This window comes from Endozoicomonas elysicola, assembly GCF_000710775.1.
GTDB classification, from domain to species: Bacteria; Pseudomonadota; Gammaproteobacteria; order Pseudomonadales; family Endozoicomonadaceae; genus Endozoicomonas; species Endozoicomonas elysicola.
On record NZ_JOJP01000001.1, the window covers coordinates 818085 to 933427 of the forward strand.

Genomic DNA, 115343 nt, shown 5'->3' on the forward strand with positions numbered 1-115343 from the left:
CTAACCACAGAGATCACAAAGCTCACAAAGAAAAGATAATATCTTCTTTGGTGCTCTTTGTGATTGCATGGTTATTAACGGAAACTGACGATTTGCCATTCATGTTCTTCTGCGAACTTTTTGAGATCTGGATCGGGGTCGACAACTACGGGGTTGTCGACCTTTTTCAACAGCGGCAGGTCATTTTTTGAGTCACTGTAGAAATAACTGCCTTCCATTGTGTACTCAGGGTGTTGGCTGAGCCATTCTTGCAGGCGCGTTACCTTGCCCTGCTGATAGGTAGGCGTACCAATGACGTTACCGGTATAGTGCGCGCCCTGAATTTCAAGATCAATGGCCATCAGGGTATCAACCTGAAACCTGCGGGCAATAGGCGCGGTCACAAAGCGATTTGTCGCAGTGATGATCATAATGTGATCACCCTGCTGTCGGTGTTTCTCGACTTGCTCCCGCCCTTTGTTTAAAAGGATTGGCGTTATTTGCTGCTCCATAAATTTTTTATGCCAGGCTTCAAGCTCATCAAGCGTGAAGTGAGTCAATGGCTTCAGGCAGAAATCCAGATATTCCCATATGTCCATCACTCCCTGTTTGTATTGTTCGTAGAAGCGGTTGTTCCCCTCCCTGAATACCTCTGTATCTACCAGGCCATTTGCGGCCATAAACTCTCCCCAAAGGGCATCACTGTCTCCAGCAATGAGGGTATTGTCCAGATCAAATATTGCGAGGGCCATGGGTATCCTTATCAAGGTTGTTTCTTATATTGAAAATATTGCCAATCGAGCGCTTACCCATTTTCATGGTTTGGGGTAAGGCCACATTTCCGGCTCATCGCTGTTTGGTTCTGTAGACATAAGTCTGCAGGCGAATCGGCAGATTATTCTGTGCTATTGCAATAGCTTGCGCCAGTATGGATACGATTAAATTACAGATTTTCCGGCATTTTAGTGAGTTGCTCTGTTTTGTTTATGAAGCAGTGGCATTTTAAAGAAAAGCCTGTTTGCTGTGCCCTGTCAGTTTATGAAACAATGCATGATAAGAAATAGTTTAAGTGGTCACCGAAAAGTGATTGTGTTTTCTTCTGTTATGCCTTGAAGAATAAATTTCATGGCCTGCTTTGGTTAGGGGCTATGGTTATGTTCTGGGCTGCTGGAGCAACTCACATTGCTGCATGGTGACTCCTAAGGTAGCCATTACGTGATTGACATCGATGGATTCAGGCCAAATGTAGGCATTATCCTGGCGAATCATCACGGTCAGGTATTGTGGGCACGGCGAATCAGGCAGGATGCCTGGCAATTTCCCCAGGGCGGAATTAATGATGGGGAAACGCCGGAAGATGCGATGTACAGAGAACTGTATGAGGAGATTGGTCTTCATCCTGAAGATGTTGAAATCCTTGGCTGTACTCGGGGCTGGCTGCGTTATCGCCTCCCCAGACGGTTAGTCCGCAGGGATCAGCAACCTCTGTGTATTGGGCAGAAACAGAAATGGTTTTTGCTGCAACTGCTGAGCAATGATGACCGTATCCGGGTTGACCATACGGGTTCACCGGAGTTTGATGGTTGGCGTTGGGTGAGTTATTGGTACCCTCTTGGCCAGGTGGTCTCGTTTAAACGGGAAGTGTATCGCAGGGCTTTAAAAGAGCTCGTACCTAGAATTGGGAAGTTGCAGGCAAATGACGGATAGCTTGTGTAGGTGCTGTTTTCCGCTATCAGTACCTTGCTTTATGTATTCGGATTTCCGGGCTGCTCAATATTAAGAGCGAGCATTACAAGACAATATAATTTGCCATGGATTGTTATTGTACTGTTAAAGTAGTTGGAGCAAGTAATATCAGACCGGGTATGTAATAGACATGCTAAACACCCTGCGCAATATCGTACAGGAAGTCAGTTCTGCCTCCGATCTTCAGACGGCACTGCAGATTATTGTGCAGCGGGTTCGTGGTGCCATGAAAACCGAGGTGTGCTCAGTCTATCTTTATGATACCGAGAGTGCTTCCTATACGCTCATGGCTTCGGAAGGTCTGAACCCCTCAGCTGTTGGTCAGGTTACTCTTTCACATTCGGAAGGTCTGGTAGGTCAGGTTGGGCTTCGTGAGGAGCCCATCAACCTTGAAGATGCCGCATCTCACCCCAAATTTCATTACATCCGTGAAACCGGTGAAGAGCGTTTTACCTCTTTTCTGGGTGTTCCCATTATCCATCACCGGAACACACTAGGGGTTCTTATTGTTCAACAGGTTGAGCAGAGGCGCTTTGATGAGCATGAAGAAGCTTTTCTGGTAACCATGTCTGCTCAGCTGGCAGGTGTCATTGCTCATGCCCAGGCGACTGGTTCGATCAATAGTGTTGCGACTCCGACCAGAAAAGCCAGAATAGCCCGATTCCAGGGCAGTGCGGGGGCAACCGGTGTTGCTATTGGCGATGCCGTGGTCATTTCTCCTCCCGCAGATCTTGGCGCTGTTCCTGACCAAGTCTGTAAAAATATCGACATAGAACTCAAGCTATTGGACAGCGCGCTGGCCGCAGTTCGTGAGGAAATGAAAGACACTGCTGAGCGATTATCCGATCGCTTGCCAGTAGAAGAACAGGCCTTGTTTGATGTCTATCTGAGAATGTTGGATGACCATGCCCTGGGTCAGGAAATTAGAGACCGGATTCGCAGTGGATCGTGGGCTCAGGGTGCTCTGAGACAGGTTATTGAAGAACATATCCGCAACTTTGAGATGATGGATGACCATTACCTCAGGGAGCGAGCTGCAGATGTCAGGGATCTTGGTCGGCGGGTACTTTCCCACCTTCAGCAAGGAGAGCATGCTCGGATAGAGTATCCTGAGAATACCATTCTGATCAGTGAGGAGTTGTCTCCGGTGATGTTGGGGGAGGTTCCCAAAGAATCACTGGCTGGGCTGGTTTCCATTCAAGGATCCAGTAACTCTCATGTTGCCATTCTTGCCCGTGCCTTAGGTGTCCCCACCGTGATGGGGGTCGTTGATCTTCCCTTTCACAAACTTTCAGGCAAAAAGCTGATTGTGGATGGCAATCTAGGGCTTGTGTATTCATCGCCTGCTCAGGAGTTGCTGGATTATTACACCGAGGTGCTTGAAGAAGAGAACCAGTTCAGCAAGGGGCTGGAAGCGATCAGGGATCTACCCTGTGAGACTCCCGATAACTACCGGATTCCTTTGTGGGTCAATACGGGGTTAATGACCGATACCATTCGTTCTCTCGACAGGGGGGCTGAAGGTGTTGGGCTTTACCGTACAGAAGTCCCTTTTATGGTTCGGGATCGTTTTCCCAGTGAGTCTGAACAGGAAAAAATCTACCGCTACCAGCTTGAAGCTTTTGCTCCAAGGCCGGTAACCATGAGAACGCTGGATATTGGTGGTGATAAATCCCTCAGCTATTTTCCAATAAAAGAAGATAACCCGTTCCTTGGCTGGCGAGGCATTCGGGTAACGCTGGATCACCCGGAAATCTTTCTGGTACAGGTGCGAGCCATGCTGAAAGCCAGTGTGGGGCTGGATAATCTACGGATTATGTTGCCCATGATTTCCAGTATCTTTGAGGTAGAAGAAGCTCAGCATCTGATCCACCGAGCTCATGCCGAAGTCCTTGCAGAAGGTTTACCGGTGTCTATGCCTCCGGTGGGTGTGATGGTGGAGGTGCCCGCAGCTGTTTACATGGTTAAAGATCTGGCCCAGCGTGTTGATTTTCTATCCATTGGTTCTAATGATCTGATTCAGTATCTGCTGGCCGTAGATCGTAACAATCCCAGGGTTTCTGACCTCTATCACTCATTTCATCCAGCGGTTCTGCATGCATTGCAGAAGGTGGTTGACGATGCTCATCAGGAAGGAAAGACGGTTAGCATCTGTGGTGAAATGGCCGGTGATCCAGCGGCTGCCGTCCTTTTAATGGCCATGGGTTTTGACATGCTGTCCATGAGTGCCGTTAACCTTCTGAAAGTAAAATGGGTTTTACGGCGAATTGGTATGGAGCGCGCAAAAAAAATATTGTCGGATTTAATGAAACACGACAATGCTCAGGTTATTCGCAGTTCACTGGAGCTTGCTCTCTGCAAAGAGGGGATGGGTAAAGTTCTGGGAATTAAAAGCAGACGTTTTTAATCAAATTAATTCCTTTAAGTTTCAACCTAAAAAATTCTTGACTGTGAAGATTGGTCTTTTGTGACTCATCACATAGTTATTTTTAATAGTGAAATGACTATGTGATGAATTGATTTTTCAACTTAGCATTTCAAGTGTTTACTTGATTATTTTGCTGCGTCACTAACTAGTTGAAAAGCTTCGTCATCTCCTTCAGTTTTCATACCATCTAGTGTTGTTCTTTTAGTGATATTCATTCCTTTAATATCACTTGGTCTGACGCCCATTGAAGCAAGCTCTAAAGTAACATTATCTAAATAGTTCATATCAGGGAATGCGTTACGAATATATATAGGCTTCCCATTTGCATCAAAACCACCATCATCAGTAGGGCTTGTTTTGTGATGGATACCGTTCCATACAATTTGGTTTTCTTTTTGAGTTGTTTCTGATTTATCAATGGTAAATATCAGTCTTCTTTCCCAGGCAATCTTAAGCATTGCCAGAACCTCAATACCTCTAGAATTTGCTGGTAAGAAGCACTCTCTTTGGGTGCCATCATATCGCACTCCCGGATGATAGTGTTCTTTACCCTGAATACCCGATCTAAAGTTATATATGATTTTAAAGCTACCTACGCGTGGATATCCATCAACCGATTTATTTTTATGGAGTTCAATTGTCATTTTTCCAGGGGGCAATTGCCAGTCTTTGCTTGCCCTACACAAGAAACAGCAGCACCAGTTGGTCCCATTTTTAAAATATCTTGCCTACTGTGACGACAAACAAATTTATGGTTTGCCTTGAGCTCTTCAACAATTTCTTCAACTGAAATAAGCTGAAAATCTTTTCCTACACCATTCTTATATCTGATAATAACGCCTTCAGGAGCTTGATTGTAGGGGGGTGAATCCAATATAGAGCATGCCGAGGGTGAGGCAGGGATACTAGCGATGTCTTTGGCAGGCACGATCTCCATCATATCCTGCTTGATTACATCTTTAAGCAATTTTACGGCTTCTGCAGATGCTGTAGGATCAACTTTACCATTAACATCAAGAATCTTCAGATGGTCTGCAGTCAATCCTTTTGAAGGTGAAGGCGTTGTGGCTACCATGGATGCGCTGGCACCAAAGGCTGCTGCAGCTCCTGGGCGGGGACCTGCAGGAAATACGGGCAGAACAGATGGACCAGAAGATGCTCTGGCTGCTGCACCACTGCTATAAGAAGTAACAGGTGAAGGAGCTGCAGCTGCAGCACCGGCAGCGTATTTGTGGTCCAGTTTTGCTAAGCCGTTTTGTATATGATCAATGACATGGCGGGTAAATTTAGGCTTGCCTTGGCTCAAGCCATAGGCGTAGTCGTATTTGCCAGGGGAGCAGTCTTCATTTTCCAGCGTCATAACTCGTGAGCCTTTAGCTAACTGGCTGTCGAGATGTGCTATTGCCATATCAACATCAGCGATGGAGGTATTGCTATCAACAGGCATGGGGACCGCGAAAACGTGGCCATCCAAAAGCGTTCCACTAATATGATTCTTCAAATACTGGAGCATTAGTACCTGATTAATACCTCCAGTCTTGTGCAAAGCACCCTGGTCTTTAAAGCATTGAGTCATATTGTCTGGGCTTGTTGCAAAGACAATATGAATATCCTGACCTTTTGGAATACCCATGGACAAAAGTTTACGGGCAAGTGTTTTGGCTTGATCATCGAGCGGTATTGTACCACCTGTAGTTTTTTTATATTTAAGCTCTTAATGTACTGAGCTGACCTGTTGGAGTGGCAGGTGTTGGTTTATGGACTGGATAGGGTTTAGATACATATCTTGATTGTAACTCAATAAATTCAATGAGGGTTTTTTGACAGCTTTTTAAATAGACAGGATCCCACTTAACTTTTTCGCTCAAAACCTCGATCATTGAGCCATTCCAGCGGACAACCTTCTGTCCTTTCATTACAATGGTTTGATCATTTTGATCATTTTGATCTATGTTCCTGTGGTTAGTTTTTGAAAGGCATCAATATTCATTGGCGGTATTGGGTTCATGAAAAAGTCCTTTTTTTATGTTATCAAAGTATAAATTTCTATGGTCTGAATTTAGTTGTTGTCCAAAAGTTTGGATATAAAAAAAAGAAATTAGTTCCCATCTATGTATATTTATTTGTTTGTCGAAGCCAATCAGATAAGACCTTTTTAAGGTTTAAGGTATTGGAACTCCCATTAGCTCTATTTTGACTTGTTTAGATGGGGTATGTTGTTGTTTAAACTTATAAAATACAGTTACTTTTTTTATTGAGCTCTGCTGTGAAGTAATGAGTGGTACTGTTCTTGAATAACTCTGCCCATCATCACCATTTTTGGAGCTTTTAATACTTTTTTGCAGATTTATATGAAATACCTCGCCTTTGGCTAAGTAGACTCTGGCTTGGTGCAAGATGACATCTCCATGGGATATATGAAAGCGAAGCTTGCTAAATGCCGCTTCAGTGGCAGGAAAAATCGTTAAGGTATTCTCACTGACCCTTGCCTTGGCCGAGCCTACTTCTACCCACTGGTCTTCTGCCAGAATACAGGTTGGCAGTACAAATGATAAAAGTAGTACATAGCAAATGCGGGTAAGCATGGGGGAACCTCAGTTCAACCAGGGCAGTTTGTAGAAACTGCTATTTGGACACTTCCCTAGCTTAGCTGATCCTGCCGCAGTTTGATCTTGAACAATTGACGTTCACCCACAGCGCCTTTAGGCAGGTAGCCTTGTTCAATCCATTGAAGTTGATTTCGGTTATCCATCATCAATACACTGGTATTTCGGGTACCGTAATCTTCACTGGCAATAAAGCAGCTGGAAAGCAGTCTCTCCACATCTTTACTGACACCGGTATCCGGTAATTGTTCCGGTGGTGGCTGGTGGCTGTCTTGCATTAGCTCAATGAGCTGGTTGCTATCTGGTGGTGATGATTGAGAGACTGTTTCAGTAAAACTGCTGCGTGCCCTCAACAACTTGGGCCATGGGGTATCCAGCAGATGATTGCTCAAACCGTATATTCCGGGTAGTAAGGGTGATATAGGCATATCCCTTGCACGATTGCTAAAGTAATAAAGGCCAGTGGTGTCCATAACCAGCAAGTTAAATCCTGCCCACTGGTCAGCCTGTTGCTGAAGAGAAGATAAATAGTCAGCAGCGGGCTGGGAACCTGTGACAAAGTTATATACCAGTTCTCCTCTGGAGCACAGGCCTGAAGGAATCGGTACTTCCCGATAGTTTGTGACAGCGGCAAAACGACTGTTTTTGTTGATGGCCATCCAGCTACCTCCAGCCTCAAGATCCCGGCCTCCAAATACATCGGGCGAGTCTTTCCAGAAGCCGGCAGTCTGCGTTGGACGACGATAAAACTCGTCACGATTGGCAGTAAGGATAAAAGGGTACTGGCTGTCTGGCTGCCAGGAAAAAACAATCAGGCACATGTTGTTTATATTCTTGTAGCTTTTATGGAATCCTACGAGGAACAAACTAACATCCATTCAGCCAAAAAGCATGGGGAAAAATAATAATGGGTAGTCTGAAAGCAGCAGTCATCCAGCTTTGTTCAGGGCTTGATGTGTCTGAGAATCTGGCTGAAATTGAGCGCCAATTGAGGGGATGTCAACAAGAAAATATTAACATTGTTGTATTGCCCGAGTGTTTTGCCATGCTGGGACGTTCTCAGTCATCTCTGGCTTTAAAATCAAGAGAGGTGATGAGCTGGATGGCTTCGACAGCAAAAGCATTCAGGTGCTGGCTTATTGGTGGTGCTTTGCCTGTCTACGAGCCGAATGATGGGCGTAGTCACGCTTCCTGCCTTGTATATAGCCCTAAGGGTAAGGAAGTCGCCTGTTATAACAAGTTGCACCTTTTTGATGTAGAAGTATCTGATAGTAAAGGGCTGTACAGAGAGTCCAATGACTTTATTCCAGGCACTAAACCCGAGTTAGTGGATATTGGTGATGCCAAGGTTGGACTGTCGATTTGTTATGACCTCCGCTTTCCTGAGTTATACCGTGATTTGGTGAATCAGGGAGCAACAATACTAACGGTACCTTCTGCATTTACCAAAGTCACCGGTGAAGCACACTGGGAGTTATTGCTGCGAGCAAGAGCCATTGAAAATCAGTGTTTTGTATTGGCCGCTAATCAGGCTGGTATCCATCCTGATGGCAGAGAAACTTATGGACACAGTATGATTATTTCACCCTGGGGGAAGGTTCTTGCCGAAGCTCCTGCAGAAGGTGCTTCGGTCATAATGGCCGAGCTGGATTTAGATGAGCTGGCAGAGATCCGTCAGAGAATGCCCTGCCTTAAACACCGGAGAGCGTTACTCGGTTGATGGCTTATTAACGATGACTGCCAGGGTATCCAGTAATCGTTCCTGGGCATTTCGTCTACGCTGCCCTCGAACCGGCTTGTTCTTTTCGTAATCACCATCGCTTTGTAGTTGCCAGCTGCGAGTGTTATCGGTCAGATAGTACTCCAATTCCTTTTTCACTCGAGCTGCAAGTTTCTGATCTTCAATAGGGAAGCAGGTTTCAATCCGCATATCCAGATTCCGAATCATGGCATCAGCACTGGAGCAGTACACGAGAGAGTCTTCATCGCCATTTTCGAAATAGTAAATGCGAGTATGCTCTAGAAAGCGTCCAACAATAGAACGAATCCGGATATTTTCTGAGAGCCCTTCAATGCCTGGTCTCAGGCAGCAAATACCGCGAACAATCAGATCAATTTCAACACCAGCCTGAGACGCTTTGAACAGCGCTTTAATAATATGGGACTCAGTGAGTGAGTTAATTTTGATAATGATCCGAGCCGGTTTACCCTCTTTAGCATTGTTGGTTTCCTGATTGATCAAATCAATCAGCCCCTTCTTTAGCGTAAAGGGAGCATGGAACAACTTGCGAACCCGAACTGCGCGCCCCATTCCCGTCAACTGCTGAAAAATTTTGTGGACGTCATTTGTTAGTATCTTGTCACAGGTCAGCAGGCTGTAGTCGGTGTAAAGGCGTGCGTTTCCAGCATGATAATTACCCGTTCCAAGATGCGCATAGCGTTGGATTTGTCGCCCTTCCCGGCGGACAATCAGCATCATCTTGGCATGGGTCTTGTAACCTACTACACCGTATACAACGACGGCTCCAGCTTCCTGCAGGCGACGGGCCAGTGCCAGGTTTTCTTCTTCATCAAACCGGGCACGAATTTCGACGACAACGGTAACCTCTTTACCCTGTCGTGCTGCCTCAACCAGGGCATCCACCATTTCTGAGCGGGCACCGGTTCGATAAAGTGTTTGGCGAATGGCCAGTACATCAGGATCTTTTGCCGCCTGACGAAGCATGTCCACTACCGGAGTAAATGATTCGAATGGGTGATGAAGAAGAATGTCCTGTTTAGCGACAAGATCGAGAACGTTGTTACTGTGTTTGCGTTTACTGTGCAGGCCTTTTGGGTATCCTGGAGTAAAGGGTGGAAACACCAGATCCGGTTTGTCATTGGTATCGCAGATGGACATCATGCGAGTCAGGTTTACCGGGCCACTGACCTGATAAACATCTTCATTGTTCAGGCCAAACTCATTGAGCAGGAAATCAACCAGTGGTTGTGGGCAGTTGTCGGCAACTTCGAGTCGCACTGCTTTACCATAACGACGGGATAGCAATTCCCCTTGCAGTGCTTTAGCCAGATCTTCTACTTCATCTTCCAGATCCAGGTCACTGTTACGAGTCAGTCGAAACTGATAGCAACCCTTAATGTCCATGCCCGGGAACAGGTCACTGACATGGCGATGGATGATAGATGACAGAAAGACATAATCATTATCCCGACCATCACAAATATCTTCCGGCAACTTGACGATACGCGGTAAAGATCGTGGTGCAGGGATGATGGCCATACCGGTATCACGGCCAAAAGCATCCTTTCCTTCTAAAGAAACAATAAAGCAAAGCAGCTTGTTCGCCAGTCTTGGGAAAGGGTGTGCCGGATCCAGCCCAATAGGGCTGATGATCGGCATGACTTCATGATAAAAAAAACGCTTGATCCATGCCTGTTGCTTTTCACTCAGTTCATTGCGGCGCAGAAAGCGGATACCCTCCTTTCTGAGTGAGGGTAACAGGCTTTCATTCAGTATCTGATACTGAAGTTCAACATATTCTTTGGCTTTCTGACTGATCTCTTTCAGGACCTGCTGCGGGCCCATGCCGTCCAGACCCACCTGCTCACGAGAGAAGTCGATCTGCTGCATCAGGCCAGCGACACGAATCTCGAAATATTCATCCAGGTTGGAGCTGAAGATCAGTAGAAACCGGAAACGCTCCAGCAATGGGTACTCTTCGTTTAATGCCTGCTGTAAAACCCGGAAATTAAACGCCAGATGACTGAGCTCACGATTAATATAATAGTCAGGATTCTGGTAGTCACTGACCTTTGAGGGCTTGCTGGCAATTGGCTCGGCAAGCTCAGGTGGTTGGCCCTGGGTGTCCTGAACATCCGATTGTTGGGGATTATCCATATGACCTCTTTCTCGGCGAAATATAGCGACGCAAGCGCTGTGGTGACCGGATTCTGACATTCGAGCCATGGTATTTTCATGACCCGTTAAGCAGGCAACTCTCTGAGTGAAAATGATGAAGGCAGGGAGAATGTCGCTTTATTACTTTAATTCTATCAGAAATAAGAATAATCATTCTCCCTGAATGAACGTTTAACTATTTTTCATCAGCCTGGCGGCATCCTTGGCAAAGTAAGTCAGGATTGCATCGGCTCCGGCTCTGCGAAAGCACATGAGTGACTCCATCATCACGGCATTACCATCAAGCCAACCATTGGCAGCTGCCGCCTTGTGCATGGCGTATTCACCGCTGACCTGATAGGCGAAAACTGGAACCTTGAATTCATCCTTAACTCGTCGCACCACATCCAGATAAGGCATGCCGGGTTTAACCATCACCATATCAGCACCTTCTGCCAGATCAGCAGCCACTTCGTGAAGCGCTTCATCACTGTTGGCAAAATCCATCTGGAAGCTGAATTTGTTGCTTTTACCAAGGTTGCCCGCTGAGTCAACGGCATCCCGGAATGGCCCGTAATAGCTGGAGGCGTATTTTGCTGAATAGGCGAGAATACGGGTATTGATGTAGCCTTCTTCTTCCAGTCTCTGGCGAATAGCGCCAATACGACCATCCATCATGTCCGATGGGGCAACAATGTCTGCACCGGCCTCTGCATGAGATAGCGCCTGACGAACCAGGGCTTCGACAGTCTCATCGTTAACCACATAGCCATCTTCATTGGTCAGACCATCTAGACCATGAGATGTAAATGGATCCAGGGCTACATCCGTAATGACTCCAAGCTCCGGAAACTGATTTTTCAGTGCTCGAACTGCTCTCTGTGCCAGACCTTCCGGGTTCCAGGCTTCTTCAGCAAACTCTGATTTTTTTTCAGCCGGCGTTACCGGAAACAGGGCGATGGCGGGAATACCCAGCGCAACCAGCTCGGCAGCCTCTTCAAGCAGTAGGTCAATACTCAGGCGCTCAATACCTGGCATGGAGGCTACCGTCTGGCGCTGCTGGTTACCATCAACAATGAAAATTGGGTAAATGAGGTTGTCGATGGAAAGTTGACTCTCTCTCATCAAACGGCGTGAAAAGTCGTTGTAGCGCATACGCCTGGGGCGAGTAGCAGGAAAAGTGCGCTGGATCATACTTATTTATCCTTTTGAGCCGGCGTTGGGGTTGTTAAAAACAACCCCGGTTTCTAATTTGACTATATGGGTGGCATTATACGGTAAAGAGCTTACGAATACGCTCGGAATTGGGGGCCTGTTGATGTTTCGTTACGAGGCTCAGTGGCTCAGAAAAGCGTCTTATGCGCGAAAGAATTGTGCAGCGCATATATTCTATGTCAAGCAAGTCTGACAAAGCAGATGGCCCTTTTCTGAGCCACCCGAAGGGCGTAACAGAGCGCCCCTATGACTTCGTTGCGGCATTTTGAAAGGCAACCAGCCTTCCGGCAATGCTGCACCTCGTTATAGGAGCGGCCTGCTACGCTGAGCACGCAACGAAACGTCAACAGGCCCCAGGCTACTGGAAGGCATTATGAATAAGAAGAAGTGGCTGTTACTGGCAGCTCTGGTGATAGCAATTGGCGCTTTTTACACGCTGGATGGGCAGCAATATCTCACCCGGGATTTCTTTCAAGGGCTGTATCGTAATGATCCACTGCTGACAGCCGCTACTTTTTTTACCGTCTACGTTGCTGTGACCGGCTTATCGCTTCCCGGGGCTGCAGTTTTGACGGTTGTATCAGGAGCCATCTTTGGTTTGGTTCCGGGGCTGTTGATTGCGTCCTTTGCCAGTACACTGGGGGCTACGCTGGCTTTTCTTTTTTCACGAACGCTCTTGAGAGACTGGGTAGAACAGAAATTCTCCAGTTATCTGGACACCATCAATAGAGGGGTGAAAAAGGATGGGGCCTTTTATCTCGCTACGCTAAGGCTGATTCCTGCCGTGCCTTTCTTTGTGATTAATCTGGTGATGGGCCTGACCTCCATGCGGGCCTTGACTTTCAGCTGGGTGAGTCAGCTGGGCATGTTGCCAGGCACTGCTGTTTACGTGAACGCCGGTGTTCAGCTGGGGCTGGTGGAAGAGCTCTCTCTAAAGGGTATTTTGACACCCTCATTAATTGCCTCTTTTGTACTGCTGGGGATTTTTCCATGGATTGCCAGAATAGCGATGGAATGGGTCAGGCGGCGCCGTCTTTATACCCGCTATGACAGACCAAAACAGTTTGATAATAACCTCACCGTTATTGGGGCCGGTTCCGCTGGTTTAGTGAGCAGTTATATTGCGGCTGCAGTAAAAGCCAGAGTTTCACTGATTGAAAAGCACAAAATGGGTGGAGATTGCCTGAATACCGGTTGTGTTCCCAGTAAAGCACTGATTCGTTCTGCCAAAATGGCCCATTATCTGAAGCGGGCAAATGAATTTGGTCTTGATGATGTATCGGGTCAGGTTAACTTCACCACAGTAATGGAAAGGGTTCAGTCAGTCATTCGCAAGATTGAGCCCCACGACTCTGTTGAACGATACTCCGGTCTGGGTGTTAACTGTATTAGTGGCTCCGCTCAACTGATCAGTCCCTGGGAAGTTGAGGTGGCTGGCAAGAGAGTTACTTCCAGGAATATTATCATTGCGAGTGGTGGCCGCCCTTATGTTCCGCCTCTGGCTGGTCTTGAGAAAATAGAGTATTACACGGCCGATACTATCTGGGGTCTGCGAAAGAAGCCGGGCAAGATGCTGGTGATTGGTGGCGGCCCAATTGGTTGTGAGCTGGCTCAGGCATTTACCAGGTTGGGTATTCAGGTTATTCAGGTCGATCATGGGACCCGTCTACTGCATCGTGAAGATGAAGATGTCTCTAAGCTGGTGATGGATCAGTTTATCAGTGATGGTGTCGATCTCCGGCTGCAGCACGAGGCACGATCTTTTCAGAAAGTGCAGGACTCTAATAGCGGAAATGAGCGGCAGTTTCTTGAAGCAGGTTTTAAAGGCCAGAAAGTGGAGATTGATTTTGATGTCGTTCTCTTTGCCACTGGCAGAGAAGCTAATACATCGAATCTTGGACTTGAAGCACTGGGTATTGAATTGACCAAGCGGGGAACTATTGAGGTTAACGACTATATGCAGACCCGCTACCCCAATATCTATGCCTGTGGTGATGTGGCGGGACCTTACCAGTTTACCCACACTGCGGCCCATCAGGCTTGGTTCTGTGCTGTTAATGCATTGTTTGGTCGTTTCAAGAAGTTCAAGGTGGATTACTCAGTAATTCCCTGGTGTACATTTACCGATCCGGAAGTGGCTAGAGTTGGCCTGAATGAGCAGGAAGCTCGAGAGCAGGGCATTGCTTACGAAGTCACTAAATATGGTATTGATGATTTGGATCGGGCTATAGCTGATGAAGAAGCACGAGGTTTTGTAAAAGTACTGACTGTGCCCGGGAAGGATAAAATTCTGGGCGTAACCATCGTGGGTTACCATGCAGGGGAGTTGATTGCAGAGTATATCAGTGCCATGAAGCATGGTCTGGGGCTGAACAAAATCCTGGGGACCATCCATATTTATCCAACATTGAGCGAGGCCAACAAGTATGCTGCTGGAGAGTGGAAGAAGGCTCATGCACCTCAAGGGCTATTATCGCTTGTTGAAAAATATCACGCATGGATGCGGCATTGACTATTCTTAAAGAGTCATAGTAAACATACGGATGTTGAATGAGCGACCCAGACCCTTCTGGTGGTAGCCGAATAAAAATCAGTCCACAGCTAGAAACGGCTACCGTCAGCGAAGACAAAAAACTCTTTAAAGAATTGAGAAAAATCCTTAAAAATCGAAGTGTTATACTGGCTGAGGCTTCTTCTCACGAAAGCCTGAAAATCAACAGCAAAAGCCTGCGAACGAGAATTAAAAATTTCCTGCCAGTCTCCGTCTACAAGATGGTTGCACGTCTTAAACCCATTCATAAGCAGAAAAAAATTGGAACGATGATTGCGCTGGTTCAACAGAAGAATCAGGCTGCATGGCAGCGCCTGGGAGAAAGTAAAGCAGAAGGGGCAAATGATCAGGAGTTGCGAAAGCTGCAGCTGGATTGCGAGCAGTCACAACTCTGGCTGGATCTTCTGGAGGGCCGGGGACAGTCAAAGGTTACAGCCGACCGCGCACGGGTTGTTGATTGCCTGAAAGACTGTGTTGCTGCAGAAGCTACTAGAGACTTCATGCAAGCTGATGAGGCTTATGTTGCGGCCATTCACGATCTGAAGTTATCGATTATTCATGAAAATGAGCTGAAAATTGAGCTTCAGGCTCCTAAAGCTTCATCTCCTCTGGCAGGGGAGCTGAAGCAATTTGAGAAGATGCTGGTGGATGAAGCATCGGCTCTGGAAGCATATCGCCTTTATGGTCAAAATCATCAGTTATGAGCCTGCTGCTCTGGCTGAATTGCCTTCTCGATAGCTAACAGGTTTGGCGATACCGCTGGTCTGAAGTACAAGTAGTGACACGGTTCCGCTGGTAATAATAAACTGCCAGGTCCAGCCTGGTATCAGGTCAATCCATATTCCATTGGATACAAAGATGGTTGCTCCGGAAAGCACAAAGCGGATAGCTTCAACGATGATTAATCCTGTGTGCTTTTCCAGCAACCAGCCAATGCATATCAGGTTCAACGCAAGAACTATCGTCCATAGTGTATTGAAGCCATAGGGCGTGTTGTGGCTGATGGCCATAAATACCGTTGTTGCTAATACAAGAATGGCAAAGTGAATCAGCGAGTAGACTTTCAGGCCCTTACTGGCTTCAGGGTTATAGTTTTCATAAATGTGAATATCCGGCATTTTCATTGGGGTTGCGACATCAGCAGGCCGGTAGCCTGTGCGTCTGAACCAGAGTGTAAGCTTGGCTTTCCAACTTTTTGTTTTAATGGCATCCCTGAACATCTCTGTATATAGATGAAGGTTTGCCCAGACAGGATTCCAGCTTCGCAGAGGCTTTAAGGTGCCATAGCGAATGGCTTCATAGCTTTCATCTTCTTCAATAAATGTGCCGAACAGGCGGTCCCAGATAATCAATACCCCTCCGTAATTTTTATCCAGATACTTCCTGTTTTTTGCATGGTGCACGCGATGGTTCGAGGGTGTGACGAAAAGCAGCTCAAGCCATCCCAGCTTGGGTATATGGCGGGTATGCACCCAGTATTGGTAGAGCAGATTAAACAGGCTTACTGTCAGAAAGATATGAGGCGGGATGCCAAAAATAGCCATGGGTAGATAGAAAACCCATGAAAAGAGAAAGCCTGTACTGGTCTGGCGCAGAGCCGTTGTCAGATTATATTCTTCACTCTGGTGGTGTACAGAATGGGCGGCCCAGAGAAGATTGATCTCATGCCCTTTCCGGTGATTCCAGTAATAAAAGAAATCCTGCAGCAGAAAGCCCAGAGTCCATACCCAAAGGGTATCACCATCAAATGAAAAAAGTGCGGCGTGATTATAAATCAGTGTATAGATGCCAAGCTTGAAAATGACACCGGTCGTGACATTAAGCATGCCTGTGCTCAGGCTGTTAATGGCATCGTTAACTCGATAGTAATCTTTCTTACGGATGATAGTAGTGATGACTTCGATCAAGATCATCAGGAAGAAGATAGGTATGGCGTAAACGATTGGGTTCATAGCTTGGCAGCCTGATTATTATTTTTATCAGCCTCTTTTTAACATGGGCTATAGGAAAAAAACATTTGAACATTGAATAGTTTGTCTTGTCCTATCTCGTGGAGTCATATTATTAACCGGATAGTTTGTTGTTATGGATGGATCAAATTTAGAAACAGTCGGTAGCAGTGTGGTATCTGAATATTCTCAGGCATCAAGTTCTGGTACAGCGAGTCGTAGTAAAGGGCAGGGTAAGCCTGGGGATGATGTATCAGTTATAACTGGTCGTGGAAGAGTCGCCAGTGAACCTGGTCAGGACGCTGTTACTCCACACTCGCTTAGAAGGCAAAGAACTACATCAGAGACGGGAACTGCTCCCACTGATACAGCTGACAAGAAGAAAATTAATCAGAGAAAGCTTGCTCTCTTATCTCGTACATTTAGTTTCGATTTTCAGGCTTTAAAGCAGACTATAAGTCCATTGGATAAGCGTATAGGCGTTCTCGATAGTTTGCTTAATAATGGAAGTTTAGAGGATATAGATTATCTAAGAAGGATTGTTAAAGATCCAAAGAAACTGGATTATTTACTCCAGCATGCTAGATGTCTGGAATTAGCACATAACAAAGTGAGAAAGGCTGCTACAGAGGAATTTAGAAGTTCTGGTATATCAGATGTTAAGAGCACATCCATTGGTGACAGTGAAGCAGGGGAGGTACAAAAAACCAGAAGTGTTGCTATTGAGTCACCTAATCATCATCACCGGATTTATGAAATTAAAAGTGATCAGGTAAACCTGTTTGTGGGTGGGCTTGTACATCCAGCAACTTATTCTGCTAGAAATAAGCCGGTGAATCTCGAAACCAGTACTTCAGCTGGGTGTCTTGTTGATACAGTGGAAACAGTCAGTGTGGATGATAGCAATCCCCCTATTATAAAAGACGGTGTCATGACCACTGGAGGTCTGTCAGGAGATTTAGCTTGTGATTACTGGCGGGTTGTTCTTGAGCGAAAAATAGACAGAGTTATTGCTCTTCAGGATTTTGGTATACATCTGTCCTATATGCCCAGTTTCTTAAGTTCAGTAGGGCCTTGGCTGATTTGGAAGATTAAGGACAGATTTAAGATTGAAATCATTAGAGTTGAGCAACAAAAGGATTTGATAGATTGCTATGTCAACAGTAAAAAGAATGGAAATCCTAATATTACTGCACAAGATGTAGTTTTAAAAATTACGGACTGCCTTGAGAAAAATGAGCCGAGAGAAGTGACTGTATCTCAGTATTTTTTTTGGAGTGATGCCTTTGTTTTGGAAAAAGAGCTGTCCAGAGCTTTGGTAGATAAAGTCCCAGAAAAAGGCTGTCTAATACATTGTCAGGCAGGACAAAATCGCAGTCCAGCCTTGGTTGCGATGAAAATACTTAAAGAAAGCCATGCGTGTGGGCGGCTTTCAAAAGAGAACTATATCGAAGCTGTTGTTGATGTTCTTAATCTTGTCCAAATACAACGGGATGCTGTTGAAAAACCGGATCAAAATGCTCGAAAGAGCATTATCCTCTATGTTGAAGATATCCTTGGTATGAAGGATGTAGATGATCAGTCAGCCCGCCTTCAGCAACCTGATATTCAGACAGCTCCCGTAACTACGTTAAGGCCTGAGTTCGCTCTATTAGAAATGCTGTCAGCAGATGGTGAGGAACCGTTTTTTAGCATCTAATGAATGAGTTTCAGCAACAGTCCCTCTTCCAATAGAGCTCTTCTCACAAGAGTAAAGCCTCCATACCAAGGACTGTCATAAAGTTTCGAATAAACGACCTTGGTTTCCAGGTTTTCATTGACTGAAACCGTCTGTGTCTTCAGACAGTGTTTGATAACCGGATGAATTATGTTGGAAGCTTCACAAATCTCTCCAGCTAGAACAACTCGATCTGGACGGAGCAAATTAACACTCATGGCTATTGCTCTGCCCAAGTTACCTGCGGCTTCTTTCAACAGGTCGTTTGCCAGTTGGTCTCCATCGTTGGCGGCATTACAGATTGCAGTGATATCCGCCTTTTTTGTAAGCGTGCTGGGAACACCTGACTCCAGTAGCTTATGGCAGCGCTTTTCGATAGCTGGATTGCAGACCAGAGTTTCCAGGCAGCCAAAGTTACCACAGTAACAGCGTTCCCCTAATGGGTCGATCTGGATATGTCCAATCTCTCCGACAGCCAGAGTGCTGCCTTCATAGAGCTTGCCATCCAGAATCATGCCTGCGCCTACGCCATTATGAACACTGACAAACAGGCTGTTTTGAAATCCTCGACTGATACCAAAGTGATGCTCTGCCAGTGCCATGGAGGAAATAAAGTTGTTGATAAAGCAGGGGATTCCCAGTGCTTCAGAAACCTGCTCTGCCAGAGGGAGATTGCTGACAGAAAGGTGAGGCATGAAAGTAATAATACCTTTGGCTGAATTGACCAGACCAGGTGTTGTTATTCCTACACCGGCAAGGCAGCAAATATGCTTTTTGTGTGCTTTGAGGAATTTTCTAAGTGTTGAAATCAGCTGTTCAGTAAACTCAACCTGATTCAATGGCTGAATAGGCTCTGAGTATTTTGCCAGCAGCTTTCCTGACAAGTCACATAAGCCCAGATGGAGTTTGGTTCTACCTGCCCGTGCAGCCAGAATCTGGATCTTCCCCTGCCTTGGAGCCAGTGATGTGGCGCGACGCCCGCGTTCAGAGGTCTGCTGCTCCTGTTCAGCAATCAGTCCTGCTTCCATGAGCTGTCGGGTGATACGAGTAACGCTACCGGCGGCCAAACGACACTGTCTGGCTATCTGGATTCTCGAGATGGAGCCATGATCAACAATCGCTTTGTAGACCGCAGAAATGTTCCGCTCTTTAACGAAGTCCAGATTAGCAATTACAGTAGTCATTAATCCTCGTTCTCACGCTCTGGTAGGGCGCGTAAAAGATAGATAGGCTTTTTTGAACCACAGAGATCACAAAGTTCACAAAGGGAAAAATACATTTTTTCTTTTCTTTGTACGCTTTGTGATCTTCGTGGTTCCCTTCTTTTAACGTTCTTTGCAGTACTCTCAAAGATAAGAAGACAGAGCTATTTTTTGAGCTTCAGCTCTCCACCGCTGACAGTGCCATGCATGGTAAAGCTGTCATCGAAAATAGCGAAGTTGGCAAACTGCCCAACCGCAATACTTCCCATCTCATTTTCCACATGAATGGCTTTTGCTGCATTGACGGTGGCCATACGAATCACTGTCTGGGGCGCAAGGCCTTCGCGGATGCTGTTCGCGACCGCTTCAATCATGGTGAGTGCGGAGCCGGCAAGGGTACCATCAGCATTGGAACACTTGCCATCTTTGTGATAGATGGTTTGTCCAGCGAAGACAAAGGTTTCCATATCGGTGCCAGCCGGTGTGGTTGCGTCAGTCACCAGTACAAGACGGTCCTGCATCAGACGATGGGCGATTCGCAGGTTTTCCCATGACAGGTGGAGTCCGTCAGCAATAATACCGGCTCCAATAGAGTGGCTATCAAAGATGGCACCCACTACACCAGGCTCACGGCTGCCCAGAGGGCTCATGGCATTGTGCAGGTGAGTAGCAAACGTTGCGCCGGCTTGTTCTGCTGCCTTGGCCTGCTCGCAGGTGGCATTGGTATGGCCAATGGAAACAATAATGCCCGCTTTACTCAGCTTTTCAATCGTTCCTTCTGGACAGACTTCCGGGGCCAGTGTCACCATGGCAATAACGTCGGCATTTTCGCAGAAGAAGTCGATCATTGCAGAGGATGGTTCACGGATATAATCCGGGTCATGAATACCCTTTCGCTGAAGGTTCAGATAAGGCCCTTCCAGATGAACACCGGGAACGCGGTCAGGATGCATCGCCATGTATTCACGGGTGATATTGACCGCCTGCCGCATATCTTCATCACTGCTGGTAATCAGCGTAGGAAGAAATGCCGTACAACCTGAGCGCAGGTTTGCCTCATGCATGACATCCAGCGTACCGATGGAGATATCGCTGTTAAAAAGAACACCACCACAGCCGTTTAATTGCAGGTCGATAAAGCCAGGGCTCAGAGTCAGGCCGTTGAGATCAACCTGTTGATAATCTCCTCCAATTTCCTCTGCCTTGCCAATGGCCGAAATTCGGCCATTCTCTATAATGATGGTATCAATAGACTGCTGCTCTGGATTACCGGTTAACGGCTTGAAATTAACCAGTGCATACGTCTTTTCAGGGCTGATGACAAGATCCGCAGACATATCAGAAGTCCTTGATGTTTTCAGACTCAATATCCTGAAAGTATCGCAGGGTGCGAACTTTCAGATCCAGAGTCGCAGGATCGTCACAGATCATCATCGCTTTTGGATGAAGCTGCAGGGCGGAGATTGTCCACATATGGTTGACTGATCCTTCAACCGTGGCCTGAACAGCACGGGATTTATCAGAACCAGTAGCAAGAATCATCAGCTCGCGAGAGTCAAGAACCGTTCCTACACCTACGGTAAGCGCCAGTTTTGGTACCTGACTGATATCCTGTTCAAAGAAGCGAGCATTGGCTTCTCGGGTTTCAGAGGTTAGTGTTTTCAGTCGAGTGCGGGAGGAGAGTGAAGAGCCGGGCTCATTAAAAGCGATGTGTCCATCATGCCCGACACCACCCATGAACAGCTCAATGCCGCCATAGCCTTTAATCGCTTCTTCATAGCGCAGGCACTCGGCTTCCAGGTTTTCAGCATTACCATCCAGAAAGTTGATATTGGCAGCAGGAATATCCACATGATCGAAGAAATTACGATGCATGAACACGCGGTAGCATTCTGGATGATCTGCAGGCAGACCAACATATTCATCCATATTGAAGGTTACGACATTAGCAAAACTGACTTCACCCTCTTTGTGCAGGCGAACCAGCTCCTGATAAGTCGGAATTGGAGTGCCGCCGGTTGGCAGGCCAAGAACAAAGGGGCGGTCAGAAGTCGGGTTGAATGCCTTGATGCGTTGAACAATGTATTGGGCAGCCCAACGACCCACGGCTGGCTTGTCTTTCAGAGGTATAAAGCGCATGTCGTAAACTCCATATAGAAGAGTAGCTGGCTCGATCAGTCTGCTAATAAGCTGACCGGCTTTCTCATCAGGGATTCTGGTTAGTCAGTGTCGTGTAGTTGAAGTATACGACCTGTTGTACGTTCTGAGAGAGAATCCGGTAGCAGAATTTCGAATGGCTTCTCTAGTCTGCTCAAGGGAACTGTGATGCTTTGCATCATAGCTTATTTATTTTTTAATGAAAAATAAAGGCCGTTTGTTATGCGTTCAACAGGTAGTAAATGTCTTCAAATGATGATCTGAGTCAAGTTATTAGGGTTTTTTATTTTTTTTTGAAAAATAAATCAGTAAGATTTAGCGGCACACAGAAAGACACTCTCACTATAAAGAATTAATGGTTGATCAATCATGAACATCTTGGGTTACTTGCAGAAACTCGGTAAGGCGCTAATGCTGCCTATTGCCGTTCTTCCTGTCGCAGCCTTGCTGCTCCGTCTGGGACAGCCTGACTTGCTGGATATTCCCTTTATGGCGGAGGCGGGTAATGCTGTTTTCAGTAATCTGGCGCTGCTGTTTGCCATGGGTATTGCTGTTGGTCTGGCGGTAGATGGTGCAGGTGCTGCAGCCATCGCTGGTGCCGTTGGCTTTTTCATTCTGAAAGCCACGACAGCAACTATTAACCCTGATATCGATATGTCCTTCTTTGGCGGGATCATCAGCGGAATCGTTGCGGGTCATTCCTACAACCGTTTTCATGCGGTATCGCTGCCAGCCTATCTTGGCTTCTTCAGTGGTAAGCGTCTGGTACCCATCATGACTGGTTTGTTCATGCTGGCGATCGGCTGGGCGTGTGGTTATATCTGGCCAGCAATTCAAAATGGTATTGATGCTTTTGGTCATGGTGTTGCTGGTTCTGGCCCGGTTGGTCAGTTTGTTTACGGTACCCTGAACCGTGGTTTGATTCCTTTTGGTCTTCATCACGTTCTGAACTCTTACTTCTGGTTCGGTCTGGGCGACTTTACCAATGCTGCCGGTGAAGTTGTAAATGGTGATCTGCATCGATTCTTTGCCGGTGACCCAACTGCTGGAATGTTCATGACAGGTTTCTTCCCGGTCATGATGTTTGGCCTGCCTGCTGCAGCTTTGGCCATGTACCTGACTGCCCATAAGAGTCGTCGTGCACAGGTTGGTGGTGTTCTTTTCTCTGTTGCCTTGACTGCATTCCTGACCGGTATTACCGAACCTTTGGAATTTATGTTCATGTTCCTGGCTCCTGGTCTGTATGCCGCTCATGCTGTGCTGACTGGTGTTTCTCTGGTGGTGACCAATGCCATGGGCGTTCTGAGTGGCTTCGGCTTCTCCGCCGGTCTGTTTGACATGGTGCTAAACTGGGGTCTGGCAACTAACCCATGGACTCTGGTTATTATTGGTCTGGCATTTGCTGCCATCTACTTCTGCGTTTTCTACTTCGCCATCAAGATGTTCAACCTGAAAACACCAGGTCGTGAAGATGAAGACGACAGTGCTGTGGAAGTAGAAGCATCCATGGTGGACAAGCAGGGTATGAGCGACAACGCTTACCAGGCTCGTCAGTTCACCAAGGCGATCGGTGGTCTGGATAACGTAACCAACATCGATGCTTGTATTACCCGTCTGCGTCTGACCCTGAAAGACCCGTCTGTTGCTGATGAGAGTGTCATCAAGGCGCTGGGTGCCAGCGGTATGATTCGTGTAGGTGAGAAAAACCTGCAGATTATTCTTGGTCCACAGGCTGAAATCATTGCCGGTGAGATGAAGAAAATTGCGGCTACTGAAGATCTGAGTACTATCCAGTTACCTGGTCAGGCTCAGGAAGTAGCGGCGACTGTTTCTCATGGGACAGTGAAGAAAGAAGTGGAAGTAAAACCACTGGATAATGCTCTGTTTGCCCGTCAGTGCCTGAAGGTACTGGGTGGTCATCAGAACGTTACTCAGATTGATGCCTGCATCACTCGTCTGCGTCTGACTCTGAAAGACGCTTCCAGCGTCAGTGATGACAGCATTAAGGCTCTGGGTGCAACTGCGGTGGTACGTGTGGGTGAGAAGAACCTGCAAATCGTCGTTGGTCCTCAGGCTGAAATGATTGCTGATGAAATGAAAAAGATCCCGGTGACGGACGATCTTTCCAATGTTGAGGTTTCTGCATGACTCTCCTCAAAAATGAGGGCAAGCCTTGCCAACTGTCACTCGTTGCTCCTCTGTCTGGAATGCTGTTATCCATCGAGGAATCAGCTGACCCGGTATTTGCCGGCCGGTTGATAGGTGATGGTGTTGCGATAAACCCAACGGATTCTGTGGTACTGGCGCCTTGCGCCGGTACTATCAGTCAGCTGCATGATTCCAAGCATGCAGTGGCTATCAAGACAGATTCCGGCGTGGAAGTGTTGATCCATGTGGGTATTGATACTGTTGTTCTGCGTGGCGAAGGCTTTGAGACAAATGTCAAAATAGGCGACAAAGTGTCTGTTGGTCAGGAGTTGCTGTCTTTTGATCCCGAGTTTGTGGGAGCCAAGGCAGCCAGTCTGCAGACAGCAATGATGATCACGACCGGTGAAACCGGTGTGGTTGTTAACCCTCGTACAGAAGTAAAAGCGGGGCAGGATACCGTATTTGCGATTGGTGCTGAGCCTGAAAAGCAAATGTCCACCGAAAGCAAATACAGCCGTCAGGACAGCATTACCCTGACAGAAGATTTTGTGCTGAAGAACCCTCTGGGTCTTCATGCGCGTCCTTCTGCCACGCTGATTCAGATCATCAAACGCTTCAATTCTGAAGTGATGATTCTGAATAAAGACAATGGCAAAGAAAGCAAGGCCAACAGTCTGACTGCTTTGATGGGGCTGCAGACGGTGCTGGGGTCTAACCTGCAAATCACCGTTACCGGCCCTGATGCCAAAGACGCAATGGAAGCGGTTCTTGATGGTTTCCGAAGTGGTCTTGGTGAGGAGGTTTCCGATGTTCTTCCAAGCGCTGATGAAGCGATGGAAGAAGAAGCTCCACTGCTTGGACCGGTAGAAGGCTCCGATGGTCGTTTACCTGGTGTCAAAGCTGCGCCGGGTATGGCCATTGGTAAGCTGCACCACCTGATTCACGAACTGCCAGACTATCCTGAAGAGGGTGTAGGTGTCAGCGACGAACTGGGCCAGCTTGACTACGGTATCCAGAAGGCTCAGGAATCCCTGCAGCAGCTGGTTACCAAGATGGAAGCGGATCATGTTGGTGGTCATGCTGAAGTCTTTGTTGCCCATCAGCAGTTGCTGGAAGACCCGGCAATCAGTGAGCGTGCCCGCGAACTGATTGAATCTGGCAAGAGCGCCATGTGGGCCTGGCACAGAAGTTTTCTGGCAGAAGCGGATGAAATGCGCAAGCTGGATAACCCGATGCTGGCGGCCCGTGCCATTGATGTAGAAGACGTTGGTCTTCGGGTTCTGCGCTACCTGATGGGAGTTGAAGGTGGTACCGATCAGCTGCCTGAAAACACGATTCTCTGTCTGGAAGACATCACGCCTTCTGAAGTGGTGACTCTGGATCGCAAGCGGGTTATCGGTATCGTTACCCTGCATGGTGGTGCTACTTCCCATGCTGCCATTCTTGCTGGCTCGCTGAATATTCCTTACCTGGTGAATGTACCGGCCAGCGTTCGTCAGTACGAGAACGGTACCGATGTAATCCTGAATACCAACAAGGGTTACATGCTGGTGAATCCTACTCAGGAAGAGATCGCCAGAACGGTTGCCCGCCAGGAACGTGCTGCAGCTGAACACGAGGCTGCGCTGAAAGTGGCTGATCAGCCTGCGGTGACCCTGGATGGTCATCATGTCGAGATCGCTGCCAATATTGCTAACCAGGATGACGCTGAAAAAGCGGTCAAAATGGGGGCGGAAGCGGTTGGTCTGCTGCGTTCCGAGTTCCTTTATATGGAGCGTGCTACCGAGCCATCTATGGATGAGCAGGTAAAAGCCTATGAAGGTATTCTGGGTGCTATGGGTAAAGACCGTCCGGTCATTATCCGAACTCTGGACGTAGGTGGTGACAAGCCTTTGGCTTATCTGCCTCTGCCAAGGGAAGAGAACCCATTCCTGGGCGAGCGTGGTGTCCGTATCGGTATTAACCGTCCGGCCATGCTGCGCAAGCAGGTTCGTGCGATCCTGAAGGCTGCCCATGCCGGTCATGCCCGTATCATGTTTCCGATGATCAGCTCTCTGGATGAATTCCGTGCTGTGAAAAAGCTGGTGCTGGAAGAGCAGGAGAAAGCGGGCGTAACCGTAGAAGTGGGTATCATGATTGAAGTGCCTTCTGCTGCGCTGTTGGCCGATCATTTTGCCAAAGAAGTGGACTTCTTCTCCATTGGCACCAATGACCTGACCCAGTACACGCTGGCCGTTGACCGTGGCCACCCAAAATTGGCTGCCCGGATTGATGGCTTGCACCCTGCCGTATTGCGCCTGATCGATATGACGGTGAAAGCAGCTAATAAAGAAGGCAAGTGGACAGGTATCTGCGGAAGCCTGGCCAGTGACCCGAACGCAGTGCCCATTCTGGTTGGTCTGGGTGTTCAGGAGCTGTCCATCAGCGTGCCGGCAATCCCGGTGGTTAAGGCCCGTGTTCGCAGCCTGAACTATGAGCAGTGCCAGAGCCTGGCTCGTGAAGCACTGACTCTTGATTCAGTAGAAGACGTAAGACGTTTGACTGCCTGATCGCAGACAATCGCCTTTCTCAAAGCCCCATGGTTTGACCATGGGGCTTTTTTATTGCCATCTGTGATATGAAGATTTCCTCTCTGATCCGTAATTACCCTATAAGTCATAGGGCTTTGATCCAGATCATCCGTTGGTTAATAGATATCCAATTATGATGCCTGCTATTTGGTCGTCGGCACTTTTTTGTTCACACCTTTATGTCTGCAGGGAAGGCAGAAATTGATAATTGTCTGAGCAGTCTGTGATCACGGCCATGGTTAATGATAGGCTTGTGACGGCGATATCGATGAAAGAGATTGTGGATAAGGCACTTGCTTCCACCGTGAAGCGAAGAACGTTTATGAAGTGGGGAACTGCTGCAGGCAGCGCAGCTGTGGTTGCTGCCAATACACTGCCTCTGAAGGCCTCAGCATCCTCTGCTGTAGAGACTGTGTCGGCTGAAGAGATCAAGTCAGTCTGGTCTGCCTGTACGGTAAACTGTGGCTCCCGCTGTGCACTGCGTCATCAGGTAAAAGACGGCGTTATCATCCATACCGAAACCGATAACACCGGTGAAGATGTCTATGGTGACCATCAGGTTCGTGCCTGTCTCCGTGGCCGTTCTTTCCGCAAGCGCGTCTACAACCCTGACCGTCTGAAATACCCGATGAAACGTGTGGGTAAGCGTGGTGAAGGTCGATTTGAGCGCATCAGCTGGGATGAAGCGTTTGACACCATTGCTGACAACCTCAAGCGCATCAAAAAAGAATATGGCAATGAAGCCATTTACCTCAACTATTGCACTGGCACGTTGGGAGGCACGGTTTCCAAGTCCTGGCCGCCTGCTGCAACGCCAATTGCCCGTCTGATGAACTGCTGGGGTGGTTATCTTAATCACTACGGTGATTACAGTACTGCTCAGATTGCTATCAGCCTGCCGTATATGTTTGGTGGTAGCTGGGTTGGCAACAACTGTACGTCTGACTTGGTAAATACACGACTGGTGGTTAACTTCGGTAATAACCCGGCAGAAACCCGTATGAGTGGTGGCGGTGTTATTTATCATCTGGCTGAAGCCCGTAAGCGCAGTAATGCACGCATGATCACCTTTGATCCGCGCATGACGGATACGACCCTGGGAGCCAATGATGAGTGGGTTCCTCTGCGTCCGGGCACTGATGCCGCGCTGGTAGCAGGTATGGCGTGGGTGATGATTACTGAAAATCTGGTAGATAACGACTTCCTGAGCAAGTACACCGTTGGCTACGATGAAAACTCGCTGCCTGACAGTGCGCCGAAAGGTTCTTCCTGGAAATCCTATATTCTGGGCAACGGCAAAGACGGTGTTGAAAAGACCCCTCAGTGGGCGGCAAAAATTACCTCTGTACCTGCAGAAACGATCATTCGTCTGGCGCGCGAAATTGCCATGACCAAACCCTGTAACATCATGCAGGGTTGGGGGCTTCAGCGTACTGCCAATGGTGAGCAGGCCAGTCGTGCCATCTGTATGCTGGCCGTGATGACTGGCAATGTGGGCCTTCCTGGTGGTGGTACTGGTGCTCGTGAAGGCAGCTACTCCATGCCGTTTGCTGCATTCCCGACGCTTAGTAACCCGGTTAAAACATCCATCCCCATGTTCCTGTGGACTGATGCCATCACCCGTCATGATGAGATGACTGACAAGACTGATGGTATTCGTGGTGCTGAACGCCTGAGTCAGCCAATTAAGTTTATCTGGAACTATGCGGGCAACTGCATCATCAACCAGCATGCGGATACCAACCGCACCCATGAGATTCTGCAGGATGACAGCAAGTGCGAAATGATTGTGGTCATTGATAACCACATGACGGCCAGTGCCCGCTATGCCGATATTCTGCTGCCTGACCTGACTGCTGCAGAACAGCCTGACTTCGCCCCGAATGGTTCCTGTGGAAATATGGGCTACACCATCTTCTGTGACACGGCGGTTGAGCCTCTGTATGAGTGCCGCTCTGTATATGAAATGTGTACTGGTATTGCCAAGCGTCTGGGCGTTGAGCAGGCATACACTGAAGGTCGTGATCAGGAAGCCTGGCTGCGTCATATCTATGGTGAATCCCAGAAGATGAACCCTGAGCTGGGTGATCTGGATTTTGATGCCTTCCGCGAAATGGGCATCGTCAAACAGAAGAATCCGGGGGAGCCTCATGTGGAGTTCCGTGCTTTCCGTGAAAATCCGGAAGCTAACCCGCTGGCGACGCCTTCTGGAAAGATTGAGATTTATTCTGAGCGTCTTGCCGATATCGCTTCCAGCTGGGTGTTGGGTGAGAGCGATATTATCCGGGCACTGCCAGAATACGCTTCTTCCTGGGAAGGGCATGAAGCAGACCATGCTGAACAGTATCCACTGCAGATGTTTGGTTTCCACTTTAAAGCCCGTACTCACTCCACTTATGGCAACGTGGATGTGCTGCGCGAAACCAACCGTCAGGAAGTGTGGATCAACCCTGTGGATGCCCAGAAGCGCAATATCAAAGACGGTGAAATGCTGAAGGTCTGGAATGACCGCGGTGAGATCCGTGTTGCTGCGAAAGTAACCGAGCGCATCATGCCTGGCGTCGTCGCCATGGGGCAGGGCAGCTGGTACGCACCAGACCGCAATGGCGTGGATCGTGGAGCGTGTATGAATACCCTGACGACCCAGCGCCCATCACCACTGGCCAAGGGAAATCCTCAGCACAGTAACCTGGTTGAAATTGCCAAGGCATAACAGGATAGGAATAAAGTTCGATGACTCAACTTGGATTTTATGTCGACACGGCCAAGTGTACGGGCTGCAAAACCTGTCAGCTGTCGTGCAAAGATGAAAACGATCTGAAGGTCGGTGTGAACTGGCGCCGGGTCTATGAGTACGGTGGCGGTAGCTGGATTCAAAACGAAGACGGCACCTACGCCCAGGACGTGTTTGCTTATTACACGTCCATCAGTTGTAACCACTGCGCCAAGCCAGCCTGTACCAAGGCCTGCCCAACCGGTGCCATGCACAAGCGTGACAAGGATGGTCTGGTGGTTGTGGACGCCGATGTCTGTGTTGGCTGCCGTTACTGCGAAATGGCCTGCCCATACGGGGCACCTCAGTTTGATGCAGAAAAGAAAGTCATGACCAAGTGTGATGGCTGCTTCGACCGCGTTGAGCAGGGCAAGAAGCCGATCTGTATCGAATCCTGCCCGCTGCGAGCCCTGGATTTTGGTCCGATCGAAGAACTGCGTGCCAAGTACGGAACGGAAGCGGATATCGCGCCACTGCCAGACTCTTCACTGACCGAGCCATCGCTGGTGATGAAGGCGAGCCGTCATGCCAAACCTTCCGGTGATAAGACCGGACGCATCATGAACACACGGGAGGTGTAACCATGCACGAGTTGCCACTGGTATTTTTTACGGTTCTGGCACAGGGAACCGTTGGCCTGTTCCTGGTACTGGCCTGCCTGTTGATGGCGAACAGCGATGCGAATCGTCAGCAGCTGTTGAACAAACTGCTGATGGTAGTTCTGGTTCTGCTGGGTATCTCGGGCGCTGCGGCCATGACGCACCTGGGTCAGCCACTGCGTGCCGTGAACGTGATCTTTGGTCTGGAACACCTCTCTGCACTGAGTGTTGAGATTATGACCACCTCCCTGTTTGGTGGTGCAGTCTTTACCTATGTGGCCATGGTGCACTTCGGTATCTTGCCAAAGCTGCAGAAACTGGTACTGGCCGGAGCCATGGGGCTGGGCGTTCTGTTACTGCTGGCCATTGCCAATGTGTACACACTGGCCACTGTACCGGCCTGGAACAGCGGCTGGACCATCTTCCAGTTTGTAATGACCGCTTTTGTGGTGGGTATCCCTGCAGCTGCGCTGATGCTCAGAAGCCAATCGGTTTCTCTGGGAGCGTTCCAGAAGAACACAGATCGTGCACTGGCCACTTTGGGCTTTATCACCCTGGGTCTGGTTCTGGTGGGTTACCCACTGTACCTGTTCTGGCTGGGGCAGGTTGACCTGCCTGCTAATCCTCTGGGTCTGTTTGACTACCACGGTAGTCTGATGCTGGCCCGCCTTGGCCTGCTGTTTGCCGGTCTCGGTGTTTGGGTGATTGCTGCCACTCGTGGTAACAACTCGGCAGTTGGTCTGGCGGCCGTGAGTACAGTGCTGGTACTGACGGCTGAACTGTGTGGTCGTATTTTCTTCTACGACCTGCATATGTTTGCCAGCGGGATGTGATTCAATATATTTTCCTCCGCTATTTCCTGGCGGAGGTCTGGGCCTCTGGAAGTTAACTTTGTTTGATTGCCAGGGGCTTACCTTTAAGTCCAGCATGAAATATCAGAATAACGGTTGGTCTGTGTCCTGGGTTAAACCCTTTATGCCATTGGTTGACCACATCGGCATATGCCTCTCCTTCCAGTAAGTGCACTTCTTTTCTCCCATCCTCACTTTGAAATACCAGCTCACCGCTCAATATAATCCCTGCATTGATAACAGGGTGGGTATGTAATGAGACCTGACCAGAAGGGGGAACCACAATTTTCACGACTTCAACTTCAGGCTGACCGGAACCGTATTCTGGTAACAGGGAACCATCCCAGCTTGTGCTGGTCAGCAGTAGTTCTTCTGCCTGAATATCATTCATTACCTGCACCCTATTGAGTGATATCAGCTGTAATCATAGTTGGGGTGTATTGAGATGTATTTGGTGCTCAATAAAGAATCATTCTCAATTGCCGGTGCGCCGTGCTCTTCAGCGTGCTCGATAAATTCCTACCCCTTTCAGTAATTGCCTCAAACCCTGCAAAAAATTGATCTGTGTCAATCGGTTATTGATTGGCCAGCTCGTATTATCAGCGCCATTTCACCAGTTCATTATTTAAACAGAGATGCATTTTGTAAGGGTGCGTTTCAACACTACTTGGTTATGTGCTGGTTCCCGGTTTTAGTGATAACGGTAAAATAAATGAAGAAACTTCTCGATAGTGCGCTGTCGTCTGTCATCAAGCGAAGAACCTTTATGAAGTGGGGTACTGCTGCGGGCAGTGCCGCTGTTGTCGCTGGCAATGCTCTTCCTCTGAAAGCCATGGCATCTGATTCAGCACAGGAAAAAACCGCTGAAGAAAAAGTGACCTGGTCTGCCTGTATGGTGAACTGTGGCAGCCGCTGTCCTGTTCAGGTTCATACCAAAGATGGCGTTATCACCCATGTTGAGTCCGATAACCGTGGCGATGACGTATACGGTGATCATCAGATCCGTGCCTGTCTTCGTGGCCGCTCCATCAAACAGCGGGTATACAACCCTGATCGTCTGAAATACCCAATGAAGCGGGTAGGCAAGCGTGGTGAAGGCCGTTTTGAACGCATCAGCTGGGATGAGGCGCTGGACACCATTGCCAAACAGCTGAAGTACACCATCGATACTTACGGTAACGATGCAATCTATTACCAGTATGGCTCCGGTACTCAGGGTTATAAAACTGATGGTCCTTTTGCCTCCAAGCGCCTGCTGAATATGCTGGGTGGCTTTTTGCCTTACTACGGTAACTACAGCTGGGGACAGATTCAATTTGCTCTGCCATTTACTTACGGTGGTGGACGTCCAGCAGCATTCGGTAGTTTCACCAGTGAAATTGCTAACGCAGAACTGCTGGTCATGTTTGGTTACAACCCTGCAGAAACCCGTATGAGTGGTGGTGGTGAAATCTACGAGCACATTAACTCTGTGAACAGCAAGAATGTTCGCACCATCATCATTGACCCTCGTTATACCGACACCATGCTGGGCAAAGAGTCTGAGTGGATTCCAATCCGCCCGGGTACTGATGCTGCTCTGGTAGAAGCCATGGCGTGGGTGCTGATCAACGAGAAGATGGTGGATGAAGCATTTCTCGAGAAGTTCTGCGTTGGTTACGATGAAAAAACGCTGCCAGCCAGTGCGCCAAAGAATGGTCACTACAAAGCCCATATCCTTGGTCAGGGTGCTGATGGCATTGAGAAAACGCCAGAGTGGGCTGCAAAAATCACCGGCATTCCAGCGAAGAAAATCATTCAGCTGGCTCGTGAAATTGGTAATGCCAAGCCGGCTTACATCATTCAGGGAACTGGTATTCAGCGCCAGGCCAACGGTGAGCAGGCAAGCCGTGCCATCTGTATGCTGCCAATTCTGACCGGTAATATCGGCCTTGCTGGTACCAATACGGGCGAAATGCCTGGGAACTTCGGCTTCCCTGTGAAAACTCTGCCGGTTGGTACCAACCCGATCAAGACGACGATTCCATTCTTCAAATGGAGTGATGCGATTTGGCGGCACGCTGAGATGACTGATAAGACGGATGGCCTGCAGGGCGGAACTTCACTGAAGAACCCGATCAAGTTCATCTGGCAATATGCGGGCAACATCACGGTTAACCAGCACTCTGACATCAACCGAACAAAAGAGATCCTGTCGGATGAGAGTCTGTGCGAGTTCATTCTGGTGTTCGAAAACCATATGACGCCGACCGCACGGTTTGCTGACATTCTGCTGCCGGACATCACCACCATCGAAAATTATGAAGTGGCAAGCAATGGTTATGCGTCAGGAAGCCTGGGTGCAGTGATTCCTCTGGTACCAGCGATTGCTCCGATGTATGAGTGCCGCAGTGCATACGACATCTGTTCAGGTATTGCCAAACGCTTTGGTCTGGAAGAGCAGTACACAGAAGGCAAAACCCATGAGCAGTGGGTAGCGGAGCTCTATGAGCAGATGCGTGAAGAGCAGCCTCAGGTTCCAACGCTGGAAGATCTGCGTCGCGACGGTCCATACAAGCAGCTGGCACCGAAGAACATTCGCATTGCTCTGGAAGGTTTCCGCAAGGACCCTGTGAAGAATCCTCTGGGTACGCCATCCGGAAAAATCGAGATCTACTCCGAACAACTGGCGACTATCGCCACAGAATGGGCACTGCCAGAAGGTGATGTAGTGACACCGCTGCCTCAGTATGTCACGACCTGGGAAAGCCATTTGGATCCGCTGACTGAGAAGTACCCACTGCAGCTGATTGGTTATCACACTAAGGGCCGTGTGCATTCCACATACCATAACGTAGCGTTCCTGCGCGAAGCGGTAACCGATGCCGTGTGGATGAACCCTGCCGATGCAGAAGCACGTGGAATCAAAGATGGTGACATGCTGAAAGTCTGGAATGACCGTGGTGAGACCCGAGTCCCGGCTAAAGTCAGCCCTCGTATTATGCCGGGCGTTGCCGCTCTGGCGGAAGGCGCTTGGTACACACCGGGTAAAGACGGTGTTGATCGCGGTGGCTCATTCAACGTACTGACGACTCAGCGTAATACGCCGCTGTCTAAAGGTAACCCGATGCACACCAATCTGGTTGAAATTGCCAAGGCATAACAGGATAGGAATAAAGTTCGATGACTCAACTTGGATTTTATGTCGACACGGCCAAGTGTACGGGCTGCAAAACCTGTCAATTGTCGTGCAAAGATGAAAATGATCTTAAGGTCGGCGTGAACTGGCGCCGGGTCTATGAGTACGGTGGTGGTAGCTGGATTCAGAACGAAGACGGCACCTACGCCCAGGACGTGTTTGCTTATTACACGTCCATCAGCTGTAACCACTGTGCCAAGCCAGCCTGTACCAAGGCCTGTCCAACCGGTGCCATGCACAAGCGTGACAAGGACGGTCTGGTGGTTGTAGATGCTGACGTCTGTGTTGGCTGCCGTTACTGCGAAATGGCCTGCCCATACGGCGCACCTCAGTTTGATGCAGAAAAGAAAGTCATGACCAAGTGTGATGGCTGCTTCGACCGTGTTGAGCAGGGTAAGATGCCGATCTGTATCGAATCCTGCCCACTGCGTGCCCTGGATTTTGGTCCCATCGAAGAACTGCGTGCCAAGTACGGAACGGAAGCGGACATCGCGCCAATGCCAGACTCTTCACTGACCGAGCCATCGCTGGTGATGAAGGCGAGTCGTCATGCCAAACCTTCCGGTGACAAGACCGGACGCATCATGAACACACGGGAGGTGTAACCATGCACGAGCTGCCACTGGTATTTTTTACGGTTCTGGCACAGGGAACCGTTGGCCTTTTCCTGGTGCTGGCCTGCTTGTTGATGGCGAACAGCGATGCGACTCGTCAGCAGCTGTTGAATAAACTGCTGATGGTAGTTCTGGTGCTGCTGGGTATCTCCGGCGCGGCAGCCATGACGCACCTGGGTCAGCCACTGCGTGCCGTGAACGTGATCTTTGGTCTGGAACACCTCTCTGCACTGAGTGTTGAGATCATGACCACGTCTCTGTTTGGTGGTGCAGTCTTCACCTATGTGGCCATGGTGCACTTCGGTATCCTGCCAAAGCTGCAGAAGCTGGTACTGGCTGGCGCCATGGGTCTTGGCGTTCTGTTACTGCTGGCCATTGCCAATGTGTACACACTGGCCACTGTACCGGCCTGGAACAGCGGCTGGACCATCTTCCAGTTTGTCATGACCGCTTTTGTGGTGGGTGTACCTGCGGCAGCGCTGATGCTGAGAAGTCAGTCCGCTTCTCTGGGTACGTTCCAGAAAAACACGGACCGAGCACTGGGCACCCTGGGCTTTATCACTCTGGGTCTGGTACTGGTGGGTTACCCACTGTACCTGTTCTGGCTGGGTCAGGTTGATCTGCCTGCCAACCCGCTGGGTCTGTTTGACTACCACGGTAGTCTGATGCTGGCCCGCCTTGGTCTGCTGTTTGCCGGCCTGGGTATCTGGGTGGTTGCTGCTACTCGTGGCAATAACTCAGCGGTTGGTCTGGCGGCCGTGAGCACAGTCCTGGTGCTGACGGCTGAACTGTGTGGTCGTATTTTCTTCTACGACCTGCATATGTTTGCCAGCGGGATGTGAGCTGTTAAATTGTTACATAGCCCTATGAAAAGGGCTGTGTAACATTGCCTTTAGAAGTCCAATAATAAAAATAATCAGGTCTTCCAGCATTTCTACGAGGTGTTGTTCGTTTTCTTGAGTTCGCTTCTTGTTGTTCTGGTGCTTGATTAGCACTTTGACTTTCTGGTTGGGGCTTAGCTTGTTCAGGCTGATTTTGTTTCAGCTTATCAACCGCTATTTGAAGCAATGAATGAATACTCGTAACAGGTAGTTGACCTGAATTCTCCGCGGCTACTAATAATAATTCACACGCTTCATAAGCGAAATCATCTTTTATTTTTTTTATTACCTCATTTCTTTTAATTATTTCAGTATGATTAGGGTTGTCTCCGCTTTTAGGTAGGTTTTGTCGAAGTAGTGTTTCTACTTGATCCAGTCTATTACTTTCGGTTTTTTCACTGGTGCATAGTTTGGCGACAGCCAGAAATAGTTTTTCTTTGCCAGTAGTCCTTGGTAGTGGGTGCTTGAGCCTGCTTTCTAACATTTTGCGTAGCTCCTGCAATAATGGGATTGACTCTACCTTACAGTCGCGGAAGCTTTGTGCTAGCTCTGAAGCCTTATTTTTTTGGAGACATGAAGTTGTTGCATGAATAGCCCCAGTGCTCTCAGGTGTTAGATTTTCAGGCTCTACAGCTGGTTGAGCTAAAGACATCTTTTTTCTTGGAGGTTCGCCTGAAGCATCAGTATCTTGTTGATGAAGCGCAATAGGTGTACCTATTTGTGAGTCAGCTTGAAGTTTTGAATCAGGTAGACCATTGCCTCTGGCTGAAGAAGTTTCTGTTAAAGGGGGGGGGCTTAATTTGAGCTGTGATTCTGTAACCTCTCTAAATTTTGTAATTGCGAAATGACACTCTCTTTGGAAGTCTTCTCTATGCTGCTTAGCATCCGTTATCATTTGTTCTTTCAATGATCGGAGTCCGCTGATAGTAGTATTTAGTTCCGTTTCCAGCTCTGAGTATAAGGATGATAGATGTTGGGAATGCTGTTCCAGAACTTTACTGGTACCTGTGGTTATTACAGTCTGAAAAGTACTTTGAATTTTTGGAATTAACTGTTTCTCAAGGTTTTGCAACATTGTATCTGTAATATGTTGGCAGGATTCTGGAATGACTTTTTCTCGTTGCTCTTTAAGATCAGGAGTGGTTATCTCCACCATAGCAGTTAGAGTTTTAGTGATACCCTGATTTAAACTTTCCTGCATTGCTGTTGTAGCACTAACGGCAATAGTTTGTAGTTCCGTTTTAACCATTTCAACAAGTTGTTTTGTTATATCTGGCGATATTTTCTCGAATGCAGCTGTATAAGTCTCATCCAGTTTTTGAGACATTTTTTCCTGCATGCTCGGAATAACATCATCGTTAATTGCTGCTGCTAGCGTTGATATATTCTCTTCAATTTGATCCTGAAGCTCTACTCCAGCTTTTTCCGCGATGCCCTTGGCTGCAGTCAATACTATTTTCTGAACTCTTTCCTGAAGTATGTTTTGTGTTCTCTGAGAATCTTCCAGATTTGGTGCTTGAGATGATGTAGAGGGGATAGTAGGTTCTTGATTTGAACGTACACTGTATGGTTGCGATACCTCTGCTAAAGCACCACAACTAGGCGGTACCATTGTTTGCTTGGCGGAAGCAGGGTTCGCTTGATCAAGAGCTTGTTGATGAATTTCTGGTTGAACATCTTTAAGGCTAAGCAACTGACCTGACAGGTATTCGCTATCAGCCACCCCTCTCACGTTTGCAAGGTTATGTCCTTCACCTATATACGTTGAGCCAGTTGAGTACTGGCAAGAGGGAGTGCCGTGATAGCTTGAAGAGTGACTTTGATGAGTCAGGGAAGCTTGCGATGAGAATGATGGGCTTCTGCCAAACTGATTGCCTAAAAATAAGCTATGTGCATTAGTGGTAGGCATACCCATTTTTATAGGGTGTTCGAATGTTGTTTTTGAGGGTTGCGGGTTGGGTTGGTTTCTAGCTTGGACCCCATACCCCTGTAATTGATACCTGGGAGGTTGACCTCCCTGTATACCAGATGGAATGTTTTGTAAGCCCGCTGTTTGAACTGGCCTTTTGAGTACAACCATCTCCCGTTCTCTGACAATTGTGGCGCCTGGAAAACTATATTCACCAGTTGAGTTGTCGAAATTCACGTAAGGGTAGTTGTTGGCTGGAGCCGAAGTTGTTGAGTAGGGGGCATTACCTGCTGGTGAAGCCGTAGCAGAGTAGGGTTGGATTCCTGCTGATGGAGTAACTGGAGGGAATGAATAATTTGGATCCATGTTACAGCAAACCTGCTCTTTAGAAATTGATGAAATGTCATGAGAAGACCGTTTCATTAAATATAAGTTCAAAACTCTATTTCAATCTGGCTTGACTATGAGGAATTGTTTGAGGTTATTTGAATGTGTGGATACGTTTTTCAGCTTGAATATCAAGTCAAATTCAGTAGGGGACTTAAGTAGCTATGAGACCAGTTGATTTTAAAAGTACTCAGGCAAGGTGAACTCCATCCTTTGTGCGCTCAGCCACTTGAGAGTGAATCAACGACCAGAAAAACAGCCTGTTTCAGTGGTTCTGGTGAATGTATGATGAGGTCAAAGGCCTGTTGACATGGTTACTGAATACAAGTGGATGACTTCATCTGGGTCAAAATTCAAAAATGGAAATTCAGACCAAAAAGCAGGGCAGTGCCTTTATAACCATGAGGGAGATCGTCGTAGCGTAGATCTAAACTGAATCCGAGTGAAGAGTAGGGGCGAATCTCAGTGCCCACACCAATGTATGGGTGTATACCTGAATAGCTATTAGCCTTGTTGTAGTGATGGTCTCCATTCGACTGTATCTCTGGGGAGTACTCTGACACCTTGGCGTATCCGAAACCTCCATGCAGGTAAATATTCCAGAATGTTAGCAGGTTATAGTCTGCTTTTGCCCCCAGGTAGTAACTATTAAAGTCCGCAATTTTGAGTGAATAACTGGGCTCGATCAGAGATAAAATACCTTCCGTTAAAAGAGTCATAAAAGGAAGAGAGCCTGTCGCTAAAATGCCCCCTTCAATGGTGTAATGGGTTGAAAGCCTGAGAGAATAGTCTAGTTGCAAACCAATGAAAAGATCGTTTCCACTGTCGTGATAATGGCCCCCGATACCTCCCATGCCATAGTGTACTCCTATAGACTGAGGGGATGCTGCTGCAGGCAGTATACTCAGGCTCAAAAAAAGATACAGTATATTTCTCATGGCAGTTCTTCCTTCCTGACAGCTTTTTTATTAGATATAACCTCCTGTTTGACCACAGAGTTTAGAAATAGTTTTCTGTGATAAGTCGGCCCGTTTAGCTGAGTTGGTTAACTGGTTCAGGGGGCATTCCAGTACGCTGTTTTGACACTGGAAATCGTCAAATTATTTACTGGTTGCAAAGACGGTGTAAATTGCTTGATGTTGCTTTGTAAGAACCGTAATCTCGGCAGTTAGTCGGGGTGTTGGTTTCCTTTTGACAGCGTCAATTCTGGTAACGATTCCTTCGGTTTGCACCCATTCAGATTACTGCAAACAAACGCTAGCCTATACTCTCGTAATCCCTCAATTGCATGTGGCTCTGAGCGTTTCTACTCCAACTACAGTTTCTTCCCTTTTTATTTTTGGAATCGATGTGTGCAGAACTACTTTTACTGCAAGGACAACATAGATGCTTGATGCCTTTGTATCTATTCTCGGGGCGCTTTGGCACCAGGATTTTGTGGCACTACAGAATCCGGAAAGCGTAATCATGATCTACTTCTGTGTGACTTTTCTGATCTGGCTGGAAAGTGCTTTCCTTCCGGCAGCCCCATTACCCTGTGACAGTATTGTGATTCTTTCTGGTACTCTTGGAGCCATGGGGGTTGTTGACTTCAAGGTCATCGCTGCTCTGCTGGTTCTCGCGGCGGCTATTGGTAGTTGGTTTGCATACCTTCAGGGACGCTGGCTCGAGCACTTGCCTAAGGTTAGAGGCTGGGTTGACAGGGTTCCTCCCAATAAGATTCAGGTGGTTGATAGGTTACTGATCCACCATGGGGTTGTTGCTCTGTTTGTCGCTCGATTTATTCCGGTAGTGCGCTCATTGTTGCCATTGATGATGGGCTTCAGAATCAAAAATCATGCTCATTTTTTTCGCTTTGCAGGGTTGAGTGCAGTGGCCTGGGTTGGCCTTTTAACGGGTATTGGTTATTTGCTGACGCTTCTACCCGAAAATATTTCCAGAGTTGTTACCATTCTTCTTATGGTCGCACCGTTTGTTACTCTGGGAGTGGCAATCATCAGCATTGCTGTTAGCTGGCTTCTTAAGCGGAATAAAAAAGTACCGGTGATTGCAGTGACCAAATCACAAGGTTTTTAAGGTGACAGACCCTAGGGGGTGTTACCAACTGGCCATCCAACCCGAAGGGCCACCCATTATTTGCACCATACCGCGTTGCTCACTGCTCATGTGGAACAACCACACTACGCACCTCGCGCCTTGCCTGGTGCAAATAATGGGTGGCTGGTTGTATGTCCAGTTGATAGCACCCCCTACGTTAGTTCAGGTATAAATACCGCTTTAATCAATTTTTGAACAAGGTATTTTTAACTGCAATTTTCAAGTAGACAGGCCTCTGATTTCATCGTGTCAGAATTGCAGAAAACAGAAGATGATCAGCTGGTTTCTCCAGGCAGACGGGCTTTTTTCAGGCGTTTCGCTCCTGAGCCAGAGCAGATTGTGCCGGATAGTTGCTATCCTCGGCCACCATGGGCTGTGGATAACACATTGTTTCTGGCGTTGTGTACGCAGTGCGATCAATGTATCGATCAATGCCCAATGCGTGTACTGGGTCGATCCGATGAGAAAGAAGAGATACTTGCCGGTCGTCCTGTGATGGATCTTTCTTATGGCAGCTGTGACTTCTGTGGCCAGTGTGTAGATTCTTGTTCTTCAGGAGCCCTGGATCGTGAGAAGGGTAAAACGAGGCAGGCTATCCCCCAGCTTGCTGGCAGTTGTCAGGCAGAACTGGGACTGTATTGTAATCTCTGTGAAGAGGCCTGCCCTGAAAAGGCCATCCAGTTTGGTGCCGATAAAAAGCCAGTTGTAGACCTTAGTCTTTGCAGTGGCTGTGGTGAGTGTGCCATGGATTGCTATAGCCGGGTTTTAACGATGGCAAAGGTCTAGCCTAGCTGGTTGCCCTTCAGAAAGTAGCAACGAAGACATAGGAGCGCCTGAAACGCACTTCGGATGGCTCATAAAAGAACGTCAACAGGTCCTGATACTATTTTGAGCAATCATGTTGCCGTGGTCTTCTTTCGAGGAATACCAAGGCGCTGTCGTCGCTCCCAAAGTGTTTTCCGGCTAATACCCAGTTTCTGGGCCAGTTCAGTTTCTGTCATCTGATCCTGATGCTCCAAGACAAAACGCTGGAAGTAGTCCTCCAGTGTCAGGCCATCCTGTAACTCTTCAGAATCCTGTCGGAACAGTGTCTGTTTAACCCGAACATCAATGTCCAAATTTTCCGGTGTAATGATATTGTCTTCTGAGAGAATCACCGCCCGTTCGATGGCGTGTTCCATTTCCCGAACATTACCCGGCCATTGATACTGAGAAATCGCCGCCATCGTTTCCGGAGCCAGAGAAAACAGTTCCAAATCCATTTTTTTACAGGTTTTGGCTAACAGCTTCTCTGCCAGCATCAAAATATCATTGCCTCTTTCCCTGAGAGGAGGGATGCGTAGCTCAACTACTTTCAGCCGGTAGTAGAGGTCTTCACGAAATTCATTCTGTGAAGAGAGCTGTCTGAGATTTCTGTGGGTGGCTGCAATCAGGCGAACATTCACAGATTGGGATTGCACTGAACCTACACGACGAATTTCTCCTTCCTGGAGAACCCGTAAAAGTCGTGCCTGTGCTTCCAGTGGTAGCTCACCAATTTCATCCAAGAACAGGGTACCACCATTAGCAGCCTCAATCAGACCGGTTCGAGCGGCTGTAGCACCGGTAAATGAACCTTTTTCGTGACCAAAAAGTTCTGATTCAATCAGCGTTTCTGGAATTGCTGCACAGTTAACCGAAATCATGGGGCCATTGATACGGCGACTGTTCTCGTGAATAGCTTTGGCGACCAGCTCCTTACCCGTTCCGGACTCCCCTTGAATCAATACAGTTGCATCAGTTGGCGCCACTTTTTTAATTTGTCGGAACAGCAGATGCATGCCATCGCACTGCCCTAAAATACCGTTGAAGCCATTCTCGGAGTTGCTGAGATGTTCATTATCCATAGCTTCTGCGTTGGTTTTGGCAGAGCTCTCAGCGTTCAAATTGGATTGCTTTTCGATGGCTTCGGCAACTCTCTGCAGCATTTCTGCATGGTCGAATGGTTTGGCAATATAATCCACCGCTCCCTGCTTCATGGTGGAAACCGCTGAGTTCAGGCTGGCATAGCTGGTCATGATGAGTACCGGAATACCATTGGCCAGGTTAATCATTTCGGTCCCTGGTTTTCCGGGAAGCCTGAGGTCACTGATGATCAGAGCAAACTTTTCACTGGCTTCAGGTTTTTGGAGGTCAGGCTGCTGCCGAAGAAGAGTTTCAGCCTCATGAACAGAGCCTGCCTCTGTGACGCCATACCCTTGTCGTTCCAGCAGTCGCCGCAACGATGCTCTGATAATTTCTTCATCTTCGACAATCAGTATCTGGCCCTGACTCATGCCATATCCCCCTGAAATTCCAAAGGCTGCTCCACAAAAACGGATTCCGACTCATGGCGTGGCAGCGAGATGATGAAACAGGAGCCTCGCCCAGTCACCGAATCCAGCGGACTAACCACCTGAATACTGCCAAAGTGCTCTTCGACAATATTCCAGGTCAGTGCCAGACCAAGGCCAGTACCTTTGCCGGCCTCTTTAGTGGTGAAAAATGGCTCAAACAGCTTTTCCTGTATCGTTTTGGGAATGCCATGTCCCTGATCTTCAACACGGATAGTAACCGTGTGTTGATTGGCAGTAGTGCTGACTGAAACAACACCATCTAAATCTGAGGCATCTGCGGCATTTTTCAGCAGATTGATAAACACTTGTTGTAACTTCTGGCTGTTGCCGCTGACGCAAAGACCGTCAGAGCACAGATTACGGAATACGATATTGCTGTTCTTATGGCTCAATTGCAACAGGCTGATGGCCTCCTGAATCGTGCTGGAGACCTCTACAGGCTCTGCAAGTGACGATGTTTCGCTATTGTCCCGGCGTTGGTTACCACCTTTCTGGCCGGAATGGGCGTACGAAACCAGAGTTTGAACGATACGACTCACCCTTTTAGTTTGTTCCAGTATCTGGCGCGAACTTTGCTGGATATCCGGATCCGATGAGAGGGCTCCCATCTCCTGAGCAAGGCAGTCAATACCGGTAATCGGGTTACCAATTTCATGAGCGACGCCAGCAGCCAGCTGACCGATAGACGCCAGTCGTTCACTATGGAATAGCTGCTCTTCTAGCATTTGGGTTTCGGTCTGATCTTCCAGCAGCATCACCTGATTACCACCGGTACCGGAAACCGGTGCCTGTATTGATGCCTTGTGGAGGTTGAAGTAGTGGGTAGCACCATTCATTTCGATACGATGCTTGGTCAGGTGGCTCTCTGGGAGATGAATAAAATCACTCAGGATTTGATTCCAGGGAGCAGGAATGGTTTTCAAAGGCATTCCCAGAACATCTTCGGCGCAAATGCCGGTCAATGCCGTCATTGCCTGATTCCACAGCATAACCTCACCAGAGCTGTTTAATGGGTCAGTTGCAGAGTTATCAATTGAGCAGACAGCCATTGGCAGGCTGTTCAGGGTATCTCTGTGATAGCGTCTCAGGCTGTCCAACTCCCCAGCAAGTCCTGTTAGTTTGGAGTGGTAGGCTTCCAGGCGGGACTCCATGAAATGGATGTCTTTTGGCACATAATCGTTTTCAACATCCAACGGTAGAAATGAATCAACAATTTCGTGGGCAATGGTCGGTCCCATTAGACCAGAGAGGTTTTTCTCAATGCGGTCCCTGAGCCGTCTCAGTGAATGTGGTCGGTTATCATCCGGACGCATATTCAGATCAGTCAGTGCTTTATTGATTTCTGTTTGAGCCGCAACAGGCCCCAGAGGTGCACTGAGCATTTCCTGAAACTCATACGAGGAGCGTGCTTTGGGGATTTTGTACGGCTGCTGACTAACTTCTCGCACGAGACAGGCGGCGGCAGCACTGCTCTCTTCGTCAGACATTCGGGTAAAACTGGAGACCAGATAAAACACCAGAACATTGACCACCAATGATGAGGCTGCAGCAATGTACCAGCCATCGTTAGTGATGGTGCCAAAGTTGACACTGCGTATTGGGAAAATTTCAAGCCCCATCGTCAAAGGCAACATCAGGGTAAAGAACCAGACAGTGGTTCCAGTAAGAATACCGAGAATCAGTCCTTTATGATTGGCTTTGCCCCAGTAAAGCGTGGACAGGGTGCCTGGCAGCAGTTGTAGTGCACCAACATAGGCGACAATGCTCAGGCTATACATATCTACTTCATTGTGAAGTAGCCGGTAGAACCCATAAGTGGTCAGGATCAGTGTAGTAATGATCAGGCGCTTTATGTTGGTCAGCCATCGGTAAATATTTTTTTGTACCTGAGCTGGCTCTTTCGCCTGATGAAGCGGGAGAATAACGTGATTCAGCAACATGGATGAGAGTGACAGTGAAGTCACAATAAAGAGTCCGCTGGCTGCAGAAAGGCCGCCAATATAGGCGATGATCGTCAACCACCGACTGTCCAGAGCATGTCCGATGGCAAGAGGGAAATACTCAGGTGGGTATTGGCTGCCAATTTTAAGGCCGGCCCAGAGGATCAATGGTGTTGAAACACTTAATAGTAAGAGAAAGAACGGCAGCCCCCAGCTGGCGGTAAATAGCATCTTGATATCGCGGTTTTCAGCAAACGTCATATGGAACATATGAGGCATCACCACCGCAGAGGCAAAGAACATTAATAGCGTGGTGCGCCACGGGCCATCTTCCAGATGGGAGTTCATACCGATAATGACTTCAGAATTGGCCTCAAGCCAACTATTTAGACCGGAAAAACCGCCAAATACCTGGAAAATAACAACACCGCCCAGCAATGCCATAATGAGGAGCTTGAGCAAAGACTCAAAGGCAATAGCAACCACAAGACCATCGTGCTGGTGGCGACTGGCCAGGTGGCGGGTACCAAACATCATGGTGAGTAGGGTGACCATAATGCAGAAGCCGAAAGCCAGTATTTCTGGTGATGCTTCATCGCTTAATAAATAAACACTGTCAGCCACTGCCTGTATTTGGAGGGCAAGCAGGGGAAAGGTGATAAAAAGCAAAAGCAGGGTGCTGAGTGTGCCAGCAACGGGGCTGCGAAATCGGAAGGCCAGTACGTCTGCCAGTGAACTGAGCTGATAAGTTGACGTGATTCTTAAAATTGGAATCAGCAGTACCGGAGCCAGTAAAAATGCACCGCTCAGACCAAAATAGAATCCGAGAAAAACATACCCGTCATCGTGAGCTACCCCGATACTGCCATAGTAAGCCCAGCTACTGGCATATATGCCCAGAGACAGTACGTAGGTGGCCGGGTGGTGAACTACTTTTCTGGGTATAATTTCCCGGTCAGTGGCCCAGGCACAGAGAAAAAGAATGGCCAGATAGATAACGCTGACGAGAAGGATATGTTCCAGTTCAAAGCTCATCGCTGTTACCCCTGACCTGAAGGGTAAAGCCTGCAACAATCAGGATGAACCAGAGAATCCAGGGCTGGTACCACTGCTCACCAAACGTAATCCACCAACCCATAATGGCCGGAGAAAAAAGGTAAATACCTATCACCAGAAGCAGGACGAGACGGTAGATATACATATTACGTCGGTACAGTTTCGCGGTTGGACAGACATGGTAATGGTTATATGGGGAAACCGCAAAACAGTTGTGGTTTTTTCTTTGTCATTAGTGGGTTAGGGGTACATGGCTAATGATCAACATCCCTTAAATGTCTTGCGGAAGGTTAGATTGATTCTTGGTTTCACTAGCTTTGCGGTTTTTGTCAGGCAGTGTTGCCAGTACTTCTGGGTGCTTCCCGCCATCACCAGTAAAGACCCAGACATCAGGTCAAAAGTGTAGGGCGTCAGATCTTTTCTGTATTTGTGTCGCAGCCGAAATCGTCGTGTGGCTCCCAGGCTGAACGATGCGATGACCGGGCTTTCCCCCAGCTCCGGCTCATCATCACTGTGCCAGCCGTTGCTGTCCTGGCCGTTACGATAAAGGTTGATCAGAACAGAGTTGAAGTTACGACCACATACATACTCAATCTGTTGTTTTATAGACTGTATTGTTGGGTTCCACGGATGCGGCGATAGTTCCAGTCCAGAATACTGATAGTTTGCATCAGCATCTCCCATCCATATCTGGAGCCTGGGAATAGGAAGGGTTTTACCATAAATGGTTATATGATCCTGCTGCCAGGGCAGTGTAGAGAGTAGCTCCGAGTATAGCTGTTGGCATGTAGCTTCAGGAATTATCTCTGGCCAGAAAAACAGTTGGGCATCAGGAAGGTTGTGTATCTCTGGAGGTGTTGAAATGGAATAAAAAGTATTCAATTCGGTGGGCTCCTGACTGCTTACTTGAGCACTTGCAACAGCCTTAAGTATCGTTGAATGTATTCAAGGACTTAAGGCTGTTGTTATATGGAACTAAAAACCTGGAGAGTCGTAAGTCACCCAGTAGATCATTTCCCCAGGACAGTCGCTGCCCAGTACATCTTCCATAATATTATCGAGTTTCAGCTTACCAATTTTCTCCAGCCATTCATCGTCATCTATCTTTTCTTCCAGCAACCAGCTGGGTACAGACTGGCTGTCGGAGTTATACCAGGCCACTGGAAAACGCATATCTCTGGGAAGGCGATTACGCTTCACGCTCAGTGAGGCATCGCAGCGTACTACCAGACTATCTGCTACCTGCTGACGCTTACGTAGATACTTTGTGGACTCTTTGGCGTATTTTTCTTCGTAGGGGCTTATCAACTCTTCATGGCGGCTTTCCAGGCAATGGTCATAAGCACGGCTGGTATCGCTATTTTCATAACCCATAATGTCACAGGCTTCAGTAACCCGGGTTTTAATATCGCGGCTAAGTTCTTCATACCAGGGCGCATTGGCTCCGAGTACTCTTTGGGCTTCAAGGGTTGCAACAAAGATCAGATTTTCATCCGGTGTAAAGCAGGATGAAGCATCTTGTGTATGCACTGGTGCTTTAGTGCTTATGGACGGCTCCTGACGGATAAGTTGCTCCCTGGCTCTTCTTGCAGCATTGCAGAAGTCAGAACTCTCTGCTGCAGGGCTTTCGGAGGCTACACCTGGTGAGGCAAAAGCCAAAGTATTAGCCACCAGGTTGGAAGATAAAAAGGAAAGAGCAGCCGCAAGAGCTGTTTTGAGAACTATTGACATATTCGCTCCTTGAACACATCTTTTTCGGGCCCATCTCCAGATACCCCAGGGCACTGGATGTGAATTATTCAACCATGTATAACATGTTCCGCTGAACAGGGGTAGGTTTGGTCAAAGAGTGTCCTGCAAAATCTCTCTTTTGCCAACCATAGTTCTGGTTGACCAGTTTTGTACTCCCCAAGAGAGTATATCCTCAATAGAATTCATCATAAGGTCTGGTTCTGGCTGAAGCCCTAATGCAGTCAATGCCTTGATCGTTGTCGGGCGTGGGTTTTCCAGAGGTATGGCAGGAGCATGGTTCTGCTTGCTAAGTTTGTTGCCATTTCTCTGTGTGATAACCGGAACATGAGCATAGACGGGGTGCGGGAAATCCAATTGACTCTGTAGATAGATCTGTCTTGGGGTTGAGTCCAGAAGGTCTACACCTCTGACAATATGAGTGATTCCCTGAAAATGGTCATCAGTGCAGACGGCCAGTTGATAAGCGTACAGACCATCCTTGCGTTTGAGAATAAAGTCTCCCAGAGTGCTTAAGTCAAACGACTGTTCACCTTGAATTCGATCCCGAAATTGAATGATTTGATCATTACATAGAAGTCTCAACCCGTGGGGTTGTTTGGGGATATTGCGGTTCTTTCGACAGTAGCCCGGATAGACACCATTGAGTCCGGCAAGTCTTTTGCGGGTGCAGGTACATGGGTAAAGTTTTTTTTCGAGCAGCAGTTTATTCAGCACCTCATCATAGGCTTTACTGCGATCACTTTGAAACAGCACACTGCCATCCCATTGCAGACCATAGACTTCCAGTGTCTTAAGAATGAGATCTGCGGCACCGGGCTGCTCTCTGGGGGGATCAATATCTTCCACTCGCACCAGCCATTTTCCCTGATGGGCATGGGCGTCCAGATAACTGGCCAGAGCGGCAACCAGTGAGCCAAAGTGCAGAGGGCCTGATGGGGAAGGAGCAAAACGTCCGATGTAGCTTGTGGTACTCAGTGTGTCGCCCATATGTAGAGATTATGAGTCAGGCAAAAAATGGTTCAGGAATTTATTGAAACAGGTCATAAGGGGCTGCTAGCACCCACTGTGCTGTTCAGGGTAGCTGGTTCAGGCAGGGAGGTATGAACGAACGTCAAGTGAGAACCAGGCTGTGAAACTGAATGTATCACAGCCCTGGCACTAACAGGCTGATTTCAACAGCCTGGTTTCATCAGTTGCCCAGCTGCCTTTCCTTTATTTCAGCCAGAGTCTTGCAGTCAATGCAAAGTGTGGCTGTTGGTCTGGCTTCCAGACGACGAATACCGATTTCTACGCCGCAGCTGTCGCAGAAGCCATAATCATCCTCTTCAATCCGAGCCAGAGTGCTATCGATTTTCCTGATCAGTTTCCGCTCACGGTCACGGGTTCTAAGTTCAAGGCTGAACTCTTCTTCCTGACTGGCGCGATCAGCAGGGTCCGGGAAGTTCGCGGCATCATCCTGCATATGGTTCACTGTACGATCCACTTCTTCCATCAGTTCCCGCTTCCAGTTCAGCAGGATCTGGGTGAAGTGAGCAACCTGTTGCTCATTCATGTACGTTTCCCCATCCTTTTCCTGGTATGGAGTAAACGATTTGAGCAGATTGCCTGTATCCGCGTTTTTCTGTGCTGACATGATTACAGCCTCACCACCTTCTATTCATGAGCCAGGGGAACAACAATCCTGGATCTCTCCATTTAGAGGCGCTCGCATTCTGCCTGTTGACAGCAGCCTCTGCGATCCCTCTGTAACTGCCGGTAAACCGGCTCCCTGAAAGCCAAGGTCAACACCATGGGTGCCTGGCGAGAACAAAAGCTCCTGGCACTTGCCTCTTGCCTTCCTTAAAGAAGCGGAGAAACTACCAAAACCCATGGCAAGACGCCATAAAAAAATGTCATCCGCTTTCTGACATTGACCAAAACATCTGCTCAGGTCAACTGATATTATGGTCTCTATCAGCTGTCCACCTGATTCTGTGGGCTTATCAGCCCTGCAGATACAGGAATGATCAACGATTATCTTAAAATTCTAGTTTAGAATATCAATAAGTAAATTAATGAAGTTAGGTTCTGTTGACATAAGTTTGCTGGCTCAGCTCAAATCAGAGCATTTTGGGCTACACGAGTCTTATGTCAACAGCACCTAAGTAATGAGTCCTTGTAATGAAATACGATAGTCACCTCTCGGAGGCGCGCCTTATAAGACGGTACAAACGTTTTATGGCGGATGTTGAGTTGTCGGATGGTTCTCAAATTACCCTCCACTGCCCAAATACCGGCTCCATGAAGAACTGCCTCTACCCCGGTTACCGGGTGTGGTACTCAGATTCTAAAAATCCCAAGCGAAAATACCCCTGCACCTGGGAGCAAGCCGAGATCCCGGTAATTTTTGATGGTGAAGAGCGCATAACGTTGGCTGGGCTGAATACCGGGCGCGCCAATGCTCTGGTGGAAGAGCTGCTAATGGCAGGCGAAGTTCAGGAACTGTCTGAATACCAGAATATCCGTCGGGAGGTTCGTTATGGTGAAGAGAACAGTCGTATTGATCTGTTGCTTCAGCAGGAGGGGCTGGTGGACTGTTATGTCGAGGTCAAAAGTGTCACGTTGGCGATGGGAGATGGATTTGGCCTGTTTCCGGATGCCGTAACCAGCCGGGGTACAAAACACCTGCGTGAGCTTACACAAATGGTTGCGGGTGGTGACCGGGCGGTATTGTTTTTCTGCGTTCAGCATACTGGTATCGATCGTGTATCGGCTGCTAAAGAGATTGATCCGGTTTATGCTGAAGCCCTGAAAAAAGCTGTCGATGCAGGAGTGGAGGTTATGGCCTGGGGAGCTGAAATGTCTGCAGATAAAATTGAGTTGGTCAGACAGTTGCCGGTTATTTTATAAGTTGATCATCAGTTAAGCAGGCTGAAAAATAACACAACTGTGTTGCTACTTCAGCCTTTTACCGTTTATCAATTAGTTTTTGCTTGCTAATGACCCTCTTCTTGCTCAGTTTTCCCTCATAGGATTGTTCGGGTGTTGTGTCCAGTTCAGATAAGGCTTGCCGGTTTGCTGCCTGACCATGGATATACAGTTTTCGACCGGACAGGTGATCTGACAAAGGTTGCAACCCACGCAGGCTTCATTAATTACATCAAACCGACGCTCAGTGGCATTTTGTGAAGGTGTCATGGCAATAGCCTGGTGGGCGGTGTCTTCACAGGCCGCATAGCAGCGACCGCACTGAATACAGCTATTCTGATCAATACTGGCGATGGTTTTGTAGTTCAGGTCCAGATACTTCCAGTCTGTCAGGTTGGGTATCGCAGCGCCCCGAAAGCTATCCAGGGATTGATAGTCTTTGCTGTCCATCCATCGTGACAAGCCATCGATCATATCCTGCACAATCTTGAAACCGTTCAGCATGGCGGCGGTGCAAACCTGCACTGTTCCAGCACCCAGAGCAATAAATTCCGCAGCATCCCGCCAGCAGCTGATACCGCCAATTGCAGAGATGGGCAGTTCAGCAGTATCCGGGCTTCGGGCAATCTGTCCTACCATGCTCAAGGCGATGGGTTTCACTGCTTCCCCACAGTAACCACCACTGGTGAACTTATCATTGACTGTCGGGTAGCCGGTCATCTGGTCAAGATCAATTCCAGTGATGGAGTTGATGGTGTTGATCAGCGATATCGCATCCGCCCCACCGATTTGAGCCGCTTCAGCCGCAACAACAATGTTGGTGATATTAGGGGTGAGCTTAACGACAACCGGTAGATGACAGTGTTGTTTGCACCAGCGGGTGACCATTTCGATATACTCTGGCACCTGCCCAACGGCTGACCCCATCCCTCGTTCAGACATCCCGTGGGGGCAGCCGAAGTTCAGCTCGACACCATCGCAGCCAGTATCTTCGACTTGTTGAACGATTGTTTTCCAGCTCTCTTCTTCGCAGGGCACCATCAGGGAAACAAACAGTGCACGGTCTGGCCAGTCTTTTTTCGTCTGGCGTATTTCATCAAGATTGACCTGAAGTGGGCGGTCAGTGATCAGTTCAATGTTGTTAATACCGATCACGTCTCCACGGGTATTTTTGTGGCAGGAGTAGCGAGAACAGACATTGACTGGTACCGGGTCTTCCCCCAGTGTTTTCCATACAACACCACCCCAGCCAGCCTCAAAGGCCCGGTAGACGTTGTAGGCTTTATCGGTAGGCGGGGCAGAAGCCAGCCAGAATGGGTTGGGGGAACGAATACCCAGAAAATTGCTGGTTAAATCAGCCATTTTCAATATCCCCCTGCAGATATTGATGGATGGCATGGGCGGCCTGCTTGCCATGTTCAACGGCATGGACCGTCAGGTCTGGATCCTTATCAATACAGTCTCCACCGGCCCAGACATTACTTAGCGATGTACGAAAGTTTTTGTCTGTTGCAATACGACTGCCGTTCAGCTCCGGGCTTTCATTTGCATTGGCAAAACAGTCTGCCAGGAAGTTCTGACCAATGGCTTTGTAAAGTGTGTCTATCGGTATAGTGGTAATCTCACCTGTGCCCTGCAGGTTGTCATTGACGTCTAAAGTCGTTTTTTCCAGATTGATCCCAGTGACTCTACCGTCTTCTGTGAGTAAAGATGATGGTTGAACCCAGCTAAGGATTCGAACACCATTGTCTCGGGCAAAAGCCTGTTCGTGCGGTGTTGCAGACATCCACTGGCTACCACGACGATAGGCAATGGTGACCTCTTCGGCTCCCAGTCGTTTGCACTGGCAGGCTATATCAATAGCCGTGTTGCCACCACCAATTACTACAATGCGCTTACCAACCGGCAGTTGGCTCAGATCATTGCACTGACGCAGCCGTGATATGGCTGAAAGGGCGTCCTCAACGCCCGCCACTTGTTCTCCTTCAAGGCCCAGTGTATTGCAGCCCCCCAAGCCAAGACCCAGAAAAACGGCACTAAACTGTTTTCTCAATTGATCCAGACTAATGCTTTGACCCAGTCGGAAACTGCTCTCTTGTTTGATGCCTCCAATTTCCATGACAAAGTCCACTTCCTGCCGGGCATAACTGTCTACAAGCTTGTAGGAGGCAATACCGTATTCGTTCAGGCCGCCGGGTTTTTCCCAGGCATCAAATAGAGTGATGTTATGGCCTTCTCTGGCCAGGTGGTGGGCACAGGCCAGTCCTGCTGGACCCGAACCAACAACTGCAATGGTTTTTCCAGTATCCGGTAAGCGGGTGAATGGATGGTCGTCTGCCTGACGATTATCGATGGCATAGCGCTGCAGCCGGCCAATGGTGACTGCCTTGCATTCCGGCTCATGATTTCTAACGCAGGCTTGCTCGCAGAGAATCTCCGTTGGACATACCCGGGCACAACTGCCTCCCAGAATATTGGCGTCCAGAATGGCCTGTGCAGCACCATCAATATTGTTGGTAGCGATACGGTTAATAAAGGAGGGAATATTAATACCGGTAGGACAGGCAGGGATACAGGGGGCAGCTTCACAGTACAGGCATCGGTTGGCTTCAATATGAGCTTCGTAGTTACTGAGTGCAGGCTTTATATCCGCAAAGTTACGGCAGTACTCTTCAGCCGACAGCCTGCCACTGTGAATATCGGGTCTATTCATGGCTGTTAATCCTCATCAAGAGTAAGAAGACTAGCAGCCTGAATTTATTCAGAAAGAATACAGGTATATGACTATATCTGGCCGTGTAAGGCGAACTTATAATTTACACTCCAATGACCTTTTTCCGTAGATTCGTTAATGCTGCTTTATATTCTCGACCTTTTTGGTACTGCAGTTTTTGCAATTAGTGGTGTCTGGCTCGCTTGCCGTAAAGACATGGATTTGTTTGGTGCAATGGTGCTTGCCTTTGTAACCGCTGTCGGAGGGGGGACTATTCGTGATGTTTTACTCTCTTCCACACCCGTATTCTGGATTAAGGACACGCTTTATCTGCTGGTTATTCTTGCAACGACGCTGTTTGCCATTGTTGTTCGTCAGTGGCATGAGCGCAGTAAGTGGATTCTGCAGGTGTCTGATGCCCTGGGATTAGCTGTTTTTGTAGTGATCGGTGTTACGAAGTCGTTGTCGTTTGGTGTGGAGCCGATGGTCGCTATTATGATGGGTGTATTAACTGGCTGTGGCGGTGGGGCCATCCGGGATATATTGGCCGGTGAGGTGCCCATGGTGCTGAGAAAGGAAATCTATGCGTCTGCCGCCATGCTGGGTGGAGTGGTATTTGTATTTCTGGATCCAGTTATCAATAACAGCGATGTAACCACAGTTCTTGCTGTACTCACGGTGCTGGTATTGAGGTTGCTGGCGCTTTATAAAGACTTGTCATTACCGCGTTTCAGCTTGCCAATATAAATCTGCAGCAGTTCCTGACCAGCGTTATCAATGTTAGCTGGTCAGGCTATCGCATACTTTCAGAATCCCCATTTCTCATTGATGGTGTTCAGGTAGTTATCCCACTCTTGCTCAATAAAGCCTTGGAGTTCTTCTGCTTTTCTGGTGTCGCCTGACTCTATGGCTTTTCTCAGTAACGTTGCAGGGTATCTCGGATATCTTGGCTTATCGCGGTCATCCTCAATAAGATAACCTTCCAGCCCCATAGTCTGAACACAGTCGTTAATAAATTGGCTGTTCAGCTGATGTTTTCTATCAATCTCTACACAGCCAGTCCTGACAACATTCAGGTAGGACATGGCGATTTTTTTCTGGTTATGCTCTTTATCAAAATAGAAACTTGATTCTTTTCGGGGAGAATAAACAAAAACATCAGTGTTCTGTTCACCCTGCATGATGAGACCCTGGTGGGTGTCCAGATAAAAGGTAACATTCTCAATGGGTATTTTGATTCTCTGGTAGGCGGGGCCTTCACGCTTATCGAAAGCGGCCAGTTGATCTTTTTTTACCGCAAAAATCAGTCCGTTAACATAATTATCAGGAATTATGCTTTGCTCAACACCCAATGATCGCTGCTGGCTGCGCTCTGACCATAAATTCCAGTGCCGTTCTACTCCCCGGATTTTAACGGGAATATAGACTGCACCTTCCGGATCAGGCGCAGTGGCCGTTCTTGCCGGAGTCAACATCAGGCTGCCATAGCCAAAGATATAGACGTAATCGTCGTTCGCTTTTGTTGCACTGGAAAATAGCATGATTAAAACAAATGTTAAGGAGGGCTTGAAGGGCATGGTCATCAATCCTTTTATTATTGTAAATAATGAGCGCTTCCTTGCCAGTGAGCAAACTTAGAAGAATCCAAAATGGTGCGTTCTACCTAATTGAGACTGAACGAGTATTAATAAGTTCCATTGATATGTTGCCTCAACGCCCATTGAATATGTTCATGAACCAGCTCTGATGGATAGTTCAGGCGGTTTTGCAGTGCTGCAATGATGGTTTCATCAGTAGGGGCATTCCCCAGCGCAACAGCAATATTACGCAGCCAGCTGTCATAACCGGCCCTGCGGATAGGCGAACCGGCTGTTCGCTCCAGAAACTGCTCTTCACTCCAGTTGAAAAGGTCGATCAGGTCACTGGCATCCAGATGATGACGAGGTTGGAAGTCACTTTCCTGAGTAGGTTTGGCAAAACGGTTCCAGGGGCAGGCCAGCTGACAGTCATCGCAGCCATAGATACGATTTCCCATCAGTGGGCGGAGTTCTTCAGGGATGGGGCCTTTGTTTTCGATGGTCAGGTAAGAAATGCAGCGGCGGGCATCCACCTGGTAAGGTGCAACAATCGCTTGAGTCGGACACTTATCGATACAGGAGGTGCAACGACCGCAATGATTACTCTCATAGGGCTTATCCACAGGCAGGGGCAGATTTGTGAACAGTTCACCAAGGAAGAAAAAGGAACCTGCCTGTCGGTTCAGTATCAGAGAGTGTTTTCCCATCCAGCCCAGTCCAGCCTGTTGAGCCAATGGACGTTCCATTATTGGCGCACTGTCCACAAAAGCACGATAGCCGTGTTCACCAACGGCAGACTCGATCTGCTTACCCAGTTGGGTTAGCCGCTTTCGGACTAACTTATGGTAGTCGCGACCCAGTGCATAACGGGATATATAGGCTTTGTCCGGCTCACTCAGCAGTTTGACGGTTTCTGTGTCTGCTGGCAGGTAGTCCATGCGTGCCGAAATAACCCTAAGTGATCCGGGGTGCAGTTGATCCGGTTTTGCTCTAAGTTCCTTATGCTGAGCCATATAGGTCATATCGCCGTGATAGCCTTTTTCCAGCCAGTTACTCAGGTGATGAATATCACTTTCCGGAACTTTTGCTTCCGCGATCCCGATCTCTTGAAAGCCAAGCTCTCTGGCCCATATGCGAATTTTATCAACCAAATTTTCCATATCCGGTGCTGGCGATGAGTCTGTCAATGTGGTTAAAGTGGACTGTAAAGTTGACTGTTCAGACACTGAATTGGATTAACTCTTTTGGCATAGTTTGAAAGCAGAATACAATCTGCATTGTATCACCGCGAGCACGCTTATGAATAAGAGCTTACCAGAGTCTCTCTATACAGCAGATCAGGTTCGGCAGCTGGATCATGTGGCAATTCACCGGGAAGGTATCCCCGGCTTTGAGCTGATGAACCGTGCTGCACGGGCTGTGATGGCCGCAGTTTCCCGTCGTTGGCCACAAGCGAGCACTCTGCTGGTGCTTTGTGGTGCTGGTAATAATGGAGGTGATGGTTATCTGGTAGCCAAACTGGCACAAGAAAAAGGCTTAAGGGTTTCTGTGCTTTCGCTCAAGGATCCTGCACAGCTTTCTGGCGATGCCCTGATTGCCTGGCATGCCTGCACTGAGGCTGGCGTTGTGATTCGACCCTACGATAGCAAACAGTCGCTGTGTGCTGATGTGGTTGTGGATGCCATGCTGGGTACAGGGTTAAATGGGCATATTCGTGGCGATTATGAAGAAGCGGTAAAACGCCTTAATCATCTTGAAAGTCCTGTGTGTGCGGTGGATATTCCTTCTGGTCTCTGTGCGGACACAGGTGCTCCATTGGGATGTGCTGTTAAGGCAGTGTTGACGGTCTCTTTTATTGGCCTGAAACAAGGGCTGATGACGGGGCAAGGCCCTGAATATTGTGGAGAGCTGGTTTTTAATAATCTGAGAGTGCCTGATTCGGTGTATCAGTCGGTTGCTTCTGGCTGTCTGCGAATTACCCCAGGTCAATTTCAGGGATGGCTTTCTCCACGAAGTCGGGTGGCTCATAAAGGCGATTTCGGGCATGTGCTGCTGATTGGTGGTAACAAAAGGATGCCCGGGGCGATTATCATGGCCGCTGAAACTGCCATCCATTGTGGGGCGGGCCGTGTCACTGTCGTCACCAGAAAGCGGCATCTGACGGCACTGGCGGTTCGCTGCCCAGAAGTGATGGGTACCTCGATAAAAGGTCGCTCAGGCCTGGGCTCTCTTACTGAAGGAAAGAATGTCATTGTAATTGGACCCGGCTTAGGCAGAGATGACTGGGGACTGAAACTGCTGAAGGATGCACTGGCTGCAGAGTGCCCGATAGTGTTGGATGCGGATGCTCTGAATCTTTTATCGGATCATCCACAATTGCTAAATGGACGAAAGTCTTCGATGATTTTCACGCCCCATCCTGGTGAGTTGGCTCGCTTATCCGGGCTTGATGTACCAACGATTCAGAAAAACCGATTTGCAGCACTGGCAGACTGTCATGGACAATTAGGCGCTCTGCTTGGAGAGAAAAGGGTTGGAGAAAGAGGGACTGATCGGCAAGCGGATATTGCCCTGTTATTAAAAGGGGCAGGTACTCTGATTTTCGATGGCCAAAATACAGCACTGTGCTCTGAGGGAAATCCTGGTATGGCAGTGGCAGGGATGGGGGATGTGCTCAGCGGTGTTATTGGTGCATTGCTTGCGCAAGGGCTGGAACCTTTCAAGGCCGCCCAAATGGCGACCTGGCTCCATGCTTCGGCGGCAGATGAGGTGGTTGCTGGTCAAGGCGAAACGGGTTTACGGGCGACCGAGCTGATCCCGGTCATTAGACAACGACTGAATTTTATAATTGGTTAATTTGAAGTCAGGCCTTTGCCGCGAAAAACTTTTCTTCGTTTTGGGCTCTGGTGACTGGCTGTGATGGAAAGGCTTATGCAAGGCAGATATGAACTGCTGATAGAAAATGAAGAGGCCATGGTGGCACTGGGGGGGCATCTGGCAGATGCTCTGGGTGACCAGGGTATTGTTTTTCTGCATGGTGATCTTGGGGCTGGGAAAACCACGTTCTGTCGTGGAGTGCTTCGAAACCTGGGGCATCAGGGTGCAGTGAAAAGTCCTACTTATACACTGGTCGAACCTTATGAAGTGAATGACCACAAAGTTTATCATTTCGACCTTTATCGTCTCGCTGACCCAGAAGAACTGGAGTTTATTGGCGGTCGGGACTATTTCAGTGAAGCGGCACTCTGTCTGGTTGAGTGGCCATCCCGCGGACAGGGCGAGCTGCCTGAAGCTGATTTGGAAATCACCTTTGACTATGATCTGCCTGGAAGGAAAGCGACTATCGTCGCAGGTACTGATGCAGGGAATAAAGCGCTGAAAATAATAAGAGCGCTGCAGGAGGGTGGATGAGTCAGAGGACAGGGATTGTTCGCCGAATTCTGAAAACACTATCAGCGATATTTACCGGTAAGAAAGCCTCCGCTGCTTTGTATGAAGAGCAAGCAGGGGAAGGTCGTGTCGAACCAGTATTTGCAGATAACAGGCGGCGATTTGTAAAACAGCTCGGTATTCTGGTGGTAGGGTTTTCTGTTCTCAAAGCCCAGGTAGCTGAAGCGGTCTATAAACTGATTAAAAATGTCAGACTCTGGCGGTCGCCGGATAAAACACGCCTTGTGTTTGATGTTTCTGATGCGGTTGAACATAACAAGTTTCATCTGAGTAATCCCAGTCGACTGGTTATTGACGTCGATGGCGCAAGGCTCAGCGGTACGTTCAGCGGCCTGCAGCTGAAGGGAACACCCATTCAAAAAATCCGGCATGGTTCCCGTAACCAGAATGATCTGCGTATTGTGCTGGACCTCAGCGAGAAAGTAGCCAGTGAAAGCTTTCTATTAAAGCCTAATGCGACTTATGGGCACCGTCTGGTGGTTGATCTGTTTGACGATGAGAGCAGAAAACCAAAGCCCGTTGTAAAACAGAAACCTGTGGGTTTTCGGGATATTGTCGTAGCCATTGATGCGGGGCACGGTGGCGAAGACCCCGGGGCCATTGCCTATGGTGGCGGTTATGAAAAGCATGTGACGCTGGCTATTGCCAAAGAGCTTGCTGCTTTGCTAAGCAGGGAGAAGGGTTTCCGGCCAGTGCTGGTTCGTACTGGCGACTATTACATTGACCTGCGCCGGCGTACCCAGATTGCCAGAGACAGTAAGGCGGATCTGTTTATCTCCATTCATGCGGATGGATTTAAAGATCGCAGGGCCAAGGGTGCCTCTGTTTTTGCTCTTTCCCGCAGTGGTGCAACTTCGGAAACCGCTCGCTGGTTGGCCCAGAAGGAAAATGCATCGGATCAGATTGGAGGTGAAGGTGGTATTTCCCTGGGGGATAAAGATGATGTTCTGGCGGGGGTACTGTTGGACCTGTCGATGACCTCAACACTTTCGTCCAGCCTTGAGGTGGGTAACAAAGTGCTGGCTAATATGGGCGGTATTAATCGGTTGCATAAAAAACAGGTGGAGCAGGCGGGTTTTGTGGTGTTGAAGTCACCGGATATCCCATCCATTCTGGTGGAGACCGGGTTTATTACCAACCCTGAAGAAGCTCGAAAATTGAAGAGCAGTAATCACCAGAAAATGGTAGCTAAAGCTATTTTTAATGGTGCCAAAAGCTGGTTCTATAAAAAGCCTCCACCTGACACACTGGTTGCCAAGTGGAAGCAGGATGGTACCCTTAAAGCCCGTCCATCACGCTATGTGATCAAGCCGGGGGATACCTTGTCAGAGATTGCTGATCAGTTTGATATCAGCATGAATGACCTGCGGAGAGTTAACCGGCTATCAAGCGCTAACAATATCCGTGTCGGTCAGGTGCTGGTAATTCCCAATTAATATTGAAAAGATTTAGCGACAGAGTAACAAAACGTTATGAAGCCCATCCGCCTCCTTGATAATCGACTGGCTAACCAGATTGCTGCTGGTGAGGTGGTGGAACGTCCTGCCTCTGTGGTGAAGGAACTGTTGGAAAACAGCATTGATGCGGGTGCGAAACGCCTGACCGTGGAGGTAGAAAACGGTGGTGTTAAGCTGATTCGTATCCGTGATGATGGCTATGGTATTCCTAAGGATGAGTTGGCGCTGGCGCTTTCTCGCCATGCAACCAGCAAGATCTCTGAGCTGGAAGATCTGGAAGGTGTGGCGACTCTCGGGTTCCGTGGTGAGGCTCTGGCTTCTATCAGCTCTGTTTCCAGGCTTACTTTGACGTCTAATGTTGAAGAACAGGAATCTGGCTGGCAGGCAAGGGTTGAAGGCAGGGATATGGAGGCTCAGGTGATGCCTGCGCCTCATCCAGTGGGTACAACCATCGAAGTTAAAGATTTGTTCTTTAATACCCCCGCCCGGCGGAAGTTTCTGCGTACCGAAAAGACTGAATTTTCTCACCTGGAAGAAGTGGTTAAACGTCTGGCGCTATCCCGCTTTGATGTAGGGTTCACGCTTCGTCATAACCAGCGCAGTATTCATCAGTTGCGTCCTGCATCGACTCAGGCAGAGAAAGATCGTCGTGTTGCAGCGCTGTGTGGCCCCAAATTTATTGAAAATGCGGTGATCATTGATGTCGAGGTCTCCGGTTTAAAACTGTATGGCTGGGTAGGGTTGCCAACCTTTTCCAGGTCCAGTGCAGACTTACAGTACTTTTTTGTTAACGGTCGTGTTATCCGGGATAAACTGGTAGGACATGCGGTTCGTCAGGCGTATCGAGATGTGCTGTATGGTGGCCGACATCCAACGTTTGTTCTTTATCTGGAGCTTGACCCCGCGCTGGTGGATGTCAATGTTCATCCAACCAAGCATGAAGTTCGCTTTCGGGATGGCAGAACCGTTCATAACTTTCTGTTCAGTACGCTGAACCGTGCGCTTGGTGAAGTACGCCCTGAAGATCAGCTTCTTCCAACGACGCTGACCCACCCTTCACAACCTCAGACTTCTGGTATTGATGCCGGTGAGTTTCAGGGGCAGGAAACTATACGACTCTCATCATCACCGGCCAGTAGCTCTGGCGGTTTCTCCGGTGGAAACAACGGTTCTGGTTTCAGTGATCGACGTTCATCTTTATCTGAAGCGCCTTCGCAGGGGCAGGTTAAGCGCCAGATAGAAGCTTATAGTCAGCTATACGCAGGAGCAGCCGAGCCTGTTGCGTCCAGCAGTGCTATTGCTTCTGCTATGGGTGATGATTCTGTTCAGGAGGTGGTGACTCAATTTTCTCCTCAGCCTGCTCCAGAGAGTCTCCCGGAAAATGATTCACTGACACCCCCGTTGGGTTATGCCATTGCTCAACTGAAAGGGATTTATATTCTGTCAGAGAATGATCAGGGCATGATTCTGGTGGACATGCATGCGGCTCATGAGCGGATTACCTATGAGCGAATGAAGCAGTCCTATCAGGGGCAGGGGGTTCGTGCCCAGCCGCTACTGGTGCCTAAATCTGTATCGGTCAGTGAACGAGAGGCAGACTGTGCAGAAGAGCACAGAGAGTACTTCTCTCGTTTAGGCCTGACATTGGAAAGAATGGGGCCGGAAACCCTGCTGGTTCGCCAGATACCCGTGATGCTGCAGAATGCCGATGTGGAAAAATTATTGAGGGATGTACTCTCGGATTTGATGCAGCATGGCACCAGCGATCGTATTGAAGCCCATATTAATGAAATACTGGCGACTATGGCTTGCCATGGCTCTGTGCGTGCTAACAGAAAACTCTCTATTGAGGAGATGAACGCTCTGCTTAGGGATATGGAGCATACTGAGCGCAGTGGTCAATGTAACCATGGTCGTCCAACCTGGACTATGTTAACTATGGATCAATTGGATAAGTTGTTTTTGAGAGGGCGGTAGACAAGAGGTTATTCTCAATCAGTAATTTGACACTCCACTTATTAATTGAGAGTGTCACTTTTGGTGAATGCTTTTACGACAGGGTATCTAATAGTTTGAAAAGCGTGGTTTGCTTTGATTGTAAGCATTAAGGTTATTAATTTTCTCCTATAAATATCATGCTATAAAACAATATTAGTGATTTTTAGTATTTCAATAAAATAATTAATTTGCCTTTAGGTTTCCTTATTATCGATTATCATTAACCACTTTTCTTTCAATATTAATTTTTTATCAGAGCTAGCTCATTTTTTTAGCTGGCTCATCCTTGTAAGCTAGATGTGTAAAGGACTCGTGTTTTGAATATTTCTGGTCGTTCAGGAAGTATGCCCCTGCATGATCTTAATGTATCTGGACAAGAACCTGCTTCTCAATGTGTAAAAGCAATAGAGGCAAGTGGCTACATTGAGGCTGCTGAAGAATTTCATAGTGATCAAGCTTCGAGTGAAAAATTCAGAACGGATTTATCGAGAAGGAAATTAGAAAAAAGAGATGTAGAAACTTCATGTGATTTGATCAGTATTGATGATTGGCCTGCTTTTTTTTCCAAATACCCTGATGACCCAGAAGAGGCTTTTGGTGACCTTTGTCGTGGAAAGGTTGGGGCTGAGATCAAGTGTATATGGACGATGTTTGATAATGGGAATTATGATGGTGTAATTGAAAAAGGTTTGGGTCTTTATGAGGGAATTAATTGCTCTTTTGTTTCAACTCAGTTGGTTAAATACGTAAGATCTTTGATTTTACTAAGTGAAATCTTAGCCCTTCAGGATGGCTTTGATATTTCTTCGCCAGGTGAATGTTTTTCAAGTATTTCCTCTGTCACTACTAAGAGTGAGTATATTGATTTTTTTTTAGCGCTTGGGGATGCTGCCAGAAAGGGGGATGAATTTATATTCCAGTCCCCTGATTTAGAAAGGATGTGTCTTTACAGGGCGGCAGATGCGGGAAGTGAACTAGCAAAAAGAGCCTTAATTAAAGATATGCTTTTTGGCAGGAGAGAAGATAGGGAGGAATTGACACAGTCTCTTTTTTATCCTTCAGAAGCTTTAGCCATTTTGAGAACTATGCCTGTTGTGGATGTATGCTTTAAGCAAGATGCTTCGTACGATGAATTACTTGATCAGCTTAAAGTTTTGACTGAAAGTAAGAGCTCAGCAGATCGTTGTAGCTTTATTGATTCTTTGTCGAAAGATCTCCGTCCTGAGGTTGTAATGCTTATTCCCATGGTTCTTCTGGAGCCGGATTTTGGAGATGTTAACCCATGCAGAGCGTTAAGTGCTCTCAAAGAATTACCTGTATATTCAAATATCAGGGCTATAAATAATTATTGGTCGTGCAGGGCGCAGATAGAAAGCCAGAATGGATTATCTCCAGAAAATGTTCAAAAATTAAAGGGGCTTATTCGGGATAATTTGAGTGCAGCCTCTGGCTTTATACTTGATGAATATTGTCGAGGGTATCGAAGTCTGCCCATGGTGCAAGTTTATCAGGGGCAGCTGGATGATGTTCCAGTAGCAAGAAGTCTTGCCTATCAGATGTTTAAAACTTCCCACTTGTTAGATCATAATGATGATTTTCGATCTGATCGTAATGTTCAAGCTACGATAGATGTTGCAAGAGTGGTAGCTTTAAACTTTGGGGCTCCTGATTTGGTTTTAGATGAATTGTACTCATCGTGCAAAGATATATTTTCACCCAAATTATGGATGAAGTTGAAGGACAGTAAACTTAAAATTTGTCCAGATGAAGTATTTAAGTGGAAAGATGAGTTTGAGTATTATGAAGATTCAAAGTGTATAGTGTTTCGTGATGCAATTAATGTATGGATGGGTAACCTGAGTAATGCTGGTTTTGTTAAAGCTGCGCTTGAGAAGGACCCTGTTCACGCAAGCTTCTGGATGCTCTGCCTAAATCATCAGTTGCAAGATATGACAACGATAGAACTTCTTACTTATTTCTGGGATGGAACAAGAAAAGATCCAAACAGTATTGCTGGTCTTGTATTCACCTCTGGCTTTCCTGTTGTTCTTGAACAATTATATCGGTATGCAGTTTTACTTAATTTCTTTGATGATAGTGATCTTTTTGACCCCGAAAGGTTGATGAGTTTTGGGTTGGATAAGGAAACCAAAAGTAAGTGCTTATTACAGTTGGCTGAAAATAATGAACTTTGTAGTCGGCTGGATAGGGCTAGCTTATGTTATAGGTTAGCTCAGGAAATTATGCCAAGAGAGGGTAGAGAGTATCATAATCATGGTGATTACAGGGTTATGAAGCAGCAATTTTCAGATATGTATCGGAAGTTTTATTGTCTGAAGCTTCTACCACAACACCCTTTAGGTAATTACTTTGGATTTTATAATTTTATGGAAATTATGAAAGGCCTTAAAGCAGATGAGAGTTTAGATTTTCATGTGGAGTTTGTTGAGCATGTTTTAGATTTTGTTGCGGAAGCGTGTCACCACAGTTTTTCTCCGCCTGATTTGATTGTAGAGTTATTTGATGGCTGCTCTGAATTAATTACCTGGGTAAGGACTTTTGTTCTTGGTGAATCTGTGCGAATTCATAAAGGTTTTGAATCTTGGCTTAAAAAAATACCAAAAGAGCATGAGTTTGATCGATATTGTTTGAAGTTGAACGACCAAAAAGAGTATTTGCAGGAAATGATTGGGGATTTTTACCGAGCTAAATCTGTGAGAGACTTCTCCGGTTATCAGCAAAAAGAATATCTTGATCAGTTGCTAAGCCCATTTCATTGTATTACTGAACACAGAGCTCTTCACCAGTTGAGACAGAGCACTTGTGAAGATGAATTTATCATGATGCTAAGAAATGTTTATCAAGATAAATACCTTGATGTGATTCCTGTTATGGATTTAGTCTTTGGTAAGCTATCACCTTTGCTTGCTGATCATCGTGAGCTAATGGTTCAGATTGTCAGCAGGTTTGAGGATAAAGTTGAGCGAGCAACTAATCATGAGTTTGAGCTTACAGTACAGCTTGTAAATACAATGCATACGTTTCTAAAAAATAGTCAACCGTATAACTGTCGTGTTGCCTTGATTTACTATAAGACTTTAACAAAATTTTCGGTTGAAGTAAGTGATGTTTTAAAAAGAGTTATTTCAAAAGATTATGGCGAGTGTGCTAATTTCTATAAAGTTTCTGAAGAATACAATAGTGCAGATCAGATGAGCTATTTTATTGATGGCTTTTCGCGTGATGTAAGGTTGTCATTGTGCTTTGGTTTATGGGTAAGGGTTGTTAAAAAATATAGTGGAAATGTTTTGTCTGGAGATAAATATAACCCTACTCCTCAATCAATTGCAGATGTTCGTAAACAATGTTTGTCGAGTTTTATCATATATTCTCTCGAAAAAAATAAAGAAATAGTTAGTGCCATATTTCAATTTATGGAAGGAGATAGGCTCTCTCCGGTTGATCAATCTTCACTGCTTTGGTTTGGGTATGAGGCTGGTGTATTGACACGTCAGGATCATGGCAAACTACTCCAGAAATTAAGCCATGAAAGCCTGGATTATTTTTTTCACTCTTTACTGTTTGCATCAGATCCTGATGCCGTTGATTTTTTGAGGTTGCAAACGCCTGATACGCTTGGACTTCCTACTCCCAAGTGCGAGGCTTTGGGGATGAAGGCGTTTGAGCTTGGACGCATTCAAGATGCCAAGTGGCTGGCAGAAAATAGAATGCTTAGTCATATTGAAGCCATGCTTGCATGGAATAATGGGGTATCTTCAAAAGTAGATGCTCAACTGCTTGAGGGGCTTCTTGATGATGCCCGGAATGGAAAAAATCAAGCCCAGTGTCGATCCATTGACTGGCTACTGGAACAACGAAAATTATCTAATAACGTAGATGAATTATTTGAAGCCCAGTGTTGTTTTTATCTTCATATTCCAAGCATATGGACTGATAGTCAGAGGTTGCTTTATCAGGGACTAGCCCTTTGTGCTGGATTAGGTGGTTATGTTGATGAGAATCTTGGCAGCGAGAAGGTAAAGGCTGCACTGACCACCGAAGACCCAATAATACCGTTTCTACTTTATTGTCATCAATCTTCGGGTCGTGTCAAATCGGTGTTTTCAACGGTGGATTTGTTAATTGGTTTTGCTAAAAAAATGCCCGTCCCTTGTAACAAGGTCATGGCAGAGATATTACTGATTGTTGGTATGGATGAATGTTTGAATGGTATTGCCGAGCTGGAAAGGCTTTTACAGGTAGGAACTACTTTAAATCAGGGGTTAGGGTCGGTGGTTGATAGCTTGTCATCATGGCTAAGTGATTGGAATAAGTGTTGCCAGCTTCAGAAAATGAAACCTTTGGATAAGTGGGTGTGCCGATTAGAGGAAGAAGCTAATGATGGGTGGCCAATAAGCAATCTCTCATTGATAAAAGATAATATTGAAATTATGAATAGTATGCTTGTTACCTCAGGACTGTTTCAGAAATCATTAATTAAAGCAATTAAAACCCTTTATCTGCAATCATCAGCAGAGCACAAGGAGTTTGCAGAATTTCTTTTAAAAAGAGTTACTCGTGAATATCACTCGCAACTTTTGAGTCAGCTAGGGGAATTTCTAAATTTATCTAATCCGCACTTCGATACAATTGATAGATATAACCTCTACCTTTCATTGCCCGCAGAACATCAGAGTGCAAATATTGCCCTGCTCGCAGATTATATAGTTAAAGTTGACCTTCATGAGAATAAAGCCCCGGTGTTTGTAAAACAAGATTTGGACAAGGCCGGCTGGCTAAGTCTAATTCGGGGGATAGCTAAGGATAAGGCCAGTTTGGTGGACCATGAGCTTGACCAGATGACTCTCCAAAAGAGAGAGCATATCCGTAAAGAGAAAAAAAACAGGATACTTTCAGTTATCAGTCATGAGTATGAGTACGAAAGTCTGGTAGCAGCCCATCTACATATTCTTAAGGCTCAGAATGTCGGTGTCGAGCATACATTGATTAGAACTTTTATTATGCGTCTGATGCCCCGGGTTGTAAAAGTCCTTAAGGGTGAAGCTGGTGTGATGAGTAATGAGGAAATTCTGGCTGCAGCGGCTATTAGGCTAAGGGAGTTCTAATCTTCAGAGAGGGAGGAGTTATGTGTTTGTTGTAAATCAGTGTATTTTTTCAGATAGAAACTTTTTAATAATCTTTTGATCAATACATGTGGCTATCGAAAGTTCAGTACATAATCCTATAGAATCGCATTTCCATTATTTTCAGGTGCTCATTATTTTATGTCCGCGTATGAGGAAAAGCGGCTTCCTCCCGCTGTATTTTTAATGGGGCCCACTGCATCTGGCAAAACTGACCTGGCGGTGGCGCTCAGCAAAGAGCTGCCTGTTGAGATCATTAGTGTAGACTCGGCCCTGATCTACCGGGGGATGGATATTGGTACTGCCAAGCCGGAGCCCGAAATACTTGCAGAAGCCCCACATCACCTGATCGATATTCTTGACCCTGCGGAATCATATTCAGCCGCAGATTTTAGACGGGATGCGCTGTCGTTGATGGCTGATATTACTGCTCGTGGGCGTATTCCTTTGCTGGTTGGTGGTACGATGATGTACTTTAAAATGCTCAGGGATGGTATGGCAGCGATGCCCGCTGCTGATGCCGGGGTACGTCAGCGCTTGCTGGATAGTGCTCATGAAAATGGCTGGGGTTTTTTACATCAGCGGCTTTCTGAAATTGACCCTGAAGCGGCGCAACGAATAAAACCATCGGATACCCAGAGGCTGCAGCGTGCTCTGGAGGTTTATGAGTTAACCGGTAAGCCCCTGTCTCAATGGCACCGGGAGCAGGAAGAGCAGAGTTTACCTTATCGTTTAGTGAGTCTGGCTGTGGCTCCGGAAGATCGAGCGGTACTTCATGAGCGTATCGCCCTTCGTTTCAGGCTGATGCTGGAGAATGGTTTTCTTGAAGAGGCAAGGTCTCTCTATCAACGGGAAGAGTTGAATGTATCCATGCCATCCATTCGATCTGTCGGTTATCGTCAGGCCTGGTCCTATCTGGATGGGGAACTAAGCTACGATGAGATGGTCGAAAGAGGTATTATCGCAACCCGGCAGCTGGCCAAAAGACAGCTAACCTGGCTAAGAAGCTGGCCAGATGTTCACTGGCTCGATACGTTATCCGAGAACTTATCGGGTGATGCCTTGAAAGTCTTGGGAAGCGCCCTCAAATAGACTAGATGTATTTTGTGGTACTTTAGAACCCGTAATTGTTCCTGCAGGACTGACGGGAGTAGCTAGTATTACTTATTGAGTGCGGTGTGGGGTTAGCTTAATGTGAGCCGGCATTTCATAGGCTGTACATATATTGAACAATGAGTACTGGCACAGCCGGTCTAGCGGATAGTCCTCCCCAAAGTGAAACAAGGCTATTCAAAAACCCGAGAATTAAAAGGAGTACAGAAATGTCAAAAGGGCATTCTCTACAAGACCCTTACCTGAATGTGCTGCGTAAAGAACGCGTGCCAGTTTCTATCTACCTGGTTAATGGTATTAAGCTTCAGGGGCAGATTGAGTCTTTCGATCAGTTCGTTATTCTTCTTAAGAATACAGTGAGCCAAATGGTATACAAGCACGCTGTATCTACAGTTGTTCCAAGCCGTCCAGTTCGCCTGCCAATGCAGGGTACTGAACAGTCAGAGCTTGAGTAACTCTGTTTAATGCATTTTGAGGGCGCTTAAGGCGCCTTTAATTGCTTCTAATTATTTATTTTAAAATAAGCCATGTGGCGCAGTCTTATTTTCAGGTTTCTGTAAGCTGGCTCCCAGCTGTTATACGCGCGGTTCGTGGCTGTTTAGGAGATCTATTTGTTTTTTGACCGCCATGAGGGTGGTGAAACCGCAGTACTGGTTCATCTTGAGTTGAATGATGAACGAGAGCGGGAGGACCCCCAGGAATTCATGGAGCTGGTACGCTCCGCTGGCGTTGAGTCTGCCGCCTTTATTACCGCAGGCTGTAAGCACCCTACTCCCCGTTTCTTTGTCGGCCCCGGCAAAGTCGAAGAAATCCGTCAACTGGTAGTATTGCATGACGTCGATGTTGTGCTGTTTAACCATGCCCTTTCCCCAAGTCAGGAGCGGAATCTTGAAAAAGAACTGCAATGCAGGGTCATTGATCGTACTGGGCTGATTCTGGATATCTTTGCTCAACGAGCGCGAACCTTTGAAGGGAAGCTTCAGGTTGAGCTGGCTCAGCTGCAGCACATGAGTACCCGCCTGATACGTGGCTGGACACACCTGGAAAGGCAGAAGGGGGGGATTGGTCTTCGGGGTCCAGGTGAAACACAGCTGGAAACGGACCGTCGCCTTCTCAGGGTTCGCATCAAAAGTATTACCCGTCGTCTGGAAAAAGTGCGCAGGCAACGGGAGCAGGGGAGGCGCTCAAGAAAGCGGGCAGAGGTGCCTCAGGTTTCGCTGGTCGGTTATACTAACGCAGGAAAATCTACGCTGTTCAATCGAGTGACTGAATCCGTCGTTTATGCGGCCGACCAGTTGTTTGCCACGCTTGATCCAACACTTCGTCGTATCGATCTGCCTGACATAGGCCCGGTTGTGCTTGCTGACACGGTAGGGTTTATCCGCCACCTTCCACACAAGCTGGTTGAAGCGTTCCGGGCAACTCTGGAAGAAACCCGTCAGGCAGACTTATTGTTGCATGTGATCGACAGTCATGACCCTGAACGTCTTGAGAATATGGATCAGGTGCATTCGGTTCTGAAAGAGATCAATGCTGATGAGGTTCCGCAACTTGAGGTCTATAACAAAATTGATCTTCTGCAGGGGGTAGAACCAAAAATTCAGCGTAATGATGAGGGGAGGCCTGTTAGGGTCTGGGTTTCTGCGGTTACCGGGGATGGTGTTGAGTTGTTGCAGGAAGCCATTAAAGAGTTGCTTTCTGATGACATGCTACAGGGGCAACTAACGCTAAAACCTGCACAGGGTCGCATTAGGGCTCGTCTCTACAGGCTTGGTGCTATTCAATCAGAGGCATATTCAGAAAGTGGGGATATTGTTCTTGATATCCGACTACCAAAACCTGATTTTGAGCGCCTTTCCAAGCAAGAAGGCCTTAGTGATAGCTGCTTTAGTACTTCTGCCTGATTGTGATACGGCTTATACGTATTGATCTGGGTCAATGCTGGTTGGCTCTTTTCTCGTCAAAATTACCTTCCTAGCGAGCAGTTATGCTCGCTATTCGTTTGTTTTCTGCCGATTCATACCAGTCAGGCTTTCTATTGTTATCCTGGGGGTACCCGCAGGTGTCCTGATGCACTGAGCACATAACGAAATATCAACAGGCCCTGCTATTTGAGTATCGGGTACATGGGATGCCATCAAAAGTTGTACGGCTGTATTATCAAAAAACAGTACAACCCCCTGTGCTATTCACTGGTAAGTCTTCTGGCAGCAAGGAAGATACTCACCCGGAAAGTGGATTGTTGTGATGCTTAATATTGACAGTGTGGAAATAGATAATAATTCAGAAGAGTTATTCCCATGGTCAGATAAGTTGTGTGTTGGTATTGAAGAGATTGATGCTCAGCACCGTGTCCTGGTGGACCTACTGAATGAATTACACCGAGCTATCCATGAAAGACAGGGGTCAGAGGTTGGCCGGGAAATTCTTGGTCGTCTTGTGGAGTACACCCGTATTCACTTCACAGTAGAAGAGTCGTTGATGAGAGTGCTTGGATATCCGGATTATGAGGAGCACAAAAAACATCACTCACAGTTGATTGAGCAGGTAAATAATCTTCATGAGAAGGTTATTCAGGGACAGCAGGTCAGTTTTGAGTTGCTTCATTTTTTAAGAGTTTGGCTGGCTAAGCATATAATGGAGGAAGATCGGGAGTATGTCCCATTTATGCTTTCAAAAGGTGTTGCTGCGAATTATAAGAAGCGTTCTTGGCTGGACCGAATATTTCATCATGAATGATGGATAAATTTTGGGCGAAACAGCTCTAATTCAGGGTTTGTAAAGAAAATCCGTTGCGGTCTTTACCAATTCGGCTTGCGCTATTCGCTATCCAAACTCTACAATCTGGCTCAGGAACTACCTTACAGGCACATCTATATGGATGTACCTGTAAGGTAAGTCAGGATCCCAGGCTGCACGGAACGTTGCATTTTCTACTCCCCTGTGGTGGAGTGAAAGTTGATGGCTGCTCTGGAAATTTATCCTGCGACGTCATGTCATGCCTGACTGGCCCTTAAGGTCTGAAGGTGACTATGGTATGTACATCCTCTGACGGACCGGCGATTGATTTAAAAGCCAGTTGTCCCCAGTAACAGGGATGCTCAAACCAACATTTAATTTGATGCTGACTCTACGGAGACATATATGGCCTGGAACGAGCCGGGTGGAAATAACCAGGATCCATGGGGCGGTGGTAACAAAGGCGATAAGCAAGGACCACCGGACCTGGACGATGCTTTTCGAAAATTTCAGGAAAAGCTGAATTCAATGTTTGGGGGTGGCCGTAAAGGTGGCTCTGGTGGAGGTGCTCAACCAGGCTCTTCATCTGGAATGTTTATCGGCATTCTGATTCTGGCTGTTGTTGCTTATGTCTGGAATGCTGTCTATACCGTTGATGAAAAAGAGCAGGCGGTTATTCTCCGGTTCGGTGAGTATGCTGAGACCGTAGGACCAGGTCTGCATATATACTTTCCCCCCATTGATACCAAATATCAGGAACGTGTTACTGAACTTCGAACTTATAACCTTCATCAGCAGATGCTGACTGAAGATGAGAACATTGTCGAAGTGGCCATGTCGGTTCAGTACAACATTGAGGATATCAAGGACTATGTCCTGAATGTTGCCAAGCCTCTGGTGAGTCTTGAGGAGGCTACGCAAAGTGCATTACGGCACGTTGTGGGTGGTTCTGAGATGTATCAGGTGCTGACGGAAGGCCGTGAAGTCATGGGTATTGAGGTTCGTGACCGTCTTCAGGCATATCTCGATAGCTATGGTACAGGTCTTAATGTAGCCAAGGTGAACATTGAAAGCGCCCAGCCCCCAAAAGAAGTGCAAGCGGCATTCGATGACGTTATTCGTGCCCGTGAGGACGAAGAAAGAGCCAAGAACAAGGCTCAGGTGTATGCCAACAAAATCGTTCCTGAAGCGCGTGGTCAGGCTCAACGTACGATTGAGAATGCCAATGGTTACCGAGATGAAGTGGTGGCCAGGGCAGAAGGTGAGGCTGATCGTTTCGTGAAGTTGATGGGTGAATACAAGCAGGCGCCTGAAGTAACCCGTGAGCGTCTGTATATTGAAACCATTGAAGAAGTATTCAGTAAGTCCAGCAAGGTGCTTGTGGATGTTGAAGGTGGCAATAACATGATGTATCTGCCTCTCGATAAGCTGACACAGTCCCATGGTAGCAGCAGCATGCCTTCAAGGCAGTTATCTGCGCAGGAATTAAACGAGATTACCACTCGGGTGACAGAAGAATTGAATAAGCGCGTCAATAGCTCGCGAGCCAGTGGAGGGAGGGTAAGTCGATGAGTCAGAAAGCCTTCACTGGACTGATTATTGCCCTGGTTGCTGTGATACTGGCTTGGGGTAGCCTCTTTGTCATCTCTGAGCGGGAGAGAGCGGTTCAACTTCGTTTTGGTCAGGTAGTGCGTGACAGCATTCCCCCGGGCTTGCATGTGAAAATCCCGGTCATTGATAAGGTTAAGGTGTTTGATGGTCGTCTGCAGACGCTGGATGTGCCGTCTGAACGTTTCCTGACCCTTGAGCAGAAGGCCGTTATTGTGGATTCCTACATCAAGTGGCGAATTCATGATGTGTATGACTTCTACCGTGCAACTGCCGGTGATGTGTTCCGTGCCAGTAACCTGTTGGCCCAGCGCGCTGAGTCCAGCATGCGTAACCAGTTTGGTAACCTCACCCTGAACGAAGTGGTTTCAGGACAGCGCGATGAGATGATTGAAGCCTTGACCAAGTCCTTGAATGACGTTGCTCAGAAAGAGCTTGGCGTCAGTGTCATGGATGTGCGTATCAAGCGAATCGACTTGCCTCCACAGGTCAGTGATTCTGTGTTCGAACGTATGTCATCTGAGCGTGAAAAAGAGGCTCAAGACTATCGCTCCCGTGGTCAGGAGATGGCAGAAGGTATCATGGCCAACGCTGATCGTGAGAAGCGTGTGGTTCTGGCCGATGCATACCGTCAGTCTGAAATGATCCGCGGTGATGGGGATGCCAAGTCAGCCGATATTTATGCTAAGGCATACCAGCAGGACCCTGAGTTCTATGCTTTCTATCGGAGCCTTCAGGCCTACCGAGAGAGTTTTGGGGAGTCTGGTGATATCATGTTGATTGAGCCTAAAGGTGAATTCTTCCGTTACTTTAACCACGATAAGTAAGGCAAATAATGAACTCTTGCGAATAGAGTGGTAATATTATCAAAACCGGGCCTCGCCCGGTTTTTTCGTGTGTGGGTTCACTGAACTATCTGTTATGAAAATACTGCTGTTCTGGCTCAGTAATCATTTTCATGGCTTGGAGTGAGCGGCATTTTGCGCTCATGGCTGTCAGGATATGAACTCATGGCCATGCTGGGGGGGTGAACAGCGGAGAATAGGCAATGGACTTTGGGCAGCAATTACTGATTGCTTTCAGCCTTATGCTGGTGCTTGAGGGTGTTGTGCCATTTCTTTACCCACAGCGCTGGCGACAATTAGTTCGCCAGTTAGCTGAAATTGATGACCGGCAATTAAGAGTAGCCGGTCTGATCAGCATGCTGGTGGGTGTGGCTTTACTGTATCTGATCAATGGTTAGCCTCTTCGCTCTGGACACTTTCTGATACTGAAATGATGGAAAAGGGCGAAGAAAAAAACTTCCACAGTAACAATAAGAGAGGCTGTTATGACCGTCGCTGATCGTTGGCTGCTGCCTGACGGAATTGAGGAAATTCTACCTGGCAGAGCCCGTTGTGCTGAAAAGTTAAGGCGCGATATGCTCGACCTGTTTGACCGCTGGGGTTACCAGCTGGTGATTCCTCCCCATCTGGAGTTTATGGAGTCACTGACGGCAGGTGTCGGTCATGATCTTGATCTTCAAACCTTCAAGGTGACTGATCAACTGACCGGTAGAACCATGGGGCTGAGGGCAGATACAACACCAGCGGTAGCTAGAATTGATGCTCATACTCTAAAAGTAGATGGACCAGTAAGACTTTGTTATGCCGGTAGTGTCTTTCATGCTCGTCCGGCCTCTCTGGGAGCTTCAAGGTCCCCGATCCAGATCGGTGCAGAGCTATATGGCCACTCGGGTGTTGAAAGTGATCTGGAAGTGATTTCCCTGATGCTGGAAACATTGGCTCAGGTGGATGCAGAGTCAGTCAGCCTTGACCTTGGACATGTACAGATATACCGATTACTGGCAGCTCAGGCTGGGCTATCAGATGATCAGGAGCTTGAGCTGTTTGATGCCCTGCAGCGTAAAGCTATTGCTGAAGTAGACCAGTTGCTGAACCAGTGGGGGCTCGATGAAGCCTCAGGCAGGATGCTCAAGGCTTTACCACATCTGGCTGGTGGGCCTGAAATTATCGAACGGGCCAGAGGTGAGTTTGTAAATGCACCACAGGGTGTAGCTATTGCGTTGAATGAACTAGAAGTCATCGCTCGAGAAATTACCAGCCTCTACCCCGGAACTGGGTTTTACTTCGACCTGGGTGAGTTGAGAGGCTACAACTATCATACTGGCGTCGTTTTTGCGGCATACCTCCCTGATCAGGGGCAGGCAGTCGCGAAAGGTGGGCGATATGATGGGATCGGTGAAGCATTTGGGCGATCCCGACCAGCAACGGGTTTTAGTACTGACCTTAAGGCGTTGCTGGAACTGAAGGCTGAAAGTACTGAAGACTGTACTGGAGGTACGACCATTTTTGCACCTGCTGATGCGGATGCTGCTATTGTGCAGACCCTGCGTCGACAGGGAGAACGGGTAGTTCGACAACTTCCCGGGCAAGAGACAGAAGCAGCGGGCATGGGTTGCAACCATCAGCTGATCTGCCGTGACGGCGAATGGTTGGTTGAACCTTTATAAGATGGCATCAAGACCTGTTGAGCCGGGAAGTATGGGCACAGCAGCATTTGCCGTTCGGGTTGGCAACCGGTTGTCGTATTCTGTCCGTAGATGATCTGCGGATTTTAAGTTAAATATGCAGTCTTTGGGCTGTATCGAATTGAAACTAAGAGACCGATTCCATGGGTAAGACTGTTGTCGTACTTGGCACCCAGTGGGGTGATGAAGGTAAAGGCAAAATTGTCGATCTGCTGACAGAGCAGGCTGAGGCGGTAGTTCGCTTTCAGGGCGGCCATAATGCCGGACACACCCTCGTTATTAACGGTGAGAAAACCGTTCTGCACCTGATCCCTTCCGGCATTCTGCGTGAAGGTGTTGTTTGCTACATTGGTAACGGTGTTGTGCTCTCTCCTGAAGCACTGCTTAAAGAGATGAAGCAGCTGGAAGAAACAGGCGTACCTGTTCGTGAGCGGTTGAAGCTCAGCCCCTCCTGCCCGCTGATTCTGCCTTACCATATTGCACTGGACCAGGCTCGTGAACTGGCCCGCGGTGAAGCCAAAATCGGCACCACTGGCCGTGGTATTGGTCCAGCTTATGAAGATAAAGTAGCTCGCAGAGGTCTGCGTGTTGCTGATTTACTCCATCCTGAGCGTTTTGCCAAGAAGCTGAAAGAGGTGATGGACTATCACAACTTTGCTTTGCAGCACTATTACAAAGTAGATGCGGTGGATTATCAGGCGGTGCTGGATGATACTCTGGCCATGGCCGAAGAGCTGATTCCGATGATCGATCGTGTTTCTGATCGCATGCATGAGCACCATGAACGTGGTGATCATATCCTGTTCGAAGGTGCTCAGGGCTCTCTGCTGGATATCGATCATGGTACTTATCCTTTCGTAACTTCTTCGAATACCACTGCCGGTGGTGCATCAACCGGTACTGGCTTTGGTCCTTTGTACCTTGATTACGTTCTGGGTATCACCAAGGCCTATACGACTCGTGTAGGTTCCGGACCTTTCCCTACCGAACTGGATGATGAAAACGGACGTCACCTGGCCAAGGTTGGTAATGAGTTTGGTGCAACGACTGGCCGTCCACGCCGTTGTGGCTGGTTTGATGCCGTTGCCCTGAGACAGGCTATTCAGATCAACTCTGTCAGTGGTCTGTGCCTGACCAAGCTGGATGTTCTTGATGGTCTGGAGACCATTCGTATCTGTGTGGATTACAAAAATGCCGATGGCGAATCCATCACTACGCCAGTAGATGTAGAAGAATACGAAGCAGTTCAGCCAGTCTATGAAGAAATGCCAGGTTGGACTGAGTCCACTTTTGGTGTGAAGAGCCGGGATGAGTTGCCTGCTAATGCATTGGCTTACATCAAGCGTCTTGAGGAAGTCACTGGTGCGCCTATTGATATCATCTCTACCGGTCCTGATCGTGTAGAAACTATCGTACTACGCCAGCCATTTGCCTGATCATCAGAGTATAGCTTCTCCAGGAGGCTGTAAGACTTAACCGACCTTTTCGCAGTAGGTCAGTGTTAAGTCTTGCAGCCTCCTGGACTCAGGGTTCTCTGTGGTGGCCTGTGAGTGCGTGAGCAACGTAGCAGCTGCATAGGTGAAGGGTATAAAAAGAAATAGCCGGTTTATCATTTGATGAATCGGCTATTCTTTTATCAGCTTCTATATTTTTCAGCAGTTCTTCTGGAAAGTTCCCTGAGAACATCTTTACATTGACTGTCCGATACATGTACTAATACAGAATGGATTCAATGTTTTCTTCCACCACCTGTCTGAGATTTACATTTATATTGTCATTTCAGTCAGACAGTCATGAGCCGGAGTTCCGGGTCATTGAAAATAATGCCTCATCCGAACTGCAAAGCTGGGAATTATCCACGTAGGCAGCATTTTCATCGTAAGCAGCCTGAGCTGATATAAACAGCCATGAGCTGAATAAGCAGCCATGAGCTGATACATAGAGGTGCAATAACCACATGTCAAAAGGGTGGAAAAGCCAGGACAGTCAAGCTTCCCTTGAAGCAGAACGATATGAGAATCCCATTCCCAGTCGTTTATATATTATAGAATTTCTTGAAAAGCGAGGGGCACCGGTCAGTCATCGGGGGTTGTGCCGTGAAATGGGCATCACTGATGAAGAGCAGAAAGAAGCATTGATGTTTCGCCTCAAGGCAATGATCCGTGATGGTCAGCTGTTGCAAAATCGTAAGAATGCTTTTGCTCTGATCAGCAAGCTGAACTTGATTAAGGGTGTTATACAGGGAAATAAAGACGGGTTTGGATTTTTGATTCCTGATGGTGAAGGAGAGGATCTCTACCTTTCACCACGGGAAATGCGACAGCTGTTTGATGGTGACCGGGCAGTTGTTCGTGAGTCTGGTGTCGATCATCGTGGGCGCAGAGAGGGTCAGCTGGTTGAGGTGCTTGAACGAAATACAACGCAGGTTGTTGGACGTTATTACACCGAGTCTGGTGCGGCTTTTATCGTGCCAGAGAACCCCCGTATCAGTCGAGAGATTATCGTTCAGCCTGGTCCCATGATGCCTACCGAAGGCCAATACGTTCTTCTGGAGATCACTGAGCAGCCCGGGCGTCGTAATATGCCCATGGGTATTGTTAAGGAGATTCTTGGCGGTAGAGCTGATGCAGGGATGGAAGTTGAAGTTGCGGTTCGTACACACAACATTCCGCACACCTGGCCTGAAGAAGTGGAGAATCAGTGTAAAGGATTTACCTCTGAAGTCGCTGAGTCTGATAAAGCTTTCCGTGTTGATTTACGCGAAACGCCCTTTGTCACCATTGATGGTGAAGATGCTCGCGACTTTGATGATGCCGTTTATTGTGAGGCCAAGAAAGGTGGTGGCTGGCGACTTTTCGTTGCAATTGCTGATGTCTCTAATTATGTAAAGCCAGGCTCCGCGCTTGATAAGGAAGCGGTTAACAGGGGAACCTCTGTTTATTTTCCCGGCCATGTTATCCCCATGTTGCCTGAAGTGCTTTCCAATGGGCTTTGCTCACTGAACCCGAAGGTTGACCGGCTGGCTATGGTCTGCGAAATGACCATCAGTGCAACTGGAAAGCTGTCGGGTTACAAATTTTATGAGAGCGTTATTCGCTCACATGCCCGACTGACCTACAACAAAGTCTGGGCAATGCTGTCAGAACCTCTGAGTGAAGAAGGCAAGGTATTGCGCAGTGAGTATCGGTCACTGACCCTGCACATTGATCAGCTGTATTCTCTGTACAAAACATTGATTTCAGTTCGCGGTGAACGGGGAACCATCGATTTTGACACGGTGGAGACGCAAATCATCTTTGGTCGGCATCGAAAAATTGAGCAAATCGTACCCACAGTGCGAAATGATGCTCATAAACTGATTGAAGAATGCATGCTGTGTGCCAACGTATGCGCTGCAAAGTTCCTGGATAAACATAACTTACCCGGGCTTTATCGGGTGCATGAAGGGCCAACGCTGGAGAAAAAGCTTAACCTGAACAGCTTTCTTGGTAGTCTTGCATTATCGGTACCTTCCGGAAAGGTGACACCAAGAGATATTCAGGCCCTGTTGCTTAAGGTGAAAGACCGTCCTGATTTTCATGTAATCCAGACCGTGATTCTTCGCTCCATGAGCCAAGCGGTGTATACCGGAGATAATCAGGGGCATTTTGGGTTGGCATTCAAGGCTTATGCTCATTTTACGTCCCCCATTCGTCGTTACCCCGATCTACTGGTTCATCGGGCTATTCGACATATTATCCGTTCAGACATTCCTTCCAGGCATGTGGTGCGAGTAGGTGCTCAGCCGATTCCCCAGAAAAGGATTTACCCATACAGTGCAGCAGATATTCAGTCATTGGGTGAACACTGCTCTACTACCGAGCGACGAGCCGACCTGGCAACACGTGATGCGATGGATTGGCTGAAGTGTGACTATATGCAGCAGCATATTGGCCAGACCTTCAGCGGTATTGTTTCTGCGGTAACGGGCTTTGGTCTGTTTGTTGAGTTGAAGGATGTTTTTGTTGAGGGTTTGGTTCATGTGACCAGCCTCCCAGATGACTATTATATTTACGACAATGTCCATCATTGCATGAAAGGTGAGCGAACCGGGCGTAGGTTTGGTCTTGGTGATGAGCTGGAAGTGATGGTCAGTAAAGTCAACCTGGATGACAAGAAGATAGACTTTGAACTGCTATCAACGCTAAGTAATCCCGGGCGGAGAAAGGCTTCTGGTAAATCGGGCTCTTCTAAAAAGTCTCGTTCTCCCGGTAAGTCTGCTGGCAGCGCTGAGCTGGGAAGTCGGTTTAAGTCTGCTTCGGCCAAGGCAAAATTATTACGAGAGGCGAAGGCTGCAGAAGAGGCGGCTAAAAAAAGGAAAGGCTCTTCACGAGCTGAAGGCTCCTCAGAGGAAGGTAAACCCTCAGGCCGAAAACCGGCGGGAAAGAAGGCTTCCAAAGCAACGGGAAAAAAGCGTAAACCAACCTCTTCAGGTAAAAAGAAGGCTGCGGATAAGAAGAAAAAAAGCAGTGCTAAGAAGTCTGATCCAGCAAAGGCTTCAAAGCCAAGTGGTAGACAGCCCCGTAAGCGAAAAGTCAGCCAGTAGGTAAACGTTGCACCACAGAGATCACCAAGCTCACAAAGAAAAGACTTTTATTCTTGGTGTACTTGGTGATCTCTGTGGTTATAAGGGAGCTTTCAGTTGAGATTTATCACAGTACTTTGGTTTTGAGTTGATGGCTGATTATTAATCCCGCCATCATGGCGACAATGAATAGCCAGACATCACTGTTGCCGGAAAGCATTGAAGTCACTGCTGGGCCTGGGCAAACACCCAGCAAACCCCATCCAATTCCGAAAAGGCTGGTTCCAACAATTAGTTGTACGTCAATGGAGTTGTTCTTGCTCAAGCTCCAGTCATTGGTCAGTATGGGCTGTGCTCTTTTTTTGATCAGGAACTGATAACCGGGGATAAAAACAGCCAAAGCACCTCCCATTACAAAAATCAGAGTGGGGTCCCATTGGCCACTGATATCAAGAAATGCAGTAACCAGCTCAGGGTTTACCATGCCTGACAGCGCCATTCCAATGCCGAATAGCACGCCTGCAAGTAAAGCGATTACGTAAAACATAGAGCCCCCTTCAAAGCATGTGCAGTCGGATGAATACGGTAATGCCTGCTACTGCCATGAATACACAGGTAGCAACGATTGAGCGAACGGAGAGACGTCCAATACCGCATATTCCATGGCCACTGGTACAGCCATTTCCAACCCCGGCACCCACGCCAACAAGCAAACCTGCAGTAATGATAATGAGAGCAGATGCATTGTAGTTTTCAGGGAAAGGTGTGCCTAGGAGATAAATAGAAAGCCAGCCTCCACCGATCATTCCAGTGATAAACAGAAGCCTCCATAGAAAGTCTTTTCTATTTGGAGAGGTCAGGCCTCCAAGAATGCCACTGATCCCAGCAATTTTTCCATTTAATAGCAGCAGAAGGAGGCCTGCACTGCCCATTAATATGCCGCCCAGAAGGGACGGCCATGGAATGGTAAGCGCCATAAAGTTTCCTTTGTATTGTTATGTCTATGGGGAGTGTTTGGCTCAACCGTTTCCTGATGGATTACTGGCCACAGAATACGTTGTAAAGTGCCTTGAGAATCTCTTCAATCCTTGGGTCTGCCAGCGAGTAAAAAACCTGCTGTGACTCCTTGCGTGACTTAACCAGCTGGTGTTTTCTCAACACGGTGAGGTGCTGGGAAAATGCTGACTGGCTCAGCGCTGAGCATTCTTGAAGTTGACCTGCACCCATCTCTCCCTGAACTAATTGGCAAAGCACCATAAGGCGCTCTGGATGGGACATTATCTTCAGAATACCGGCAGCTTCGGATGCTCTGTTTTGCATCTCTTCAAGCATCATAGGGCATGACCCTTATTATTCGGTGTTATCACAATAATTCGGAGGCTATCAATTTGAATGGTTTCGATATTATTATATTAGTCTTATCTAAACAAGCAGTATCTGTATTAGATTTATCTGAATATGTGTTGATTATTTGATGTTTGATGCAGGAAGTTGTGTTGCAGACAATCGTTTGTTTGGAAGAGTCGTTTAGTAAAAGTCACTTATCGTTTACTGGGGCGAATGTTTAATTGTGAACACTCCTGGCAGATTGCGTAGCTATGTTGCTTATCGGCAACCGGTTCACAGTGGCTTCAAAGCAGCAAACCTGGTTGGCGTCCATGAGACCTGGCCAATGTCTATTTACTGATGGACATAATACTTTTGTCTGATTAGGTATGTGTGACTCGCAGTTGCGGCCAAAAATGCCCATAGGTAAGAGTTCCTCTCCAAGTTGTTAGGGCCTTACTCCCTTTTATCCAGCATATTGGAGTGTAAGGAATATTTGCAAAAGGAGTTGATTACTATGAATTCTGTAAAAGCACGTGTTGCTCAATTTTCTCGTGGAAGTGAACCGACTGGGAGCAAAAATAAAAGCCCAGTAACAAAACAACCGGCTAAAGATAAAAAAACAGTTTCAAAACAAACGGATCAAGTTGAAAATCCTGGGTGCCTTTCCCGCATAAGAATGGGGGCAAGGTCGGTTAAGAAAAGCTTTAACGACGGCGCTAACAGTGTTCGGAAGTGGGTTCAGCCTGATGGCAAAGGTACACCTCTCGAGAAAAGGCGAGTTGCAGCACTTGTTATTGGAGGCATTGGATTGGCTGCATGTGGATTGGCTTTGTGTACTGAGGCTGGTGTGGTGATATTAGGTGGTGCTGCTGTGGCTGGAGGTGTTTATTACTACTATCGTCGTACTCATCAGACGAATGGTTAAACTTTTTGGATCATTTATATGAGCTGATCCGAATTTTTATATTGGCGCTGTCCTCTGCATCACGGTGAGGTTTCATTTATGCAGCTTACCATTGCTGCATCACTCACTTAGTAAGTCTTTGCTTTAAGTCCGTGATGTGGAGCACATTTAAATAGGCCGTTCATACTTTCGTCGAATATAGACTGGGTAAATAGTCTTTTTCGATTTGCTTCTTTTCTGGATAGCCCATCTAACAGTGTTGTTAGTGTATGGCCCCTGCTTTTCCAGCATTCTGTATTACAAACCTATCATATGAAAAGGAATTCAATATGCTCAGTAATGTAGAAAATACATCAGCTACTGGCAGCTCAAGACAGCCTGCATCTTCAATTAAAAAAAGTGGTTCTTTTTGGGCAAAGTTCGGACCACGAAAGGTGGCAAAAAGTATTGCAAAGACAGCTAAAGGCCTTCGTGACTGGATTAGTAAGGCTCCGAACAAAAAAATACAAGCATTTCGAATCGTAGTGCTTATTGGTATGGCTGCAGGAATTGTTTGTCTTGGAGTTGCCGCAGCAAAGGTAACACCGTGGGTTATTGCTGGGGGAGTGCTGCTGGGCGGGGGTTGCCTTATCTACCGCTGTACTCGTTCAAACCGAGCTTAACAGAATTATCATCTGGCAAGAAAACCCTTGTTGATAATTTTATCTACAAGGGCTTCTTCTTCTGTATGTTTGACAGATACCTCACCAGACAATTCATTGGTCAGGTAATACATTAGTCTGACAGATATTGATCTTTTATTGCTATTTTTCAGTGTGTTAGTGCATATAACTGAACTGTTAGTGTTCGATGCTTCTTAATACGGCATTCTTGGTTGTTATTAACTTATATCAAGTATTGGAGTGTGTTTATGCTAGGGATAGACAATACACAGAGTACTAATAACTCTCTTACTCAGGCTAAAGTTCAATCATCACCGAATAAATGTTCTGGCTCAAGCTGGGGAAGGTCTGTAAAAAACTGGGCTTCTAAAAAAGTTACGAATATTGGTAACTGGCTTAGACCAGATGGCAAGTCGCTTAATAAAAGGAGGGTTGTTGCTCTGGTTGCTATGTGCCTTGGTGGAGGTCTTTTTCTTGGTGCTGCAGTTACTGCTTTTGCTACATTAACAGGTGGTGCATCGTTCTATGTGCCTGTAGTCGTTGGTGGAGGTCTTGTCTTCGGTGGTTATTGTCTTGGGCGTCGGCCTTAATCCCCAAGCATAAATAAATAGTGGATCTGATTTTTTGGCGGGCTATTGTTGATAACGTTATCAACAATAGCCCCTTCCTTTCTGGTTTTGCTAAAATCCCGTTTTAATTCCCTGGCCTGTTAAGGCTTTCAGATGAGAAATCAATGAGTAATGACGTAGTGTTTGGCCTGCATGCGGTGCAGAGCCTGTTTGAGCAGTCGCCCGAAAGAGTGTTGGAGCTGCAGGTCCAAAAAGGGCGTACGGATAAACGAATCAATGCACTGGTTGATCAGGCTCGAGACCTGGGAGTTTCTGTCAAGTTTGTTGAGCGCAGCCGTCTGGATGCCAAAGTGGATGGTGTTCATCAGGGAATCATGGCCAGGGTATCTGCTGCCCGGGTCTACAGAGAAGAGGATCTGGAAGACATTCTGGATGGGCTGAATGAGTCGCCATTTCTGTTGATTCTGGATGGAGTGACAGATCCGCATAACTTGGGAGCCTGCTTACGAACAGCGGATGCGGCAGGTGTTCATGCGGTTATCGTACCAAAAGATAAGTCAGCCAGCCTGAATGCTACAGCAACTAAGGTTGCCTGCGGTGCTGCAGATAATGTGCCTCTGATTCAGGTGACAAATCTGGCAAGAACCATGGAGTGGTTGAAAGAGCGGGGTATCTGGATGTTTGGTACTGCAGGCGAAAGTTCAGGCAATATTTATCAATCGGACTTGAAAGGTTCTCTAGCTCTGGTGATGGGGGCAGAAGGCAAAGGGATGCGTCGCTTAACAAGAGATCTGTGTGACTCTCTGATTTTTATCCCAATGGCAGGTTCGGTCAGTAGCTTGAATGTTTCGGTGGCTGCAGGTGTATGTTTGTTTGAAGCTGTACGTCAGAGACAGTAAGTAATTTCCCCACTCCTCATCATTGTTTTTTCTTCTGGGCTGGCTATCTCAAATTGTTCTCACATGGATAGCCAGTCATTCCTATCCTTATTTTCTATAGCCATTCTAAAGAGAGTGCTTGTCTTCCTTGCCTGCACAGCAATCAGGTATCGCAAATATTGCTATCTCAAGAGGGTTCCAACCTATGAAGTCTCGGGTGCTTTTTTTTCTTCTGCTATCCAGTTTCTGTGCATTCGCCTATTCAGGTGTTGAGAAACCTGCAGCAGGGCCGTTGATAGTGGAGATGGAAGGGCGGGGGATTTACCTGACCTCCTCTACAGCAACCTTAACGGGTGAGGATATGCTGACGCTGACTGCACCAGACGTTGATTGGTTGGGCGGGATGAAGCAGGAGCATATGAATAAGCTGTCGACAATTGATTTGTCTAAGCTGCCTGAACTTTCTGGTTATCTGGATAAAGGGATTAAGCATACGCTGGTACTTTCTTCATTGGAGTTAAAGTATAAGACGGAAAGTGGCTGGCGAATTTTACAAATCCATGATCGTGTTGAATCCGTCAGCAGTTCAGGTGGAAATATAGCATTCAAGTTTAAAGACCCTTTACAGATACTGCTGGACCAGAAAATGGAGCAGGTAACATTGGTTTTGAAAACCTGGCCTTATCCTACTAATGGCTGGTTGATGGAGCTGGGACGTTTTCCTATGCATTCGACCTGCTGTGACTGCAGTGGCTGGTGTGCTTTTCTCTGGATCCTGTTTGCTTATTGCAAAAATTGCCTGCAACCTCAGGGAGGAGAGTATTGCTGCATAAACTGTGACCCTCCTGTTCCGGCAGCGCCTGGTGGAACGTGTCCATAATATAAACAATTGGAGGTATTGAATTAAAAAAGCCAGCTCAGAAGAGCTGGCTTTTGTTTAGTGCTCCCCGCTCAACTAGTTCAGGCCTGCTCGCCACTTCTGGTTATCACCACCGTTGCTTTCCCATAGCACGATAGGGTCACCACTGTTGGTACCTGAAGCATCAATAACCATATTACCGTTCAGGCGGGTACTGAATTTCCCACCATCTTTATTGAACTGCTGGCTGATGTTGTTTTCATCACAGTCAGCAACTTCCAGCTGAAGGCCATTGCCAATACTGCCGGATGGTACAGCCATGCACTTATTACCCGGTAATTGACTTTTAATGGTGCCTTTAACCGGATCAAAGTACCATTGCTGTTCTGTTGACGCGTTACAGCTCTTCAGCTGAATCTTGGTTCCATTGGCGGTGTTGCCGTCGGTAACGTCCCAGCACTTCCCCTTGCGCTTATCACGGAAATCTACCCAGCGGTGAATAGCTGATTCTGGACGAAGCTCCCATTCCTGCCATCTGCGACCGTGGTATTCCCATTGGCCAACATTACCGCCATTGTCGTAGTTATAGGCATCAGCAACGATATTAGGGTCATGTTTGCTGGCAAGTGTGTTCATGTTGTAAGTCCAGCGCAGGTTATCGCTGTCTACACAATCCCAGATCACGACTTCACCGTTATTGTATGCTTGTCCACGGTTATCCAGACATTTGCTGCGATCCGCCCGGTTTTCAAACATCTCGGTTGCTTTATTGAAAATCCAGTGCTGATCGAATGACTCATCATCACAGTCCCACAGCTGAACATTGGCACCATTAACCAGGTTGTTGTCGTGGCCATTAATATCCATACAGCGGTTAGCTTTGCGATTGAATATCTTCACAAACGGCTCAAGAGGATCAATATATGCGATGCTGGTATTGCCTTCAGCACGTTCCCACATTTGCAGATAGGCTTCAGCAGAGTTCATTACAGCTTCATAAACACGGCTGGAAGCTTGCTCACGGATATCCTGAATCTCGTCTGCCAGCATGCCGTAGTGCGCCATGCCTTCCTGGTTGTAGTCAAATACCCGGTTACCAGACTTCTGCTTATTAAAGACCAGACCAAATTCAGAGGTGAATGGGTACTCCAGGGGATCGGTGTCAGCATTGCTGCGAGGTCCATGTTGACCACCCAGACCACTCATATCGGTGCCCAGACCAACACCTTGGAGATAAGGTGTTTGCTCGACATGATCCAGGTAACGGGAAACCCGCTGTTCCACTCCATTGGCATCAGCGTTGTAGGGAGCGGCAAAGCCACCGGCTTCTATCAATCGCTTGGCATTTTTGTGGATATTACCGTCGCTGCCTGAGTTCATCCAGCTATGGGATGTGACAACACCGCTGTATTGACGGGCTTCCACAATATCCATTACAGCATCAGCGGTATCCGGACTCATGTGATCCATCTCAATCAGCATGTTCTTATCGATCATTCGGTTGATCAGATAAACCCCTAGTTGAGATAGACCGTATTTATTACAGTGTTCAATCGTCTCATCGTATTCCGGGTTTAGGTTGGCGGTATTGAGAATGTCTTTAATAAACGGCACATCACCAATTAATGGGAACCCAGAAGTGAACGCAGCTCCTTTGGTGTCAACATCGCACTCTTTGGTTTCAAAGAAGCGGTTGCCAGCCAGCCATTGGCCAATATTAATAAAGCCATTTTCTACCCTGGAACCCGCTATTTGGTTGTCAAACTTGTGGGTTGGGTAAATACTGCGAACACCAAGGTCATACAGCTCGTTAAGTGCGTTCTCAACGGTATTACGGTTGCATTTGTCCTTTTGTCCACAGTTGAAAGTTTCAGATGCTTCTACCCCCATCAGAACTGCCATCTGACCATTGGCCATTACCTGACGTGCTTCTTGCGGTGATGTCACTATCTGGAAAAAACCTTTTCCGGGGCCGCCAGCCTGAGCATCAATGTAATCCTGCATATCATTCAGGCTCTGGATTTGCAGGCGAATGCTGTCCATGGTGTCACAGCTGTTTGGGTTCACCCAGCTGCCGGGGTTGACCGTGGACTGAACTTTACAGAGTACTTCATTTTCCACAAGGTGGGTGACCATGAGTTTCAGCCCGGAAAGGTAAGCTCGTTCGATCCACTTGTAGTAATACCCCATATGGCTTAACGACTGATGATTTGGCCAGAAGGGGAACTCAGGCCAGCCACGGGTGTCATAGCGGAAATTGACATCATTAAACGCATAGAGGTTACCTATGATGTCCAGGGAGCCGTCCGGACCATGGATGTCCTTACTGTCTTTCAGTGCCTCTTCAACACCCCAGCGGTGGAAAGGCTCACCATGCATCATTTTACCGCCCATGAATTCATAGGAAGTAATATGTGTGTGTGGATCCACGTAACCTCGAACAGGGGCTGCAGGATTGCCTTTTAACCCATCTATATTTCCAGAGACGTTTACTTCCACTTCAGGGAAAGGCGTACAGTCATTCTGAGCGACCAGCTTGAATTGGGCTTCGCTGGTATAGTCATGAGGATTCAGCAGATCAAAAAAGTAGAGTCCACCATCAGTCCAGTTATGGCGTAGCTGCCTGCCCAGACCGTTGCCGTGAAAGCTGTACAGATACTCACCACCAGATGATGGCTCTGCACTGATACGCCATTCAGCGTATTCACCGGCATAGCGCCCGGCACTGACTTCTGCCGGCAGGTGAGAGGCCAGATACCGACCGTCTACATCAGTCAGCATGTAGTTGAAAAACGACGTTGGCTTCATAAAGAAGCGAGCGGCTTCATCTGGGCTGATGCTTTCAAAACGGTAACTGAGACCGTTATCAACGGCGCCACCTTTATGAAACTTTTTCAGGTAATTGCCGTTTTCCGGTGATTGGACGGAGTAACACCCCTGGGCAAGGCCATGAACGGCCTCTTCAGCCGTGTTTGCCTGAATGTTTGCCGATAGAAAGGCAGCACAGGCTAACAGACTGCAGCTTATACGCTTTGTTATCATAGAGATCTCATGATTGTTATTTTTATTATTAGCCAGATTCTGCAGACAACCTCAACCCAACAGAACCTCAGTAAATAAACCATTAGTCGTGTTCTAATAATTCATTTGCTAAAAAACACTATACAAACGTTCGTTTGATAGTGCAAAAAACATGAAAAAAATTCACAAATAATTAAAGGCTATTGATTGGCTGCTTATACGCTTCTGAACATTTACACGCTTTATTGTCACCCTATAATCAGGTTGCTCATAAGAGCCGCTCAGTCTGCATACTTTGCGGGCTCTTCTTCCGCAATTTCCTGACATTCCGCTTCCTGAGCGAGTTGTCCCAAGTGCGCAGAATCGGACGCCAAAGGGCTTAGAGGGCAGGGGATGGATATGTCTTCTTCTACATGGATTTGCTCAAGTGGTTGGTCTGCCTGTTCACTGGCAATCTTCCGCTCAATCTGGTCAACAAGCCTGAACGAGAAAAAGACAGCCAATAAGGAAAACACTATGCCACCAATGGCCTGTCCTGATAACACACCAAAGGCTCCATCTATCTTTCCTCCGAGCATGATAAAAGGCACTGTACCAACAGTGGCTTTACCCCAGTTAAATAATGTCGACCATCCTGGCTTACCCAGGTTATTAAATGAGGCGTTCGCAACAAATAGCGTACCGTTGAAGACAAAGCTGATGGCAATCCATGTGCAGAAAAAGTGAATAATCTGAGTGGCTTCCCCTTTCGTACGGAAAAGAAGCACAAGATAGTCCTGTATGAGGAAAACAATCATCGAAACAACGGTTATATAGACCGTTGAAAACAGATACGCATTTTTCAGGCTCTGCTTAACTCGGCCTATCAACCGGGCTCCATGGTTCTGTCCGATAATCGGACCAATAGCCCCGGATAGTGCAAATACGACGCCGAAAGCAACAGGGGTGATACGACCAATAATGGCATACCCGGCCACGACCCCATTGCCAAAACCAGCAAGTTCCCGCATAACCAGCACAGAGCTGATGGGCATGGCCAGATTGGTGAGAATAGCGGGGATTGCAATATGGAGGATATCACCTATATCCCGGTAAAACTGTTGTAGATTCACCTTGCACAGCAACTTGTGGACTTTAATGACGCCGTATGCCGATGTGTAGAAAATCGTGATCCGAGCCAAGACGGAAGCGATGGCTGCGCCTTCTATGTCCATATCCAACATAAAAATAAATACGGGGTCCAACACCGCATTGACAGCACCACCGGACAATGTGGATCCCATTGACCGCTTTGCATCGCCGACAGACCTCAGTGCAGCACCAAAACACATAGCAATCGCCAGAATTGGCATAGAGGGAATCATAATCTTCAGGTACTGGGTCGCCAGTGAATGAACTTCACCTCGGGCACCAACCAAGTCTAAAAGCTCTGGAATAAATAACCAGACCACCAAAGCGATCACACTGGTGGACAACCCGCCAAGAATCACTGTGTTGGCCAGAAACTGACAGGCTCTATCCCGCTCCTTTGCACCGATTGCTTTTGACAATAGTGCCCCTGTGGCAATGGAGAGCCCGATGCCAATGGATGTGGTGACAAATAAAACCGTGCTCGCATACCCCACAGCTGCAGCAAGAAACTTTTCCCCCAGCAGGCTGAGGAAAAACAAATCCAGCATATCAACCACAAAAAGCGCAGTAATACCCACCGCATTACTCAGGCTCATTACGGTGATATGGCGCATGGTTGAGCCGTGGGTAAAACGGGCATGAGGCATAGTCGGCCTTACGATTGTATGGGGTTGAATGAGTTGAGAATTAAGAGAGACTTAAACCTCAATGAATTAAGTGGAATCGCAGATGAACAGCTCACCAGACAGTCATCACTATGATCGGCAACAGGGGATACTTCAATACATTCATTCATATCTCGATGGGAGATTGAATTCGTAGTTTGAATCTGAATAGATCTATTTCTTTCCTGTCTCAATTTTAAACTGATAAAACAAGTCTATAGCCTGAGCAACGCCACTGATGGCCTGAAGATAAAGCCGGGGCATTAATTCATAACGTACCTTCACTTCGGCGATAGAGTTAAAAACACCGGCTCCATACTGAACCCGAAGTCCGGGAGCAATGGTTCCGCCGATGGTGACTTGGGTATTGTCTCCACTGCCCTGAGTATCGAGTGTGACATCGGAAAGACCAATTTTTTCGCCGATCGTTGTTACTACTCCGCCAAACTGGCTGACACCGAAACCAATCAACATGGATTGCACTGCGGAACTGTCACCATCTTCCAAACCCCGGCCCCTGAGCAGGTAAGACCACTGTTCCTGTTGTGACATGGAAGGATCTGAATAAATTGAAAACTCCGGTCGGGTTGGTGGTCCGCTGACCTGAATACCAACTGTTACATCGTCTTCTATGCTTTCCGGGTTTCGAATAGCGTTTACAGCAAGATAAGGACTAGATAGAGGGCCGGAGAAAATGATGTCTCCCTCTTTGATCAGCAAGTCCTGACCAAATTGATGATAACGTCCGTTGACAAGCTGAATGGAACCATCAGCAACCATAGGTTTTCCGGGCTGAAGAGCCAGCAGTAAATGGCCACCCAGGCCTGATTTCAGGCCATAGGCATCAATTTTGATGTCTTTACCCAATACGACGCTCACATCCATAGAGAAGGGTGGGCCAGCATGGATCAGCGTTTCTTTGCTTCCCGGGGTGATAATCACAACGTCATCCGAGGGGGTAACGGCTTGCTTTGGCAGTTGTTTGATTCTGACCCTTGCCCAGGGAATGGTAACTTTGCCTGTCAGGGTTTGAGCTTTTCCAATGGTTAGCTTCAGGTCGGGAGATGCCCTTAGCTGAAGTACACCAGGTATTTTTGCTCCAAGGTTTTTCCCTTTCATTTCAATGACACCGGTAGGCGGCATCTGTTGCCAGTCAAGATGGCCTGACAGTTTCATTTCTCCCTCATCCACTTTCATGCTGCCACTGATCTTGCCTTTATTGCCATCCACATTAAGGACTGTTATCAGCTGGCTGACTTTGACCATCTCCTGTTTGGCGATTAGTTGCCCCCCACTCAGCTTAAGGCTTCCAAAGAGTAAGGGTTCTTTCAGTGTTCCGCCCATACGAGTGTCAGCCGATAAAATACCATCGATGTTATTAATATCCGGGATCAGTGGTTGCAGGAAGTACAGGCGCATATCCTGCAGTCTGGCTTGCCCACTCAGCTTCTGGTCACTTTGTATATTGTCGATGGCCAGGTTGATATGGGCGACACCCAGTTGTTTTGATTCAAAATCAAACTGGGCCGTCAGGTCATCTTCATTCAGGTTGATGACTGTAGAAAGCTGTTGGTATTTCACGGCAACCGGATTATCAGAATTACTGGTGATTTCTCCGGGCGTCGTTTGAATCTGAAGGTGAGCGATGGGATGACCGCCATCCCACTGAATATCACCACTACCAGAGAGTATGGCTTTCCACGCAAGGTTGCCTGGCAGGAATGGATTCAGGTTAGAAAGGTTAAAGTCTGACAGCTGAAAACGAGTGGTTCCACGATGGGTTGAAAACTGGGATGCATCGACACAGAGTCTGGCAGGCTTGGCAAGCCAGCATTGGTCAGTAAGCTTCACTTCCCCTGTAGAGTTAAGCAGAATAGCCACTGGCTTTTCCAGAGACCAGTTATCCACAGGTGTGACTATATTGGCACTGGCTAATTGGCCCTGCCATTGCCCACCACCCTTTTGGCCATTAGTCCCTTGCCAAACACCGTTAACCAGTAGCTCTCCAGATACCGGTTCACCCTGAGATTTGAGCGAGATTTTATGGTTTCGTTCACTTCCAGTGACTGTCATTACCAGTTGTTTCAGTTGAGTGCTGCCGTTGCTTAGTGTGCCCACTTCAACACTGGTTTTACCTTCCAGAAGTGTTGTTCTAGTCAACTCACCATTAACTTGCAACTGGTTGATGCTGGTTTGCTGAAAGTTAATGGATGGGCTATTAAAATCAAACGATAACTTTGGGTGTTCATCGCTCCCCGTCAGCCGTAAGTTGCCCTGTACTGAGCCTTTTAAGTCGAGGGAAAGAGCATCCAGTGCTTTTGCATCAAGATTGGCTTTCAGGGATAACTGCTCAGCTATTTTTCCACTGATGCTAAGGCGGTTATCCCCAAGCGCAGCATAGAAGCTGTGAACGTTAACCTTGAACGGTAACGCAGCCATTGGCCGAATCTTATTGTCAGCTTCCAGTTTTCCTGTGGCCTTAATGGCTTGATTCAGTAATGAGCCGGTTACGTTGAGTTCCGGAACACTCAGCTGCCATACACCATCTGTCATGACGAAGCGGGTATTTATTTTGCCATTCAGTGTTCCGGGGATATTGGGTAGCCACAACTCAGGCTTCAGTTGTGTCAGGTGTATTTGCCCCTGCCAGTGAATTCCATCTTTCCAGCCTACCTTTCCGGTTAATTTAAGCGGTTTTTCTGAAGTCTTCTCTTCACCTTCAGGACGGATGGAAAAGTCCGAAATAATCAGTTGTTCCAGGTTGCCTGTTGATTTTAAGGTGAGCTGGGTCGCTGGCTGCTCTGCCACTGTTAAGGACGTATGCAATGAGAGTTGGTAATCATTAATATTTCCGGTGATGCTGACAGAGCCTGAGTCAGTTGATATTTGTGGTGTTTCCGTTTGCAGAGGCCATACGAGTTTTGACCATTGTAGGGTGAGGTTCAAGGGGAGGTCTGGTGCTAAAGGTCCAACACTTCCCTGAAGTGAAGTGTTAATGACGCCTTGTGCGAAGAGTTGCAGCTGTAATTGGTTTAAATCACCGGATGCCGTCAGGGACAGTTCTTCTCCCTTAATGGCCGTCAGGTCGGGAATGTTAAAATCATCCAGAATGGTGGCATCCATATTCAGGCTCAATGGATAATTTTCAGATAGCTGAATATTGCCGTCTAACAAGATGCTTGCTCTGGTTTGATCAGCCTTTAGCTTCAGGCTGGTAATGTGTGTTGCTTGCCAGTTGAAGCTAAGTTCCAGTTTTTTCAGCGTCTCGTCGACCTCACCCTGTTGAAAGCGGGCATTTGTTAGTATGAATTGCTCCAGGCTGATAGGAATCGGAAGATTTATTTCTGGAAGGTTGATCGATGAGAGATCAAACGTTGCTGTTGCCTGCTTTTCAGGTGTTGACGCTTTTGTATCAACGGGTGAGTCTTTCCGGGGTGTTAAAAAGACGTGAAGGTTGTCTGCCAGAACTTCAGGAATAGAGAGCTGGTTATCCTGCAAGTTGGCACTTGCTTTAAAGGCTTCAAGGGAAACTTTTGTTCCGGGAATCGTGAAGTTGAAATTCTGAATATTGATCTGATTGATCAGAATATCCAGGGGAATATTGATGGTTGCACCTGTTGTGTTGGATTCTTGCTGTTTTGCTTCTTCAGCTACTGGTCGAATCTCCAGGCTCCCGCTTTTGACTGCCACCAGTTGGACAGGCAGCTCTCTTGACGTGAAAAGCGTGGTGAAAAATTTTCCAAGTTGCCACTGAAGCGTTACTTCGTCAGCGTGAAATGAGATCTGGTTGTCTTGCCATTGGAGATTCCTGAGACTCCAGCCCGTCATCAACTCCCCTTCAGTCAGCTCGCCATCCAGTGCTGGTAGAAAGTGACTCAGTTGTCGCCAAAGTAAGCTATTGCCTGTGTGAGTATACAGCAGTAATGAAGTCAGTATGAGCAGGACTGAAAGAAAGGCTATTGTGATTAATAGACATTTCCTGGCCAGAGATGCTTTTTTCACAGGACGTTGTTCTGGCATTTTTGGGGTGTTTTCAGCAATTTCAGCTTCGCTGTTGTGAGAGCCACTCATAGATCAGGCCCCATGGAAAAATGAATTCTCCAGGGAGAACCGGGTTCGCTGACAGCAAAGGCGAAGTCCAGCTTCAAAGGCCCCAGTGGGGTAACCCAGCGTATCCCGGGACCCACGCCAGTTTTCCATTCAACCTGATCTTTTTTGTAGGAGTTGGTTACGGTACCGCTGTCTACAAAGAAGGCAATCCGCCAGTTATCAACAATCTCATAGTCATATTCGATACTCGCTACAGAGAGATACTGGCCTCCAATCAGTTGGCCGCTGCTGTCTTTAGGCGAGATACTGTCATAGCTGTAGCCGCGAACCGTCTGGTCACCACCGGTAAAGAAACGAATGGATGGCGGGATATTTTTGATATCGTCGACCCAGATAGCACCTTGCTCAACTCTGCTGATGAGTCGATGATGCTTATAAAAGGTGGTTAACCATTTGGCGCGTCCCCACACCTTTATAAAGTCCGCATCGGATTGCCAGGCTTTGGCAGAGGTTTCTATTTTTACGTTGTAGAGGCTGCCGGAGCGCGGATCCATTGGGTTACCAACCACTTTCCGTCGGTCAAAAGACATGCCGGGGATCAGCAGCAAGTTACTGCTGTTCTGCAGACCCTGAGTGTAGTCTTCATAGTCTACCCGGAGAAAGAAGTCCTGATCCCAGTTGCCCGGACGTTTCTTCCATTTATTAATAGAGGCGGAAACCAGTCGGCTGTCTGTGTCCTGAACCATTGTTCGCTTGTAACCACCGTCCAGGCTGTAATATTCCAGCAGTGGGTTGCCGTATGGGATTTTATAGCGCCCACTTAATTCATGAACTTTACGAGACACTTTCATATCGCTGGTAAAGCTATGCCCTTTTTCACCCATCCAGGGTTTATCAACACTCAGGGAAACTCTTGGCCCTTCATCTGTCGAGAAACCAATACCGGTTTCCAGCTCCCAGGCTGTTTTTGGAATCACACTGACGAAAATCGGAATTTCACCATCAACTGCCTGATCCTTCAGAGGCCGAACCTCAATGGATTTAAAGTATCCGGTGGCGGAAAAGTCCATATTTAACTGGCTGAGCTTTTCAGAACGGTATTTCTGCCCCTGTTCGAAGTTGATGATGGGGTTGAGCAGTTTCCGGGTAGGTTCGGTAACGGAGTGGTCATAAAGCACTGGGCCGAAAGTATATCGCCTGCCGGATTTCAGGGTTAAGACAATGTCTGCAGCGTGCTGATCTGGATAGACTTTTATCTGGTGCTCTATCAATTCAGCATCAAAGTAGCCACGGGTTAGTGTCAGGTCATTCAGGCCAGTTTTCAGTGACTCATAGAGTCCATCATTCAGCACATCTCCCACGCGCAAAGTATTCTGCTTTATGAGTCGCTTGAATGCCCGGTCTTTTCTAGCATCTCCTTCCACGTTTATTTGCACGGATTTGATGATGACGGGTTGGCCAGGGTTGATATTGATGGTTAACTGGTTTGGCTTTTTCTTGCTGCGATGAAATTCGATGGTTGGCTGATAATAACCAAGAGCCATTAACGACTTTTGCAGAGTCTCTCTGATTTCGTGGCGGTGATCTTCAAACTGCCTGGGCTTAATGGTTGGCAGGGTATTCAGATACAGAGTGGCGTTTTGCTGGAGCTCTTTATCTAACCCATTGATTTTATAGGTGAGAGGCTTTGCTGCTTGGGCGGTTGTGGAAAGTAGCAGAGCCATGACAAGCCACAGGCCGGTTTGCCTGAGTGGTCTTAGTCGGAAAGGCTTGTCAGAGGATTCGGCCATAATTCAATAATAGCGGGTATACATTCCCGAAAAAGAAACCGTAAAAAATGTGAAAAGCTAAGCATTCATACTTTCTAAAGCATGTATCGGCCTTTGGACCACAACTCTCATATATAACCGGTTTCGAAAATCTGCCATCTGAACGACTATCCTTTACATAACCTATTGTTTCAAAATACTTTTCGAGTATTTTAATCACTGTATTTATCGACTGGGAAGGGAAACCATTGGACTGAACTACGGCTCAGAAGCCTTTGAAGCGCTTATAGCCCAGCTGAAACCACTATTATTATGATGGTTTGATTGTATACCTTAAAAGGTAATTCACCACTTTGGTACCGGATATTACCGATGGGGCAGGCAATGAGCCCCCTTGCAACCAACGTCACAAGTCTCTAGAATTCCCGCTCTTTGTATACTCCGGTCAATCTGCCCGGTGTATATTTCACTCCCGACCATGATTCTTGATAAAGAAAATTGGTTTGTTGTGAGTGTAGTAATCGGTGAACTCCTGCGTTCACATTCTCCTTGCCTTACCGCTTTATAGAATTATTTCGAACAGAGCTGAAGGCTATTTAACCCGTAAGGAGCAAATAATGCGTCATTACGAAATCGTTTTCCTGGTCCATCCTGACCAGAGCGAGCAAGTACCTGCCATGGTTGAGCGCTACACTCGCGCTATTACCGAAAATGGTGGCAAGGTACATCGTCTTGAAGACTGGGGCCGTCGCCAGCTGGCTTACCCAATCAACAAGATCCACAAGGCTCACTATGTTCTGATGAACATTGAGTGCGGTAACGAAACCCTGGATGAGCTGACGGAAAACTTCCGCTACAACGATGCGGTAATCCGTAACATGGTCATTCGTCGTGATGAAGCCGTTACTGAAGCTTCCATCATGCTGCAGTCTGAAGAGAAGCGTGATCGTCGTGACGATCGTCGTGAAGACCGCCGTGAAGAACGTGCCTCTGAAGAAGCTGAAGAAGCCGTTGAAGACGAAGTAGAAGAGTCTGAAGAGTAAGACCTGACTTTCAGTCGCTCATGACTGCTCAGGTTCATGCTCTGAACAAGCTCTTTACCATACAAGCATAAAATTCAAGGAGACGTTGCCATGGCACGTTTTTTCCGTCGCAGAAAGTTCTGCCGTTTTACCGCTGAAGGCGTGAAAGAGATCGATTACAAAGATCTGAACACTCTGAAAGCTTATGTTTCTGAAACCGGCAAGATCGTTCCTAGCCGTATCACCGGTACCAAGGCTCGTTACCAGCGTCAGCTGGCAACAGCGATCAAGCGCGCTCGTTACGTGGCCCTGCTGCCATACACTGATCGCCACTGATTTATTCATAGGGTATAGCTGATGCGTGGACTGGCGGAACTGGCAATGCGTGGCCCGAAACAGGCAATGATCCTGGCCATTGTGTTCGCCTGTATTCCCATGCTGTTCTGGGTGAGTGCAGCCATTATCTCTCTGGTAGTACTGCGTCGAGGTGCTGCTGCGGGGCTGAAACTTCTCGTCTGGGCCGCACTGCCTGGTATTGCCTGGGCAGCAATGGGACAGTTCTCCACGATCATTGGTTTGACAACTACCGTCACGTTGGCACTGGTATTACGCCAAACGGTTTCCTGGCAGAAAACACTACTGGCGCTGTTGCCAGCCGGAGCTTTGATTGCCCTGGTACTGGCACAGTTGGCTCCACAACAGATTACCCTGATTAGCGAACTGGTCATGACGTTTATTCGTGATTATGTTCAGCAGGCAGGGCAGTCTACGGACGACTTAGTAGCAGGCCTCAGGCCGCTGGTGGAATACGGTGTTATCGGTGTGGTTGCCTGGTTTAACCTGGTGAGCTGCATACTTGGGTTAGTGCTGGCCAGATCCTGGCAGTCACATTTATATAACCCGGGTGGATTCCGTGAAGAGTTTCACCGGATCCGCCTGCCATTGACGGTAGCCATGGGGCTTCTCGCATTCACTCTGGTGGGTGCAACGATTGCTCCCTTCCTTCTTGTGGTGGTTCCTGCAGCCACGCTGCCTTTACTGGTGGCTGGTCTTGCAATGATCCACGGGCTGGTCGGGATGAGACAATTGGGGAGCTTCTGGTTGGTAGGGTTTTACATCCTGTTGATTTTTGTCACGCAACTGGCATACCCGGTCATTGTTTTAACTGCATGCCTGGACAGTCTGTTTGATTTTCGCGCTCGCGCGGCAAACCGTCTGCATCAGGGATGACAGGTACTAGATAGAGGCTAGCGAAATGGAAGTGATCCTGCTCGAAAAAATTGCCAAGCTTGGCAAGCTGGGCGACAAGGTCACCGTTAAAAACGGTTATGGCCGTAACTTTCTGATTCCTTTCAGCAAGGCACTGCCTGCGACTGAAGCGAATCTGGCTACTTTTGAAGCTCGTCGTGCTGAGCTTGAGAAAGCAGCTAACGATCAACTGAGCGGTGCTCAGAAGCGCGCTGAAGAAATGGCTGAAATTGAACTGACCCTGACCGCTAAAGCGGGTGACGAAGGTAAGCTGTTCGGTTCTATCGGTCCTCGTGATCTGGCCGAAGCCATCACCTCCGCGGGTGTTGCTGTTGCCAAGAGCGAAATCCGCCTGCCAGAAGGCCCAATCCGTGCTGTTGGTGAGTACGACGTTGGTATCCAGCTGCATTCTGATGTTGCTGCAACTATCAAGGTGTTCATCGAAGCTGAATAATCAGCCCGGTTAACGGATAGTGAAAACCCGGGGCTCGGATGAGCTCCGGGTTTTTTTATGTACATGGATGTGCTGTATGCTGGCAATGTAGGAGCAATTGCCAGTATATGGCAGGGATGTGTGGTATGCCGAAAGCGCATGACGGCAGGTGATAAAGTAGCCGCAGGAGCAGTTAACGGTGCTTATTGAAGCTGCTGTATTTTTACCTCAGAGCCGCAATCAGGTATTCTGAATCATCATTCACCCTTATTTTTTCAGATCGTCAATATGCTGGATGCAAGTCCCCGGGAATTAGAGCTTCCCATTGATGAAGCCACGGTTGCTATTAAAACCCCCCCTCACTCCATAGAAGCGGAGCAGTCCGTTCTGGGTGGCCTGATGCTGGATAACCAGGCCTGGGATCGTGTGGTTGATAAGCTGACTTCAGAAGACTTTTATAATCCGGGTCATCGTCGTATTTATACAGCAATCAGTACTCTGAGTAATGAGAGTAAGCCTTTTGACCCGCTGACCGTTGCTGAGATTCTGGAAAATCGGGGTGAGTTGGATGAAGTGGGCGGGCTGGTTTATCTGGCAGAGCTGTCGGGTAGCGTTCCCAGTGTGGCGAATATTCGGGCCTACGCTGAGATTATCTTTGAGCGATCAGTCCTTCGCAAGCTGATCAATACCGGTCAGAAGATTGCGGACAGTGCCTACAATCCGGAAGGTAAAGACAGTCAGGCTATTCTCGATGAGGCTGAACGGTTGGTCTTCAACATTGCTGAAGAACGCCCGAATACCGGTGGCCCGATGGGGGTGCGGGAGATTCTTGAAAACACCGTCAAGAAAATTGATGAGATGTTTAATGCTGGTAATGCCATTACCGGTACCACCACTGGATTCAAAGATCTTGATGAAATGACCTCGGGAATGCAGCCTTCAGATATGATCATTGTGGCCGCCCGTCCTTCCATGGGTAAAACCACGTTTGCCATGAACCTGGTGGAAAACGCACTTCTCAATAGTGAGAAAGGCGTTATGGTCTTCAGCCTTGAGATGCCAAGTGAACAGTTGATGATGCGTATGCTTTCATCTTTGGGCAGAATCAATCAGTCCAAGGTGCGAAGTGGTCAGCTGGAAGAAGAGGACTGGCCCAAGCTGTTATCAGCAGTCGAGCGTATTAAAGACAAGAAGTTGTTTATTGATGATACGGCGGGCATCAGCCCCTCGGAAATGCGCTCACGGGTTCGCCGGGTTGTCCGGGAGCATGGTGACCTGGGGCTAATTATGATCGATTATCTGCAGCTGATGCAGATTCCTGGTTTTGGTGAGGGCCGAACTAACGAGATTTCTGAAATTTCCCGATCGCTGAAAGCCATTGCCAAGGAGTTCAATGTCCCTGTTATAGCCCTGTCTCAGCTGAACCGATCTCTTGAGCAGCGGCCCAACAAGCGCCCTGTAAACTCCGACCTTCGTGAATCAGGAGCCATCGAGCAGGACGCTGACGTCATCATGTTTATCTATCGGGATGAGGTCTATAACCCTGATACAGAATATAAAGGGGTTGCGGAAATCATCATCGGTAAGCAGCGTAACGGCCCTATTGGATCCTGTCGGTTAGCATTCATTGGTCAGTACACCCGCTTTGAAAACCTTGCTCCAGATGCCTATGGTCGCTTTGATGATGAATGATTTTTTAACCACCAAGTGCTCAAAGAAAGGTCTTTCATTTGAACGCGTGGTGGTTACATCCGGGATGTCTGCAAAGCAGTGAGAAAATGGCCAAATCCAGCTTTTTCGCAGTAGGTTGAGTCCGACAGGTTCCTAGGCGAAGACTGGCAGTGGTGGTTCGTCCAAAGCTGCCAGCTGTTCCCTTAGCTCCAATATATGTTCTGCCCAATACCGTTCGGTATTGAACCAGGTAAATGCTTTGGGAAATGCAGGATCATCCCAGCGCTTTGCTAGCCAGCCACTGTAGTTGAGCAGTCGGAGTGTTCGGAAGTATTCTACCAGGTTCAGCTCTGAAGGGCTGAAATCCATAAACTCACCGTAACCTTCCAGAATCTCTGCCATTTGCAGGGTCTGTTCTCTTCGGTCACCGGAAAGCAGCATCCAGATATCCTGAATCGCCGGTGCCATGCAGGTGTCGTCAAAATCGACAAAGTGTGGAGCATCGCTTCGCCAGAGAATATTGCCGCTATGGCAGTCCCCGTGAACGCGAATCGATTCCCAGCTGTGTTGATGATTAATACGGTCAAGGCGGTGGAGTAAATCTCGGGTCAGGGTTTGGTAAGCTTCAAGAAGTGAAGACGGGATAAAATCGTTTTCCAGAAGAAATTCGACATTGTCGATGCCGTATCTCTGCAAATTGATTTCCGGGCGGTGCTGGAAAGGCTTGGCTGACCCCAGCTTGTGCATCCGACCCAGCGTACGCCCAAGGATCAGCAGGTTGTCCAGGTTATCCAGCTCAGGGGCATGGCCACCCTGTCGGGGAAAAAGGGCAAAAAGAAAACCTTCAAATTCATGCAGTGTATTGCCATGTTCATCGGTGCTTGGAGCAACCACCGGTAACTCCATAGCCTTGAGATCAAGGGTGAACTGATGTTCCTCCAGGATCTGCTCCTTTGACCAACGTTCAGGGCGGTAGAATTTGGCAATCAGAGGTTCACTTTCTTCAATACCTACCTGATAAACCCGGTTCTCATAACTGTTTAAAGCCATAATTCGGGCATCACTGATGAACCCCACACTCTCCACTGCGTCCAGTACTCGATCGGGAGTCAGCTGGTCGTAAGGGTGTTGAGTGGGCGTATTCATGCGGGCCTCCAAAGGAGTCTGAGTTCTGTGGAGGGGATTCTATAACCAATAGTACAGGCTGGCCACTGAGACCGGATGGAATTCTGATCTTAAGGGATGTGGGTATACTGTCCAAACTGTCTGACTTTACTGAAAGGAGGCCTTATTGAAGATGGACCGTTGAAATTGGTTTACTTCCGCTGATAAGGCCATCTGCTCTTTAACTGACATTCTTTGAAAAACGTATAGGTGCTAACTCTCCACTTTTCTTACGCAGAATCACTGTCGAAAAGTCAGGTGTCGCGGAGTAGATAACCAGATAGCGCCCAACCAGATAAGCATCGGAATGAATAACCCATGGAGCCATGACAATGGCATAACCAAAAGGAACCTGAAAAGCGGACATCAAATAGTCGCCTTCCTGAGTCTGTTTGCCAATAATTAAATAACCTTCGGCATCTTTATTTAATGGCATATGCAAATGTGGTCGGTCATGAACCTCCAGATACGTTCCTCCTCCCTTATCCTGATCCATTAAATAGGAATCGACATAGCGCTCACCAATCGAGGTGATAGTGACTGGTAAGTTACCGGTAGAATCAAAGCTTACTACCTCTCCAACCCTAATCAGTCGGCAGCCATAAAAAGCAAGGTGCTCATGGGTGGTTGGTGCCACAGGGATAACCAGTTCCTTTTCATAATCGGGTAAAAAGAAACTCCCCATACCGCCCAGAATGTTGGCATCCTTCGTGGACAAATCAACATCCTTAATCCACTTTCCTTTCGCATTCACCAAAGACGGTGTGGCAGGTGTTGTTAATGATTCAGAAACGGTTGCCACAGGTTCAGGTACTAAACCCTGCCAGGTTAATCGATAGTTTTTTTCAGGCTCTGCATAGCCAATGATGTTTTCTGTTCGCATAAAAGCAGAGCAATGATCACCTTTACGATTTACCAGAAGAACAGGAAGGTCCCGTTGAAGGTCTGCCGGCAGCTCCCTCATTTGGGCAAAAACATCTTCAAACATATTCAGTGCGCTTTTACTCATGAGTACTTCTCCCTCTCAAATTCATTCTTTCTTGAAATTTTTCAAATCAAACGCAACCTGCCTCTTCAGAGGTGAAAGCATTTATTGTTATTCAGCGATTTAGCTAAGAGATACCTGTTCAATAACGTCGAGTAGGCGAATTATTTTTTATCTCTCTATCTGACTGGCCTGAGCATTGTCTTTAACTACTTTACTGCGGAATAAAGCAATTCCCATGTAAGCAAAAACAATGGAAACCAGAGGGTTTATCCAGTTCAGCAGGGCCCAGGGGGCATAATCGAGAACAGGTACTCCCAGGGTGGCAGCAAAGAAAGCACCACCGGTTGTCCAGGGAATCAGTGCCGTTGTTAGAGTGGCTCCTTCTTCCAATGAACGACTCATGACTGAACGATCAATCTGCCTGGCGTCGTAACTGTCACCGAACAGCTGTCCCCCAAGAATGATTGACATGTAGGCTTCCCCCATTGCGAGGTTGCCAAAAAACACAGAAATAATGGTGGTTGCTACCAGTGAGGCTCTGCGTTTTACCCGTCGGACGACACCGGTAATCAATACCCTGAGAAACCCAAAGCGATCAAGAATACCGCCCAGAGCCAGCGCCATTAACGACAGGGACAGTGTCCCCATCATGGAGTTGATGCCACCCCTGCTCAGTAAGCTGTCCAGCTGCTCTACACCGGTTTGAACACTACCACCGTTGAACAGGCTGTTAAGTACTGTACTGATATCTGTTCCCTGCAGTAACAATGCCAAAAGAACAGCGGTTGCCGTTGCTGCAACCATGGCCACTTCTGCGGCCACCTGCCGTACGCTCAGTACCAGCATAACCAGAAGTGGCAGCAGCGTAATAAGGCTCAGTGAGAAGTGATTCTCAAGAGTGACCATCAACGTGTTCAGGTGCTGGGTTGGCATGGTGTTACTGCTGTAACCCATTCCCAGCCAGGTGAATATGGCCAGACAGATGAGGTAAACAGGGCCGGTTGTGTAACTCATGCTTTTGATATGAGCATAAAGGCTGGTTTTTGAACTCATTGCCGACAGGTTTGTGGTATCTGAAACCGGGGACATCTTGTCACCAAAACAGGCGCCTGAAATCACCATGCCTGCGATCAACGGTAACGGCAGCCCCATGCAGGCACCAATACTCATCAGAACAACGCCGGCTGTACCGACCGTGCCCCAGCTGGTTCCGGTTGCCAGCGACATAAGGCTGCAGAGAATCAGGCCTGCGGGTAGAAAAAACACGGGATCAATGAATGATATTCCGTAATAAACCAATGTCGCCAGAGTGCCGCTTTCAATGAAAGCGGCAATAACAACACCGATCAGAATAAAGATATAAATGGCTGACAATGCTGTTTTTATGCCGTTATTCATGGCCTGATGAATATCTTTGTAGCTGTAGCCAAGAATTAATGCGCTCCCTGCCCCAACAATCAGACAGATAAGCATTAAGCTGTGTAGACTGGTCTGCAAATGGAATAGTCCTACCCCAATCACAGAGACGATGGCTGCAAAGGTCAGTAAGGCATGTTGAAAACCTGGTTCTTTCGACGTGCTGCTCATAAATAGCTCCCTTGGAGGCTATATCTGGGCAGCCTCACTGCATCATTAGAATTCTTATTGATTGATCTGTATAAAATTCAATCAGTTTTGTAAGCAGCCGAAGACTATCAAATAGAAATACGGTGAACCCATCCCTTTCTAATAACAAACCCATTAGAAAAACTAATGAATAAGTTTTCACTGCCATCTCTGCAAACCCTGCGTACCTTCGAGAGTTGTTACCGGCTTGGCAGTTTCACCAAGGCAGCTGGCGAGTTGAATATCAGTCAGGGGGCTGTCAGCCAGCACATAAAATCGCTGGAAATCAGGCTTGGTTTTGCTGTGTTCCTGAGGGAAGGTCGACGTATTGTGCCGACCCCATCAGGCAGAGCCCTGCTTCATGTGGTCAATGAGAGCTTAACTCGAATTACCGAAGTGATTTATGCTGAGCGCAGCAAGCAATGCGAGGATGAATTGATTGTTTCTTCTTTGCCGGGATTTGCTATTCGCTGGCTGTTTCCCAGGCTGGTTAATTTTGAGAAAGTCATCCCCGACGTTCGGTTATCCGTTAATGCCATATCAAACCCAATGGACTTCTCTCTCCATCATGCCCATCTGGCAATTGTATATACCCATGAGGCAGTATCTTCATCCGACAGCTCAGAATCTGGCCTGTTCAGTGAATCTATTTTTCCTGTCTGCTCCCCGGCTTTTGCAGAGGCACATGGTTTGAATGGTAACAAGGACGATGCCAGCCGGTTTATCAATAGGCTGCCAGAGTTGACACTGTTATACGACATAAGCTCCGCAAGGCAGGCGCATACTGATATCTGGTCATACTGGGCAGACTCTCAGGGTGTTGACCTGACAAAAAGCCATGTCCAAAAGTACAGTCAGTCCAATATTACGTTGCAGCTGGCAGAACTTGGTCATGGTGTCGCTATGGGAAGAACTTCCCTGGTGATGGATGCTATCAGGAAAGGGCAACTGATCCAGTTACAACCGGCTCAGATACGAAATCCCTGCCGTTATCATCTGCAGATTTATCCCGGGTTATCCAGACACCGGGGAGTAGAAATTTTTTCAAAAACGCTTCGATTAATGACTCAAGAGATCGAAGAGTTTGAAAATAGTTATCTTTATTAAAAGACTCAGTCAATCCTCAAAATAGTCCAGACATGCAGAAACTGAGTTGGACTCTATAATTTCATAGCAATATCTCCAGCAGTTATCAGGTATGCCTTCCGACTCCCCATTGCTTGCAGCCTGTCAGGAATGTGGCATGGTTTCTCGAGTACCCAATTTACTTGAAGATCAGGTCGCATCATGCCCGCGCTGTGGTAACTCGCTCGTTACACGAATCAAAGGCTGCCACAGCAAAGTATTTGCCTATGGCCTGGCAGCATTGATACTGCAGGGAGTCAGCTGTTTCTTTCCCTTTATGGCGATAGATGTTGAGGGAATATCACAGCAGGTCGCACTGATTGATGTATTGATTGTATTCTTCTACTTCAATAAGGCTGCACTGGCCTCATTATTGCTGCTGACTATCATTTTTCTGCCTGCATTCTACTTGGTGGGGTTGATGATTCTGTTTGCCATGGCCTGGTACTCAGCAACATCGCAACAGTACCTTGGTGATTCCACGTGGGTTAAACGGCTTTTTCGTTTTGTGTTTTGTGCGGAACCCTGGTTGCTGGTGGATATTTTCTTTATAGGCGCCCTGGTCAGCATTATTAAAATGGCGTCCCTGTCCGATATCAGCATTGGTATTGCCTTCTGGACTTACTTTGTTTTTGCCCTGCTGGTGGTTAAATGCTCCCGCATGGCAGACAGGCACTGGCTTTGCGCTTATCTTTTTTCACCGGTCAGTACGGCAGATGTTCAGCCCGGAGACAGTCACCTGACCGGTAATCATTTGGTTTGCCATTTGTGCGGCCAGATTAATCCCGCCACAGATGGTAACGTTGATAAAGTGACGCACTGTCAGCGCTGCCATTTTCGACTGTACTCATACAACCCCGGTCAAAGTATCAGGCTTACGACAGCGGTACTGATGACGTCATTGATCTTTTACTTTCCGGCAAACCTGTACCCCATGATGTACACCACCAGTTTTGGTGACTCGGACGGATCCACCATCATGGATGGCGTGATATTACTCTGGAAGCTGGGTTCTTATCCGGTTGCGCTGGTGATTCTGACCGCCAGTATTATTCTGCCACTGACCAAGATGCTGATTCTGATCCACCTGCTCTGGTCCCAGCGCAGGCGGGAAGAAGAGGCCTCGCAGGTGGTTCTTGAGAGACTAAAACTCTATCGGTTTATTGAGGTTATTGGGCGCTGGTCGATGATTGATGTCTTCGTTGTCGCGATCCTTGCAGCGCTGGTTCAATTTGGTGAGCTTATGCGTGTTACGCCTGGCAGAGCGGTCTTTTATTTTGCCCTGGTGGTGATCTTTACTCTGCTCTCCACACGATTTTTCGATCCACGAATTCTCTGGAAAAACATTCCCTGTACTCACGACGATGGGCGTATGACCTCCAAGGGCTGCCTGAGGTTTGACCAAAAGGCAGAGCTTTAATGGACGAACAAAAAACAACAGCAACGGTATCCCCGGACCGGCATTTTTCTCCAGTCTGGATCATCCCGATTGTGTCGTTGATTGTGGCTGGCTGGATGGTCTATCAGTACATGAGTCAGCAGGGACCTGAGATCCATTTAACCGTACAGACTGCCGAGGGAGTGGTGCCAGACAAAACACTGGTTAAGGTGCGCAGTGTCAAAGTGGGTATGGTGACTGCCGTCAAATTGAGTAAAGACTACAGTCAGATTGATCTGACGGTTCGAATGGACAGTGGTACCGATCGCATGCTGCGTAAAGACAGCGAGTTCTGGCTGGTGAAACCACGCATTGGTACTGAAGGTGTGACCGGTTTGGAAACCCTGCTTTCAGGTCCTTATATAGAGCTGGAACCCGGTGACTCCAAAGAGAAACGATCTGAGTTTGTCATGCTCAGTGCCCCTCCCATTGCAGGGCCTGATATTAAGGGAATCCGGGTGATACTGGTTACCAGTGAGGCGGGAAAATTGGCCATCGGTGATCCGGTCATGTTTGAAGGCTATGTGGTGGGGCGGGTTGAGAAAACCGGGTTTGATGTGGATAAACACCAGGCTACCTATCAACTGTTTATCTTCCAGCCGTACAGTGGTCTGCTTCGCACCCGCAGTCGATTCTGGCTCAACTCGGGTATGGACATTAATCTGAACGCCCAGGGATTCAGTATCAACTTTGCTTCTCTGGAAACGTTGATTTCTGGAGGCGTGACTTTTGCGGTACCTGAGGGCTCCCCGGAAGGTGAGCGAATAAATGGAGAAATGCCTGAGTTTGAACTCTATGACAATCTCCAGGATGTTCGGGCGAATATGTATGAGAAGCTGATCCCCTATGCCATGTTGTTTGCGGATTCTGTGCGTGGCCTCTCACCGGGAGCCCCGGTTGAGTATCGTGGCATTCGTATCGGCACGGTAAAGCAGGTTCCTTTTGTGCTGAGCGGAAAGGCCTCAGTGGCTACCATGAAAATTCCTGTCCTGGTCAATATCGAGCTGGAACGTATTGATCACCTGGCATCTTCCCGGGAAACCATTGATCAGCTGGAACAGAGCTTTGCGGATGCCTTTAAAAATGGCCTTCGAGCATCCCTAAAAACGGCAAACTTTCTCTCAGGCTCTTTGTATATTGATATCGACTTTTATCCCGATGAAGTGCATGCCTCCAAACCCGACGCTGTCAGAACGTATTATGGTTACAACGTATTCCCGACCATAGAGGGTGAGTTTGTACTGCTGCAGCATCAAATTGAACATATTCTTACCAAGCTCGAAAAACTGCCCGTTGATAAGACGGTTGATTATTTGAACCAGAGTCTTGTGCGTCTTGATGGGGCGGGTCAACAGCTTCAGAAAACACTGAAGGACGTCGACGGCCTGCTGGCGCAGAAAGAGACGCAGCAACTTCCACAGACTGCCCATAGAACTCTGACCGACCTGAGGTCTATTTTGAAAGGGTTCAGTCCCGACTCGACTAACTACGCAGAAATTGGACAAGTACTGTTGCGCATCAATCAGGCGTTGGGACAGCTGGATCCCTTACTGAAAACCTTAAATGAACAGCCAGACGCCCTTATTTTTGGCACAAAAGGAGCGGCAGACCCTGTCCCTGTCAAAGGAATCAACCCATGAAAGTATTGCTCGCTGTTACGGTTATCCTATCCTTGCTGGCAGGGTGCGGTGCGAAAGCACCTCAGACAAAAAGCTATCTTCTTGAACCTGTACCAATCAAAGCGAATGCTGACTATAAGGCGTCGAAACTCATCATTGTTCTTGCACCGGTTGGCATGGATAACCTTCTCGGCAGTAAAGGTATTGTCTACCAAACGTCACCGACTGAGGCGGTGGTTGCTCAACAGCATCTTTGGGCAGAGAACATTTCGACGCAGTTATCGAACCGTCTTCTGGTTGGGCTCCGACAGGGTCAAAACCGTTACTGGGTAGTACAAAGCTCTCCTCAGATGAATATGCCTGAAGTGGCAACCTTGCTGGTTAACGTTCAAAAATTTAATGGCAGCTACCAGGGCTATGCCGAGGTAGCCGGGGAGTGGTCTTTGCTGGATAGTCAGGGAGAGCTGTTGAAATCTCAGCCGTTCAGCTTCAAGGAACCTCTGAACTCTGACGGTTACACGGCACTGGTGAATGCGCTGTCAAAAGCAACTGACCGGTTGATTGCTGGTCTCAGCCACGAGCTGTCAGGATTGGCCATCATGACTAATGGTCAGTGATGATCAGGCTTCTGGTGTCCGGGCAATACTCCAGATATCCACGCGTTCGACACCGCCTTTTTTCAACAGTCTGGTTATCTCACTGACAGTGGCACCTGTGGTTACCACATCGTCGACTAAGGCTACGTGTTTCCACTCTGGTTTACGGTTCAAAATAAAGGCATTGCGAATGTTTTTCTGCCGGGCGTTAGCATCCAGACTTTGCTGAGGCGCTGAGTGAATGATTCTTTTGATCAACTGTTGGTCAATGTTCAGGTCCTGGGTGTTGAGTAGTTTCTTCAGGGCTTTGGTCAGTAGCAGAGTCTGGTCATAACCTCTTTCCCGCAACCTTTTGCGATGCAGTGGTACCGGTAGCATGATTTCTGGCCACTGATCATCGAGGTAATAGTCCATCAACACTTCAGCAAGTGATGACGCCATTGGCCTTATCAGTTCCAGTCTGGACTGGTATTTCACCATTTGTAGAATCCGGTTGACGGGAAGCTGGTACAGGAATGGTGAAAGACAGTTGTCAAATAATGGTGGTTGCTTCAGGCACTGGCCACATATGCCTGTTTCACTGTCTTGAATGGGCAGGCCGCAGCACGAGCAAAAGCACTGCGGGGCAGGGCATGCTGCCAGACATAAATGGCAGAGCGGTTGGGCAAGCGTTGTAAAGCCCCGGCAAAGAATGCATTTGACCTGTATTTTTTGTTTAAAATTAGACCAGCTGTAAACCTTTAAGAATTTCATAGATTGACGGTGACTGTAATTCCGTTATCATCTTTCGCATCTTTATTATGAAAATGTCGTTGTACTTATTGGCAGTGCCATTTTCATGGTTGTTAACTCAAAGAATTAATAAAACTCAGGTCTCCGTTAACAAGGGTTTTGCTCCCAGTGACCGGTGTTTCAGTGAAGTGCTCCCCCAGAGGATGTCATGACCAGTACCAGCCCAGCTTTAGCAGAAAATTTCTCCAGCCCTCTTCGCCATGACTGGACTCTCTCAGAAGTAGAAGCGCTTTTCCAAAAGCCGTTCAATGATCTTATCTTTCAGGCCCAACTGGCTCACAGAGAACATTTTGATCCAAACCAAGTGCAAGTTAGCACATTGCTGTCGATCAAGACGGGCGCCTGTCCAGAGGACTGTAAATATTGCCCCCAGAGTGGCCACTACAACACCGGTCTGGAAAAAGAGAAATTGATGGAAGTAAAAAAGGTGCTGGAGGAAGCTCAACGGGCCAAGGCATCCGGAGCTACGCGTTTCTGTATGGGGGCCGCCTGGAAAAACCCTCCCGCCAAAGACATGCCCTACATCATTGAGATGATCAAAGGTGTAAAAGAACTGGGTCTTGAGTCCTGTATGACTCTGGGCATGCTGAGCGAGGATCAGGCATCGGAGCTGGCCCAGGCAGGACTGGACTACTACAACCACAACCTTGATACCTCGCCAGAGTTCTATGGCAACATCATTACCACCCGTACTTATTCTGATCGTTTGAACACCCTGTCTTTTGTGCGGGAAGCGGGTATGAATGTCTGCAGTGGTGGTATTGTGGGTCTGGGTGAAACCGAGCGCGATCGTGCTGGGATGCTGGTTCAGCTGGCCAACATGCCCAAGCATCCGGAGAGTGTACCCATCAATATGCTGGTGAAAGTCGCCGGTACGCCATTGGAAGACGTTGATGCGGTGGAAGGTATTGATTTTGTCCGCACCATTGCCGTGGCCAAAATTATGATGCCGGCATCCAATGTTCGTTTGTCTGCCGGACGGGAGCTGATGAGTGATGAGCTTCAGGCGCTGGCATTTCTTGCGGGTGCTAACTCAATCTTCCTTGGGGACAAGCTGCTGACAACCGCCAACCCTGAAGCGAATAAGGATCGACAGCTGTTTGAAAAGCTTGGCATCAATGAAGGACATGACTGGGGAGCGATGTTAGAGGCTCCACATGAAAAGTGTCCGATAAAAGCCATGTATGACGCTGAAAAAAGCAATGATCATTATTACGATGCGATGGCTGGGAAGAGTATGGCTGGACGTGATTAATGAGTTTTAATCTGGAGCAGGATCTGGAGGCCCGTTATGAGGCGGGACTCTATCGCCGTCGTAAAACGCTAGACTCTCCCCAGGGTCCTGAAGTCATTATCAATGGCCAGCACTATCTAGCGTTCTGCAGCAATGACTATCTGGGGTTGGCGAATCACCCGGAAGTCATTGCCAGCTTTCGAAGGGCCACGGATAGCTATGGCCTTGGTGGTGGTGCCTCTCATCTGGTTGTGGGGCATAGCCGAGCACATCACCAGCTGGAAGAAGAACTGGCAGCATTTACTGGTCGGGAGCGTGCATTGCTTTTCTCCAATGGCTATATGGCCAATCTCGGAGTAATCAGTGCACTGCTGGGTAAACAGGATGCTGTGTTCCAGGATCGATTGAACCATGCCTCTTTACTGGATGCAGGACAGCTTTCGGGTGCGCGCTTCCAGCGTTATCTCCATAATGATGTGGATAATCTGGAAGCCCGGCTTCAAAAAACCAGTGCCCGGCGCAAGCTAATTGTAACGGATGGTGTATTCAGCATGGATGGGGATGTTGCCCCGGTTCAGGCGCTGTCAGACCTTGCCGCACAACATCAGGCCTGGCTAATGGTGGATGATGCCCATGGTTTTGGTTTTCTGGGAGCAACGGGCGGTGGTGTTGCCGAGGCTTATGGTTTAAGTCAAAAGCAGTTACCAGTGCTGGTGGGAACATTGGGTAAGGCATTTGGAACTTCTGGTGCTTTTGTCGCTGGCAGTGATGTACTGATAGAGACTCTGATCCAGTTTGCCAGGACTTATATCTACACAACGTCTATGCCTCCGGCGGTGGCTTCGGCGACTCGGACCAGTCTTCTTCTTCTACAGGAACAACACTGGCGCAGAGAACACCTGCAGAACCTGATTCAATATTTCCGACAAGGCTGTGAACAACTGGGTCTGCAGTTGATGCCTTCACAGACACCTATTCAACCTTTGCTGGTGGGATGTGAAAAGCGGGCGGTCAAAATGAGCCAGCTGCTTTCAGAACGGGGGATTATGGTGACGGCTATTCGTCCACCGACGGTGCCGAAAGGGTCTTCCAGGCTTCGTATTACCTTCAGTGCAGCTCATAAATTGAGTCACGTAGACCGTCTTTTGGATGCACTGAAAGTAGTCGCAGATTCAGTAGAAATAGAACGTGTGACCGATACAGCAAGCGGATTTTAAAAGCCTTGCCAAAAAACTTTTGTTGATAACAGGAGCGTTGTCCTGATGAGTCAGTACCCGATCGTTTTAATCAGTGGCTGGGCCATGCCTGCAGGTGTGATGGAGGCATTGGCAGACGCGTTGGATGCGGAGCATCGCCGGGTTTCTATCGTTCAGCTGCCAGGACTTGTGATGGAGTCTGAAGCTTATAAAGTAGATTATGACTGGGGTTCATTGCTGGGGTATCTGGATCAACAGTTGTTTGAAAAGCCGGTAGTGCTGGTAGGGTGGTCTCTGGGAGGTGTGCTGGCAACATTATTTGCCAGTCGCTATCCGGATAAGGTGTCAGCTGTCGTTAATATTGCGACCAATGCCTGCTTTGTTAAGCATCATGACTGGCCTGAAGCTATGGACTCTTCATTATTTTCCAGCTTCTATGAGGGCATGGCTCAGTCGCATGAAAAGACATTGCAACAGTTTTCTCTGCTTTGTAGTTCAGGCAGTTCAATGCGCAAAGAGCAGACCAGGCAGTTGCAGGCATTAATTTCGGATACTGATATCGAACTGGACATACTGCAAAGGCTTCTGGAAATGCTGGGTAAAAGTGATATTCGTTCAGCACTTTCCGATATTCGCTGTCCGGTTACCCACCTTTTTGGTAAAGATGATGCTTTGGTACCGACTGCAGCGGCTATTTCAATGGAACAGCTGTTCCCTGGGCATAGAGTTCAGGTCTTTGATGGCGGGCATGGTTTCTTTATGGATGACCCTGCTCCTGTTGTCAGGGAAATCCAGAGGCTGTCTCATGAGAAAATCGCTCGTAACAAACAGAGTCATCCAGCATGAACTCATATTTACCCACGACGGAAGTGATGGATGTCATTACTAGGTCCATACCAGAATGTCATGGTAACCGACCAGTAAACACTCAGATCAAGCAGCGCATCGCAGAGAACTTTAGCCGGGCAGCACACAGCTATGATAACGCCGCAGTTTTGCAGAAACGGGTTGCGGCCCGAACCATGCTGGGGCTTCCAGCACAACTGGAAAAGAAAAACGCGCCAAACCAGATTCAGCGTGTTATTGATCTTGGTGCAGGAACCGGGTTGCACTCCCTTACTCTGGCAGATCGTTATTCTGACGCGATGATTACGGGTATGGATCTGGCTATGGGCATGCTGGAGTTTGCCCGGCAGAATGCTCCTGATCACCCCAGATTAAGCTGGTGTTCTGGTGATATTGAGTCTGTTCCGTTTCAGTCCAACAGTATTGATCTTATCTATTCAAGCCTGGCTATACAGTGGTGTGGCTTTGAGCAGGTTTTAAGTGAAGTTGGTCGGGTATTGAAACCGGGTTGCTCTTTTGTTTTCTCTACTTTGGCAGAAGGCAGTCTCCAGGAACTGAATACCGCTTGGTGTCTGGCAGGAGAGAGAGACCGGGTTAATCGTTTTGATCGCTTTGAAGCCCAGAAACAAACGGTAGCTCGCAGTGAATTAATCCGTCAGGCTTTCTCATTAAAGGCTGAAACACTCTATTACCCGGATGTTATCACTTTGCTGCGCAGTTTGAAGGCTCTCGGTGTGAACACGGTGTTGGCTGGTAAGCATGGGTTGGTAACCCGACGCAGGTTGGATGCATTGAAGCACGCTTATGAACCATTACGGCAGCCAGAAGGCTTACCTTTGACTTATCAGGTCATCTACGGCGTGTTACAGAAACCATTTTAAGAGTAGTAGTGAGTACGATGGGGAAAACTTATTTTGTGACCGGCACTGATACGGATGCCGGTAAAACGGTCGTTACCTGTGGTCTTCTGGAAGCGGCAAGATCAGAGAAGTTAACAACTCTTGCCTTAAAACCAGTGTCAGCCGGCTGTCATAAGAGCGAAGATGGCTTGCGTAATGATGATGCCCTGTCATTGATGGAGGCCATGACGCTTTCACTGCCCTATGAACAGGTAAATCCTGTGGCTTTCGAGCCACCCATTGCTCCTCACATTGCAGCAGAGGAAGCAGGGGTTCGTATGACACTGGATCGTTTGACTGGTTACTGCCGTGGTGCATTGATGAATAAACACGATCTGGCATTGATTGAAGGTGCTGGTGGTTGGCGGGTTCCCTTAAATTCACGTGAAATGATCACGGGTTTGGCCAGAGAGCTGAATACTCCAGTGATCCTGGTGGTGGGCATGAAGCTGGGTTGCATTAGTCATGCTTTATTGACCGTTGAAGCCATTCTTCGAGACGGTGTAAAACTGGCGGGTTGGGTTGCCAATCAAATGGATCCGGAGATGGACCGCTACGACGAGAATCTACAGGCCCTGAAGAGCAGTATTCCTGCACCATGCCTGGGGGTTGTGCCTTTTCTCAAAGACGTTAATGCCGGCAAGGTTGCAAAGTATCTGGATATCTCAACTCTTCTTTCCGAAATACCAGAAAAAGCAGTTTCCCTATAGGCACCTTTTCAAAAACACCCTACTGACAGCAGTTGTGATTGCTGTCAGGCTTTCCCCTCTTTTTCAGCCTTCTCAGTCCGTTAAGTCATTCGGTGCCTCTTTGTTCGTGCGGTTAATATGGGAATGCTTTCCACCCGTCTATCAATTATTCACTCACAATAACTTTTGCCGACATGTATTGACATTAATCCTGTCTAAACGTAAGTTTCAAACAACTGTTTGAAATAGTGCTATACTTATTTACATCCATAAGTAAAAGAATATCGAGGATGCGTCATGCCAGAATATAAAGCTCCCCTGCGAGATATCCGCTTCGTCCGAAATGAACTCTTAGGCTACGAAGAACATTATGCAAATCTTCCTGAAGGTCAGGATGCCACCCCGGATATGGTGGATGCGATTATGGAAGAAGGCGCTAAATTCTGTGAACAGGTTTTGTCGCCTCTGAACCGTGTAGGTGATGAAGAAGGCTGTAAGTGGACGGAGGAGGGCGTAAAAACGCCCGCTGGATTTAAAGAAGCCTACCAGCAGTTTGTCGAAGGTGGCTGGCCATCACTGGCCAGTGATGCGGAGCATGGTGGTCAGGGTCTTCCTCCCTCATTGGGTCTGGTTCTGAGCGAAATGATGGGCGAAGCCAACTGGTCTTGGGGTATGTATCCCGGGCTGAGTCATGGCGCTATGAATACTCTGGAAGCTCATGGTACTGAAGAGCAGAAAGAAACTTACCTGACCCGCCTGATTTCTGGTGAATGGACCGGAACCATGTGCCTTACCGAGCCTCATTGTGGTACTGACCTTGGTATGCTGAAAACCAAGGCAGAACCTCAGGAAAATGGCACTTATCGTATTTCTGGTACCAAAATCTTTATCTCCGCCGGGGAACACGATATGGCGGAGAATATTGTTCATATTGTTCTTGCCCGTTTGCCAAATGCTCCTGAAGGCACGAAAGGTATCTCCCTGTTTATCGTTCCCCGTCATCGCCCGGATGCTCTGGGAGACAGTAACGGTGTCAGCTGTGGTTCCATCGAGCATAAGATGGGTATTCATGGTAACGCGACTTGCGTCATGAATTTTGATGAGGCTACCGGTTATTTGATCGGTGAGCCCAATAAAGGTTTGAACTGCATGTTTACCTTTATGAACTCCGCCCGTTTGGGTACGGGAATTCAGGGGCTGGCCCATGCTGAAATCGCGTATCAGGGAGCGGTAAGGTACGCTCGTGATCGTTTACAGATGCGCTCATTGTCTGGACCTAAGAATCCGGATGGCCCTGCTGACCCAATCATTGTTCACCCTGACGTGCGTCGTATGTTATTGACCATCAAGGCAATGACAGAAGGTAACCGTGCACTGGTGTACTACACTGCGCAAATTGCAGACTTAATGAATAGCCCGGATGAAGAAGTTCGTAAGCAGGCTGACCTTGAATTGAGCTTTTTGACCCCGATTGTTAAGGCTTTCATGACCGAAACAGGGTTTGAAGCGGCTAACCTTGGTGTGCAGTGCTACGGTGGTCATGGCTATATCAGTGAATGGGGTATGGAACAAAACGTTCGTGACTGTCGAATCTCCATGCTTTACGAAGGAACCACCGGTATTCAGGCACTGGATTTGCTGGGCCGTAAAGTCCTGATGACTCAGGGTGCGACCATGAAGCCATTTACCAAGGTGATTCATAAGTTCTGTCAGGCGCAGTCCGATAATGAAGGTCTTCAGGAGTTTATCAAGCCTTTGACCGCTCTCAATAAAGAGTGGGGTGATCTCACTATGCAAATTGGGATGAAGGCGATGCAGAATAAAGAAGAGGTGGGTGCCGCATCCGTGGATTATCTGATGTACTCCGGCTATGCCTGCCTTGCTTATTTCTGGGCCAAAATGGCGCTGACTGCACAGGAAGCTCTGGCGAATGGCACCACAGAAGAAGGCTTTTACAAGGCCAAAATTCAGACGGCTCAATTCTATTATCAGCGTTTGTTGCCAAGAGCGCAGATGCATAAGACCTGCATTGAGTCCGGTTCAGAAAACCTTCTGTCTATGAAAGAGGAAGATTTTGGCGATGTTTAATTAGCTTGTCTGGCAGACTGAAAGCTAATTTTTAAGGCTACCTGTTGGTAGCCTTTTTTTATATCCAGGGATGGCTGGTATCCCGTAAATGCACGACTGCATGGATGCAGAGGATAGAGTGGCGAAGAAGTGGTTACAGGAGAGTAATTTCCCAGAGCTTTGGGATCATATTCATACTTCCGCATGGTAAGGCTTACTGCATTTCATCAAGAATCATAAAACTCAAAAAGGTTGTGGGGAGCGCAATAATCATAATGATCGGGAGCGCTGGATTAAATAGCATTATGATGCCAGCTATCAACCAGATGGTTCTTACCCAGCTGCGTTTGATACTCTCCTTTCTAGTAATAGTACGGCCATGATTTTTCACCAGTGAATTTGCCACTTGATTGAGCAGGGTGGAAAAAGAAATTCTCAGAATTGTTGTTATCAGGGTTAGAATGTATCGCATAAACCGCCTGGTTCTCTGGTCTAA

91 protein-coding genes are annotated in these 115343 nt (G+C 47.7%); 53 read left to right on the forward strand and 38 right to left on the reverse strand.

The window, feature by feature from the left end:
- Nucleotides 1–74 precede the first annotated feature (74 nt).
- Entirely contained in the window at nt 75–731 is a 657-nt protein-coding gene (locus GV64_RS03460; protein ID WP_020584550.1) for a histidinol-phosphatase, read from the reverse strand.
- Nucleotides 732–1194: 463 nt separating this feature from the next.
- Between GV64_RS03460 and rppH the strand changes: the two genes are divergently transcribed.
- Both rppH and ptsP (GV64_RS03470) read left to right on the forward strand, forming a co-directional pair.
- On the forward strand, nt 1195–1686 hold the full coding sequence (gene rppH / locus GV64_RS03465; protein WP_020584549.1) for an RNA pyrophosphohydrolase: 492 nt from the start codon (nt 1195–1197) through the stop codon (nt 1684–1686).
- Between the two features lie 169 nt (nt 1687–1855).
- The gene (ptsP, locus tag GV64_RS03470; RefSeq protein WP_020584548.1) at nt 1856–4132 is read left to right on the forward strand and encodes a phosphoenolpyruvate--protein phosphotransferase; all 2277 of its coding nucleotides are present in this window, start codon (nt 1856–1858) and stop codon (nt 4130–4132) included.
- A 146-nt stretch (nt 4133–4278) separates the two neighbouring features.
- Here the strand turns inward: ptsP (GV64_RS03470) and GV64_RS03475 are convergent, their stop codons facing one another.
- The 5 genes from GV64_RS03475 to GV64_RS03490 form a co-directional block, all read right to left on the reverse strand.
- On the reverse strand, nt 4279–4797 hold the full coding sequence (locus GV64_RS03475) for a hypothetical protein (RefSeq protein WP_020584547.1): 519 nt from the start codon (nt 4795–4797) through the stop codon (nt 4279–4281).
- The gene (locus GV64_RS03480; RefSeq protein WP_020584546.1) at nt 4794–5786 is read right to left on the reverse strand and encodes a hypothetical protein; all 993 of its coding nucleotides are present in this window, start codon (nt 5784–5786) and stop codon (nt 4794–4796) included. Before GV64_RS03480 ends, GV64_RS03475 begins: the two co-directional genes overlap by 4 nt.
- Before the next feature lie 73 nt (nt 5787–5859).
- Nucleotides 5860–6033 (reverse strand): hypothetical protein, encoded by a 174-nt coding sequence (locus GV64_RS25780; RefSeq protein ID WP_020584545.1) that lies wholly within the window; start codon nt 6031–6033, stop codon nt 5860–5862.
- Nucleotides 6034–6315: 282 nt separating this feature from the next.
- A complete protein-coding gene (locus tag GV64_RS03485) occupies nt 6316–6738 on the reverse strand; it encodes a hypothetical protein (protein WP_020584544.1) in 423 nt (140 codons plus the stop codon).
- Nucleotides 6739–6794: 56 nt separating this feature from the next.
- Entirely contained in the window at nt 6795–7580 is a 786-nt protein-coding gene (locus GV64_RS03490) for an NRDE family protein (protein WP_020584543.1), read from the reverse strand.
- Nucleotides 7581–7666: 86 nt separating this feature from the next.
- On the opposite strand from GV64_RS03490, the gene GV64_RS03495 reads away from it, so the two are divergent.
- A complete protein-coding gene (locus GV64_RS03495) occupies nt 7667–8479 on the forward strand; it encodes a carbon-nitrogen hydrolase family protein (RefSeq protein WP_020584542.1) in 813 nt (270 codons plus the stop codon).
- Here the strand turns inward: GV64_RS03495 and ppk1 are convergent.
- Complete coding sequence (ppk1, locus tag GV64_RS03500) at nt 8468–10657, reverse strand: polyphosphate kinase 1 (protein ID WP_020584541.1); 2190 nt, start codon at nt 10655–10657, stop codon at nt 8468–8470. The genes GV64_RS03495 and ppk1 overlap by 12 nt on opposite strands.
- A gap of 192 nt (nt 10658–10849) precedes the next feature.
- Nucleotides 10850–11851 (reverse strand): porphobilinogen synthase, encoded by a 1002-nt coding sequence (gene hemB, locus GV64_RS03505; protein WP_020584540.1) that lies wholly within the window; start codon nt 11849–11851, stop codon nt 10850–10852.
- A gap of 394 nt (nt 11852–12245) precedes the next feature.
- Here hemB and GV64_RS03515 point away from each other — a divergent pair, with 394 nt between their 5' ends.
- Nucleotides 12246–14384, forward strand: coding sequence for an FAD-dependent oxidoreductase (locus tag GV64_RS03515; protein WP_020584538.1), 2139 nt, complete (start codon nt 12246–12248; stop codon nt 14382–14384).
- Nucleotides 14385–14422: 38 nt separating this feature from the next.
- A complete protein-coding gene (locus GV64_RS03520) occupies nt 14423–15127 on the forward strand; it encodes a hypothetical protein (protein ID WP_020584537.1) in 705 nt (234 codons plus the stop codon).
- Here the strand turns inward: GV64_RS03520 and GV64_RS03525 are convergent.
- Nucleotides 15122–16375, reverse strand: a complete 1254-nt coding sequence (locus tag GV64_RS03525; protein ID WP_020584536.1) for a sterol desaturase family protein — start codon at nt 16373–16375, stop codon at nt 15122–15124. The two genes, GV64_RS03520 and GV64_RS03525, sit on opposite strands and share 6 nt — an antisense overlap.
- Nucleotides 16376–16508: 133 nt before the next feature.
- Here GV64_RS03525 and GV64_RS03530 point away from each other — a divergent pair, with 133 nt between their 5' ends.
- Nucleotides 16509–18071: a protein-tyrosine phosphatase family protein gene (locus tag GV64_RS03530; protein ID WP_020584535.1), complete on the forward strand. Its 1563-nt coding sequence runs from the start codon at nt 16509–16511 to the stop codon at nt 18069–18071.
- Here the strand turns inward: GV64_RS03530 and GV64_RS03535 are convergent.
- From GV64_RS03535 to nagB, 3 genes are all read right to left on the reverse strand, one after another.
- Nucleotides 18068–19273, reverse strand: a complete 1206-nt coding sequence (locus GV64_RS03535; RefSeq protein ID WP_020584534.1) for an ROK family protein — start codon at nt 19271–19273, stop codon at nt 18068–18070. The two genes, GV64_RS03530 and GV64_RS03535, sit on opposite strands and share 4 nt — an antisense overlap.
- 182 nt (nt 19274–19455) lie before the next feature.
- Complete coding sequence (gene nagA / locus GV64_RS03540) at nt 19456–20628, reverse strand: N-acetylglucosamine-6-phosphate deacetylase (protein ID WP_020584533.1); 1173 nt, start codon at nt 20626–20628, stop codon at nt 19456–19458.
- A gap of 1 nt (nt 20629) precedes the next feature.
- Entirely contained in the window at nt 20630–21430 is an 801-nt protein-coding gene (gene nagB / locus GV64_RS03545; RefSeq protein WP_020584532.1) for a glucosamine-6-phosphate deaminase, read from the reverse strand.
- A gap of 387 nt (nt 21431–21817) precedes the next feature.
- Between nagB and nagE the strand changes: the two genes are divergently transcribed.
- The 5 genes from nagE to GV64_RS03570 all read left to right on the forward strand — a co-directional run bounded on the left by nagE (nt 21818) and on the right by GV64_RS03570 (nt 30371).
- Nucleotides 21818–23596 (forward strand): N-acetylglucosamine-specific PTS transporter subunit IIBC, encoded by a 1779-nt coding sequence (gene nagE, locus GV64_RS03550; RefSeq protein ID WP_051087855.1) that lies wholly within the window; start codon nt 21818–21820, stop codon nt 23594–23596.
- Nucleotides 23593–26145 (forward strand): phosphoenolpyruvate--protein phosphotransferase, encoded by a 2553-nt coding sequence (ptsP, locus tag GV64_RS03555; RefSeq protein WP_020584530.1) that lies wholly within the window; start codon nt 23593–23595, stop codon nt 26143–26145. The genes nagE and ptsP (GV64_RS03555) overlap by 4 nt, the downstream gene beginning before the upstream one ends.
- A 229-nt stretch (nt 26146–26374) precedes the next feature.
- Complete coding sequence (locus tag GV64_RS03560; RefSeq protein ID WP_020584529.1) at nt 26375–28879, forward strand: DMSO/selenate family reductase complex A subunit; 2505 nt, start codon at nt 26375–26377, stop codon at nt 28877–28879.
- A gap of 20 nt (nt 28880–28899) precedes the next feature.
- On the forward strand, nt 28900–29520 hold the full coding sequence (locus GV64_RS03565; RefSeq protein WP_020583241.1) for a DMSO/selenate family reductase complex B subunit: 621 nt from the start codon (nt 28900–28902) through the stop codon (nt 29518–29520).
- Nucleotides 29521–29522: 2 nt separating this feature from the next.
- Nucleotides 29523–30371: a dimethyl sulfoxide reductase anchor subunit family protein gene (locus GV64_RS03570; RefSeq protein ID WP_020583242.1), complete on the forward strand. Its 849-nt coding sequence runs from the start codon at nt 29523–29525 to the stop codon at nt 30369–30371.
- Nucleotides 30372–30423: 52 nt separating this feature from the next.
- On the opposite strand, the gene GV64_RS03575 is transcribed toward GV64_RS03570, so the two are convergent.
- Entirely contained in the window at nt 30424–30780 is a 357-nt protein-coding gene (locus GV64_RS03575; protein WP_020583243.1) for a cupin domain-containing protein, read from the reverse strand.
- A gap of 321 nt (nt 30781–31101) precedes the next feature.
- Between GV64_RS03575 and GV64_RS03580 the strand changes: the two genes are divergently transcribed.
- Genes GV64_RS03580 through GV64_RS03590 form a run of 3 tightly spaced genes read left to right on the forward strand, consistent with a single transcriptional unit; the run spans nt 31102 to nt 35023 of the window.
- The gene (locus GV64_RS03580; protein ID WP_020583244.1) at nt 31102–33531 is read left to right on the forward strand and encodes a DMSO/selenate family reductase complex A subunit; all 2430 of its coding nucleotides are present in this window, start codon (nt 31102–31104) and stop codon (nt 33529–33531) included.
- 20 nt (nt 33532–33551) lie between these two features.
- Nucleotides 33552–34172 (forward strand): DMSO/selenate family reductase complex B subunit, encoded by a 621-nt coding sequence (locus GV64_RS03585; RefSeq protein WP_020584298.1) that lies wholly within the window; start codon nt 33552–33554, stop codon nt 34170–34172.
- Between the two features lie 2 nt (nt 34173–34174).
- Nucleotides 34175–35023 carry a dimethyl sulfoxide reductase anchor subunit family protein gene (locus GV64_RS03590; protein ID WP_020584297.1) on the forward strand — a complete coding sequence of 283 codons (849 nt, stop codon included), beginning with the start codon at nt 34175–34177 and terminating at the stop codon, nt 35021–35023.
- Nucleotides 35024–35045: 22 nt separating this feature from the next.
- Here GV64_RS03590 and GV64_RS03595 read toward each other — a convergent pair whose 3' ends face one another.
- Together GV64_RS03595 and GV64_RS03600 are read right to left on the reverse strand one after the other, a co-directional pair.
- Nucleotides 35046–37337, reverse strand: a complete 2292-nt coding sequence (locus GV64_RS03595) for a hypothetical protein (protein ID WP_152553908.1) — start codon at nt 37335–37337, stop codon at nt 35046–35048.
- Between the two features lie 374 nt (nt 37338–37711).
- Nucleotides 37712–38296: an outer membrane beta-barrel protein gene (locus tag GV64_RS03600; protein ID WP_020584295.1), complete on the reverse strand. Its 585-nt coding sequence runs from the start codon at nt 38294–38296 to the stop codon at nt 37712–37714.
- Nucleotides 38297–38744: 448 nt separating this feature from the next.
- Here GV64_RS03600 and GV64_RS03605 point away from each other — a divergent pair, with 448 nt between their 5' ends.
- Nucleotides 38745–39434, forward strand: coding sequence for a DedA family protein (locus tag GV64_RS03605; RefSeq protein ID WP_020584294.1), 690 nt, complete (start codon nt 38745–38747; stop codon nt 39432–39434).
- A 267-nt stretch (nt 39435–39701) separates the two neighbouring features.
- Complete coding sequence (locus GV64_RS03610) at nt 39702–40241, forward strand: ferredoxin-type protein NapF (RefSeq protein ID WP_020584293.1); 540 nt, start codon at nt 39702–39704, stop codon at nt 40239–40241.
- A gap of 110 nt (nt 40242–40351) precedes the next feature.
- Here the strand turns inward: GV64_RS03610 and GV64_RS03615 are convergent, their stop codons facing one another.
- The 7 genes from GV64_RS03615 to dksA all read right to left on the reverse strand — a co-directional run bounded on the left by GV64_RS03615 (nt 40352) and on the right by dksA (nt 48211).
- Nucleotides 40352–41770 (reverse strand): sigma-54-dependent transcriptional regulator, encoded by a 1419-nt coding sequence (locus GV64_RS03615; protein ID WP_020584292.1) that lies wholly within the window; start codon nt 41768–41770, stop codon nt 40352–40354.
- Nucleotides 41767–44805 carry an ATP-binding protein gene (locus GV64_RS03620; protein ID WP_020584291.1) on the reverse strand — a complete coding sequence of 1013 codons (3039 nt, stop codon included), beginning with the start codon at nt 44803–44805 and terminating at the stop codon, nt 41767–41769. Before GV64_RS03620 ends, GV64_RS03615 begins: the two co-directional genes overlap by 4 nt.
- On the reverse strand, nt 44795–44971 hold the full coding sequence (locus GV64_RS25485) for a hypothetical protein (RefSeq protein WP_020584290.1): 177 nt from the start codon (nt 44969–44971) through the stop codon (nt 44795–44797). The genes GV64_RS03620 and GV64_RS25485 overlap by 11 nt, the downstream gene beginning before the upstream one ends.
- A gap of 116 nt (nt 44972–45087) precedes the next feature.
- A complete protein-coding gene (locus GV64_RS03630; protein ID WP_020584289.1) occupies nt 45088–45708 on the reverse strand; it encodes an alpha-ketoglutarate-dependent dioxygenase AlkB family protein in 621 nt (206 codons plus the stop codon).
- A 93-nt stretch (nt 45709–45801) separates the two neighbouring features.
- Nucleotides 45802–46557 carry a hypothetical protein gene (locus tag GV64_RS03635; RefSeq protein WP_020584288.1) on the reverse strand — a complete coding sequence of 252 codons (756 nt, stop codon included), beginning with the start codon at nt 46555–46557 and terminating at the stop codon, nt 45802–45804.
- Between the two features lie 111 nt (nt 46558–46668).
- Nucleotides 46669–47565 carry a tRNA glutamyl-Q(34) synthetase GluQRS gene (gluQRS, locus tag GV64_RS03640; RefSeq protein WP_020584287.1) on the reverse strand — a complete coding sequence of 299 codons (897 nt, stop codon included), beginning with the start codon at nt 47563–47565 and terminating at the stop codon, nt 46669–46671.
- A gap of 202 nt (nt 47566–47767) precedes the next feature.
- Nucleotides 47768–48211, reverse strand: coding sequence for an RNA polymerase-binding protein DksA (gene dksA / locus GV64_RS03645; RefSeq protein WP_020584285.1), 444 nt, complete (start codon nt 48209–48211; stop codon nt 47768–47770).
- 527 nt (nt 48212–48738) lie between these two features.
- Here dksA and sfsA point away from each other — a divergent pair.
- Nucleotides 48739–49467 carry a DNA/RNA nuclease SfsA gene (gene sfsA, locus GV64_RS03650; RefSeq protein ID WP_026258519.1) on the forward strand — a complete coding sequence of 243 codons (729 nt, stop codon included), beginning with the start codon at nt 48739–48741 and terminating at the stop codon, nt 49465–49467.
- 105 nt (nt 49468–49572) lie between these two features.
- Here the strand turns inward: sfsA and preA are convergent, their stop codons facing one another.
- Entirely contained in the window at nt 49573–50847 is a 1275-nt protein-coding gene (gene preA / locus GV64_RS03655) for an NAD-dependent dihydropyrimidine dehydrogenase subunit PreA (protein ID WP_020584283.1), read from the reverse strand.
- Nucleotides 50840–52198, reverse strand: a complete 1359-nt coding sequence (locus tag GV64_RS03660) for an NAD(P)-dependent oxidoreductase (RefSeq protein ID WP_020584282.1) — start codon at nt 52196–52198, stop codon at nt 50840–50842. The genes preA and GV64_RS03660 overlap by 8 nt, the downstream gene beginning before the upstream one ends.
- A 138-nt stretch (nt 52199–52336) precedes the next feature.
- On the opposite strand from GV64_RS03660, the gene GV64_RS03665 reads away from it, so the two are divergent.
- On the forward strand, nt 52337–52945 hold the full coding sequence (locus GV64_RS03665) for a trimeric intracellular cation channel family protein (RefSeq protein WP_020584281.1): 609 nt from the start codon (nt 52337–52339) through the stop codon (nt 52943–52945).
- A 59-nt stretch (nt 52946–53004) separates the two neighbouring features.
- Here the strand turns inward: GV64_RS03665 and GV64_RS03670 are convergent, their stop codons facing one another.
- Together GV64_RS03670 and queG are read right to left on the reverse strand one after the other, a co-directional pair.
- A complete protein-coding gene (locus GV64_RS03670; RefSeq protein WP_152553909.1) occupies nt 53005–53775 on the reverse strand; it encodes a gamma-glutamylcyclotransferase family protein in 771 nt (256 codons plus the stop codon).
- A gap of 107 nt (nt 53776–53882) precedes the next feature.
- On the reverse strand, nt 53883–54935 hold the full coding sequence (queG, locus tag GV64_RS03675) for a tRNA epoxyqueuosine(34) reductase QueG (RefSeq protein WP_020584278.1): 1053 nt from the start codon (nt 54933–54935) through the stop codon (nt 53883–53885).
- A gap of 139 nt (nt 54936–55074) precedes the next feature.
- Between queG and GV64_RS03680 the strand changes: the two genes are divergently transcribed.
- From GV64_RS03680 to rnr, 15 genes are all read left to right on the forward strand, one after another.
- Nucleotides 55075–56631, forward strand: a complete 1557-nt coding sequence (locus GV64_RS03680) for a bifunctional ADP-dependent NAD(P)H-hydrate dehydratase/NAD(P)H-hydrate epimerase (RefSeq protein ID WP_020584277.1) — start codon at nt 55075–55077, stop codon at nt 56629–56631.
- A gap of 75 nt (nt 56632–56706) precedes the next feature.
- Nucleotides 56707–57186 (forward strand): tRNA (adenosine(37)-N6)-threonylcarbamoyltransferase complex ATPase subunit type 1 TsaE, encoded by a 480-nt coding sequence (tsaE, locus tag GV64_RS03685; RefSeq protein ID WP_020584276.1) that lies wholly within the window; start codon nt 56707–56709, stop codon nt 57184–57186.
- Nucleotides 57183–58661, forward strand: coding sequence for an N-acetylmuramoyl-L-alanine amidase (locus GV64_RS03690; RefSeq protein WP_020584275.1), 1479 nt, complete (start codon nt 57183–57185; stop codon nt 58659–58661). Before tsaE ends, GV64_RS03690 begins: the two co-directional genes overlap by 4 nt.
- Nucleotides 58662–58697: 36 nt before the next feature.
- Entirely contained in the window at nt 58698–60659 is a 1962-nt protein-coding gene (gene mutL / locus GV64_RS03695) for a DNA mismatch repair endonuclease MutL (protein WP_020584274.1), read from the forward strand.
- A 338-nt stretch (nt 60660–60997) separates the two neighbouring features.
- On the forward strand, nt 60998–65806 hold the full coding sequence (locus tag GV64_RS03700; RefSeq protein WP_152553910.1) for a hypothetical protein: 4809 nt from the start codon (nt 60998–61000) through the stop codon (nt 65804–65806).
- 159 nt (nt 65807–65965) lie between these two features.
- Nucleotides 65966–66916, forward strand: coding sequence for a tRNA (adenosine(37)-N6)-dimethylallyltransferase MiaA (miaA, locus tag GV64_RS03705; RefSeq protein WP_020584272.1), 951 nt, complete (start codon nt 65966–65968; stop codon nt 66914–66916).
- A 230-nt stretch (nt 66917–67146) separates the two neighbouring features.
- Complete coding sequence (gene hfq / locus GV64_RS03710; protein WP_020584271.1) at nt 67147–67392, forward strand: RNA chaperone Hfq; 246 nt, start codon at nt 67147–67149, stop codon at nt 67390–67392.
- Between the two features lie 156 nt (nt 67393–67548).
- Entirely contained in the window at nt 67549–68841 is a 1293-nt protein-coding gene (hflX, locus tag GV64_RS03715; RefSeq protein WP_020584270.1) for a ribosome rescue GTPase HflX, read from the forward strand.
- A gap of 343 nt (nt 68842–69184) precedes the next feature.
- Nucleotides 69185–69676 (forward strand): bacteriohemerythrin, encoded by a 492-nt coding sequence (locus tag GV64_RS03720; protein ID WP_020584269.1) that lies wholly within the window; start codon nt 69185–69187, stop codon nt 69674–69676.
- 405 nt (nt 69677–70081) lie between these two features.
- Complete coding sequence (gene hflK / locus GV64_RS03725) at nt 70082–71248, forward strand: FtsH protease activity modulator HflK (RefSeq protein WP_020584268.1); 1167 nt, start codon at nt 70082–70084, stop codon at nt 71246–71248.
- Nucleotides 71245–72111, forward strand: a complete 867-nt coding sequence (gene hflC / locus GV64_RS03730; protein WP_020584267.1) for a protease modulator HflC — start codon at nt 71245–71247, stop codon at nt 72109–72111. Before hflK ends, hflC begins: the two co-directional genes overlap by 4 nt.
- Before the next feature lie 221 nt (nt 72112–72332).
- Entirely contained in the window at nt 72333–72527 is a 195-nt protein-coding gene (locus GV64_RS03735) for a DUF2065 domain-containing protein (RefSeq protein ID WP_020584266.1), read from the forward strand.
- An 87-nt stretch (nt 72528–72614) separates the two neighbouring features.
- The gene (locus tag GV64_RS03740; RefSeq protein WP_020584265.1) at nt 72615–73796 is read left to right on the forward strand and encodes an ATP phosphoribosyltransferase regulatory subunit; all 1182 of its coding nucleotides are present in this window, start codon (nt 72615–72617) and stop codon (nt 73794–73796) included.
- Between the two features lie 161 nt (nt 73797–73957).
- Nucleotides 73958–75250 carry an adenylosuccinate synthase gene (locus GV64_RS03745; protein ID WP_020584264.1) on the forward strand — a complete coding sequence of 431 codons (1293 nt, stop codon included), beginning with the start codon at nt 73958–73960 and terminating at the stop codon, nt 75248–75250.
- Nucleotides 75251–75771: 521 nt separating this feature from the next.
- A complete protein-coding gene (gene rnr / locus GV64_RS03755) occupies nt 75772–78399 on the forward strand; it encodes a ribonuclease R (RefSeq protein ID WP_034844002.1) in 2628 nt (875 codons plus the stop codon).
- Between the two features lie 106 nt (nt 78400–78505).
- On the opposite strand, the gene GV64_RS03760 is transcribed toward rnr, so the two are convergent.
- The 3 genes from GV64_RS03760 to GV64_RS03770 form a co-directional block, all read right to left on the reverse strand.
- Nucleotides 78506–78925, reverse strand: a complete 420-nt coding sequence (locus GV64_RS03760) for a YeeE/YedE family protein (RefSeq protein WP_020584260.1) — start codon at nt 78923–78925, stop codon at nt 78506–78508.
- Nucleotides 78926–78935: 10 nt separating this feature from the next.
- Complete coding sequence (locus GV64_RS03765; protein ID WP_020584259.1) at nt 78936–79355, reverse strand: YeeE/YedE family protein; 420 nt, start codon at nt 79353–79355, stop codon at nt 78936–78938.
- Between the two features lie 61 nt (nt 79356–79416).
- A complete protein-coding gene (locus GV64_RS03770) occupies nt 79417–79713 on the reverse strand; it encodes an ArsR/SmtB family transcription factor (protein ID WP_020584258.1) in 297 nt (98 codons plus the stop codon).
- A gap of 508 nt (nt 79714–80221) precedes the next feature.
- On the opposite strand from GV64_RS03770, the gene GV64_RS03775 reads away from it, so the two are divergent.
- The 5 genes from GV64_RS03775 (at nt 80222) to GV64_RS03795 (ending at nt 83600) form a co-directional block, all read left to right on the forward strand.
- Complete coding sequence (locus GV64_RS03775; RefSeq protein ID WP_020584257.1) at nt 80222–80632, forward strand: hypothetical protein; 411 nt, start codon at nt 80222–80224, stop codon at nt 80630–80632.
- A gap of 308 nt (nt 80633–80940) precedes the next feature.
- A complete protein-coding gene (locus GV64_RS03780; protein WP_152553911.1) occupies nt 80941–81273 on the forward strand; it encodes a hypothetical protein in 333 nt (110 codons plus the stop codon).
- A gap of 248 nt (nt 81274–81521) precedes the next feature.
- Nucleotides 81522–81863 carry a hypothetical protein gene (locus GV64_RS03785; protein ID WP_020584254.1) on the forward strand — a complete coding sequence of 114 codons (342 nt, stop codon included), beginning with the start codon at nt 81522–81524 and terminating at the stop codon, nt 81861–81863.
- A 143-nt stretch (nt 81864–82006) separates the two neighbouring features.
- The gene (gene rlmB, locus GV64_RS03790) at nt 82007–82741 is read left to right on the forward strand and encodes a 23S rRNA (guanosine(2251)-2'-O)-methyltransferase RlmB (protein ID WP_020584253.1); all 735 of its coding nucleotides are present in this window, start codon (nt 82007–82009) and stop codon (nt 82739–82741) included.
- 184 nt (nt 82742–82925) lie between these two features.
- Complete coding sequence (locus GV64_RS03795; protein WP_020584252.1) at nt 82926–83600, forward strand: hypothetical protein; 675 nt, start codon at nt 82926–82928, stop codon at nt 83598–83600.
- A gap of 75 nt (nt 83601–83675) precedes the next feature.
- Here the strand turns inward: GV64_RS03795 and GV64_RS03800 are convergent, their stop codons facing one another.
- The 4 genes from GV64_RS03800 to tamA all read right to left on the reverse strand — a co-directional run bounded on the left by GV64_RS03800 (nt 83676) and on the right by tamA (nt 94170).
- A complete protein-coding gene (locus GV64_RS03800) occupies nt 83676–86621 on the reverse strand; it encodes a ricin-type beta-trefoil lectin domain protein (RefSeq protein WP_034844005.1) in 2946 nt (981 codons plus the stop codon).
- A 260-nt stretch (nt 86622–86881) separates the two neighbouring features.
- The gene (locus GV64_RS03805; protein ID WP_034844007.1) at nt 86882–88378 is read right to left on the reverse strand and encodes an MATE family efflux transporter; all 1497 of its coding nucleotides are present in this window, start codon (nt 88376–88378) and stop codon (nt 86882–86884) included.
- A 192-nt stretch (nt 88379–88570) separates the two neighbouring features.
- A complete protein-coding gene (gene tamB / locus GV64_RS03810; protein ID WP_020584249.1) occupies nt 88571–92467 on the reverse strand; it encodes an autotransporter assembly complex protein TamB in 3897 nt (1298 codons plus the stop codon).
- On the reverse strand, nt 92464–94170 hold the full coding sequence (gene tamA, locus GV64_RS03815) for an autotransporter assembly complex protein TamA (protein WP_020584248.1): 1707 nt from the start codon (nt 94168–94170) through the stop codon (nt 92464–92466). Before tamA ends, tamB begins: the two co-directional genes overlap by 4 nt.
- Nucleotides 94171–94832: 662 nt before the next feature.
- Here tamA and rpsF point away from each other — a divergent pair.
- The 4 genes from rpsF to rplI all read left to right on the forward strand — a co-directional run bounded on the left by rpsF (nt 94833) and on the right by rplI (nt 96939).
- Nucleotides 94833–95258 carry a 30S ribosomal protein S6 gene (gene rpsF / locus GV64_RS03820; RefSeq protein ID WP_020584247.1) on the forward strand — a complete coding sequence of 142 codons (426 nt, stop codon included), beginning with the start codon at nt 94833–94835 and terminating at the stop codon, nt 95256–95258.
- Nucleotides 95259–95348: 90 nt separating this feature from the next.
- A complete protein-coding gene (gene rpsR / locus GV64_RS03825) occupies nt 95349–95573 on the forward strand; it encodes a 30S ribosomal protein S18 (protein WP_020584246.1) in 225 nt (74 codons plus the stop codon).
- Nucleotides 95574–95594: 21 nt separating this feature from the next.
- A complete protein-coding gene (locus GV64_RS03830; protein ID WP_020584245.1) occupies nt 95595–96467 on the forward strand; it encodes a hypothetical protein in 873 nt (290 codons plus the stop codon).
- Between the two features lie 25 nt (nt 96468–96492).
- Complete coding sequence (gene rplI, locus GV64_RS03835; protein ID WP_020584244.1) at nt 96493–96939, forward strand: 50S ribosomal protein L9; 447 nt, start codon at nt 96493–96495, stop codon at nt 96937–96939.
- Between the two features lie 9 nt (nt 96940–96948).
- Here rplI and GV64_RS26220 read toward each other — a convergent pair whose 3' ends face one another.
- Nucleotides 96949–97125, reverse strand: a complete 177-nt coding sequence (locus GV64_RS26220; RefSeq protein ID WP_152554179.1) for a hypothetical protein — start codon at nt 97123–97125, stop codon at nt 96949–96951.
- Between the two features lie 81 nt (nt 97126–97206).
- Here GV64_RS26220 and dnaB point away from each other — a divergent pair, with 81 nt between their 5' ends.
- The gene (dnaB, locus tag GV64_RS03840) at nt 97207–98610 is read left to right on the forward strand and encodes a replicative DNA helicase (protein WP_020584242.1); all 1404 of its coding nucleotides are present in this window, start codon (nt 97207–97209) and stop codon (nt 98608–98610) included.
- Between the two features lie 132 nt (nt 98611–98742).
- On the opposite strand, the gene GV64_RS03845 is transcribed toward dnaB, so the two are convergent.
- The 3 genes from GV64_RS03845 to nhaC form a co-directional block, all read right to left on the reverse strand.
- Nucleotides 98743–99735: a serine/threonine protein kinase gene (locus tag GV64_RS03845; RefSeq protein ID WP_020584241.1), complete on the reverse strand. Its 993-nt coding sequence runs from the start codon at nt 99733–99735 to the stop codon at nt 98743–98745.
- A gap of 199 nt (nt 99736–99934) precedes the next feature.
- Nucleotides 99935–100762 (reverse strand): hypothetical protein, encoded by an 828-nt coding sequence (locus tag GV64_RS03850; protein ID WP_020584240.1) that lies wholly within the window; start codon nt 100760–100762, stop codon nt 99935–99937.
- 147 nt (nt 100763–100909) lie between these two features.
- A complete protein-coding gene (nhaC, locus tag GV64_RS03855; RefSeq protein ID WP_020584239.1) occupies nt 100910–102328 on the reverse strand; it encodes a Na+/H+ antiporter NhaC in 1419 nt (472 codons plus the stop codon).
- 165 nt (nt 102329–102493) lie between these two features.
- Between nhaC and GV64_RS03860 the strand changes: the two genes are divergently transcribed.
- The 4 genes from GV64_RS03860 to GV64_RS03875 all read left to right on the forward strand — a co-directional run bounded on the left by GV64_RS03860 (nt 102494) and on the right by GV64_RS03875 (nt 107145).
- Nucleotides 102494–103453, forward strand: a complete 960-nt coding sequence (locus GV64_RS03860; RefSeq protein ID WP_020584238.1) for a LysR family transcriptional regulator — start codon at nt 102494–102496, stop codon at nt 103451–103453.
- A 91-nt stretch (nt 103454–103544) separates the two neighbouring features.
- Nucleotides 103545–104891 carry a paraquat-inducible protein A gene (locus tag GV64_RS03865; RefSeq protein WP_081622204.1) on the forward strand — a complete coding sequence of 449 codons (1347 nt, stop codon included), beginning with the start codon at nt 103545–103547 and terminating at the stop codon, nt 104889–104891.
- Nucleotides 104891–106549, forward strand: coding sequence for an intermembrane transport protein PqiB (gene pqiB, locus GV64_RS03870; protein ID WP_020584236.1), 1659 nt, complete (start codon nt 104891–104893; stop codon nt 106547–106549). The genes GV64_RS03865 and pqiB overlap by 1 nt, the downstream gene beginning before the upstream one ends.
- Entirely contained in the window at nt 106546–107145 is a 600-nt protein-coding gene (locus GV64_RS03875) for a PqiC family protein (RefSeq protein WP_020584235.1), read from the forward strand. Before pqiB ends, GV64_RS03875 begins: the two co-directional genes overlap by 4 nt.
- A gap of 3 nt (nt 107146–107148) precedes the next feature.
- Here GV64_RS03875 and GV64_RS25180 read toward each other — a convergent pair whose 3' ends face one another.
- Complete coding sequence (locus GV64_RS25180; protein ID WP_157237093.1) at nt 107149–107565, reverse strand: ComF family protein; 417 nt, start codon at nt 107563–107565, stop codon at nt 107149–107151.
- A gap of 499 nt (nt 107566–108064) precedes the next feature.
- Here GV64_RS25180 and bioB point away from each other — a divergent pair, with 499 nt between their 5' ends.
- From bioB to GV64_RS03910, 6 genes are all read left to right on the forward strand, one after another.
- Complete coding sequence (gene bioB / locus GV64_RS03885; protein ID WP_020584232.1) at nt 108065–109171, forward strand: biotin synthase BioB; 1107 nt, start codon at nt 108065–108067, stop codon at nt 109169–109171.
- Nucleotides 109171–110367, forward strand: coding sequence for an 8-amino-7-oxononanoate synthase (bioF, locus tag GV64_RS03890; protein ID WP_020584231.1), 1197 nt, complete (start codon nt 109171–109173; stop codon nt 110365–110367). Before bioB ends, bioF begins: the two co-directional genes overlap by 1 nt.
- Before the next feature lie 45 nt (nt 110368–110412).
- On the forward strand, nt 110413–111192 hold the full coding sequence (locus GV64_RS03895; RefSeq protein WP_020584230.1) for an alpha/beta fold hydrolase: 780 nt from the start codon (nt 110413–110415) through the stop codon (nt 111190–111192).
- Nucleotides 111189–112073, forward strand: a complete 885-nt coding sequence (bioC, locus tag GV64_RS03900; RefSeq protein WP_020584229.1) for a malonyl-ACP O-methyltransferase BioC — start codon at nt 111189–111191, stop codon at nt 112071–112073. The genes GV64_RS03895 and bioC overlap by 4 nt, the downstream gene beginning before the upstream one ends.
- A gap of 17 nt (nt 112074–112090) precedes the next feature.
- Nucleotides 112091–112801, forward strand: a complete 711-nt coding sequence (gene bioD / locus GV64_RS03905; protein ID WP_020584228.1) for a dethiobiotin synthase — start codon at nt 112091–112093, stop codon at nt 112799–112801.
- Between the two features lie 276 nt (nt 112802–113077).
- Complete coding sequence (locus tag GV64_RS03910; RefSeq protein ID WP_020584227.1) at nt 113078–114868, forward strand: acyl-CoA dehydrogenase C-terminal domain-containing protein; 1791 nt, start codon at nt 113078–113080, stop codon at nt 114866–114868.
- Nucleotides 114869–115343 lie beyond the last annotated feature (475 nt).

Excerpts from the sequence above, each read along its gene's own strand:
- GV64_RS03575 (WP_020583243.1), bottom strand. The coding sequence starts at position 30,780 with ATGAATGATATTCAGGCAGAAGAACTACTGCTGACCAGCACAAGCTGG.
- GV64_RS03530 (WP_020584535.1), top strand. The coding sequence starts at position 16,509 with ATGGATGGATCAAATTTAGAAACAGTCGGTAGCAGTGTGGTATCTGAA.
- GV64_RS03740 (WP_020584265.1), top strand. The coding sequence starts at position 72,615 with ATGACCGTCGCTGATCGTTGGCTGCTGCCTGACGGAATTGAGGAAATT.
- GV64_RS03660 (WP_020584282.1), bottom strand. The coding sequence starts at position 52,198 with ATGAATAGACCCGATATTCACAGTGGCAGGCTGTCGGCTGAAGAGTAC.
- sfsA (WP_026258519.1), top strand. The coding sequence starts at position 48,739 with ATGAAATACGATAGTCACCTCTCGGAGGCGCGCCTTATAAGACGGTAC.
- GV64_RS03800 (WP_034844005.1), bottom strand. The coding sequence starts at position 86,621 with ATGATAACAAAGCGTATAAGCTGCAGTCTGTTAGCCTGTGCTGCCTTT.
- GV64_RS03690 (WP_020584275.1), top strand. The coding sequence starts at position 57,183 with ATGAGTCAGAGGACAGGGATTGTTCGCCGAATTCTGAAAACACTATCA.
- miaA (WP_020584272.1), top strand. The coding sequence starts at position 65,966 with ATGTCCGCGTATGAGGAAAAGCGGCTTCCTCCCGCTGTATTTTTAATG.
- GV64_RS03460 (WP_020584550.1), bottom strand. The coding sequence starts at position 731 with ATGGCCCTCGCAATATTTGATCTGGACAATACCCTCATTGCTGGAGAC.
- GV64_RS03895 (WP_020584230.1), top strand. The coding sequence starts at position 110,413 with ATGAGTCAGTACCCGATCGTTTTAATCAGTGGCTGGGCCATGCCTGCA.
- bioF (WP_020584231.1), top strand. The coding sequence starts at position 109,171 with ATGAGTTTTAATCTGGAGCAGGATCTGGAGGCCCGTTATGAGGCGGGA.
- nagE (WP_051087855.1), top strand. The coding sequence starts at position 21,818 with ATGAACATCTTGGGTTACTTGCAGAAACTCGGTAAGGCGCTAATGCTG.
- GV64_RS03665 (WP_020584281.1), top strand. The coding sequence starts at position 52,337 with ATGCTGCTTTATATTCTCGACCTTTTTGGTACTGCAGTTTTTGCAATT.
- hflC (WP_020584267.1), top strand. The coding sequence starts at position 71,245 with ATGAGTCAGAAAGCCTTCACTGGACTGATTATTGCCCTGGTTGCTGTG.
- GV64_RS03475 (WP_020584547.1), bottom strand. The coding sequence starts at position 4,797 with ATGACAATTGAACTCCATAAAAATAAATCGGTTGATGGATATCCACGC.
- dnaB (WP_020584242.1), top strand. The coding sequence starts at position 97,207 with ATGCTGGATGCAAGTCCCCGGGAATTAGAGCTTCCCATTGATGAAGCC.
- GV64_RS03590 (WP_020584297.1), top strand. The coding sequence starts at position 34,175 with ATGCACGAGCTGCCACTGGTATTTTTTACGGTTCTGGCACAGGGAACC.
- GV64_RS03735 (WP_020584266.1), top strand. The coding sequence starts at position 72,333 with ATGGACTTTGGGCAGCAATTACTGATTGCTTTCAGCCTTATGCTGGTG.
- rnr (WP_034844002.1), top strand. The coding sequence starts at position 75,772 with ATGTCAAAAGGGTGGAAAAGCCAGGACAGTCAAGCTTCCCTTGAAGCA.
- nhaC (WP_020584239.1), bottom strand. The coding sequence starts at position 102,328 with ATGAGCAGCACGTCGAAAGAACCAGGTTTTCAACATGCCTTACTGACC.
- GV64_RS25180 (WP_157237093.1), bottom strand. The coding sequence starts at position 107,565 with ATGGCGTCATCACTTGCTGAAGTGTTGATGGACTATTACCTCGATGAT.
- rplI (WP_020584244.1), top strand. The coding sequence starts at position 96,493 with ATGGAAGTGATCCTGCTCGAAAAAATTGCCAAGCTTGGCAAGCTGGGC.
- GV64_RS03580 (WP_020583244.1), top strand. The coding sequence starts at position 31,102 with ATGAAGAAACTTCTCGATAGTGCGCTGTCGTCTGTCATCAAGCGAAGA.
- ptsP (WP_020584548.1), top strand. The coding sequence starts at position 1,856 with ATGCTAAACACCCTGCGCAATATCGTACAGGAAGTCAGTTCTGCCTCC.
- bioD (WP_020584228.1), top strand. The coding sequence starts at position 112,091 with ATGGGGAAAACTTATTTTGTGACCGGCACTGATACGGATGCCGGTAAA.
- GV64_RS03760 (WP_020584260.1), bottom strand. The coding sequence starts at position 78,925 with ATGTTTTACGTAATCGCTTTACTTGCAGGCGTGCTATTCGGCATTGGA.
- GV64_RS03720 (WP_020584269.1), top strand. The coding sequence starts at position 69,185 with ATGCTTAATATTGACAGTGTGGAAATAGATAATAATTCAGAAGAGTTA.
- GV64_RS03515 (WP_020584538.1), top strand. The coding sequence starts at position 12,246 with ATGAATAAGAAGAAGTGGCTGTTACTGGCAGCTCTGGTGATAGCAATT.
- GV64_RS03570 (WP_020583242.1), top strand. The coding sequence starts at position 29,523 with ATGCACGAGTTGCCACTGGTATTTTTTACGGTTCTGGCACAGGGAACC.
- GV64_RS03600 (WP_020584295.1), bottom strand. The coding sequence starts at position 38,296 with ATGAGAAATATACTGTATCTTTTTTTGAGCCTGAGTATACTGCCTGCA.
- GV64_RS03780 (WP_152553911.1), top strand. The coding sequence starts at position 80,941 with ATGCTCAGTAATGTAGAAAATACATCAGCTACTGGCAGCTCAAGACAG.
- rlmB (WP_020584253.1), top strand. The coding sequence starts at position 82,007 with ATGAGTAATGACGTAGTGTTTGGCCTGCATGCGGTGCAGAGCCTGTTT.
- preA (WP_020584283.1), bottom strand. The coding sequence starts at position 50,847 with ATGGCTGATTTAACCAGCAATTTTCTGGGTATTCGTTCCCCCAACCCA.
- GV64_RS03850 (WP_020584240.1), bottom strand. The coding sequence starts at position 100,762 with ATGAGTAAAAGCGCACTGAATATGTTTGAAGATGTTTTTGCCCAAATG.
- GV64_RS03585 (WP_020584298.1), top strand. The coding sequence starts at position 33,552 with ATGACTCAACTTGGATTTTATGTCGACACGGCCAAGTGTACGGGCTGC.
- gluQRS (WP_020584287.1), bottom strand. The coding sequence starts at position 47,565 with ATGGGCGACACACTGAGTACCACAAGCTACATCGGACGTTTTGCTCCT.
- GV64_RS03620 (WP_020584291.1), bottom strand. The coding sequence starts at position 44,805 with ATGAGCTTTGAACTGGAACATATCCTTCTCGTCAGCGTTATCTATCTG.
- nagA (WP_020584533.1), bottom strand. The coding sequence starts at position 20,628 with ATGTCTGCGGATCTTGTCATCAGCCCTGAAAAGACGTATGCACTGGTT.
- GV64_RS03785 (WP_020584254.1), top strand. The coding sequence starts at position 81,522 with ATGCTAGGGATAGACAATACACAGAGTACTAATAACTCTCTTACTCAG.
- GV64_RS03490 (WP_020584543.1), bottom strand. The coding sequence starts at position 7,580 with ATGTGCCTGATTGTTTTTTCCTGGCAGCCAGACAGCCAGTACCCTTTT.
- GV64_RS03595 (WP_152553908.1), bottom strand. The coding sequence starts at position 37,337 with ATGGATCCAAATTATTCATTCCCTCCAGTTACTCCATCAGCAGGAATC.
- tsaE (WP_020584276.1), top strand. The coding sequence starts at position 56,707 with ATGCAAGGCAGATATGAACTGCTGATAGAAAATGAAGAGGCCATGGTG.
- hfq (WP_020584271.1), top strand. The coding sequence starts at position 67,147 with ATGTCAAAAGGGCATTCTCTACAAGACCCTTACCTGAATGTGCTGCGT.
- tamA (WP_020584248.1), bottom strand. The coding sequence starts at position 94,170 with ATGGCTCTGCTACTTTCCACAACCGCCCAAGCAGCAAAGCCTCTCACC.
- GV64_RS03485 (WP_020584544.1), bottom strand. The coding sequence starts at position 6,738 with ATGCTTACCCGCATTTGCTATGTACTACTTTTATCATTTGTACTGCCA.
- GV64_RS03615 (WP_020584292.1), bottom strand. The coding sequence starts at position 41,770 with ATGAGTCAGGGCCAGATACTGATTGTCGAAGATGAAGAAATTATCAGA.
- GV64_RS03860 (WP_020584238.1), top strand. The coding sequence starts at position 102,494 with ATGAATAAGTTTTCACTGCCATCTCTGCAAACCCTGCGTACCTTCGAG.
- GV64_RS03565 (WP_020583241.1), top strand. The coding sequence starts at position 28,900 with ATGACTCAACTTGGATTTTATGTCGACACGGCCAAGTGTACGGGCTGC.
- ppk1 (WP_020584541.1), bottom strand. The coding sequence starts at position 10,657 with ATGGATAATCCCCAACAATCGGATGTTCAGGACACCCAGGGCCAACCA.
- GV64_RS03535 (WP_020584534.1), bottom strand. The coding sequence starts at position 19,273 with ATGACTACTGTAATTGCTAATCTGGACTTCGTTAAAGAGCGGAACATT.
- hemB (WP_020584540.1), bottom strand. The coding sequence starts at position 11,851 with ATGATCCAGCGCACTTTTCCTGCTACTCGCCCCAGGCGTATGCGCTAC.
- GV64_RS03520 (WP_020584537.1), top strand. The coding sequence starts at position 14,423 with ATGAGCGACCCAGACCCTTCTGGTGGTAGCCGAATAAAAATCAGTCCA.
- GV64_RS25485 (WP_020584290.1), bottom strand. The coding sequence starts at position 44,971 with ATGTATATCTACCGTCTCGTCCTGCTTCTGGTGATAGGTATTTACCTT.
- GV64_RS03775 (WP_020584257.1), top strand. The coding sequence starts at position 80,222 with ATGAATTCTGTAAAAGCACGTGTTGCTCAATTTTCTCGTGGAAGTGAA.
- bioC (WP_020584229.1), top strand. The coding sequence starts at position 111,189 with ATGAACTCATATTTACCCACGACGGAAGTGATGGATGTCATTACTAGG.
- GV64_RS03805 (WP_034844007.1), bottom strand. The coding sequence starts at position 88,378 with ATGCCTCATGCCCGTTTTACCCACGGCTCAACCATGCGCCATATCACC.
- GV64_RS03910 (WP_020584227.1), top strand. The coding sequence starts at position 113,078 with ATGCCAGAATATAAAGCTCCCCTGCGAGATATCCGCTTCGTCCGAAAT.
- GV64_RS03525 (WP_020584536.1), bottom strand. The coding sequence starts at position 16,375 with ATGAACCCAATCGTTTACGCCATACCTATCTTCTTCCTGATGATCTTG.
- GV64_RS25780 (WP_020584545.1), bottom strand. The coding sequence starts at position 6,033 with ATGATCGAGGTTTTGAGCGAAAAAGTTAAGTGGGATCCTGTCTATTTA.
- GV64_RS03745 (WP_020584264.1), top strand. The coding sequence starts at position 73,958 with ATGGGTAAGACTGTTGTCGTACTTGGCACCCAGTGGGGTGATGAAGGT.
- GV64_RS03770 (WP_020584258.1), bottom strand. The coding sequence starts at position 79,713 with ATGATGCTTGAAGAGATGCAAAACAGAGCATCCGAAGCTGCCGGTATT.
- GV64_RS03670 (WP_152553909.1), bottom strand. The coding sequence starts at position 53,775 with ATGCCCTTCAAGCCCTCCTTAACATTTGTTTTAATCATGCTATTTTCC.
- GV64_RS03680 (WP_020584277.1), top strand. The coding sequence starts at position 55,075 with ATGAATAAGAGCTTACCAGAGTCTCTCTATACAGCAGATCAGGTTCGG.
- bioB (WP_020584232.1), top strand. The coding sequence starts at position 108,065 with ATGACCAGTACCAGCCCAGCTTTAGCAGAAAATTTCTCCAGCCCTCTT.
- rpsR (WP_020584246.1), top strand. The coding sequence starts at position 95,349 with ATGGCACGTTTTTTCCGTCGCAGAAAGTTCTGCCGTTTTACCGCTGAA.
- GV64_RS03830 (WP_020584245.1), top strand. The coding sequence starts at position 95,595 with ATGCGTGGACTGGCGGAACTGGCAATGCGTGGCCCGAAACAGGCAATG.
- rpsF (WP_020584247.1), top strand. The coding sequence starts at position 94,833 with ATGCGTCATTACGAAATCGTTTTCCTGGTCCATCCTGACCAGAGCGAG.
- tamB (WP_020584249.1), bottom strand. The coding sequence starts at position 92,467 with ATGAGTGGCTCTCACAACAGCGAAGCTGAAATTGCTGAAAACACCCCA.
- pqiB (WP_020584236.1), top strand. The coding sequence starts at position 104,891 with ATGGACGAACAAAAAACAACAGCAACGGTATCCCCGGACCGGCATTTT.
- ptsP (WP_020584530.1), top strand. The coding sequence starts at position 23,593 with ATGACTCTCCTCAAAAATGAGGGCAAGCCTTGCCAACTGTCACTCGTT.
- GV64_RS03795 (WP_020584252.1), top strand. The coding sequence starts at position 82,926 with ATGAAGTCTCGGGTGCTTTTTTTTCTTCTGCTATCCAGTTTCTGTGCA.
- GV64_RS03865 (WP_081622204.1), top strand. The coding sequence starts at position 103,545 with ATGCCTTCCGACTCCCCATTGCTTGCAGCCTGTCAGGAATGTGGCATG.
- GV64_RS03875 (WP_020584235.1), top strand. The coding sequence starts at position 106,546 with ATGAAAGTATTGCTCGCTGTTACGGTTATCCTATCCTTGCTGGCAGGG.
- hflK (WP_020584268.1), top strand. The coding sequence starts at position 70,082 with ATGGCCTGGAACGAGCCGGGTGGAAATAACCAGGATCCATGGGGCGGT.
- queG (WP_020584278.1), bottom strand. The coding sequence starts at position 54,935 with ATGGAAAATTTGGTTGATAAAATTCGCATATGGGCCAGAGAGCTTGGC.
- nagB (WP_020584532.1), bottom strand. The coding sequence starts at position 21,430 with ATGCGCTTTATACCTCTGAAAGACAAGCCAGCCGTGGGTCGTTGGGCT.
- GV64_RS03845 (WP_020584241.1), bottom strand. The coding sequence starts at position 99,735 with ATGAATACGCCCACTCAACACCCTTACGACCAGCTGACTCCCGATCGA.
- GV64_RS03765 (WP_020584259.1), bottom strand. The coding sequence starts at position 79,355 with ATGGCGCTTACCATTCCATGGCCGTCCCTTCTGGGCGGCATATTAATG.
- GV64_RS03480 (WP_020584546.1), bottom strand. The coding sequence starts at position 5,786 with ATGGGTATTCCAAAAGGTCAGGATATTCATATTGTCTTTGCAACAAGC.
- dksA (WP_020584285.1), bottom strand. The coding sequence starts at position 48,211 with ATGTCAGCACAGAAAAACGCGGATACAGGCAATCTGCTCAAATCGTTT.
- GV64_RS03605 (WP_020584294.1), top strand. The coding sequence starts at position 38,745 with ATGCTTGATGCCTTTGTATCTATTCTCGGGGCGCTTTGGCACCAGGAT.
- mutL (WP_020584274.1), top strand. The coding sequence starts at position 58,698 with ATGAAGCCCATCCGCCTCCTTGATAATCGACTGGCTAACCAGATTGCT.
- GV64_RS03635 (WP_020584288.1), bottom strand. The coding sequence starts at position 46,557 with ATGTCAATAGTTCTCAAAACAGCTCTTGCGGCTGCTCTTTCCTTTTTA.
- GV64_RS03495 (WP_020584542.1), top strand. The coding sequence starts at position 7,667 with ATGGGTAGTCTGAAAGCAGCAGTCATCCAGCTTTGTTCAGGGCTTGAT.